Origin of the sequence: Schlesneria sphaerica, assembly GCF_044336245.1 — a bacterium.
Classification (GTDB): Bacteria; Planctomycetota; Planctomycetia; order Planctomycetales; family Planctomycetaceae; genus Schlesneria; species Schlesneria sphaerica.
The window spans coordinates 2,099,092-2,214,434 of record NZ_CP172346.1 but is presented as its reverse complement, the minus strand read 5'-3'; the positions used below and the strand labels follow the sequence as shown (position 1 = coordinate 2,214,434).

The 115,343-nt window shown below is 55.5% G+C and carries 85 protein-coding genes, 2 tRNA genes and 1 pseudogene (1 of these 88 running past the window's edge); 49 read left to right on the top strand and 39 right to left on the bottom strand.

What is annotated here, in order from left to right:
- Positions 1 to 72 precede the first annotated feature (72 nt).
- The 21 genes from ACGY09_RS08155 to ACGY09_RS08055 all read left to right on the top strand — a co-directional run bounded on the left by ACGY09_RS08155 (position 73) and on the right by ACGY09_RS08055 (position 26,478).
- Complete coding sequence (locus ACGY09_RS08155; protein ID WP_397571157.1) at positions 73 to 798, top strand: hypothetical protein; 726 nt, start codon at positions 73 to 75, stop codon at positions 796 to 798.
- 323 nt (positions 799 to 1,121) lie between these two features.
- A complete protein-coding gene (locus ACGY09_RS08150; RefSeq protein ID WP_397571156.1) occupies positions 1,122 to 2,264 on the top strand; it encodes an ABC transporter ATP-binding protein in 1,143 nt (380 codons plus the stop codon).
- A gap of 86 nt (positions 2,265 to 2,350) precedes the next feature.
- The gene (locus ACGY09_RS08145) at positions 2,351 to 3,574 is read left to right on the top strand and encodes an ABC transporter permease (protein ID WP_397571155.1); all 1,224 of its coding nucleotides are present in this window, start codon (positions 2,351 to 2,353) and stop codon (positions 3,572 to 3,574) included.
- A 254-nt stretch (positions 3,575 to 3,828) separates the two neighbouring features.
- A complete protein-coding gene (gene recJ / locus ACGY09_RS08140; protein ID WP_397571154.1) occupies positions 3,829 to 5,625 on the top strand; it encodes a single-stranded-DNA-specific exonuclease RecJ in 1,797 nt (598 codons plus the stop codon).
- A 274-nt stretch (positions 5,626 to 5,899) separates the two neighbouring features.
- A complete protein-coding gene (locus ACGY09_RS08135) occupies positions 5,900 to 7,036 on the top strand; it encodes a ubiquinol-cytochrome c reductase iron-sulfur subunit (protein WP_397571153.1) in 1,137 nt (378 codons plus the stop codon).
- Between the two features lie 83 nt (positions 7,037 to 7,119).
- The gene (locus tag ACGY09_RS08130) at positions 7,120 to 7,893 is read left to right on the top strand and encodes a cytochrome b N-terminal domain-containing protein (RefSeq protein WP_373650784.1); all 774 of its coding nucleotides are present in this window, start codon (positions 7,120 to 7,122) and stop codon (positions 7,891 to 7,893) included.
- A 122-nt stretch (positions 7,894 to 8,015) separates the two neighbouring features.
- The gene (locus tag ACGY09_RS08125; protein WP_397571152.1) at positions 8,016 to 9,401 is read left to right on the top strand and encodes a hypothetical protein; all 1,386 of its coding nucleotides are present in this window, start codon (positions 8,016 to 8,018) and stop codon (positions 9,399 to 9,401) included.
- Between the two features lie 151 nt (positions 9,402 to 9,552).
- Entirely contained in the window at positions 9,553 to 13,629 is a 4,077-nt protein-coding gene (locus ACGY09_RS08120; RefSeq protein ID WP_397571151.1) for a c-type cytochrome, read from the top strand.
- Positions 13,626 to 14,531 (top strand): hypothetical protein, encoded by a 906-nt coding sequence (locus ACGY09_RS08115; protein ID WP_397571150.1) that lies wholly within the window; start codon positions 13,626 to 13,628, stop codon positions 14,529 to 14,531. The genes ACGY09_RS08120 and ACGY09_RS08115 overlap by 4 nt, the downstream gene beginning before the upstream one ends.
- Positions 14,532 to 14,622: 91 nt before the next feature.
- On the top strand, positions 14,623 to 16,107 hold the full coding sequence (locus tag ACGY09_RS08110) for a c-type cytochrome (RefSeq protein WP_397571149.1): 1,485 nt from the start codon (positions 14,623 to 14,625) through the stop codon (positions 16,105 to 16,107).
- 131 nt (positions 16,108 to 16,238) lie between these two features.
- Positions 16,239 to 17,051 carry a cytochrome c oxidase subunit II gene (locus ACGY09_RS08105; protein WP_397571148.1) on the top strand — a complete coding sequence of 271 codons (813 nt, stop codon included), beginning with the start codon at positions 16,239 to 16,241 and terminating at the stop codon, positions 17,049 to 17,051.
- Positions 17,052 to 17,219: 168 nt separating this feature from the next.
- The gene (locus ACGY09_RS08100) at positions 17,220 to 19,034 is read left to right on the top strand and encodes a cbb3-type cytochrome c oxidase subunit I (RefSeq protein WP_373650790.1); all 1,815 of its coding nucleotides are present in this window, start codon (positions 17,220 to 17,222) and stop codon (positions 19,032 to 19,034) included.
- 145 nt (positions 19,035 to 19,179) lie between these two features.
- Positions 19,180 to 20,181, top strand: a complete 1,002-nt coding sequence (locus ACGY09_RS08095; protein WP_397571147.1) for a heme A synthase — start codon at positions 19,180 to 19,182, stop codon at positions 20,179 to 20,181.
- On the top strand, positions 20,178 to 21,125 hold the full coding sequence (cyoE, locus tag ACGY09_RS08090) for a heme o synthase (RefSeq protein WP_373650792.1): 948 nt from the start codon (positions 20,178 to 20,180) through the stop codon (positions 21,123 to 21,125). The genes ACGY09_RS08095 and cyoE overlap by 4 nt, the downstream gene beginning before the upstream one ends.
- Before the next feature lie 97 nt (positions 21,126 to 21,222).
- Positions 21,223 to 22,248, top strand: coding sequence for a heme-copper oxidase subunit III (locus ACGY09_RS08085; RefSeq protein ID WP_373650793.1), 1,026 nt, complete (start codon positions 21,223 to 21,225; stop codon positions 22,246 to 22,248).
- Positions 22,249 to 22,332: 84 nt separating this feature from the next.
- Entirely contained in the window at positions 22,333 to 22,698 is a 366-nt protein-coding gene (locus ACGY09_RS08080; RefSeq protein ID WP_397571146.1) for a cytochrome C oxidase subunit IV family protein, read from the top strand.
- A 225-nt stretch (positions 22,699 to 22,923) separates the two neighbouring features.
- Positions 22,924 to 23,862: an ATP-binding cassette domain-containing protein gene (locus tag ACGY09_RS08075; RefSeq protein ID WP_397571145.1), complete on the top strand. Its 939-nt coding sequence runs from the start codon at positions 22,924 to 22,926 to the stop codon at positions 23,860 to 23,862.
- A gap of 23 nt (positions 23,863 to 23,885) precedes the next feature.
- A complete protein-coding gene (locus ACGY09_RS08070; protein WP_397571144.1) occupies positions 23,886 to 24,755 on the top strand; it encodes an ABC transporter permease in 870 nt (289 codons plus the stop codon).
- Between the two features lie 29 nt (positions 24,756 to 24,784).
- Positions 24,785 to 25,597 (top strand): SCO family protein, encoded by an 813-nt coding sequence (locus tag ACGY09_RS08065; RefSeq protein ID WP_397571143.1) that lies wholly within the window; start codon positions 24,785 to 24,787, stop codon positions 25,595 to 25,597.
- Between the two features lie 21 nt (positions 25,598 to 25,618).
- On the top strand, positions 25,619 to 26,083 hold the full coding sequence (locus ACGY09_RS08060; protein WP_373650798.1) for a DUF420 domain-containing protein: 465 nt from the start codon (positions 25,619 to 25,621) through the stop codon (positions 26,081 to 26,083).
- Between the two features lie 95 nt (positions 26,084 to 26,178).
- A complete protein-coding gene (locus tag ACGY09_RS08055) occupies positions 26,179 to 26,478 on the top strand; it encodes a hypothetical protein (protein WP_373650799.1) in 300 nt (99 codons plus the stop codon).
- Positions 26,479 to 26,546: 68 nt separating this feature from the next.
- Here the strand turns inward: ACGY09_RS08055 and ACGY09_RS08050 are convergent, their stop codons facing one another.
- The 5 genes and pseudogenes from ACGY09_RS08050 to ACGY09_RS08030 form a co-directional block, all read right to left on the bottom strand.
- Positions 26,547 to 28,466: a hypothetical protein gene (locus tag ACGY09_RS08050; RefSeq protein WP_397571142.1), complete on the bottom strand. Its 1,920-nt coding sequence runs from the start codon at positions 28,464 to 28,466 to the stop codon at positions 26,547 to 26,549.
- 1,076 nt (positions 28,467 to 29,542) lie between these two features.
- On the bottom strand, positions 29,543 to 30,289 hold the full coding sequence (locus tag ACGY09_RS08045; protein ID WP_397571141.1) for a DUF1080 domain-containing protein: 747 nt from the start codon (positions 30,287 to 30,289) through the stop codon (positions 29,543 to 29,545).
- Between the two features lie 68 nt (positions 30,290 to 30,357).
- The gene (locus ACGY09_RS08040; protein WP_397571140.1) at positions 30,358 to 31,461 is read right to left on the bottom strand and encodes a saccharopine dehydrogenase NADP-binding domain-containing protein; all 1,104 of its coding nucleotides are present in this window, start codon (positions 31,459 to 31,461) and stop codon (positions 30,358 to 30,360) included.
- Positions 31,462 to 31,683: 222 nt separating this feature from the next.
- Complete coding sequence (locus ACGY09_RS08035) at positions 31,684 to 32,544, bottom strand: IS3 family transposase (protein WP_373650866.1); 861 nt, start codon at positions 32,542 to 32,544, stop codon at positions 31,684 to 31,686.
- Positions 32,541 to 32,813, bottom strand: a pseudogene (locus tag ACGY09_RS08030) (transposase); the annotation flags it as partial. The pseudogene ACGY09_RS08030 and the gene ACGY09_RS08035, both read right to left, overlap by 4 nt.
- Before the next feature lie 207 nt (positions 32,814 to 33,020).
- Between ACGY09_RS08030 and ACGY09_RS08025 the strand changes: the two are divergent.
- Positions 33,021 to 35,486 (top strand): phosphoketolase, encoded by a 2,466-nt coding sequence (locus tag ACGY09_RS08025; protein WP_397571139.1) that lies wholly within the window; start codon positions 33,021 to 33,023, stop codon positions 35,484 to 35,486.
- 112 nt (positions 35,487 to 35,598) lie between these two features.
- On the opposite strand, the gene ACGY09_RS08020 is transcribed toward ACGY09_RS08025, so the two are convergent.
- The 5 genes from ACGY09_RS08020 to ACGY09_RS08000 all read right to left on the bottom strand — a co-directional run bounded on the left by ACGY09_RS08020 (position 35,599) and on the right by ACGY09_RS08000 (position 41,314).
- Complete coding sequence (locus tag ACGY09_RS08020; RefSeq protein ID WP_397571138.1) at positions 35,599 to 35,823, bottom strand: hypothetical protein; 225 nt, start codon at positions 35,821 to 35,823, stop codon at positions 35,599 to 35,601.
- 512 nt (positions 35,824 to 36,335) lie between these two features.
- Positions 36,336 to 36,797, bottom strand: coding sequence for a hypothetical protein (locus ACGY09_RS08015; RefSeq protein WP_397571137.1), 462 nt, complete (start codon positions 36,795 to 36,797; stop codon positions 36,336 to 36,338).
- A 49-nt stretch (positions 36,798 to 36,846) separates the two neighbouring features.
- Positions 36,847 to 38,025, bottom strand: a complete 1,179-nt coding sequence (locus tag ACGY09_RS08010; protein WP_397571136.1) for a hypothetical protein — start codon at positions 38,023 to 38,025, stop codon at positions 36,847 to 36,849.
- A gap of 111 nt (positions 38,026 to 38,136) precedes the next feature.
- Positions 38,137 to 40,068 carry a chloride channel protein gene (locus tag ACGY09_RS08005; protein ID WP_397571135.1) on the bottom strand — a complete coding sequence of 644 codons (1,932 nt, stop codon included), beginning with the start codon at positions 40,066 to 40,068 and terminating at the stop codon, positions 38,137 to 38,139.
- 136 nt (positions 40,069 to 40,204) lie between these two features.
- Entirely contained in the window at positions 40,205 to 41,314 is a 1,110-nt protein-coding gene (locus ACGY09_RS08000) for a transporter (RefSeq protein WP_397571134.1), read from the bottom strand.
- Positions 41,315 to 42,397: 1,083 nt separating this feature from the next.
- Between ACGY09_RS08000 and ACGY09_RS07995 the strand changes: the two genes are divergently transcribed.
- The 8 genes from ACGY09_RS07995 (at position 42,398) to ACGY09_RS07960 (ending at position 51,328) form a co-directional block, all read left to right on the top strand.
- Entirely contained in the window at positions 42,398 to 42,802 is a 405-nt protein-coding gene (locus ACGY09_RS07995) for a hypothetical protein (RefSeq protein ID WP_373650809.1), read from the top strand.
- A gap of 261 nt (positions 42,803 to 43,063) precedes the next feature.
- Positions 43,064 to 45,760 carry a heavy metal translocating P-type ATPase gene (locus ACGY09_RS07990; protein ID WP_397571133.1) on the top strand — a complete coding sequence of 899 codons (2,697 nt, stop codon included), beginning with the start codon at positions 43,064 to 43,066 and terminating at the stop codon, positions 45,758 to 45,760.
- A gap of 22 nt (positions 45,761 to 45,782) precedes the next feature.
- Positions 45,783 to 46,577: a hypothetical protein gene (locus ACGY09_RS07985; RefSeq protein WP_397571132.1), complete on the top strand. Its 795-nt coding sequence runs from the start codon at positions 45,783 to 45,785 to the stop codon at positions 46,575 to 46,577.
- 85 nt (positions 46,578 to 46,662) lie between these two features.
- Positions 46,663 to 46,872 (top strand): hypothetical protein, encoded by a 210-nt coding sequence (locus ACGY09_RS07980; protein ID WP_397571131.1) that lies wholly within the window; start codon positions 46,663 to 46,665, stop codon positions 46,870 to 46,872.
- Positions 46,873 to 47,178: 306 nt separating this feature from the next.
- Positions 47,179 to 49,272, top strand: coding sequence for an HMA2 domain-containing protein (locus ACGY09_RS07975; protein ID WP_397571130.1), 2,094 nt, complete (start codon positions 47,179 to 47,181; stop codon positions 49,270 to 49,272).
- 38 nt (positions 49,273 to 49,310) lie between these two features.
- The gene (locus ACGY09_RS07970; RefSeq protein WP_373650814.1) at positions 49,311 to 49,742 is read left to right on the top strand and encodes a hypothetical protein; all 432 of its coding nucleotides are present in this window, start codon (positions 49,311 to 49,313) and stop codon (positions 49,740 to 49,742) included.
- 324 nt (positions 49,743 to 50,066) lie between these two features.
- The gene (locus ACGY09_RS07965; RefSeq protein WP_373650815.1) at positions 50,067 to 50,378 is read left to right on the top strand and encodes a hypothetical protein; all 312 of its coding nucleotides are present in this window, start codon (positions 50,067 to 50,069) and stop codon (positions 50,376 to 50,378) included.
- A 107-nt stretch (positions 50,379 to 50,485) separates the two neighbouring features.
- On the top strand, positions 50,486 to 51,328 hold the full coding sequence (locus tag ACGY09_RS07960; RefSeq protein ID WP_397571129.1) for a DUF454 family protein: 843 nt from the start codon (positions 50,486 to 50,488) through the stop codon (positions 51,326 to 51,328).
- Between the two features lie 206 nt (positions 51,329 to 51,534).
- Here ACGY09_RS07960 and ACGY09_RS07955 read toward each other — a convergent pair whose 3' ends face one another.
- Positions 51,535 to 53,397 carry a HEAT repeat domain-containing protein gene (locus ACGY09_RS07955; protein WP_397571128.1) on the bottom strand — a complete coding sequence of 621 codons (1,863 nt, stop codon included), beginning with the start codon at positions 53,395 to 53,397 and terminating at the stop codon, positions 51,535 to 51,537.
- 166 nt (positions 53,398 to 53,563) lie between these two features.
- On the opposite strand from ACGY09_RS07955, the gene ACGY09_RS07950 reads away from it, so the two are divergent.
- Together ACGY09_RS07950 and ACGY09_RS07945 are read left to right on the top strand one after the other, a co-directional pair.
- A complete protein-coding gene (locus ACGY09_RS07950) occupies positions 53,564 to 54,298 on the top strand; it encodes a hypothetical protein (protein ID WP_397571127.1) in 735 nt (244 codons plus the stop codon).
- Positions 54,299 to 54,442: 144 nt separating this feature from the next.
- Positions 54,443 to 56,065 (top strand): hypothetical protein, encoded by a 1,623-nt coding sequence (locus ACGY09_RS07945; protein ID WP_397569182.1) that lies wholly within the window; start codon positions 54,443 to 54,445, stop codon positions 56,063 to 56,065.
- 215 nt (positions 56,066 to 56,280) lie between these two features.
- On the opposite strand, the gene ACGY09_RS07940 is transcribed toward ACGY09_RS07945, so the two are convergent.
- The 4 genes from ACGY09_RS07940 to ACGY09_RS07925 all read right to left on the bottom strand — a co-directional run bounded on the left by ACGY09_RS07940 (position 56,281) and on the right by ACGY09_RS07925 (position 62,215).
- The gene (locus ACGY09_RS07940) at positions 56,281 to 57,531 is read right to left on the bottom strand and encodes a GTPase family protein (RefSeq protein ID WP_397571126.1); all 1,251 of its coding nucleotides are present in this window, start codon (positions 57,529 to 57,531) and stop codon (positions 56,281 to 56,283) included.
- 436 nt (positions 57,532 to 57,967) lie between these two features.
- A complete protein-coding gene (locus ACGY09_RS07935) occupies positions 57,968 to 59,935 on the bottom strand; it encodes a thioredoxin-like domain-containing protein (RefSeq protein WP_373650820.1) in 1,968 nt (655 codons plus the stop codon).
- Between the two features lie 295 nt (positions 59,936 to 60,230).
- Positions 60,231 to 60,659 (bottom strand): hypothetical protein, encoded by a 429-nt coding sequence (locus tag ACGY09_RS07930; RefSeq protein WP_373650821.1) that lies wholly within the window; start codon positions 60,657 to 60,659, stop codon positions 60,231 to 60,233.
- Positions 60,660 to 60,856: 197 nt separating this feature from the next.
- Complete coding sequence (locus ACGY09_RS07925) at positions 60,857 to 62,215, bottom strand: asparagine synthase-related protein (RefSeq protein ID WP_397571125.1); 1,359 nt, start codon at positions 62,213 to 62,215, stop codon at positions 60,857 to 60,859.
- A gap of 727 nt (positions 62,216 to 62,942) precedes the next feature.
- Here ACGY09_RS07925 and ligA point away from each other — a divergent pair.
- Positions 62,943 to 65,000 (top strand): NAD-dependent DNA ligase LigA, encoded by a 2,058-nt coding sequence (ligA, locus tag ACGY09_RS07920; RefSeq protein WP_397571124.1) that lies wholly within the window; start codon positions 62,943 to 62,945, stop codon positions 64,998 to 65,000.
- A gap of 75 nt (positions 65,001 to 65,075) precedes the next feature.
- Here ligA and ACGY09_RS07915 read toward each other — a convergent pair whose 3' ends face one another.
- From ACGY09_RS07915 to lepB, 3 genes are all read right to left on the bottom strand, one after another.
- The gene (locus tag ACGY09_RS07915) at positions 65,076 to 65,852 is read right to left on the bottom strand and encodes a PIG-L family deacetylase (protein ID WP_373650824.1); all 777 of its coding nucleotides are present in this window, start codon (positions 65,850 to 65,852) and stop codon (positions 65,076 to 65,078) included.
- Between the two features lie 63 nt (positions 65,853 to 65,915).
- Complete coding sequence (locus ACGY09_RS07910) at positions 65,916 to 66,932, bottom strand: alpha/beta fold hydrolase (protein WP_373650825.1); 1,017 nt, start codon at positions 66,930 to 66,932, stop codon at positions 65,916 to 65,918.
- 118 nt (positions 66,933 to 67,050) lie between these two features.
- On the bottom strand, positions 67,051 to 68,802 hold the full coding sequence (gene lepB / locus ACGY09_RS07905) for a signal peptidase I (protein ID WP_397571123.1): 1,752 nt from the start codon (positions 68,800 to 68,802) through the stop codon (positions 67,051 to 67,053).
- Between the two features lie 278 nt (positions 68,803 to 69,080).
- Between lepB and ACGY09_RS07900 the strand changes: the two genes are divergently transcribed.
- Both ACGY09_RS07900 and ACGY09_RS07895 read left to right on the top strand, forming a co-directional pair.
- Positions 69,081 to 70,283 carry a DUF6263 family protein gene (locus ACGY09_RS07900; RefSeq protein WP_397571122.1) on the top strand — a complete coding sequence of 401 codons (1,203 nt, stop codon included), beginning with the start codon at positions 69,081 to 69,083 and terminating at the stop codon, positions 70,281 to 70,283.
- Positions 70,284 to 70,453: 170 nt separating this feature from the next.
- Positions 70,454 to 71,413: a universal stress protein gene (locus ACGY09_RS07895; RefSeq protein ID WP_397571121.1), complete on the top strand. Its 960-nt coding sequence runs from the start codon at positions 70,454 to 70,456 to the stop codon at positions 71,411 to 71,413.
- 190 nt (positions 71,414 to 71,603) lie between these two features.
- Here ACGY09_RS07895 and ACGY09_RS07890 read toward each other — a convergent pair whose 3' ends face one another.
- Positions 71,604 to 72,917: an ammonium transporter gene (locus ACGY09_RS07890; protein ID WP_397571120.1), complete on the bottom strand. Its 1,314-nt coding sequence runs from the start codon at positions 72,915 to 72,917 to the stop codon at positions 71,604 to 71,606.
- A 4-nt stretch (positions 72,918 to 72,921) separates the two neighbouring features.
- On the opposite strand from ACGY09_RS07890, the gene ACGY09_RS07885 reads away from it, so the two are divergent.
- Positions 72,922 to 73,290 carry a hypothetical protein gene (locus tag ACGY09_RS07885; protein ID WP_397571119.1) on the top strand — a complete coding sequence of 123 codons (369 nt, stop codon included), beginning with the start codon at positions 72,922 to 72,924 and terminating at the stop codon, positions 73,288 to 73,290.
- Between the two features lie 173 nt (positions 73,291 to 73,463).
- Here the strand turns inward: ACGY09_RS07885 and ACGY09_RS07880 are convergent, their stop codons facing one another.
- Positions 73,464 to 75,677, bottom strand: coding sequence for a hypothetical protein (locus ACGY09_RS07880; RefSeq protein WP_397571118.1), 2,214 nt, complete (start codon positions 75,675 to 75,677; stop codon positions 73,464 to 73,466).
- Between the two features lie 661 nt (positions 75,678 to 76,338).
- Between ACGY09_RS07880 and ACGY09_RS07875 the strand changes: the two genes are divergently transcribed.
- Positions 76,339 to 78,048 carry an FAD-dependent oxidoreductase gene (locus ACGY09_RS07875; protein WP_397571117.1) on the top strand — a complete coding sequence of 570 codons (1,710 nt, stop codon included), beginning with the start codon at positions 76,339 to 76,341 and terminating at the stop codon, positions 78,046 to 78,048.
- Positions 78,049 to 78,307: 259 nt separating this feature from the next.
- On the top strand, positions 78,308 to 79,240 hold the full coding sequence (locus ACGY09_RS07870; RefSeq protein WP_397571116.1) for an epimerase: 933 nt from the start codon (positions 78,308 to 78,310) through the stop codon (positions 79,238 to 79,240).
- Positions 79,241 to 79,534: 294 nt separating this feature from the next.
- On the opposite strand, the gene ACGY09_RS07865 is transcribed toward ACGY09_RS07870, so the two are convergent.
- The 3 genes from ACGY09_RS07865 to ACGY09_RS07855 form a co-directional block, all read right to left on the bottom strand.
- Positions 79,535 to 79,609: transfer RNA gene (locus ACGY09_RS07865), tRNA-Pro, on the bottom strand.
- Between the two features lie 78 nt (positions 79,610 to 79,687).
- Positions 79,688 to 80,632, bottom strand: coding sequence for a ParB/RepB/Spo0J family partition protein (locus ACGY09_RS07860; protein ID WP_397571115.1), 945 nt, complete (start codon positions 80,630 to 80,632; stop codon positions 79,688 to 79,690).
- Positions 80,633 to 80,971: 339 nt separating this feature from the next.
- Complete coding sequence (locus ACGY09_RS07855) at positions 80,972 to 82,735, bottom strand: ArnT family glycosyltransferase (RefSeq protein ID WP_397571114.1); 1,764 nt, start codon at positions 82,733 to 82,735, stop codon at positions 80,972 to 80,974.
- A 98-nt stretch (positions 82,736 to 82,833) separates the two neighbouring features.
- Here ACGY09_RS07855 and ACGY09_RS07850 point away from each other — a divergent pair, with 98 nt between their 5' ends.
- The 3 genes from ACGY09_RS07850 to ACGY09_RS07840 all read left to right on the top strand — a co-directional run bounded on the left by ACGY09_RS07850 (position 82,834) and on the right by ACGY09_RS07840 (position 86,492).
- Positions 82,834 to 83,196, top strand: a complete 363-nt coding sequence (locus tag ACGY09_RS07850) for a tetratricopeptide repeat protein (RefSeq protein ID WP_373650835.1) — start codon at positions 82,834 to 82,836, stop codon at positions 83,194 to 83,196.
- A 602-nt stretch (positions 83,197 to 83,798) separates the two neighbouring features.
- Positions 83,799 to 86,000, top strand: coding sequence for an alpha-amylase/4-alpha-glucanotransferase domain-containing protein (locus ACGY09_RS07845; protein WP_397571113.1), 2,202 nt, complete (start codon positions 83,799 to 83,801; stop codon positions 85,998 to 86,000).
- A 243-nt stretch (positions 86,001 to 86,243) separates the two neighbouring features.
- Positions 86,244 to 86,492 carry a hypothetical protein gene (locus tag ACGY09_RS07840; protein ID WP_397571112.1) on the top strand — a complete coding sequence of 83 codons (249 nt, stop codon included), beginning with the start codon at positions 86,244 to 86,246 and terminating at the stop codon, positions 86,490 to 86,492.
- Between the two features lie 206 nt (positions 86,493 to 86,698).
- Here ACGY09_RS07840 and ACGY09_RS07835 read toward each other — a convergent pair whose 3' ends face one another.
- The 8 genes from ACGY09_RS07835 to ACGY09_RS07800 all read right to left on the bottom strand — a co-directional run bounded on the left by ACGY09_RS07835 (position 86,699) and on the right by ACGY09_RS07800 (position 98,084).
- Positions 86,699 to 88,237, bottom strand: a complete 1,539-nt coding sequence (locus ACGY09_RS07835) for a sulfatase (protein ID WP_397571111.1) — start codon at positions 88,235 to 88,237, stop codon at positions 86,699 to 86,701.
- A gap of 42 nt (positions 88,238 to 88,279) precedes the next feature.
- Positions 88,280 to 90,064 (bottom strand): arylsulfatase, encoded by a 1,785-nt coding sequence (locus ACGY09_RS07830; protein ID WP_397571110.1) that lies wholly within the window; start codon positions 90,062 to 90,064, stop codon positions 88,280 to 88,282.
- A 72-nt stretch (positions 90,065 to 90,136) separates the two neighbouring features.
- Positions 90,137 to 90,673 carry a hypothetical protein gene (locus ACGY09_RS07825; protein ID WP_397571109.1) on the bottom strand — a complete coding sequence of 179 codons (537 nt, stop codon included), beginning with the start codon at positions 90,671 to 90,673 and terminating at the stop codon, positions 90,137 to 90,139.
- A complete protein-coding gene (locus tag ACGY09_RS07820; RefSeq protein WP_397571108.1) occupies positions 90,663 to 91,754 on the bottom strand; it encodes a DUF1559 domain-containing protein in 1,092 nt (363 codons plus the stop codon). The genes ACGY09_RS07825 and ACGY09_RS07820 overlap by 11 nt, the downstream gene beginning before the upstream one ends.
- Before the next feature lie 932 nt (positions 91,755 to 92,686).
- Positions 92,687 to 94,009, bottom strand: a complete 1,323-nt coding sequence (locus tag ACGY09_RS07815) for a hypothetical protein (protein ID WP_397571107.1) — start codon at positions 94,007 to 94,009, stop codon at positions 92,687 to 92,689.
- 309 nt (positions 94,010 to 94,318) lie between these two features.
- Positions 94,319 to 95,092 carry a succinate dehydrogenase/fumarate reductase iron-sulfur subunit gene (locus tag ACGY09_RS07810; RefSeq protein WP_397571106.1) on the bottom strand — a complete coding sequence of 258 codons (774 nt, stop codon included), beginning with the start codon at positions 95,090 to 95,092 and terminating at the stop codon, positions 94,319 to 94,321.
- A gap of 81 nt (positions 95,093 to 95,173) precedes the next feature.
- Positions 95,174 to 97,105, bottom strand: coding sequence for a fumarate reductase/succinate dehydrogenase flavoprotein subunit (locus tag ACGY09_RS07805; RefSeq protein WP_397571105.1), 1,932 nt, complete (start codon positions 97,103 to 97,105; stop codon positions 95,174 to 95,176).
- A gap of 250 nt (positions 97,106 to 97,355) precedes the next feature.
- Positions 97,356 to 98,084 (bottom strand): succinate dehydrogenase cytochrome b subunit, encoded by a 729-nt coding sequence (locus ACGY09_RS07800; protein WP_397571104.1) that lies wholly within the window; start codon positions 98,082 to 98,084, stop codon positions 97,356 to 97,358.
- Between the two features lie 320 nt (positions 98,085 to 98,404).
- On the opposite strand from ACGY09_RS07800, the gene ACGY09_RS07795 reads away from it, so the two are divergent.
- On the top strand, positions 98,405 to 99,274 hold the full coding sequence (locus tag ACGY09_RS07795; protein ID WP_397571103.1) for an SDR family oxidoreductase: 870 nt from the start codon (positions 98,405 to 98,407) through the stop codon (positions 99,272 to 99,274).
- Here the strand turns inward: ACGY09_RS07795 and ACGY09_RS07790 are convergent.
- Both ACGY09_RS07790 and ACGY09_RS07785 read right to left on the bottom strand, forming a co-directional pair.
- Positions 99,263 to 99,739 carry a hypothetical protein gene (locus ACGY09_RS07790; protein ID WP_397571102.1) on the bottom strand — a complete coding sequence of 159 codons (477 nt, stop codon included), beginning with the start codon at positions 99,737 to 99,739 and terminating at the stop codon, positions 99,263 to 99,265. The two genes, ACGY09_RS07795 and ACGY09_RS07790, sit on opposite strands and share 12 nt — an antisense overlap.
- Positions 99,740 to 99,976: 237 nt before the next feature.
- Positions 99,977 to 101,335: a HEAT repeat domain-containing protein gene (locus tag ACGY09_RS07785; protein ID WP_397571101.1), complete on the bottom strand. Its 1,359-nt coding sequence runs from the start codon at positions 101,333 to 101,335 to the stop codon at positions 99,977 to 99,979.
- 491 nt (positions 101,336 to 101,826) lie between these two features.
- Between ACGY09_RS07785 and ACGY09_RS07780 the strand changes: the two genes are divergently transcribed.
- The 6 genes from ACGY09_RS07780 (at position 101,827) to purL (ending at position 109,866) form a co-directional block, all read left to right on the top strand.
- Positions 101,827 to 103,113 (top strand): PQQ-binding-like beta-propeller repeat protein, encoded by a 1,287-nt coding sequence (locus ACGY09_RS07780; protein ID WP_397571100.1) that lies wholly within the window; start codon positions 101,827 to 101,829, stop codon positions 103,111 to 103,113.
- Positions 103,114 to 103,657: 544 nt separating this feature from the next.
- A complete protein-coding gene (locus ACGY09_RS07775; protein WP_373650850.1) occupies positions 103,658 to 104,062 on the top strand; it encodes an indolepyruvate ferredoxin oxidoreductase subunit alpha in 405 nt (134 codons plus the stop codon).
- A 425-nt stretch (positions 104,063 to 104,487) separates the two neighbouring features.
- A complete protein-coding gene (locus ACGY09_RS07770; protein WP_397571099.1) occupies positions 104,488 to 105,234 on the top strand; it encodes a hypothetical protein in 747 nt (248 codons plus the stop codon).
- 63 nt (positions 105,235 to 105,297) lie between these two features.
- Positions 105,298 to 105,723, top strand: coding sequence for a hypothetical protein (locus ACGY09_RS07765; RefSeq protein ID WP_373650852.1), 426 nt, complete (start codon positions 105,298 to 105,300; stop codon positions 105,721 to 105,723).
- A 159-nt stretch (positions 105,724 to 105,882) separates the two neighbouring features.
- On the top strand, positions 105,883 to 106,791 hold the full coding sequence (locus ACGY09_RS07760) for a prephenate dehydrogenase (RefSeq protein ID WP_397571098.1): 909 nt from the start codon (positions 105,883 to 105,885) through the stop codon (positions 106,789 to 106,791).
- Between the two features lie 117 nt (positions 106,792 to 106,908).
- Positions 106,909 to 109,866 carry a phosphoribosylformylglycinamidine synthase subunit PurL gene (gene purL, locus ACGY09_RS07755; RefSeq protein ID WP_397571097.1) on the top strand — a complete coding sequence of 986 codons (2,958 nt, stop codon included), beginning with the start codon at positions 106,909 to 106,911 and terminating at the stop codon, positions 109,864 to 109,866.
- A gap of 166 nt (positions 109,867 to 110,032) precedes the next feature.
- Here the strand turns inward: purL and ACGY09_RS07750 are convergent, their stop codons facing one another.
- The 6 genes from ACGY09_RS07750 to mutM all read right to left on the bottom strand — a co-directional run bounded on the left by ACGY09_RS07750 (position 110,033) and on the right by mutM (position 114,307).
- The gene (locus tag ACGY09_RS07750) at positions 110,033 to 110,764 is read right to left on the bottom strand and encodes a 2OG-Fe(II) oxygenase (RefSeq protein WP_397571096.1); all 732 of its coding nucleotides are present in this window, start codon (positions 110,762 to 110,764) and stop codon (positions 110,033 to 110,035) included.
- A gap of 235 nt (positions 110,765 to 110,999) precedes the next feature.
- Positions 111,000 to 112,139, bottom strand: coding sequence for a ribosome small subunit-dependent GTPase A (rsgA, locus tag ACGY09_RS07745; protein WP_397571095.1), 1,140 nt, complete (start codon positions 112,137 to 112,139; stop codon positions 111,000 to 111,002).
- Positions 112,140 to 112,563: 424 nt separating this feature from the next.
- Positions 112,564 to 112,636 (bottom strand) — tRNA-Glu (locus ACGY09_RS07740).
- A gap of 169 nt (positions 112,637 to 112,805) precedes the next feature.
- Positions 112,806 to 113,024, bottom strand: coding sequence for a carbon storage regulator CsrA (gene csrA, locus ACGY09_RS07735; protein ID WP_373650858.1), 219 nt, complete (start codon positions 113,022 to 113,024; stop codon positions 112,806 to 112,808).
- Positions 113,025 to 113,306: 282 nt separating this feature from the next.
- Positions 113,307 to 113,438 carry a hypothetical protein gene (locus tag ACGY09_RS07730; RefSeq protein ID WP_397571094.1) on the bottom strand — a complete coding sequence of 44 codons (132 nt, stop codon included), beginning with the start codon at positions 113,436 to 113,438 and terminating at the stop codon, positions 113,307 to 113,309.
- Positions 113,435 to 114,307 (bottom strand): bifunctional DNA-formamidopyrimidine glycosylase/DNA-(apurinic or apyrimidinic site) lyase, encoded by an 873-nt coding sequence (gene mutM / locus ACGY09_RS07725; RefSeq protein WP_397571093.1) that lies wholly within the window; start codon positions 114,305 to 114,307, stop codon positions 113,435 to 113,437. The genes ACGY09_RS07730 and mutM overlap by 4 nt, the downstream gene beginning before the upstream one ends.
- 292 nt (positions 114,308 to 114,599) lie before the next feature.
- Here mutM and ACGY09_RS07720 point away from each other — a divergent pair, with 292 nt between their 5' ends.
- Positions 114,600 to 115,343 carry the 5' end (the start) of a DUF1598 domain-containing protein gene (locus ACGY09_RS07720; protein ID WP_397571092.1) on the top strand. It continues 1,002 nt past the right edge of the window, so the window shows 744 of its 1,746 coding nt (coding positions 1-744); it begins with the start codon at positions 114,600 to 114,602; its stop codon lies off the right edge, out of view.

Below are 115,343 nucleotides of genomic sequence, written 5' to 3'. Positions count from 1 at the left end.
GATTGCAAAGGGCCCTGAAGTCCCGAATCCGACACCAAAGAATCCGAAAAGAAGAGCCTGGAGTAATCCCAGATGAGCCGATTAAGCACTTCACATGATTTGCTGCAATCCCGACTGTCGATTTCCACTGCCGATTTTCCACAAACGCAGACAGCGGACTGGGGTTCATCGATCCCGGGGATTTCTCGCGTCATCAGGAAGCTGGGGGTATCCGAGTTTCGGCGACGGCTTTTCCACATGACACCTGCGCTGCTTCCAGCCGTTCTGCCCTTCCTCGATCATCCCGATCCCTGGGGCATGCTGTTAATGGGGGCCGTGGCGACAATTGCTGTTGTGGTGATTGTGCTCTCGATCGTGCTCGCCCCGTACATCAAACGGAATGGCGAAACAGACTGGCGATATGCCGTCTGGGGATACATGATCCCGGTGATTGCGCCGATCCTGTTGTTCCCTGACCGAGCAGAATGGGGGCTGATGACGCTGCAGATTCTCGCCCTGGGAGACGGTTCCGCCACTCTCGGCGGGCTAATGTTTGGTGGACGACGACTTCCCTGGAACCCTCGTAAAACTGTTGCCGGCCTGATCTGCTTCACCATGATGGGGGCGATGGGGGCAACGTTAAGTTTCTGGGCGGAAGCTCTTCCCGGCGTTCCCTTCGGAATTGCCTTTGCGATCTGCGGGACCGCTTCGCTCTGTGCGGGGTTGGTGGAGTCGCTCCCGATTCGCTCTAACGACAATTTCCGCGTCGGTATGTCAGCTCTCCTCTCGGGAATTTTCATGACGATGCTGCTGACCTGATTCTGATCCAAGCGAGTTCAACATTTCCAGTCGTGCCGACACCAGGGGAATACTCTCGGTTTTCCGAGAGTTCCCGGAAAATTCGTCGTAAGTGGCCGGGGTAGCCGGTCGATGGAAAGATTGAAAATGATGGAGCTTCGCACAGACAACTTGCATCTGCCGGTCCTCAGGGGGCCGGTGAACGGTGGGACCTACGTCCTGGGAGAAAGCTGAAAACAGAGAACAGGGAGCACAATTTTTGCTGTTCGAAATGGAATCGTGAAGCAGAAACAATGTGAAGTTCAATTGAGAACTGAGCAGGAACGTTCAGGAAGTTTTTCAGTATGGCATCAGGATTCGCCTCTACAGCATCGGCGGGCCGATCGAGTTGGTTGTCTGAACGACCTGCTCGTGCCGCCCAGCGTCCACAGACACGCGAGCACGTTCAGAGCACCGCGGTGGCAGAGTCGGGAATCAACCTGGCTGCCGTCGTTCATCTGCGTAAGAGTTACGGTGATCATGTCGCCGTGCACGACGTCAGCTTTTCGCTGCACAGTGGAGAAGTGTTGGGACTTCTTGGACCCAACGGTGCTGGAAAAAGCACGACCATGATGATGCTGGCCGGGCTGCTGACGCCGACCAGTGGAGAAGTGCTGCTGGATGGACAGCGGTTTGATGGCCGGAACCATGAACTGCGACGGATGCTGGGGGTTGTGCCGCAAGAGTACGCGATCTACCAGGAACTGAACGCCGTCGACAATCTGATGTTCTTCGGAAAGCTTTACGGGCTCAGTGGACCTGCTCTCAAGTCCCGCTGCGACGAGGTGCTTGAGCAGGTCGGCCTGACGGAAAGTGCCCTGCGTCCCTCCCGCACCTATTCCGGCGGAATGAAGCGGCGACTGAATTTCGGCGTCGCCCTGATCCACCGGCCCTCGGTCCTGATTCTCGATGAACCCACCGTGGGTGTGGATCCGCAGTCGCGGTCTCACTTGCTGGACTGTGTCCGACAGCAGGCCGCGGACGGGGTCGGGATCATCTACGCCAGCCATTACATGGAAGAGGTTCAGTCGATTTGCAGTCGTGTTGCCATCATCGACCATGGACGCGTCCTGGCCAATGATACGATTCCGAATCTGCTGGGGGGGACTGCATCTGATCTGCATCTTTACGTCGATCGTACCCAGGGGATTACCTGTGAACTCGGTGGCCTGGCTGAACTGGGGACAGGGAGCGACGGCAATCCGGCCGTCATCATTCCAGGCGAGTCGACGTTGATGACGAATCCCTCCGATGCATGTTCTTTAAGATACGGACTGAACCTGACCGCGAAGGAACCGACTCGCGTTCCCGTCGAACTGTCATGGAGACTGCAGATGGTTCTTCACAAGCTGGGGAATCTAGGGGTTCGGGTATTGCGTGTCGAAACGCAGCAATCCAATCTGGAGCGACTGTTCCTTCAACTGACTGGCAAGCGATTGCGCGACTGACAACGTGCTTGGATTCGCGTCTGCTTGTTTGGACACAAGACAGTCTGCTTCGTCATCGACTTTTTGAAAATGGATGAGTTTCAACGATGTCTGCCTGGCACATCACATCAAAAGATCTTCTGCTGCTATTTCAGGACAGACGAGCACTCGTGCTGTTGCTCATCTTACCCCTGATGTTCATTTCGATTGTCGGGATGTCGACCGGACAGTTGCTGACGCGCGACGAATCGACCGAACGTTTCAAAATTGCCGTCGTTGATCTGGACGCAACCGAGACCTCGCACGATCTGGTCGCCGACCTGTCCAGGAAGCCTGAGTTACTGATTACCACCGTCGCCTCTGAATCCGTCGGAAAAGAACTGATGGCGCGCGGGGACGCGTCGCTGGTTCTGGTGATCGGAGATCAATTTGAAGAGCGGGTGGAAGAACTGAGTCTGAGCGACATCTTCAACCCGAAAGAGGCATTGGCGGTTTCGGGACTGAGTGCCATTGATCTCAATGTTCACATGAAGCCCAACTCTGCCGGACTGGGACGGCTGCTGGAAGGTGTTCTCCGGGCGCAGGTCATTGGCTTTGTCGCTCCCATAACGGCACGAAAAAATCCGGTGACACGTGCCTGGGTGACACCCCGGGAAGAGACCGAAGACGAAGCGGGCATGGTTGGGCTCATCGAATCGGACTCGCCAAAGTCTTCGTCCAAAGTGAATGGAGTCTATCTCTGGGTGGTGCCCGGCTTCACCGTCATGTTTGCGTTCTTCGTGATCAGCATCATGGCACGGTCGTTTATCATCGAACGAGATCAGGGGACGTTGCGCCGGCTGATGATGGCACCCATCAACACCGTTTCCGTTCTGTTAGGTAAGACCGTTCCGTTCTTCCTGACTTCCGTACTCCAGTGCTCGTTGCTGTTTCTGTGCGGACGAATTCTGTTTGGCATGCCTTGGGGAAACCAGCCGTTCTACCTGATACCCGTTATCCTCAGCACGTCCGCCGCCGCGACGGCACTCGGACTTTTGCTGTCGACTCTTGTTCACACCGATCAGCAGGTTTCCTCATACGGAACGACGTTGATTCTGATGTTCAGCAGCATCAGCGGTTGTTTCTTTCCGCGTGAACTGTTTCCCAAAGCGATGCGCCAGATCAGTCTCATCACTCCTCACGCATGGTCGCTCAAGGCGTTCGATGCTGTGCTGACGCAGCCGGTGGTTGATCCGCAGGTGGTCCTGATGTGCTGCGGTATGCTGCTGGTCTTTGCGGCCGTGTTTTTCACGACCGGCTGGTGGCGATTCCGGCTGAGCGCACAGGGCTGATCGGCAGTGGCTGATCGGCAGTGCGGCTCAGGGGCGCCGCACGCTGGGCGATTCCCGGGAATTCGCACTCTCTTTGTCTCTCGCTTTCTGCGGTACAGATCGAGGCCCGACTTTGGGGGCGTCCCGGGTCGAGAGAGGCTCCTTCCAATCCACGTCGCGCTTTGACTTCGATTCTTCCCCCTGCTGTAATTCAGGCAGGAAATCCTCTTTTACTGCACATCGGCTGGATAACGCCCCGAAAACGGAGTGGTGGGATGCATCGAATTTGGCGAGTTGCTCCCCATGACCGGGGGTATGTGAAGAATCTCAGCGCGACTCTGAAGATTACTCCACTCGTCGCACAAGTCCTGGTAGCACGCGGGCATCATCTGCCGGAATCTGCAGAGGCGTATCTGGCAAAAAAACTGACGACGCTGCATGACCCTGAAACCCTGCCAGGTGTCAGCCAGGCCGCCGATCGGATTGTTGCGGCCATCCAGTCTGGTCGTCGGATTACGATTTACGGTGACTATGATGTCGACGGAGTGACGTCGACCAGTCTCTTGTGGCACTGTCTGCAGCTGAACGGTGCCAAGGTCGATTACTACATTCCCAGTCGACTGGAAGAAGGGTACGGGCTGAACTGTGAAGCAATTCGTCAGCTTTCGGCGGAAGATCCGTCCCGTCTGCTGGTGACGGTCGACTGCGGAATTTCCAGTACGGCGGAAGCCGATCTGGCCCGAGAGCTTGGTCTGGAACTGATTATCACCGACCATCACACGATCGGTGCGAAGTTGCCATGCGCCGACGTACTGGTGCACCCACGTCTTCCGGGTGATCATCCCCCCTACGCTTTCGGTGAGCTATGCGGGGTGGGCGTGGCCTTCAAGCTGGCATGGGCGATCTGTGCACGGCTGGGCGACGGGAAAAAAGCGACCCCACGAATGCGGGAATTCCTGTTGAGCGCTGTCGGGCTGGCAGCCATTGGAACGATTGCGGACGTCGTTCCCCTGGTCGATGAAAATCGAGTCATTGTTCACTTCGGTCTGGCGAGTCTCCTGGAACGGTCGAATCCGGGGTTGAAGGAACTCCTGCGGATCGCGCGCGTCTCGGACAAGGATTCTCTGCAGGCAGAAGATATTGCCTTCGCCGTCGGTCCTCGCATCAACGCTGCAGGTCGATTGGGGCAGGCACGACTCGCTGTGGAACTTTTGACGACGCCTGACAAAGAACGCGCTGTTGCTCTGGCGGCTTATCTGGATGGTTTGAACAAAGACCGTCAGGCAGTCGAGCGAAAAATCCTCAAACAGGCCAAGCAACTGGTTGAGGAAAATGCTGAGTGGGCGGAACATCGTGCGCTGGTGCTCGCTCACGCGGAATGGCACCCGGGTGTCATCGGCATCGTTGCCACGCGAGTTGCCGAACATTTCCAGCGACCAACGATCATGATTGCGCTGGATAAAGCCAATGGTGCTGCTCAGGGGTCAGGTCGCAGTTTCGCTGGTTTCAATTTGCACGCAGGGCTGACGGCCTGTCAGACGCTGCTGGAAACTTATGGAGGGCATCAGGCCGCTGCGGGTCTGAAGATTCGTCCGACAGAGATCGAAGCGTTTCGTGTCGCCTTCGTTGAATATGTCGCCGCGAACCATACGGTGATGCCGGGGTCGGCTGAGCTGGCCATCGATGCGGAAGTCTTACTCAGCGACATCACCCTGCGATCTGTCCTCGACATTGAAAAGCTGGGTCCATTCGGCGCGGCGAATCCCCGACCGATTTTTGTCGCTTCCAATGTGGAACTGGTGAGTCCCCCGAAAAAAATGGGGGAAGGAGAACGACACTTGTCGATCTTTGTGCGCCAGTTCGGGCAGCGGATGAGGGGAGTGGCGTTTGGAAAAGCAGACTGGGCCGATGAGATGGCGTCGCATGACGGCCCGATCGCGATTTGCTTCCAACCTGTTATCAACCGATTCCAGGGTCGAGAAAGCGTAGAGTTTCATCTCATCGACTGGCATCCTGAAGAGCCTCTTTCCGGCACGCCATCGTCTCAGTTGGCGAGCAGTGCTCTTCAGTGAGCTTCGCAGCGATTGGCCAGTAGACCTGACATTCGCGTGGATGGAGCAGTTGCGTAGACTGTGCCATTCGAGCTCAGCTCGACCATTCTTTGAAGCAGGAAAACCCAAGTCAGGAGTGTGTAAATGTTTCTTGCTTCTGAGAAATTATGACACACCTGTGAACGGTTAGTTGTCAGCAGGATGGGATGTTGACAGAATCCACACTGCAATGCCTCATGGAGTCGAGGCGCCTGTCCTTTCTGTCCCTGTTTAACTCGTTCTGGGTCTAAGCACCATGGAAGAGAAAAAGCCTTCCACTGCCGATATTCTGGCCAAGATCCGCGCTCAAAAGGCTGCGGCGGAAGCGAAACCCGGCGAGGCGCCTGCTGCAGTTCCCGAAGCAACACCCCCTGCCGAGCCAGCGGCAACAGTTGAAACTCCCGCAGCAAAAGAGGCTCCCTCCGTTGCCAAGCCTGCAGCGGCTGCGGGCCCCAAGCCAACTTCCACAAAAGATATTCTCGCGGCGATTCGTGCTGGCGGTGCAAAGCCCGGGGCGGCACCTGCCGCTGCGGCTCCTGACGCGCCGGTCGCAGCGACGCCTGCTGCTGCTGCACCGAAGGTTGCTGCTGCTGCACCGAAGGTTGCTGCTGCTGCGGGGCCCAAGTTAACCACGCAGGAGATGCTGCAAAAAATTCGGGAAGCGAAAGGGGCCGGGAGTGCTGCTCCTGCGGCCACCGCAGCGACGGTCAAGCCGACGACACCGGTTGCTGCTCCACCGATGCCGGCAAAGCCAACGCCAGCAGGAAAGTCAGGCAAGCCCACCGCAACGCAACGTGGAATGGCGGGGTTGTCGGTTGTTGCCACGCTCTGTGCTGTCTTTCTGGTGCTTGGTTTTCTGACGGGAAGTTCCCTCCTGATTGGTGCGGGCATTCTCGTCTGGGGATTGTTACTCAGTCCCTTCGCTGCCGCCTGGGCTGCAGTCACGGGAGTCGGAGGAATCCTCACGCTGGGGACGGCCCGATTCATGTTTCCCAACGTGCTTGTTGAACCTCCTTCGAAATTCAAGGTTGGTCCCCTGTCGGACTATCCGCTGAATACTGTTTCGAACAAGTGGAAAGATCAGTTCGGTATCTGGATCGTGCACACCGATCAGTACGAGGGCCGCAATCTGATTTTCGCCCTTGCGTCGGTCTGTACCCACTTGGGATGCACGCCGAACTGGCTCGACGGTGAGCAGAAATTCAAGTGCCCCTGTCACGGATCAGGCTTCTATATGACGGGGATCAACTTTGAAGGACCTGCTCCTCGTCCGCTGGAACGGATGGGGTTGCGAGTCGCTGAAGACGGGATGCTCGAAGTGAACAAGAGTGTCAAGTTTCAGGAGGAGATGGGCCAGTGGGCCGACTCGACCTCTTTCGTTGAAGTTGTCTGAGAATGTGAAACCGCAAGCTCTCGGGCCTGGTTTGAAAAGTCTGTGGTGGTTTCGATTTCAGGGATTCAGTCGGGGATCGTTTGATGTCAGTTGGTGACTATATTCGCGGTTCGCAGATCTGGAAGAGTATCTTTCGGCACCCTGCCCCGGTTGATCGCCGCAATCGAATCGTGGTGATGCTGACTAACTTCTTCCTGCATCTGCATCCGGTTTCAATCAAGCAGCAGGGAATCGCCCTCTCATATACCTGGTGTATGGGAGGGATTACGTTTTTCCTGTTCCTGGTGGAAGCGATCACCGGTGTTCTGCTGATGTTCTATTACCGTCCCACGCTGGAACACGCTTTCAACGATATCCTGGCCCTCAGAGACGTCACGACGCTGGGGATCATGCGAGAAGTCCACCGCTGGGCTGCACACTCGATGGTGATCACCGTCTGGTTGCATATGTACCGAGTTTTCCTGACCGGCAGTTATAAGCCGCCCCGGGAATTCAATTGGGTGATTGGCGTGCTGCTGCTGGTGCTGACCCTGCTGTTGTCATTCACTGGGTATCTGCTGCCCTGGGATCAACTTGCGATCTGGGCAATCACCGTCGGTTCGAATATGGCGCGTGCGACTCCTTTTCTGGGGTATGAAGGTCCTGGAGCGCAATTGCTCAACATTGGCGGGTATGACCTGATCACCAACGGCAGCGACGCCCGCTTCCTGTTACTGGGAAGTCGGTTCGTGGGGGAAGCAACGCTGAACCGGTTCTACATTCTGCATTGTGTGGCCATTCCTTTGGTGGTCTCACTGTTGATTGCGATTCACTTCTGGCGAGTTCGAAAAGACGGTGGGATCAGTCAACCTCTTTGATCAGTCACGAAGACGATCAAATTCTGGTGGCTGGTTTGTGTGGATGAGGCTCGAACGAGGCGCGTTTTTCCAGAGAACGTTGAATCACTCACTTCACTGGGTGGCAGACGACAATCACAATTATGCAAAACATAACCCACAACCCTAATCTCACCGCCTCCGTCATCTACGGCCTGGGATGGGTCTACCTGCTGCTGTTTTTCATGAATGCCTACTGGACTCGACGGAGCTTCGCCGTAGACGGCAACTGTCGAGTCACTCTGGGGGGGCTTCTGGGAAAGGGGCAGCAGATTCCGGTTGCCACGTTCTGGGCCGTCTATTCTGCTCTGTTACTGATGGTGGCTGTGACTCACCTCACCGGCGCCAATCAGCCGCAGCAGTTCAGTTTGCAAATGCCTGAGATTCTGAAAGAGCCGATCAATCGAGCGTCGAACCCCGTCGCCTTTTTCGTTGGTTCGACGTTGCTGTACGTGCTGATGATCGTACTGCGACGGTGGTGGACAAAAGATACACCCGCATGGATCCTGCTGAACCTGTCGATGCTGTTCCTGGCGATGAGCATTACAGACTACGACTTCCGCCAGATTGTCGGTAAGCCGGACAACGTGCCGATCGTGGCGATGCTTTACATCGTGGCGTTCTTCACCTGGATCTACTTTCGTAAGTCCGTTGAAAACGACGATCGTCGAGCGGCCGGTCGACCACTGATTGAACAGGAAAAAAACGAAAAAGTACTCACTTGGCCCGATCTGGTTTACACGGAACTCATCTGTATGGTTCTCGTGACTGCGGTCCTGATTGCCTGGGGGATTGTCCTGCAGGCCCCGCTGGAAGAACCCGCTTCGGCCGCCAAGACACCGAATCCCTCGAAAGCACCGTGGTACTTCCTCGGACTGCAGGAGATGCTGGTCTACTTTGATCCCTGGATGGCGGGAGTTGTTCTGCCAAGCTTGATTCTGGTCGGACTGATGGCGGTTCCGTATATCGACTTCAATAAGCTCGGGAACGGCTACTACACATTCAATGAGCGCAAATTCGCGGTCTCGACGTTCCTCTTCGGATTCCTTCCGCTGTGGGTCGCCATGATCGTGTTGGGGACGTTCCTGCGAGGACCTAACTGGAACTTCTTCAGTCCCTATGAGTACTGGGACACTCACAAGCTGGAATTGCTGAACAACATTAATCTTTCGGAACTGTTCTGGATCAAGTGGCTGAAGCAACCGTTGCCCGCGGTGCCAACCAATGCGACGTTCGGGGTTCAGGCCTGGCATATCCTGTTGCGGGAATGGCTGGGACTGGTGGCCGTAGCGGTCTACCTGCTGGTGCTGCCGAATCTGATGGCGGCCACCGTCTTCAGAAAGTTTTATATCAGGATGGGTTTCCTGCGTTATATGGTGCTTGCCAACCTGATGCTGATGATGATGTCATTGCCAATCAAGATGGTGTTGCGCTGGGCGGCTAACCTGAAGTACATCGTCGCCATTCCAGAGTGGTTTTTTAATATTTAGGTCTGCAGTTTCGGTGATCGGGAATAATCCCGGAAGGTAGGTTCAATTCGTCAACGCGTGTTGAACAAACCAGCTGCGGGATTGGTGTGTGACACGAGTTACGTGCTTGACGTTATCCGTTCAAGTCGACCTATAAGGATGGTTCGGTATCATGCCGGCAACCGAAGATTATCTCCGCAGTCCGAAAACGATGCACAAGGTGTTTTTCGCAAGCGCCGCGGCTCTCTTTGCCGTCACCTTGTGGATGATGTGGGCGGACTATAACGACGAATGGCGTACGTTCCAGCGCAAGGCGTTTTCTCTTCAGGCGGAACGGGAGAAAACCCGTTTGCAGAAGATCAAGAACGACCCTGCGTTTGAGGAGAATGTCAAGTCGTTGTCGGAACGTGTGTCTGCGGCAGAGGAGTCCATCAAGGGACACGAGCAGGATCTCAAGCCCCTCGAGAAACAGGCGAAGGATGCCAAGGAAAAACTCGACGTTCATATGCGCGACCTCAAGGTCCGCCGTGCCGAGCGAGACGTGGCCCGCGCCAATTACAACCTCGGTGTACGCGACAACGTCCCTGATTTAAAGAAGCTCGAAGAGAAGTTCGCCGACATCGAAGCCGATGTGCAGAAACGAGAAGCGGAATTCGTCCAGCTCTCGTACGAAGCGAACGAAGCCAAAGCGGCAGTGAACGCGTTGACGGCGCAGCGCGATGCAGCGGTTGCCGCCAAGAAGGCAGCGGAGTCAGAAATTACTCTGATCGATGCTTCTCTGAACAAGATCGAGCCTCAACTGTCTGACTGGAAAGGGGAGTCGACGAGCTTCGACGGCACTCTCAAGAACCTCAAGTTGAAATTGATGCAACTCCCGATCATTGACGGTTTCAATGGGCGTGAGCGGATCACCCAGGATTGGATGCCGAAGCTTGAGATCGATCTGGGGGGAATGTCCAAAGTGGCTCGTTTCGACCGGTGTCGTACGTGTCATGCCATGATCGATTCGGTCAATACCGGTACGGAACCGGCGTTTCCGCACGGGGATGGCAAGGACGGAACGTACGCTCATCCGTTCGCGTCACACCCCAGGCTGGATCTGTATCTGACGTCGTCAAGCCCTCACCCCCTACCCCGCTTTGGCTGCACGGTCTGCCATGAAGGTCAGGGGTCCGGAACGTCATTCTCCAATGCAGCGCACACGCCGAATGACCCGGCGGTGATGTCGAAATGGGAGCATGATCATAAGTGGTTTGACAATCACTACTGGGAACACCCCATGTATCCTGAACGGTTCCAGGAGTCGGGCTGTATCAAGTGTCATATCAACGTCACCGAACTGGGGGTCAACGATAAATTCGGAGCATCAGCGCCGAAGGTGTTCAAGGGCTACCAGTTGGTTAAGACCTATGGCTGCTTCGGCTGCCATGAAATATCGGGATTTGATGGAACCCGAATTGTGGGCCCTGATCTGAGGCTGGAACCGTCGACTCCCGAAGAAGCTGAACGAATCGCAAATGACCCTCTCCAGGTTGCTGGCAAGATGCGGAAAGTCGGACCGTCGTTACGGCACTCAGCATCGAAGTCTGACGAGGGTTTTGTGGCCTACTGGACGGAAGAACCTCGCCGTTTCCGCCCCACCACTCGGATGCCTCAGTTCTTCAAGCTGGATAACCAGCATGATGAAATGGCCAAGACCTTCACTCCTGTGGAAATTGCGTCGGTTGCACACTATCTGCAGTCAAAGTCAGCACCTTTCGAGACGCTTTCGCCTGCCGCGGACTACAAGCCAGATGCTGAAAGAGGCAAGAATTTCTTCGCGACCAAGGGATGCGCTGTTTGCCACGTCCATGAAGAAGTTCTTGGCGTGGGTGCCACATTCGGTCCCGAGCTTTCAAAAATCCATGGCAAGTTGAAGGAAGGCAAGACAGGTTTCGACTGGCTCTATACTTGGATTCGTGAGCCCGAACGCTATCACCCCCGCACGAAGATGCCCCATCTGTACCTGGATGCGGAATCAACGGCCGACGGCACAATTGATCCCGCAGCCGACATTGCTGCGTTTCTCTTAAAGCTGGAAGGCGAGCCCGCCAGCTTCAAACCGACGGCGATCTACGAGACACCTGCTGTTGACGACGCCGCTCTGGATTCATTGATCCGGTCGATGCTCTCCAAGATGTTGACAAGCACTCAGATCACGGAGCTGCTGGAGACTGGCAAGTTCCCCCTGCCGGTGGAAAAGATTAAGACCGACGAAATTGAACTGGTTGGAAATGAGGGTGAGTTTTCTGCAGACGAATGGAAGCAGCGGAAACTGGCGTACGTGGGACGTAAAACGATTACCAAGTACGGCTGCTACGGCTGTCATGACATCCCGAATTTCGAGAGCGGCCGTCCTGTCGGGACAGCTCTGCAGGATTGGGGCAAGAAGGATCGCTCGCGACTTGCCTTCGAGCATATTCATGAGTACCTGCATCATCACGGAAACCCGAGTCTCGGCGTCGAATTCGAAGCAATTACCCCGAAAACGGCACAGCGACTGAAACTCGAAAAAACAGAGGGTGTCCGTGTTTCGAACACGAAGGCAGGTCAGAGTCCTGCTGGTGACAAGCTGATTCTTGACGACATTATCGTCAACTTTGACGGTGTCGCGATTCACAATCCCCAGCAGCTGCAGGACCGCCTCAGCCGTACGGTGGTTGGTTCAGAAACAACGGTGACTGTGCTGCGAAACGGTGAAGAAAAAATTCTGCATATCATTCCCGATGGTTCGATGCTTGCTCGCGTCGAAGAGGGGATCGGGCGCGGAAAGCGAGGTGAATTCAAGGTCCCCGCAGAGGCAGATCGCGAACTCTCCGCCGCATTCTATTACGAAAGTCTAATTCACCATGGCCGCCCTGGTTTCCTGTGGCAGAAATTGAGGCAGCCACGCAGCTACGACTACAAATCTATTGAAACCAAGTCATCTTATGATGACCGCCTGCGGATGCCGAAATTCCCGCTGTCCGAAGAAGAAATTGATGCGATTGCCACATTTGTCGTTGGATTGATCGCGGAACCTCCCGCGCCGGAGTATCTGTTCAACCCTGGCGGGGCTGCTGGGGCGAAGATTCGTGGAGAGCAGTTGATCGAGCAGTACAACTGCTCGGGCTGTCATATGTTGGAGATGCCCAAGTTCCGCTATGGCGCCGATGTGGAAAACTTGACTCCTTCAGACACTTCGTCGGAGTACCCGGAAGCGGTCCAGTTGCTGATGCAGCTTCGACCGCCGCGCAACGGCTTGTCCGGCGGTTCCAAGACCGTCACGGTCGACGGCGAGAAGAAGTCCCTTCCGCTCGTCGATTTCCATGGGCTGGTTGCGAGTGCGCCAAATCCTGAGGATGATCCGGAAGACCAGGAGTATGTGGTTGAACTTTGGGAAACGTTGAAGATCGCGGGGAAAGACTTCCTGCCGACCTACAAGTTCATTTTCCCTGCGGCAAATCTGGACGCGATTGAGCCCGCTCGCGGTGGTCGATACGCCGAGTGGCTGGTCGATCGGTTGCTGGAAACGCGCCAGGCGAATGAACGTGCACTCGCCTGGCAGATGTCGCCTCCGCCGCTTTATAAGGAAGGAACAAAGGTTCAGACGCCGTGGTTGTTCAATTTCCTGAAGAATCCGGGCAAGATCCGACACACAACTGTTCTGCGGATGCCTCGGTTCAACATGAGCAATGACGAGGCTCAGTCGCTTGCGAACTACTTCGCAGCCGTTGATGGGACGCCGTACCCCTATCAGTTAATTGCTGAACGTGAACCGGCGTACCTGAGCCAGCGGAATGCCGAATTCCACAGCAGCTTCCCGGACAAGACGAATGATTATTTGTCCGAGTCTTGGAAAATGCTCAATGTTCCCCTGTGCATCAAGTGCCACTCTGTCGGTGGCAACCAGGTGAAAATTACCGATCCCGCCAAGGACATTCGTGGTCCCAATCTGGACTTCGCGGCAGATCGATTGCGTCCTGACTGGATGATGTTATGGTTGTACAAGCCCAACTGGATCACCCCCTACACATCCATGCCCGTCCCATACCCGCCGCAGCAGCCGGGGGATAAGCCTCGGTCGCCGGAATTGTTTGGCGGTGATGGGTTGAAGCAGACGATTTCGTTGCGGGATGCGTTGATCAACTACCACCACTTGCTGGAACGCGAAGGGAAGGCTGAGTCTCAACCTGCTCCCGAATCAACAACTGCAGGAGGTGGAGAATGAAGATGATGGACTGTTCACGGAAATCTGCAGCTGTATTGATCCGTCGCCCTGCGGGTGCCACGTTGTCGGTGATGATGATGGGTGGATTGATGCTGGCGAACGCAGGTTGCGGCCCGCTGGTATCGGGCGCAAACTTTAAGCCTGTGGTACTTTATAAGCCAGGTACCACTACCCCAGTGTCCGCAGAGGCCGATTCGCCAGAAGCGGAGGCCGGTCCGACCGAATCAGCGGGAGGAATTGGTACCCTACGTGGCAAGATCGTATTTGATGGCCCCTTCACCCCATTGCCTCCGCTCTACGCCAAAGGTGGCGATGTCAAGGACGCTGCCGTTTGTGCTGCTGTCGAAGCTCCCAACGAGTCGGTGCTGGTGAAAGACGGTGGCCTGGCAAACGTCTTCATCTACCTGCGTAAGGCTCCCAAAGGGGTACCCAAGGTCGACTTGGATGCCACCGTGGAGTTCGATCAGAAGAACTGTATTTTCAAGCCGCATGCCATGCTTGTGCGCGTGGGACAGACGGTGAAAGTGCTCAACAGCGACGCTGTGGCTCACAACACCCATACCAACGGTGTCAAAACGACTTCGTTCAACACCATCGTAAATCCCAATGACAGTGTCGGGGCTCGGCTCGTTTACAAACAGGCCGAGCAGGAACCGATTTCCGTCGTATGTGATATCCATGCGTGGATGCGAGCCTACCATCTGCCGATTGATCATCCGTATGCAGCAATCAGCGCAGAGGATGGGACTTTTGAGATCAAGGATTTGCCTGCTGGCAAGCATGAATTCAAAATCTGGCATGAGGCTGGAGGGATGCTGGATAAGGCCCATGTTGTGACCATCAAGCCGGGTGACGACAACGAGTTGACGTTCAAAGTGACGCCTTCCCAGCTCGTGAAATAAGCCCAGGATGCATGGGCCCTTGTGTATCGCTGTGTTCGACGTTTTAGCACTGACGGTGCAGATAATGCTTCGCGAGATTCTTCCAAATACAATGTCAAAACATGCAAACTCGGGCCTTCCCGCGTTGATGCTTTTCGTCCTGACACTCTTGAATGCCGGCTGCGACACGGGTCCGCAGGCCGAATTCAAGTTCCGTGAGACCACCACGGATCTGGTACCGGAAGCATTCAGGGCGGTGAAAAAGACACTCGGTGAAAACTTCGGCACCCCGAATAAGATCGTGGCGTGGGAACGCTTTCCGATCAATTACGGTGGAGTGAAAGGTGTCGTGACCGCGATCGGATCCGATTCCGTGGTGGTCAAGCTGGATGATGAAGCTGCAGAGGTCAAAAGCGACTCTCCACTCTTGTGGCTCAGCGGCACGCAGGCAGGGACGAAGACGGCAGAGGTGGCGATCAGTCGATACGACGCGCTGACCGGCCAGTTAACGTTGGCAAAAGGGGCGGCAACTCCGAGCATTGGCGACCAGTTTGTGATTGCCCACGGCGAGGCGATCCGACTTGGACGCGTTGTGTATATGAAGAATTGCATGCACTGCCACGGCGTCACGGGAGATGGTGAAGGACCGACCGGTAAGTTTCTGAACCCGCGACCACGTGACTACCGAAACGGTCAGTTCAAGTTCACCGGAACAAAGCCAGGCGAAAAGATTACGAAGGACGACCTCGATCGAATCGTTCGTTATGGAATTCCGGGCACCTACATGCCGTCCTTTCTGCTGCTGGGAGACAAGGAAACGCAAGCGGTGGTTGAATACGTCCGCTGGTTGGCCACTCGAGGCGAATTTGAGAAACGGCTGGTCGCGGACCTTTCCTCTGACTACTCCATCGCTTCTGTCCGGGATACGGTTGATAAAGAGGAAGCGGCGTACCAGGAAATGCGAAAGGATCCTGCAGAACGTGCCAACGCGGTGAAACCAGCGGGTCTAGCAAAAGCCAAGAAGGCAGCCGGGGCCGAATTCCTGAAGTTTGAAGAAGAAAAAGAGTACGAGGCGGTGATCGAAGAGACCGCCAATCTGTTGGCCGAAGCATGGTCGCGGGCGGAAGAACCCGACAGCCTGGTCTTGCCATCGATCCAGCGTGTGGAAGACACCGCGGAATCACGCGAACGGGGCCGATTGCTGTATATGTCCGATAAAACCAAGTGCTACACCTGCCACGGGCCGACCGGTCGGGGCGACGGGGCCGCCACGGAAGACTTCTGGCCCATGCCTGGCTCCAACGACAAATATCCTAACCGTGGTCTCCATGACGAATGGGGTAACCCGCTGAAGCCACGAAACCTGTTGCAGGGACAATACCGTGGCGGACGCCGACCGTTAGACATTTTCCGGCGAATGTATGCCGGGATTAAGGGAACACCGATGCCTGCCTTTGGTGGAACCGCGCTGAAAGATGAAGAACTGTGGGATCTGGTGAACTACGTCATGAGTCTCCCCTATCAGCAGCGACAGTCTTCTCTCGCAGCGCATAAAACGGATGACGTGGCGAAAAGCGAAGAGAAGCCGGGACACTAATCCTTCCAGACAGTTTGATGAGCACTGATTTGTAAGCGACTTCTGATCCACTGAGCGTGTCTCGGGAATGAGCCGCACACGCGGCTTCGGAAGCAGAGCAGACGACTTGGGTCGTACGAAGGGCAACTATCGTGGGTAAGTTCTGGGCAGTATTTTTTACTCTGACGTCGGTCATCATCTTCATCGTCTCGTGGATGTCACCCGCGATGCAGTGGTGGTTTCCTGGTGACCACAAGGCCTACTCCACGTTAGGTGGGAAGATCGACGACCTGTTCTACCTGATCCTGGTCATCGTCTCGGTGACCTTCGTCGGAACTTCTGCCGCGCTGGGTTACGCCCTTTGGAAAGGGGCTGCGATTCGACCCGATGAAAAAGTGTGGTTCTCGCATGGCAGTCATAGCCTGGAAGTAATCTGGACGATCGTTCCCTCGGCCATTCTGCTGTTTATCGCCCTGTACCAGTTGGATGTGTGGGCCGAATACCGCATGAAAGCAGTTGCCAAAGAGATGAGCTCCGCATCACGCCCGATGATCGCTGTCGCTGAGGTGACGGCCCGCCAGTTCGAATGGCGAATCCGGTATCCGGCGAATGGAAAAACGCTCAAGCCGACACCTCAACCCGATGACGTCTATACGGTGAACGAACTCCATGTCCCGACAGGAGCGCTCGTATCAATTACCCTGCGGACCGACGACGTGCAGCATGCGTTCTTCGTTCCCGAACTCCGCGTCAAACAGGACGCAGTGCCAGGAAAGATGATCCCTGTCTGGTTCGACGCGACGGCACCACGCAGTTACGAGCTGTTGTGTGCAGAATTGTGCGGTTGGGGGCATTACAAGATGAAAGCCGTGTTGGTCGCTCAGTCCGAGGATGATTTTGAGGCTTGGAAAGAGGAAGCATCGGCCCGGCAATTTGATGACGGATATCGACAGCCCGCGGAATAGAGTTAGGAAATTGAGTCCACGTTGTCACGATTGCTGGTGACCTCAACGGCTCAAGTCGACGAGAACGGGTCGGGCCGAAAATTCCCAAGAGGTGTCAGAGGTTTTGGCTGACCGGGAAACGGCAGATTCAGAATTCAAAGTTGAATTAAACGAAAAAGCAGATCGATTATGAGCACTCTTCATCCGACTCTTGACCATGTAGATCACGTTGACCACGGCGCTCATGGTCACGCTCACGAGCAAAGCTTCATTTCGAAGTACGTCTTTTCCACCGACCACAAAATGATCGGAAAGCAGTTTCTGATCACCACCATGTTGATGATGATGGTGGGGGGAGCACTTGCACTGGGAGTGCGCTGGCAACTGGCTCGGCCCTGGGAGCGGATGCCGCTGTTTGGGGATATGGTGTTCCGTGCCGATGGGGGGCAAATCTCGCCTGAGGCTTACACGATGCTCTTCACCATGCACGCGACAGTGATGATCTTTCTGGTGATCATCCCTGTTCTGGCAGGAGCATTCGGAAACTTCCTGATCCCGCTGCAGATCGGAGCGGACGATATGGCGTTTCCGACACTGAACATGCTGAGTTACTGGTTCATGTGGCCGGCAATTGTCTTCTTCGGCGTCAGTTTCTTCATGGAAGGTGGCGGCCCGGCTGCGGGTTGGACGTCCTATCCGCTGTTGTCTCTGCTGCCGGAAGCGGCTCCTGGATCACGGAATGGACAAACCTTCTGGCTGCTGGGACTGACGTTTGTCGGGGTCTCGTCGATGATGGGTTCGGTCAACTACATGACCACCATTATCAATATGAGAGCTCCCGGGCTGACCCTGTTCCGCATGCCGCTGACGATCTGGTCGATGTTCATTACCGCAATTCTGCAGGCGTTCGCACTTCCCGTCCTCACTGCAGCAGGGTTCATGATGGTTTCGGACCGTCTGTTGGGGACCTGCTTCTTCGTACCGTCCGGAATTGTGGTCAACAATGCCCCTCCGACAGTGGGTGGGGGCCAGACGCTCTTGTGGCAGCACCTGTTCTGGTTCTATTCCCATCCAGCGGTTTACATCATGCTGCTTCCAGCGATGGGAATGGTCTCGGACATGTTGTCATGTATGTGCCGCAAGCCGATTTTCGGCTACAAGCCGATGGTTTACTCGATGGCCGCGATTGCGGGACTCGGGTTCATCGTGTGGGGGCATCACATGTTCATCAGCGGGATGAACCCAGCCCTTGGGATGACGTTCATGGTCAGCACCATCATGATCGCCCTTCCTTCTGCGATTAAGACGTTCAACTGGATCGGGACGATCTGGGGGGGACGAGTGCAGTTCAATACCGTCATGCTGAACTGTATCGCGTTCGTATCGATGTTCGTAATCGGCGGTCTGAGCGGCATTTTCATGGCCGCTGTGCCCGTCGACATCTACATTCACGACACCTATTTCATCGTCGCCCACTTCCACTACGTGATTTTCGGGGCCACGCTGTTTGGCGTGTTTGGTGGTATCACGTTCTGGTTTCCCAAAATGTACGGCCGACTGATGAACGAGACCGTGGGGAAAATCCACTTCGTGCTGACGTTTATCGGATTCAACTGCACGTTCTATCCGATGCACATGCTGGGGATTGCCGGTATGCCCCGTCGCTATGCAGACCCCTACCACTTCCCATATCTGGAACACCTGCTCCCTTTGAACCAGTTCATGACCGCAGCCGCGTTTCTGATGGGGTTCGCACAGTTTCTGCTGCTGGGGAACTTCTTCTACAGCATGTACTTTGGACCTAAGTGCGGTCGGAATCCCTGGAATGCGAACGGGTTGGAATGGACGGCACCTTCGCCTCCGGGACACGGCAATTTCGATGTTCCCCCCATCGTCTATCACGGCCCGTACGAGTACGGTTCACCCGTCAGCGGCGATAAAGATTACCTGATGCAAACCGATTATGTGCCGCTGGATCAGCGAATCGCCCTCGAAGATCACTAACCGACAGGGTCGGGAACGACCCGGCAGCAGATTAAGTTCGGCGACATGAGTGATGCCCCTTATAATTCGCTGAGGACACCCAGAGATGGGAACCTCTGCAGTTTTCTTGAGACCTGAAGTTACGTTGACCGAATCGAACGCTCTGATGAATCCCCCCGCCCCATCCCACTGGCTGCATCGCTTTGCGTGGCTCATTGCTGCGTTGACTCTGTTATTGCCGGTGACAACCGGCGCGGTCGTGACGACGCTCAAGGCAGGGATGGTGTTTTCGGACTGGCCCTCATCTGACGGTTATAACATGCTGGCCTATCCGTGGTTGAGTTCTGCCCGGGACCAGTTTGTGGAGCACGGACACAGGTTGGCCGGAATGGTGATTGGACTGTTAAGTCTGTCACTGATCGTGGCTGCCTGGCTTCTGGATCAGCGACGGTCAGTACGGATGGTCGCGGTCCTGATCTTTTTGGCGGTCTTTTCGCAGGGAATGCTCGGCGGGGCACGAGTGCTGATGGATGAACAGACGCTCGCACTGTTGCATGGTGACTTTGCTGCACTCGTTTTCAGTCTGATGGCCACACTGGTGCTGATCACCAGCCAAGGTTGGGATCAGCGGGAACGGTTGAACAGTGCGACAGAAAGCCGCAGGGTCTCGGTCGCAGCCAGCTTGCTGTTGGGGTGTCTCGTTCTACAATATGTCATGGGTGGATTCCTGCGCCACCTGCGTGAGCGGGAAGCGTTCGCGTGGAGCTGGCTTGTACATCCGTGGTTCGCACTGGTTGTTCTTGCGGCTACAGGGATGTTTATCTGGTCTGTAATCGGGACGCATTCCCGGTACCTCAATCGCTTTGCAGTTGCGATGGTGGTGTTGACGCTGTTTCAGTCGTTGGTCGGTCTGGGAGCCTGGTACGTCCGGTATGGTGTTCCTGCCTGGGGAGTCGTTGCTCAGCAGGATTCGCTGCCACAGATCGTGATTTGTTCGTTGCACAAGGTAATTGGACTTTTGACTCTCATGACTAGCGTACTGGCCGTCATCTGCTGCCGTTCATTACGGCCGCTCGGTGGTGAGCCTTACAATAAAGAGCCGATCAATCAGGACCGCCAGGCAACGGTCCAGCCCCTCGGGAAGTCTGTTGCGGGAGCTGCCACATGAGCGCTGTCACCCCGCTTCCGGCTTGCCCTGATGTCACCAAGACCGCCTCTGTGAGCGTCGCGTCTCCGCTTCTGTCGCGGTTGGCAGACTACGTGGAAATTGCCAAACCACGTATCTCGCTCATGGTGCTGCTGACCGTCTCCTGCGGATATGTCCTGGGGATGGAAACGACATCGGTTTCCCTCACTCTCGCTCATGCCTGTCTCGGAATTGCCGTTGTTGCCGTCGGGTCCTCCGCGGTGAACCAGTGGATTGAACGAAAGACTGATGCACGGATGCGACGGACCATGAATCGACCCCTTCCGGCAGGTCGACTGGCTCCCGCAGAAGTGCTGATCATGGGAATTGTGGCGGCTCTGCTGGGCTGTTCTTACCTGTACGTGAACGTGAATGTTGATACCGCGGTCCTGACGGGGGTGACATTCCTGTTGTACGCACTGGTTTACACACCTCTCAAACGCGTGACGTCTCTGTGTACGGCAGTGGGAGCCATTCCGGGGGCCTTGCCCCCCGTACTGGGGTGGCTGGCGGCAGGAGGACGGTGGGATGCCAGCGCCTTCGCACTCTTCGCTGTCTTGTTTCTCTGGCAGTTTCCGCATTTTTTCGCGATCGCCTGGTTGTATCGGGAAGACTATGCACGAGCCGGTCTGCGGATGTTGCCGGGGGGCGAAGCTCGTCCCCGCATCACGGGATTGCTGGCAGTCGCCTATGCTGCCTGCCTGGTTCCTGTCAGCCTCCTCCCTTATCAGTGTGGCCTGGCCGGTGTGACCTACGCCGCGGTCGCCCTGGCGCTCGGTCTCGCCTACCTGTTTGCATCGATCCTTTTTGCCTGGAATGAGACACGAACCAGTGCTCGCCGGGTGCTGTGGACATCGCTCGTTTACTTGCCTGTGCTCCTGCTTGTCCTGACCTGGGACCACTTGCGACTGCTGGAACGAATTTGAGAGTTTGCTGTCATCCATGAATCCTTGAAGAATCACCCTTCACCTTATCTCACTGCCCACGCAAGTGGTCTGTGTGGATCGTGCGAACGAGACTGATATGACACACGCTGCTGCCGCTCCGACCTTGAAGATGGGTATCCCGATCTCGAATGCCAAACTGGGAATGTGGCTGTTCCTGGGGACCGAGATCATGTTCTTCACGGCCTTCATCGGCACATACATCGTGATGCGGATGGGTTCGCTGGGATGGCCTACCAGCCCTGACGTGACACACATCAGTATCGCGTTTGGTGGGATCAACACGTTTGTCCTGATCGTGTCGAGCTATTTCGTGGTCGTTTCGCACGACTGCCTGTTAACGAATCAGTATGCCAAAGCCTGGCGATTTATGCTGTATACGTTCCTGCTTGGTTGCCTCTTCCTCGGCATCAAAAGCATCGAGTACGCCGGCAAATTCGAGCATGATATTCTTCCCGGGCATATCCCTGAGAACAATCAGCAGGCCATGGACAAAGTGGTCAAACAGTTTGGGAAAATCGTCAATACGCGGCTGGCGGCCGCTTTTCCCCAGCAGGGTAAGTATGAAGATCAGAAAGCGGATCTTGATGCGCGGATCAAGACCCTTTCGGAAAAGCCTGCAGAATCCCTCACACCTGCGGAAGCGAAGCAGTTGCAAGGGGATCTAGCCTTGGCGGAACTGAATACCGAGTACGTCAATCTGAAAGAGCACGTCCGGTCAGAACTCTCACTTGAAGTTCCTTACGATCAATTTGATTCGATTCGGAAAGAAGAGAACTCAGCGGGCAAGTATGCCAGAGTTACTCTCGATCAGGTCAATCATAAAGTCGAAGAACTGCGCACAGGAAAGCTTGCTTCCCTGGTCAGCGATCTTCACCCGGCTCACCCCATTCTTTATGGAAACCTGTTCGCTTCGAACTACTTCCTGATGACGGGGTTCCACGCAATCCACGTGATCATCGGGCTGTTCATGTTTCTGATGATCCTGCTGAAGGGACATCGGCTGTCGATTGATGATGCGACCCTGGTAGAAAACGTCGGTCTGTACTGGCACTTCGTGGACCTGGTGTGGATCTTCCTGTTCCCGCTGTTGTACATTATTTGACGTCATCAACGATTGACCTGCAGGTTTGTCGATCTGTATTGCACCCGTCTGATCTCGTCGGTTTAGAACTGAAAGCCTCATGGTATGACCGAACACGAGCAACACGAATCCCACGGCGGTGTCTATTTCAAGGTGTTTCTGGCTTTGTGCGTTTTCACCTTGATCTCAGTTGCGGCAGACCTGGTCGGAATGCCGAACAAGATCATGTTGGGAGCCATTGTGCTGGCCGTCGCCGTTGCGAAGGCACTTTGCGTTTTAATGTATTTCATGCATCTCAAGTTTGAGCGAGCATGGAAGTACCTTTTGCTGGTACCGACGACGATCATTGCTCTCGCCATTCCTGTTTCATTGCGACCTGACATCGGTGCCAGCTACTACGTTCAAGACATCCCTCAGTTGCGGGACTATCCTGAACATCAAGCGGCGACCCAGAGTTCCTCCCACCACTGAGCCTCGGTCGAGGTTCGATGTTGGCGATGCAGGCGAGTCACTCGTTTTGAGAGCCCGGATGCAGTTTCCGTCCTTGGATCCTCTCGCGATCACGGAGAATTGCATTCCGGTCTGCCCCGGACTTCCCCTCTCTGTCGCTGCGCACTGTCTGTATGAGACATTGTTCCTGATGGAACTGATGTCCTGATGGTCTCTTTCCAATCCTCACGCCTCGGTTGAAAATGCATGTCAGACAGCATCGCTGTCAGTGTTGAAGAGCTGCGGCACCGGTACGGTGAACGGGAAGCACTGCGTGGGATTCGATTCTCCGTCTCCTTAGGTGAGATCTTTGGATTGCTGGGGCCCAACGGAGGTGGAAAAACGACCCTCTTCCGCCTGCTTGCCACACTACTCCCAGTCCAGTCGGGAAGGGCGACAATCCTCGGATTGGATGTCGCGTCCGAATCTCGAGCTGTGCGTGAGATGATTGGCGTCACATTCCAATCCCCGAGTCTCGATGGGAAGCTGACAGTTCTTGAGAACCTCAAGTTTCAATCTCTCTTCTACGGCTTGACTGGCACACCTGCCCGGCAAAGGATTGACGAACTGCTCGCGCGGTTGGGGATCGGTGACCGGCGTCGAGATGTGGTGGATTCGCTATCGGGAGGCTTGAAGCGACGGGTTGAAATTGCCAAGAGTCTACTCCATCAGCCGCGACTGTTGCTGCTGGATGAACCGAGCACCGGGCTTGATCCGGGTGCCCGCCACGACTTGTGGGCGTACCTGGAAAAGCTGCGTCAGGAACAGGGAACAACAATCCTCGTGACGACACACCTGATGGAAGAAGCCGAACGTTGTGATCGACTTGGAATTCTCAATCTGGGCGAGATCGTCGCATTAGGGACACCGGAGGAACTGCGACTGTCGGTCGGGGGGGATTGCCTGACGATCCAGTCCCTCAATCCCGACCAGTTGACGGATCAGATCGAATCGCGGTTTCAGGTCACACCACGACGAATCGGCGATGCACTCAGGATCGAATGTCCTGCGGGGCACGAATTACTGCGGGACATTGTTGCTGCTTTTCCGAGTGAGATCACCTCAATCTCGTACGCAAAACCGACGCTTGAAGACGTGTTTATTGCCAGAACGGGACATCGATTCTGGGAATCGACACCCGCCTAGCCGGGAAGACGAGGATCAGAAATATGGTGGCTACAAGTTCACTCTCGCCAGCTTCGGTCACAGACCATGCCTCGGCGACTGCCGTTCGAGGTTCGGCCGTTATGGCGATCTATTCGCTGGCAAGTCGCGAACTCTTGAGATTTTTTCGGCAGCGGACCCGGATCATTGGTGCACTCGGGCAGCCCATCATTTTCTGGGTTCTGTTCGGGGCTGGGTTGCAGAGTTCTTTTCGTGGTCCGGCGGGAGTCACTTTCCAGGAGTATTTTTTCCCGGGAGTGGCGGTCATGATCGTCATGTTCACGGCGATTTTCTCGACGATCTCGATCATTGAAGATCGTCGCGAGGGTTTTTTACAGGGAGTCCTGGTGGCTCCGATCGCGCGGCTCTCGATTGTGCTGGGGAAAGTCTGTGGTGGAACAATCCTGGCCCTGCTCCAGGCAATGCTGTTTTTGGCGATCGGACCAACGCTCGCCATGGTTGGGCTGGCTCCTCCGATTTCGACGGGACTTACCTGGATGAACTTGCCGCTGGTCATCGCTTACCTGACGCTGGTGGGCTTCTCGTTGACTGCGTTGGGATATCTGATTGCGTGGCCGATGGACTCGACACACGGCTTTCATGCCATCATGAGTGTTTTTCTGATGCCGATGTGGTTGCTTTCGGGATCGTTCTTTCCTGCTCCAGAAACGGGCTGGCTGGCGTGGGTGATTCGAGTGAATCCTCTCACGTATGGAACAGCAGGATTGCGGCGTCTCGTCACCCCTGACGCAGATGCACTCGCGGGTCTGCCGTCCTTCACATTGTCTCTGACGGTGACAATTGCTGCTGCCGTCGTCTACATTTCGATTGCGATTTGGCTGACCGGACGTCAGACAGCCCATAACGCACGGTAGCCGTGACCTTGCCAGTATTGAGACCCGCAATGAATGACCAACCGACGCCACAAACGGAATCGCTTCCGGAGGCGAATAGTGCAACTCGAAAAACCCCACTGCTGCTGATCGGCAGCATTCTTTGGGGCCTGTGCCTGATTGGAATCATTCTCGGGTGGTACCAGTGGCGAAAGACTTATCTCGCACGATTGAACGTGGTGGACTCGAATGTGACCGCGGATGACGATGGCCGCAGCGGCAAGGTGATTAAGCTTGTTCCGCAGAACGATGGGACAGTTTCGGCTGTTGAGGTCACTCCGGGAAGTGATGACAACCCGTGGAGTCCGGACGGAATTGAAGATTTTTCGTTTACCGACACCGATGGAAATCCGGTGACGAAGGCGGACTTACTGGGCAAGCCGTTTATCATTGCGTTCATTTTCACTTACTGTCGTGGCCCCTGCCCCAATGTGACCCGAGAGATGCGGGAGATTTCCGAGAGGCTGAAGGAACATGACTTCCACCTCGTCTCACTGACTGTTGACCCCAAGCGGGACACGACCGAAGTGCTGAAGGCCTACGGAGAGGCTCAACAGGCGGACTTTTCGCGATGGAAGTTTCTTACGGGCGATCAAGCGGAAATCTATGGTCTGATTCAACGCAGTTTTTTAATGCCGGTGCAGGAAGAACTCGATCGAGATTTGAAACCGGGGTTTGAGATCATCCATTCCACCAACATCATGCTCGTTGATGCGACGGGACGGGTGATCGGTAAGTTTAATGCACAGAAGCCTGAAGAAGTTTCGAAACTGCGTCGCGAGCTCAAACGGATCGCGCCTCTGAAGACCAGTCATCCTTCCTAGTCAATTTCTGGGTATTTTTCCGTGGAAAAACTTCCTGCCTGGGCAGCGGCTCTTCCCGCAGTCAACGCGGGCCTCAACGGCCTCGCCGGGATCATGCTGGTGGCCGGTTACATTTTGATCAAACGAGGACACCGAGCTGCCCATGGACGCACCATGGTGGCGGCGTTTGTGACATCGATCTTGTTTCTGGCAAGTTACCTGACGTATCACGCGGCTTTGGATCATTACACCGGAATGCCCGGAAAACGATTCGGACACCAGGGAACGCTGCTTGGAAGTGTTTACCTGTTCGTTCTGGCGACGCACGTCGTTCTTGCGGCAGTCGTCCCGTTCCTCGCTCTCGTCACACTTTACCGTGCCTGGCGACAGGATTGGGTGCGTCACCGAAGGATCGCTCGGGTGACATTTCCGATTTGGGTTTACGTCTCTTTGACAGGCGTTATTATCTATGTAATGCTCTACCATTGGCCTGGCGCATCTGTCTGACGGCGAGACGCCAACGGGATTGCATTTTCGTGATGGGTTCCGACGCATGCACCACAGCATGTTCCCGGAAAACGCAGATCAACTTCGAGGTAACTATGAAATACCTGTCGAGAAGTCTGATGTTGGCAACGCTGGTGCTGGTGCATGCTTCCACTGCATCTGCGTGTCCGATGTGCAAGTACGCACTGGAATCAGATGCTGCGGAACCACAGGCGTATATGGTCAGTATTCTGTTCATGATGGGCATGATTTCGACACTGTTTGCGTCGGTTGGCGGGCTATTGTGGTGGGTCTCGAAGCAAGAGAAGCTGGCACTGACGGCAGCTGGCTATCAGCACGTCTTCGAAAACGCGGGAAGTCAGCCCTATCAATCCAGGTCTGCTACCCGTCGCTGATCTCAGGACCGATCCTCCAGACGCCCTGCCCGGCCGAGTCGTTCCGACCGACCTGTGACTGACGTGATCTACTCGTCGTCCAGCGTCGGAAGTTCGTAGATATCGATTTGTTCCAGTTCATCACTGGCCACATGTGCCCAGCGAAAACGGGTCTGCGGGTGCTTCCAGACATCATCTCTTGTCCCGAAACTCCGTTTCATGACGACATAGCGAGTTGGCGTTTCATTCAGCAGCCTCAAGCCGGGATTGTCCGGCAGATAGCGTGAAAAATGGGGCGCCTGCTGGGCATCGCCCTCTTGAGCATTGGACTGCTGGAACTGTTCCAGTCCTTCCTTGATCGCGATAAACGTCGCCGGGAAGAAGCCCGAATAGCCGTTCAGAAGCGGCCTGCCATGAAACGTGCCCCAATACATCCACAGTGTCGTCTGCTCGTAATCGGATACCTGATACCCCGTGGGGAAGGGCAGGCAGGCAACACCGGCCCCCGGCTCTCCCTGATCCCGTAACCAGATGACCCAGGCAGGAAGTTTTCTGTGCGAAGGGATGGGATAGAGTTCCGCGGTCTGTGGCACCACTTCCAGCGTCACGAGCAGACTCGCGGTGATGAGTGGCAGAACGAACATTGCCTGAGTCGTCTTGCGATCGCTCCAATTGAAAAGCTGTCGCATCGTTAATTGGAAACGTCCAGCGAGGCCCTGCAGTTGCTCCGCGATCGGATCCACGAACCAGCGGGCCGGGCTCAAAAGGTCGAGTGCTTCAACGCTCATCCACACGGCGGCGACTTGAACGAAGAGAGCGAACCGGAACGGGCTGCGGATCAGCGAAAAGCCAGGAAAATTCGTCATGAGAAATTCGTACGGACAGACACCCCCAAATACAGGGAACCAACTCGAGATTCTCACTGTTGGTCCGAGCGACAGTCCCAGCGCAGTGGCACCGAAGATGACAACGAACAGTCCCCAACGGCGTCGTTGCGGTCGCATCCACGCCGCAAAAGCCCCGGGGAGCACGAGCAGAAGTTTCAGGCCCCCGCCCCCGAGGGCCCAGGCATTCTCACGCTCGCGCTCGGGCCACTCAAGCCAGGGGGTGGTGGTCAACCAGGGGGAATCAGTGTGGTCACGCCAATGTGCAGAAAGCCCCTCGATCATCTCAGGCGTTCGAGCGGACGACCAATCGTGCTCAAGTGACAAGCGATGCTGCATCCAGGCAAAGGGACCGATCATCAGTGAGGCGATGATCAGGGCAATGAACACGTTCCGCCAGAATGCGAACGTCCATAGTTTGTTGCTAAAGAACGCGAGACTGCTCGGAATCAAAAGCGCCGTTAGAAAGAGGCCCCAATAGTTGCAGAGCCAGTAGGTGAGTCCGTAGGAAAATCCGAGCCAAACACCGACACCTGAAATGGGATGGGCGATTCCGGCGAAAGTGGGATGGAGCCATTTACTGGAGAAGTCAGAGGCCGGCTGGCTGGACGGTATGCCTACCGCCTCGGTGGGCTCCTTTGTGAAGAGATCGAACAGCGAATGAACGGTCCAGATAATTCCGAAAAGTGTCGTTAGCTGTAAGACGCCGGACTGCCAGGTCACAAAGGGAAGGATCTGGAACATTGTGCCACCGCACAGTGCCAGCAATCGCGTGTGTCCCAGTCGACGCAAGAGGCGATGTGCGCTATATCCGTTGAGAGCGATGATGGTCAGTTGGTAAAGATTGTAAGCCAGCGCCCGGTTGCCGGTCAGCCAAAGGACGGGAGCGACAATCAGGGAGGTGGGCTGCGCTTCCGAGAATATGAACGTGCCAGCGGTGGGATAGAAAATGGGAGCGTTCCAGTAGCCGGACATCCCGTTGAGGGCTCGGTCGGCATTCCACCAGATCGTCCAGACGTTAAGTAGAGGAACTGTGATTTCGGCTTCATGGCCGTAAGAGATATGCGTTGTGAGCGACCCCAGCAGCGGCCAGTTGATGACCATTGCTGACAGTACGTAGTACACAAACCATTTCCAGCCCCCAAAACATGATAAGTGTCGAACCGGCCATGTTGGTGATTGCCTCTTCACGCCGTGCATCTCGAGTGGAGTCATCGTTGAAGGTACTGGATGAAATTTCCGGGGGCCTACCTCGCGCTTAAGCGGGACTGTGAAATCGATGAACTGCGGGAGCCGAGGAGAGGTGTTGAATTCTGCGGTGATTCAATCGCTTGAAGGTACAGGGGGCGTGCTCCCCGGGAGTTAATACCGTCGAGTGCAATTAGGGGAACCAGAAGTAAAACATTGTGTCGATCACCAATACAATTGAAAATTCAGAATACCCCAAAACGATTGCTTGAGGCGAGCGGTCGAATTCAGGTTTCTGCCGCGGTTGATTTCAGGCTCTCTATTCAGTTGTAAGTATTTTCTGAGACAATGATTGGGGTAAGTGGTGCCTGCTTCTTTAACTTGAGAATTCCCGAAAAATTGCCGAGAGCGCGAAAATCGGGCTTGTCGATAACCGGTCTCTCGGAAAAAATTGCGTTGTGGGTCGCGGAAACGTACGCGACGGGACCCTGAAGCCGTGAAGTGACTGGTACTGGCTGACCAGTCGAAGCGGGTGTACTATTAAGAAAGGGAGGTGGTCTAGTGGATTCCGACAGTAAACGCCAGCGAGGTGGCAACGTCTGACAGCAGTCGACGGGCTGTCTACAGACGGCCACTGTCTCGTCCCGCGGATCCCTTTCGATCCCGACGATGACGCAAAGCGGCAGGCTCGGTTTTCGCAAGAGAACCGAGCCTGCATTATTTCATAGTTACAGTACTCTTGGTGACAGTAGACTGGGTTACCGCGCCCCCCTGACTCGTTTGGCGTTCTATCGACCCCGGCGAATGTCGAAACCCCTGTAGCATGTGGTCGAAGTGAACGGATCCACATTCTGTCAGGGTGGTTTTCAGACAATCGACAACGTCCATTCGCATCAAAAGAGATGCCCTCAGTCATCAACTAAGGGCATTGGTCGCTGCCACGTCTTCGTCACTAAGACTCCAAATCCTGCCCCCCCCTTTTGCGTCGTTCTGGGGTTGAGGCGTCCAATGGATTACTTTGCTTTCTCTTTCTTTTCCTCAGTTCGAATCAGGGGTGCCTTCGCCTCTTCTTCGGTCAAATTTCGGATCTTGATATCCTTGAGGCCAGCCGTCGTGGCATAGCATGAAATTCCGAACGGGCGCGACGGTTCGACTTCGCCTCGGATCGAGATCTTTCGTCCTTTGGTCGAGACGCTGACGACCTGTTTGTCATCGATCCAGGCCATCAGACCCTGCTCTGCGACACGCAGTCGGATCTTGTACCATTTTCCTCTTTCAAAGCTCTCGTATCGGGCAGTCTCGTTGTTGGCTGCATCAAGTCCGTCAAGGCTGGAGATTCCCACGATTCCCCCGCCCCATCCACCGATAATCAGGCTGCAGGGGTCTTTGTCGACTTCAAATGTCATCCCACAAAAGAAATCATTGCCCTCAATTCTCTGAGCTGTCACAACGACCTCGTAGTTCATTCTGGGCAGTTCATCGCCTGTCCATGTGACACCGGTCATATCCGAGCCCTGGCTCAAGACAATCATCCCGTTTTCAACGGCCACATTCCCTTCCCCCCCGAAGTTGGATGATTGCCAGTTCTTCAGAGTCTTTCCGTCGAATAGCGATTTCCACTCCGGTTTCTTCCCCGCCCCTTCCGTTTTGTCCTCAGCCATGGAATGTCCGGTGAATGCGACTGCAAGCACCATGGCAAGTGGTAATAGCGATTGTCCCAGTGACGAATGCGTGATGGGGAAGAACCGGTTTCGCGTCATTGATGTCTCCTCAATTTTGATTTTCGATTGTCAATTTCGTGTAAGCAGGCGTCGCGTCTTTGCGCAGACTACTCCTTGATCCTCGCGCCCGCCGCAGCGTAGTGCTTGCCGAACCGATTGGCGAGGAAGTCGTCGAAGTTAACCTGTTCCTGTCGAACGAAACCAGTGTTGGGCAGGCGGTCCTGTCGATGCAAGTCGAGGGCTGCACAGATTGCTGCGGCGGTCGTAATCTGGATCGCACTCCAAACTTCGTCTCCCTGAGTCTGGTGGTAGACCTTTCGAGCGTCCCACAACTGAACCATTTGACCGTCACGAATCCCCGTCGCGGTGCAGAAGACGATGACGACATCCTGGAGCGTGCGAGGCAATGCATTCTCGAGGATTTCCTTCAAAAGCTCACGACGCTCACGCAATCGCAGTTCGTCCAGGAGGAACAACATTCGGTCACGGTGCCCAATGTAACGAACGGTCTTGTAGTTCAGTTCTCTCAGCTTCCCTTCGTACGTTTCACAGAGAGTTCCAAGTCCTCCAGATGTCGAGAACGCCTCGTATTCGACACCGTCGATTGAGAGATGTTCCAGTCCCTCCAGGGGCCAGCAATTCTGACGCGTCCCCTGATGCACCACGTCACAGGGGTTGCAATATTCGTTGATTAAGCCATCCGTCGACCAGGTCAGGTTGTACTTCAACGAGTTTGTCGGGAACTCTGGCAATGCGCCGACTCGCAGGAGCAGCGAATCGAGCGATTCGAACTTTGTGGCGAGGTGATTGGCCGCAATTCCAACGAATCCCGGTGCGAGTCCGCACTGAGGCATGAAGATTTGGCCGACCCTGGCCGAGTCAGCCAGATCTCGTACGACGGCTGTCGTGGCGACATCCTCGGTGAGGTCAAAATAGCTGACTCCTGCGGCCAGTGCTGCACCGGCGACTGTGGGATTAAGGCTGAATGTGAGTGCCGAAATGACGGCCTTCATTCCCGTCATCGCGGCGACGAGTTCCTGCTCGTTTGAGGCATCGAGCAGCAGCGTCTCGACACCATACTTCTGATGCAGGCGTCTGAGAGCCTCAGCATCTGAATCGGCGACCCGCACTGTGTAATCGCCTGACTGAACCAGAAGGGTGGCGATCATCCGCCCAATGGTTCCCGCCCCGAGCAGCAACACGTTCGTCATCGGAATTCCTTAAAGACGAGAGTTGGAAGCCTCCAAGCCGTGCACCGTATTTTATGACGTGTCCTGCTCGTTCCCAAGTGTCCGCCAGCAGGGCCTGCAAACTCTGAAGAGAATGTTCAAAGCAAGTGAGAGCTTTCTTCAGTCGAGGTAAGTACAACAAAGATCCTCATTCCAGAACCTCCGCCCTGGACTTGCCCATGAAATGTGGGCGCGAGGTTAGGATTAAATGGCCTGTTCGAACTTGACGGGTGGGAGATACCCGATCGTCGAGTGCCTTCGTACGCGGTTGTAAAACGCTTCAATGTATTCGAAGAGGCTTTGGCGCGCTTGCGAATGGGTCTGATACCGTTCGCGGTGGACGAGTTCCTTCTTCAAGGTGGCGAAGAAGCTCTCCATCGGTGCGTTATCCCAGCAGTTGCCTCGGCGGCTCATCGAGCAGGTGATCTGATTTCGTCTCAGAAGAGTCTGGTAGTGTTCGCTGGCATATTGCACCCCGCGATCCGAGTGCGCCACCAGGCCTGCTGCAGGAAGTTCTCGCTGGACCGCCATCTCCAGCGCATCAACGACCAGTCGACTGTCAATCCGATCTGACATCGACCAGCCCACGATCTTGCGTGAGTACAAATCTTCGACGGCCGCCAGATACAGCCAGCCTTCCTCCGTCGGAATGTAGGTGATGTCTGCTGTCCATGTCTGATTCTTTTGAGACGGAGCAAACTCACGATCCACAACATTGGCAGCCACCGGATGAGAATGGTTGGAATCCGTCGTGCTCACGCGGAACTTCTTCACCGTCGAGGCCTTGATGCCTGCCTCTTTCATGCAGCGAGCAACGGTCTTCCGATTACAGGGATGGCCTTGAGCTTTCAGTTCTGCCTGAAGTCGTGGCGCTCCATAAACATCATGATACTTCATCGCATGAATGGTCTGAATGCGACGCGTCAGTTCCTCGCGTCGCCGTGAAGATTCACTGGCGGGGCGTTTTCGCCAGGCGTAGTATCCGCTGCGAGAAACGTCCAATACCCGACATTGAACTGTGGCAGGCCACACAGTGCGATGGTCTTCAATGAACTGATATTTCATTTGGACTCCTTCGCGAAGAACTGTGTCGCTTTTTTTAAAATGTCACGTTCCATCCGTAAGAGCTCGACTTCGCGACGCAATCGCGACAGCTCGGCTTCCTGGGCCGTCTGCTGGCCTTGGCCGGGAAAGGCCTGCACGCCCTGCGCCGCGAACTGCGCTTTCCACTTGTAGAGCAGCGTTTGACTGACACCCAGGCGGCGCGACACCTCTGCTACGGACAACTGTTGACTGCTGATCAGACTCAATGCCTCACGCTTAAACTCCGGCGTGTGCTTCCGACGTTATTTCGACATCCTCTGGACTCCTTGAAGAAAAGCATACTCGCTTTTCCTCGCGCCCACATTTCATGGGCAAGTCCACCCCGTTGCGGGTTTGAGCTGCTGCCAAAAGGAACTCTGGCCATTGCTCTCTTCTCGCGGCGAATTATGATCAGGATTCAGTATCCCACGTCTTGACCCTTGAGTACTGGAGTGACGATGTCCGCTAAAATCCTTGAAGAGAAGCGAAAACAGAGACACGACAGCGATCTCAGCAGAAGTGCTCCCCTGGACGCCGAAGAACTCAGCAAGATTGATGGCTACTGGAGAGCATCGAATTACTTGTCGGTCGGTCAGATTTATCTGATGGCCAACCCGCTACTGAAGGAATCTCTCAAACGAGATCACATCAAACCGCGACTTCTGGGACACTGGGGGACCTGCCCCGGCCTGAATATGCTCTACGTCCATATGAATCGCGTGATCAAGCGTGACGACCTCGAGATGATCTACATCATCGGACCCGGTCATGGTGGTCCAGCGATTGTAGCACAGGCATACCTCGAAGGAACGTACAGCGAGGTCTATCCGAGCATCGGTCAGGACATTCCGGGGTTGCAGAAACTGTTCAAGCAGTTCAGCTTTCCCGGAGGTATTCCCAGTCATGTTGCTCCCGAAACTCCGGGAAGCATCCATGAGGGAGGAGAGCTGGGGTACGCTTTGAGCCACGCGTTCGGCGCGGCGTTCGACAATCCGAATCTGATTGTGTCGTGCATCGTGGGTGATGGAGAGGCCGAGACCGGTCCGCTTGCCACAAGCTGGCACGGCAACAAGTTTTTGAATCCGGCGCGGGACGGGTGTGTTCTGCCTATTCTGCATCTCAACGGCTACAAGATCGCCAATCCCTGTTTGCTTGCGCGAATTCCACACGAGGAGTTGCAGAAGTACTTCGAAGGGTTGGGCTACAAGCCGTACTTTGTGGAAGGGAGCGATGCCGAGCAGGTTCATCAGACGCTGGCAGCAACATTTGATGCAATCGTTGCCGAAATCAAGCAGATCTGGGCTGAAGCGCGCGCACCGGGTGCGGTGATCAAGCGACCGGTCTGGCCGATGATTGTGTTCCGCACCCCAAAAGGCTGGACGTGTCCACCCGAGATCGACGGCAAAAAGTGCGAAGACTATTGGCGAAGTCACCAGGTACCCATGGGAGACATGGATAAGCCCGAGCACATCCGCATCCTCGAAGGATGGATGAAGAGCTACCGACCTGAAGAGCTTTTTGACCAATCGGGACATTTAAGGGCGGAGCTTCAGGAACTGGCGCCGAAGGGGCATCGCCGGATGAGCGACAACCCTCACGCAAACGGGGGGCTTCTACTGCGAGAACTTCGCATCCCCGATTTCCGTGATTATGCTGTGGACGTGACCTCGCCTGGAGCGGTGACTGCGGAATCTGCCCGTGTGATGGGAACATTCCTGCGCGATGTGATGCGGGCCAACCTCGATCGAAAGAATTTCCGACTATTCAGTCCTGACGAGAACAATTCGAATCGCTGGCAGGACGTGCTGGACGTCACCAATCGCTGCTTCATGGACAACATCAGTCCCGACGACGATAAGCTCAGTCCGGATGGACGAGTCATGGAAGTGCTGAGTGAGCACCAGTGTCAGGGATGGCTGGAGGGTTACCTGCTGACAGGACGCCACGGATTCTTCTCGTGTTATGAAGCGTTCATCCACATCGTTGATTCGATGTTCAACCAGCACGCCAAATGGCTGAAGACGTGTAATCATATTCCCTGGCGTCGCCCCATCGCTTCGCTGAACTATTTTCTCAGTTCGCATGTCTGGCGGCAGGACCACAATGGACTCAGCCATCAGGACCCGGGGTTTATCGACCACGTCGTCAACAAGAAGGCCGAAGTTGTTCGGGTGTATCTACCGCCCGATGCCAATTGTCTGTTGTCGGTGACCGACCACTGTCTTCGCAGCCGCAACTACGTAAATGTCGTCGTGGCCGGCAAGCAACCAGCCCCGCAGTGGCTGACGATGGATCAGGCTGTCAAGCATTGCAATGCCGGACTGGGAATCTGGGAGTGGGCATCAAACGATCGGGGGAGCGAACCCGACGTCGTGATGGCCTGTTGCGGTGATGTCCCGACGCTGGAAACGCTGGCTGCGGTCGATCTGTTAAGAAAGCACCTTCCCGAGTTGAAGGTGCGTGTCATCAATGTTGTCAATCTGATGAAACTGCAGCCATCGAGCGATCATCCGCACGGTCTGTCTGACCGGGACTATGACGCGCTGTTTACTAAGGATAAGCCGATTATTTTCGCCTTCCATGGCTATCCGTGGCTGATCCACAGACTGACCTATCGTCGGACGAACCATGCGAATCTGCACGTTCGCGGGTACAAGGAAGAGGGGACGACGACGACTCCCTTTGACATGGTCGTGCTCAATGACCTCGATCGATTCCATCTGGTGGAAGACGTGATCGACCGGCTGCCTCAACTGGGTGCGCGGGCCGCGTATTTCAAGCAGGCAATCCACGAAAAACTGGTCGAGCATAAGGAGTACATCGAGCAGTTTGGCGATGATCTTCCCGAAGTCAGCGGCTGGAAGTGGGGAGTAGAAAGAGCAGGTTCGGCGGGCGAAATTTCTACCGCTGCCGACAACGTTTGAACGGTGATCCGTTTACGCTGAAGGAAGTGACCTGCTGTTTCAACTTCGATTGCCTGAACTTCGTCGCCATTGTCAACGAGCCGCTGCAGACGCATCCGCGCCTGCAGCGGTCTCAGACTGCGCTGCTGCGGGCTGCACGACGCTCGGCGGCGAAGTCTTCGGCTCGTTCCAACTGAGTGGCGACAACTTCGGCAACCGTTGAGAAAACAGTACCGGCTCGTTGACTTGCCTCGACGATGATTGGTCCCAGGTGGCGAGTCAATTTGGGAACTCCAACCCCGAGCAGCGCACCGGTGCAGATTCCCCCGCCAATCATAATCCAGTCTCTTCGCGTCATTTTTCTTCCGTCCTTCTGTCGCTATGCCTGTTCGCTCACGAACTTCCACCGCACCGCACGGCACGGCGTCGATCCGAGGATGTGAATCAGGACAAATGAGTGTTTGTGCCCGGCGCGAGAATGAGGCCTGCGTTGACGAGCACCGTTTTCCGTCAGTTTCACCGAGTCAACAAGCGTGACACCGTGGGGTGATAATCCAAGCGCTACGTTGCAAACATACCTCATGAATTGAAGCGACGAGGAAGTTCGGCATCACGCGTTGAGAAATGGCAACACTTGTCAGCGACATTGACGATTGTGCTGTTGGTGGCGCAAGTGTTGGTTGTTCGTTCGATCCCAACTGTTGCCGCCCCGAATTCGATGGAAATCGAGAACGTGTTCTCGGCGGGCGGGTGGCGGCGTCACTCACTCTCGTCACAGGACGGCTCACGGTGCGTGCCAAACCTGATTCAATCAGGCCCGGGGATCTTGCCGCCCGTGGAATTCCAGTTGCGAGCCGAATGAGCCCGAACTCAGCCGGTCGGATTTGCGAGATGCTGCTGGAGGATTTGATGTCCCTTGCTGACCCAGTTCTCAAGCTGGCTCATGACGACTTTTCGCGTCACGACGAATCCCAGCATTCCGCCGGGGGGATCAAACTGGACGACGCTGGTCAGCAGCGTGTTGCCGTTGCCGGAATCAGCAAAGTGCTGTTCCTGAGACCATGCCTTGAAAGGTCCCTCGATCTGTTTGATCACGATCAGCTCGGCATCTGCCAGTTCGGTTACTTCGTGGACGAACAGGAACTGGGCCCCCATCGCTTTGACTTTGAATTCAATACACTCGCCGACGGAGATGATGTCGGGATGTTTCAGCCAGAGGCGGGATGTTTTCTCTGCGGGGAACATTTTTAACAGGTTGGCAGGACGGCGCAGGTACTCAAATACCTCCTGGCGGGGACGAGGCAAAACAACCGACGCCTGAAAATCACTCATCCTCATCTCCCTTAACTTTGCGAAATTTGCAGATCCATTCGACTAGTCCTCAGATCATCAGTTCGGCGAGTTTAGTGAGGATCGCATTCAGCGGCAAAGCCGTCCCTAAAAGTGGAAGCATGGGAATGAGTGCTGCACCGACGAGCACCATGATCCCGGTCATGTCGAATGGCAGCAGCCACATTTCGGTCACATGTTCATAGCCACGGGCAATATCGACCAGGGACTGGACATCCGGAGTGCCGAGCAGGTTTTCGGCGGGCTCGCCGGATCGCTTTTCAATCCATTTTTCCTCGAACGCCCGGTCATAGCGGAGCACCAGCGAACTGAATTCCAGCAGTCCCAGGAATCGACATCGGGACATCCGCCAGAAAAAAACGAGCAAAGGGGCGTGGACCAGACTGAGGGTGATGATAACGAAGATCATTAAATGATACTTCATCGTCTCGATCGACTGGTTCTTGTGGATGATTTCATAGAAGACGGCCGACGAGAACATTGCGGAAATTGCCATGACAACCCCAGAAAAGCTTGCCAGACCCCATCCGAGGAATCCGAGTCCCCCGGCGTGATCGGGGTGAGTTGGTGTTAATTGAAGATCCAGTTGCGAAACGCGAAAGAGAAACCATCCCCAAAGCCCAAATATCCACAGCCATCGCAGTACGAAAAAGTACAAGATTGGCAGGCTGACCAATGCGTAGTACCACCCTGCAGGCGTCGTGGTCGAATCGTGCTCCCAGCTTGGCGAAATGTCCTGAAAGACAACGCGATGGAAGATCACCCCCGATACCAATGCCGTCACGCCAATCAGCAGTTCGACATAGACGGACGAGCGGAGCTTAAGCACCTCATTGAGGATCGTTTCAAATTGAGGTTTCTGATTCGCAGGAACGATCTGTGAAGTCGTGAAATGGCGAATCTGAATGGGCAGGCTGATTGCGACCATCGCCTCGGCCAGTTCCAGAACGGGAAGTACGAACAGAAGTCGTCCCGACAGTGCCGGGTCATGTATTAGTGGGACAGGCACCTTGCCGGCGAAGGTATGTCCTGACAATAGGGAAAGGACAAGTAATGGCAGCCATGTAACAGCAACCAGGATCAGCACCCGCTCCAACCGTATCCTCAGTGAGGGGCGGGTTTGGCCGTAATAGCGCGAAAGCGAATTAACGTAGCCGCTGTGGATAAGTGGAAAGTCGATCTGTTCTGAACTGCTTTGGCCCGTACTCATGCTCATTGTCCGAAGGGTGACAACTTCGAAATTCAAAGAACCCGTGGTTCCAGTGTTGCGTTGAACCTGGAAACCACCCAGCGGATTTATGGCGAATCGAATCCGCTCTGACTAGTGCGACTGAGGGACGGAAGCTGAAGCGACGCTGCCGGGAATAGAGCCCATTCGACTGGGGCCGCGAAGTTGACGAATTCGGCGAATGTAGGTCTCCGTGAGAGCTGACCGGCTGAGCAGGCCGATGACGGTCCCTGATTTCGAGGAATCAATCACGGGGATCTCGTTGATGTCGATTTCGTTCATTCGGATCATGGCAATGAGAACTTCATCCCCCGGCACAACGAACGGAGAGGGTTGAATTGCCAGTTCAGCAGCGAGGACCAGTGGGCCCAGTTTGCTATTTCCAAACGCATGGTAAAGGTCCTCGCGACGGATGATTCCTGTCAGTTCCATCTGACTGTTCATCAGTGGAAACGTCTCCTGGTCCGATTGCAGGCACTGCGTCAATACAGAGTCGATCGGCAGGCTTTCCTGGACCGTCACCAGTTTCTCTGTGATGAGGGGGACTTCACTCACCGTGGTCTGCTCAAGCAGATCGATTGTGAAATCACCTTCATGGGCAAGACTGTCGACAGGCGACGGGACCTGTTCATGGTAGAGAGACCAGCGCGTCGAGAGTCCCAGATGCAGCCCGCAAACCAGCATCAACGGAACCAGCAGGCTATAAGAATTCGTTAATTCACAGATCATCAGAATGGAAGCCAGCGGGGCTTTCGAGACTCCTGCAAAGAAGCCTCCCATGCCCACCAGGACGAAGGCTCCGGGCTCGTAGGAGGCACCGGGGAACAGCCAGGCGAGGACTTGCCCAAAGGCCCCTCCCAGCATACCTCCCACGAAAATCGAAGGACCGAAAACACCCCCGCTTCCCCCCGAGCCGATCGTCAGGCTGGTGGCAACAATCTTGACCAGGGCGAGTGTCAACAGCACGGCAAAGCCCATGTTCGGGACGAATGGCTGCTCGCCCGGCTGAAGCAGATCGTGCGGCTCTCCGAGGGCTCCCCATTGAACCCACCCGTATCCGCCAGCCAGGATCTGCGGGAAGACTAATCCGATGAGTCCCACAGCCAAGCCGCCGAGCGCGGGTTTCAGCAGATTGGGGATTTTGAATCCCGTAAACAGGGGATCGCGTGTGTAATGGAACACCTTGACGAATAACCAGCCCACCGGCACGCATAGCAACCCAAGAAGGGTGAAGGGGCCCAGGTCACTCAGTCCATGAAACGTGTAGTCGGGAACTCGAAATACCGGTTCAGGAGAAACAAACGATGCGAAAACAGAGTATGCCACAATGGAACTGGTGACACACGGCAACAGCGCGGCCGATTCACTGGCGGTCGTCGAATACAGGACTTCCGTGACATAGAGTGCTCCTCCGAGGGGAGCTCGAAAAATAGCGCCCAGTCCCCCTGCCGCACCGGCGAGCATGACCAGTCGGCGTTCCTTTACGGGAAGGCCAAGACGTGTTCCCAGCCAGGATCCCAAGCCGGCACCAATTTGGGCGGTCGGACCCTCCTGTGCGGCAGAGCCGCCGGTGGCGATGGTGATGATCGAGGCCAAACCTTTCACGAGAGGGACTCGTAAACGGATCTTCCCTTCCCCTTTGTGGAACCCCTTCACGAGAGCATCGGTACCATCTCCGGCCGCTTCAGGAGCCCATTTCTGGACGATTCCGCCTGCAATGAATCCCCCGATGGTCGGGATCATCAAAACAAGCCACCAGCGGGTGGGCAACATTGCCACTTGCGAGGGACCTTCGCCGGCCGCAGGGGGCCGCAATCCCATCCATTGTTCCAGAATGATGTGCGAGGCGAACTCGAGTCCCTTCAGAAAGGCGACCGCAGCCAGTCCAGATCCGAGCCCAACAAGGATGCTCGAAAAGAGCAGTCGGTGTGAACTGAGCACAGCCCAGAAATGAGCGCTCAGTTTGATTTGCCCTGCGCCGTTCGCAGACGCCGATAGGGAATGGGATTCAGATTGAGGGGACATGGTTTGCCTGTCCGCTGGGGGCAGAATGAGCTCGGTTTCAATCCACCCGATTGTGTCAGGTCATGGTGCGCTGCAGAAGTTCGCGAGGACGATTCTGTAGATGGACCAGAGAATTGGGAACCGAATCGGATTGCACTTAAAGCGCTAACGCGAAACCCATCAGAGCGAAACTAATGGGGGCATCCGGGGTAATCCCGAAGTTGTAACTTCCGAAGACCGCCAGACGGTCATTGACTGTCCAGAGGCTTCCCACACCCATAACCGTGACATTAGGAATCTCGGCCTGGGAAGCCAGCTGAAACTGACTCAGCCGGGGCAGCGCGGCAGCGTTGTAGAAGCCATGAAAGAAGACGTCGAAATCTTTCACGATTTCCCGCTGCAGTGACCATTGGAAACTGAACTGGTACGCGATTTCTCCCTCGCTGTTCTGCACCCCGGTGTAGCCGATGTTGTATTCAAAACCGACCTCATAGGGCAGTGATTGATCGAACAGCAGGTTCACGGACGGCTGCGTTCCCGTGTTAAATGCGGATGATCCCAGCAGCGGCGTCTGCAGGTAAATCTCCAATCCCATGGCAGGGAGGTGGTATCGGGTATTTTCTTCCCAGAAGTTCGCTTTGAAATCAATTGCGAGCGGTTGATACCCCGTGATTCCAGACTGGCCTGCCGATCCCGCTTCGTGCGTAATGCCGTTGGAGAAGACGCGAAACTCGAGGTTGTCCGTCAACCCGTAGCGAATCAGATACTCCCACTGATACATGGCGGGCTGACCCCCTTCGGCACTTCCGCGATAGAAACCGACCGGGGACGTTTCAATGTAAAATCTTCCTTTAGGGATCGTGTAGGCCCCGTTCGGAAAATTCGCAGTATCCGGATCGGGGTCGCGAATGTTGATTTTCAACTGTCGCTTGTACTGGTTTTTCAGTGCCTCGGCGGGGTCTTTCTCTGCCAGCAACCAGCGATCTTCGAAGATCAGATTCGTCAGCCAGGGAAGAAGAAAAGGATCGTATTCGCCTTCAACCCCAAATTCGTCGTGATACCGCCTGGCAGGATCTGCACAAACATCGGGGTAATTAAACTGGGGATCTTCATTTGAGTCGTCGGCGGAATCAATCGAATCCTCGAGACGGTTTCGAAGGCTGGCGCTGACACCACCAAATTGATCACCGAAGGCTCCACCAGGGAACGAAGCGCCACTCGAGCGTGAGTCCTGAGTTGCAGGGCTCTGAAGGCGAACCAAAGACACGGCCGGAGACCCGGCCGCCGGCTCTTGTGTTGAACGGGTGGTGCGCAGCGTCGTGCATCCAGACAGAGTCACAAGCACGAAGAGTGCGCAGGTGACAATCGTTGCAGACTGCGGGCGTGCCGGGATTCTGCATGCACGGCGGACCACTTTGAAGAGGCGTTCAGGTGCCATAATGAATCGAGGCCATGAACTGGAAAATCCCTCCTTCAGATTCATTAAGCAGTTCCTCAGGCAGAAAATTCACTCTCCCGCTGAGTTTTGGCACAGTGCCTGTACGGGTAGCAGCACTATGAAGTTTGCGCTCGTGCGAACTTAACCGTCACGAAACCGGCGTTAAGAGCGAATCTATCTATGTCTTCTGATTCATCCGATCTTTATCGGCCCTACAACCGTCAAATTTGATGAAATCCTCAAGTTTTGGTTGCGGATTCAGCGGTAAAGAAGGATCTGAGGGTTCCTTCACGTATGAGCTCACCGGAATGGAGCTTATAAACGTGGAATTGGGCGTCGTGAAATCCGACACCGGCCGCACGCTGTCAGGACGACCTGAACTTTTTGTGATGTAAAAATAATCGCTGATTGAAAAAGAAACGATTTGACGGCGGTTCTGACCCGTACTAGTGTTGAAAAGACAAGAAGGGTAATTTGTGCAAAGGTGCACCAGGTTAATGGTTTTGACGCCGCAGTCGATCGGACCGTGGCGCCAACCATAGGTGATCATGGTCTCCAAGAGGGATCCAAGATCGCTTTACTCCCGCAGCCCAATCACGCCAACTTCACCAGTTTAATGAGAACGCCTCGTGAATTTACATGAACCTTAAGGCCCTGTCTCGGGCTCTCTGGCCAGTTCCCCCATGCGAAGGTCCCGTTGTTTCAATCCTGCACCTCGACCGGGTCAGTACGGTACCTGGAGATGGCGGCGGAAGAAAAATTCGATCAGCAGATCTTCCGATCCCAAGTTTAAGGCAGACACGGTTGGCCCGGAGGGACTGATTGAGAGTTAGATGGTCGACCGAAGATCGTTTCATCCGCGATTTGCTTGAATCGATGGCTGACAACTTAAAGACGTTTCGAAAGACAAACATGAATAATCCGACAGCTCCTGAGACAAATGCCTTTCTTTCTGATGTGGCCGATAAACTGGAATCAGCGGCCTCAAATCTTGAGGCGGGAATGAACTCTGCGACCGCGGCCATGGGCAGTTGGAGCGACAAGTACATGAATGCGAATTTTGCCAGCAAGCTGGCTTACACGGCGTGTTATTCGCTTTCATACGGAGTCTGTTTCCCCGTCTTCATGGCATGTCACTACATTCCGAAAAATAACAGCCTCGTGGAAGGGCTCGTAGATGGCGCGGCCTCTGCGAATGCCTCCGCCGACAAGACGTTAGCTCGATTCCAGACAGGTCGACTGCAGAGACGCGATCCCCTGACTGGTGAATTCGAAGAAGTTGTTCAGGACGGGGTCGGCTGTCTCGAACCGGCATAACTGGGGAAAATTCGTTAGACGGCAGAAGATGGAAATCGATCTTGGCTTTTGAAGTTTCAGGCTGATTGAATCTGGCGGTACCGAAAAGTCAGGCAGTGGTAGAAATCCATGATTTCAACCGGCCTGTCTCTCTTGTCAATTGTTGCAGCTCCAGTTGATTCACGGATGCGGCCGCTCACAAGTCCATTGCGATGAAATTCCACAGCGAGGCGGAGCTTTCGTGTGGACAACTACGGCGTTTTGGTGTGTGGAGTCTCAACAATGTTTGATTGCGAAGTGCTCGCGTGTGAAGCTGGCGCTCTGAAAATTCAAAGCGATTCTCTCTTTTCAGATCTGAGCAGCACGCGAGCCAAGGCGATTCTTGGATGCATCCTGGGTGCCGATCCGGATGCCGAGATCTCAATTACGGGGGGAGGGGCGACCGGGCGGAAAGCTGTCGCCGAGATTCGGCACAATCATGCGTCACCGACGGGATTCCTCAAATCCATCGTCGCCAGGATTCGCAGCCTGGTGGAACCGCCCGCAACTGCGAGCACGCCGACGGACATCCATGCTCGCGATCAAAAGCCGGTCTATGACGGGGTGTTAACTGGAAGACCTGTTGTTGCCGGTGACGGCGCTTCGGTGAAATCTCATCGTGGTTCGCGAAACGGTCAGGTGGCAGGCCAGAACGGCACTACTGCACATTCCTCTGCGGAACGCGCTCCATCTGTTTCGCTCGCAGATATCTTGCTGATGCCGGATCGCAAGGGAGTGACGCGAGTTGGGCGCAACGGCAATCATGCAACTGCCTGGGAGATCATTCACGAAATACCCGGTCGACTTCGATTGAAGCACCCTGCTCTGTATCGCCGTAAGGACGTGTGTCAGAGCATCGAACGTGAATTGATGAGCATGCTGGGGGTCGATAGTTATAAAACGCGCTCTTCGACAGGAACCTTGCTCGTCACTTACAACCAACGTGATCTGCGCAAGGATCAGGTGATTACGATTCTGGATCGGGCCATCGCCCGGGCAGAACTCTCTCCGCACCTGGACCCGCCAGACCTGGATTTTCCGCTGGCCATCGCCTCTGTTCCGCTGGCCGCAGTCGCGCAATTTGCGTTTCCTCCGCTCTTGCCTGTCGCGGGCCTGTTGTTCGGCTACACGTCGATCACCACGTTTAAGGAAGCCTACCATGTGCTCGTCCACGAACGGCGACTCGGTGTCGATGTTCTGGATGCCATCGTCGTGACCGGTTGTGTAATCACTGGACAGATCTTCGCTGGCTCGGTTCTGTGCTTGTGCCTCAGCTTCGGTCGCATGCTGGTGAAGAAGACCCAGGATGATTCAAAGCGACTGCTGGTGCAGGCGTTCGGAAAGCAGGCTCAATTCGTCCGTCTGCTTCGAGATGGTGAAGAAGTTGAGACGCCGCTGGATGAACTGAAAAAAGGTGATGTCATCGTCGTCCATACGGGAGATGCGGTTCCGGTTGACGGCGTTGTCAAAGACGGAATGGCGATGATCGATCAGCACGCCCTGACCGGTGAATCGACGCCGTCCGAGAAGTCTCCAGGGGACAAAGTATTCGCCTCGACACTGATGGTCGCAGGGAAAGTCTATGTCGAAGTCGAAAACGCGGGGAGCGAGACAACATCCTCCAAAATCGCACAAATCCTGAACGATTCCGCAGGATACAAGCTAACGAGTCAGCACAAAGGTGAGCGAATGGCGGATAAGGCCGTCATTCCGACGCTGGCCATCGCAACCGCAGGCATGGCGACTCTGGGACCGCAAGGCGCAGTGGCCATTCTGAACAGTGATTTCGGCACCGGGATCCGGATGGCGGCTCCTCTGGGTATGCTGACATCACTCGCGCTTTGCGCCCACAAGGGAATCCTTGTCAAAGATGGTCGGGCACTTGAGTTGATGAACGATATCGACACTGTGCTGTTTGATAAGACTGGTACCCTGACAAGAGAACGCCCGGAAGTCGGGCATATCATTCCCTTCAACGGGCATGAACGAAACCGCCTGTTGCAGCTGGTTGCGTCTGCAGAGCAGCGGTTCTCGCACCCGATTGCCAAATCGATCGTGCTGGAATTTGAAAAGACCGGCATGCCGATGCTTCCGATCGACGATTCGAAGTATCAGGTGGGTTATGGCCTGGAGGCCGTTATCGATGGTCACACGGTCAAAGTCGGAAGCATTCGCTATATCAAGCTCGAGCAAATCGAGATTCCTATGGAAGTGCAGGAAGTCGTCGAGGTGGCTCACCGCGAAGGACACACCCTGGTGATGGTGGCTCTGGACGGCGTCTTTGCAGGGGTCATCGAACTGCGAGCCTCGCAGCGGCCTGAAGTGATCAGCATCATCAAGGGGCTGAGAGACCGCGGAATCAAGCACATCGCCATCATTTCAGGTGACCACGAAGGGCCGACGAAAAAGTTGGCCGAAAGCCTTGGAATGGACGAGTACTTTGCCGGCGTGCTGCCCGGTGACAAAGCGGACTATGTCGAACGGCTCCAGAAACAGGGACGCAAGGTCTGCTTCGTAGGTGACGGGATCAACGACTCAATCGCACTCAAGAAGGCCAACGTCTCGATCTCGCTTCGCGGTGCCTCGTCGATCGCAACCGATACCGCCCAGATCGTGTTTATGGAAGAGAGCCTGCATCGGCTCTGTGAGCTTCGAGATATCGCGCGGGACCTGGATAAGAACGTGCGAAACAGTTGGTACCTGATCTTGGCGCCGAACCTGCTGTGTATTGCGGGGGCCTTTACGATGGGCTTCGGCATCATGGCATCGGTGATCACAAACAATGTGGCTGCCATGGCCGCACTGGCCAATGGAATGATGCCGCTGAAACGGATCGCAGACGAACAGGCGATGAAGCAGGCACAGAAGGAGATGACCCTGCTCGTCACCGAGTCGCTGGATGCCGCTCATAAACCACAGGTTCACCTGCAACCCGCCTGACACTCACTGTAGAGAGCAGACTATGACTGACAAAAAATCGGGGAAGGGAAAAGATCACCCGTCGAACCACAAGCAGCACGGCCACAGGCCACAACGTGCTGCGAATGGTGGGCTGGCGGAATCAACTCCTGAGTCACATGCCGTCCAGTCAGTTGCATCGGCGCACGAAGAGTCGGGGGCAGAGTCACGTGCCAGCCACGCTGCAGCAGAACAGTCAGAGCGTACGGCTGCAGCCATGGCCGAACGGGTCTCGCCAGGGGAACTCAGTCAGCCAGAGGCATCGGAGGCCAGTCAGATTCCGGTGGCGGCTCCCGACGTTGAATCTCTGGAGAATTCGCAAGCAACGGCCGGAGCAGCCAGCCACCATGGGGCCAGCAACCGGCGAATTCTCGATGTTTTTCTGATCGATTCAGGCTGGAACAATGAGGTTGGCAAGGCTGTCCGTGAGAACCTGCCGATTTTTGCCAATTATCTTGAAGGTCAGCGCTTCTTCGTGTTGAACGAAACGCAGTCTCTTAAATACATCAAGCGGCATCCATCGCTGGTGGGGGCTGATCCCGTCCTGATCGTGCTGGATCGAAAGGCGGTTAAGGAACGTTCTCCCAAGGGATTTGGGTTTCGTCTCTGCCTGGGCCACATGAGAAATCCTGACGCGGCAATCTCAATGATGAAATGGGCAATCCAGCTCTCGATGGCGTCGAACGGGGATCAAATGGCGACGCTGGTCAGAGAGAGCGGTCATCGCCAGACCATTCAGGGAACAATCGAATTGATCGGAGAAGGGTCCGCCCACCTGCTGGAATTTGCTCCCGTTTAAGTGTCTGGCAGGGTGTGTCTGTCCCGCAGCGTGACTGTGTGACGGGACACAAACAGTTAGTAACCTCTTCAAGGAATGGAACGCGATGAACGAAGGTATCGGCGGCGTCGTATTAGGGTTTGTCGGGTTTCTCGGGGTGGCCTACCTCGGCGTGAAAGTACGACAGAACCAGAAGCGACTTCAAAGGATGGTGGCAGTCATCGATAGTCGGCACACCTTTGAAACAGACTACCTGTTTGAACTTGCCGACCGGGGAGACCTGGCTCTTTATTCGACCGGACCGCTGGTCAATTGATTCCCGACAAGGGTGACAAGATCGCTCGTTGACAGAGGTCGTTCTCTGATGTCCCAGGCAAGCAGGATTTTTGTGGATCGCGAAGCGGGCACAGTGGTGTTGTGCTCGCCCGCGCTCGCGCAGACGCAGCCATGGGAAAAGACCCGAGAGATCCTTCGGCGTGTACTGGCAGCAGAGTGCGTTGAGTCGGTTGTTGTCGATCGAGCACGAGAGTCGCTAAGCCTGCACGTAAAGGGGCTTACTGGTTCTGCTGGACATCGCGACGTCTCAAAGGGCGGCGCGGCATCCCAGATACCATCGCACAACATGTCGAAGGCCCAAGGAGCGCTCAAGGACATCGTTACCCACTTGCGCGACGAAGGTCTAGTCAATCCGCCAATCAGCGACAGCTATGCCAGGCAGTCCTGCTTGAAGTTGCAAAAGAAAACACCATTCGGCACCGCCACGGCTGGCACTATTGTGCACGCTCTTTCCGGGCGAGTCCGTATTCACCACCCTCTGCTTCGCGGGAATGGAGACCTATCGAGACACGCAGTCATTGCCTTGAAGATGACGCCCGGCATCACGGGGGTCTCTGCCAGTTCCATGACCGGATCGATTCTGGTCCACTTTAATCCGAGCGTCGTGACCACAGATCAGTTGCTGTGGACGATCGAGAATGTACTGACTTCACGATTAAACGAACTCGAATTACTAACGGGACCACCGCTGCGGCGATGGGGGGAATCGGCTGCCTGTCTCGGTCTGGCAGTTGCCTCGGAGTTCTTTGTTCCTGTCGTTGCACCGCTGACGGCCATCGCATTTGTTGCCAGCAACCTTCCGACGCTCAAGCGAGGTGTTGCGGAACTGGCGACACTGAACTGGCGAGTATCTGCACTCTATACCGTGATCATGGGGACAACTCTGATCAGCGGACAGTTCCTGGCTGCAGCGTTGATGCAGGCCTCCATTACGTGCTGGCATGGCTGGTCGAGCCGTCGCCTGCGGCGAATCATCCATCAACTGAAGTGTCAGGCACAACTACCAATCCTGACGGGAGACCTGCAGGCTTTGCAGGTATTGCCTCGAGGGACATCCCCTCAATCACTGATTGGGACATCCGTGATGTTCGATGCGGGAGCGATTCTCCCGTACGACGGCATCATTGAGCGTGGGAGTGCCGCGCTCGATGAAAAGTGTGTCCGGGGTATCAGAGGGACCTCTCAACGTTCAGAAGGTGACTCGGTATTTGCCGGATCACGGGTCGTCACTGGCCAGTTGCAGCTTCGGGTCACTGCCATCGGCCATGAGACTCGCATGGCGAAGATCAGGGATACCTTGCTGAGCGCCGTTGCTGGACTTCCTGGTCGAGGAACTCCTACCGAGCGAGGTCATTCGTCCGCATCACGGTTTGTCCCCTTCACTTTTGCCACCGGGACGGCCGCGATCATGCTGGGAGATCTGACGACGCTGGCTGCTGTCCTCAGGCCGGATTTCGCCACCGGCCCTTCGATGTCAGAACGATTCAGTAACTTTAGCAGCATCTGTCACCTCTGGGATGAGGGCTGGCTGGTGAGGGATAGCGAAACACTTCATCGCCTTGCCAAGACCCGGACTGTCGTCGTCGCGCACGTTGCGTCTTCTCCAGAGGGACGTGCTACCCAAGCGCTAGCGGATGCGATTTCCGGCGTCGACGAACTGAAGGAGCGGGTTCGAATCCGCAATACCACGCCATCAGGTCCAGGTCTCGAGTTCCATGAAGTCTTTGGGCCAGCAGACTTCTGTCGTCATTACATCCGCAACCTGCGGTCTCGGACTGACAAAGTCGCAGTGATGTCCAGTGGACAACTGCTGGGCCAGCTTCAGCAAGATGACGTGATTCGTATTTCCAGTACACCTCATGAGTGTTTAAACACGCGGGATTTCGACGTTCTGGGATTGCATGCGGAGCCACAACGAGTTGAGCAGCTTTGGAGTGTTCTGCAAGAAACGGGACGTCCCCACCGACTGGGGTGGGCCGCAGTGGTGGCGTTCAATTCGCTCGCAATTTCCGGAGCATTCCTGGCTGGTTTTACGAGTCTGCACGTGGTCTTACTGACGAATCTGGGGGCGCTGACGGCTGGGCTTCTCAGCAATCGGCATTTCAGGCAGGCGAAGGTTCTGCTTTCAGGAAATGACCACATCTCCGAGCCTGACCCCAGTAACGCAGGCACGTCTATAGACTGTCCTGAACAAGCTGGCATGGTTCAGGGCGATTTGCAGAGCAAACCATCCAGTGCCCCGACATGTGAAGGGGTGAATGGGGCCAGGAATGCGAAAATGAGCTCACGTCAGAAAATCGATCCCCGACGCGGAACCGCTTCGTCGACGTCCTCACGATCATCGGATCTGGACGTCATCAGCAAGACCGACCCAAACTGACAGTTCGCCGTCCGCAACTTTGACCAGAGTGAACTACCGTGACTGAAACCGAAACTGTTGAATCGCCGCAATCGATGGATGCTCACGGAACTTCCGACGCTCCGGGAACCGTGGAGGGTTTCGCAGGGGCCGAGAGGACTGCGTCATCTCAATCGGATCCCACAGAAGATGCGTCTCAAGCTCAGATGGGAAGCGGAGATCTGGACGCCGAAGAAACCATTGAGATGCTTGGTCGACTTCCACCTGAATTTGGCATGCTGCTGATCCTATCAGGTATCGCCGGAGTGATCCTGCCCGGTCCTGTTGGAACGCCCCTGCTTATTGCGGGGGGCGTCACGATGTGGCCGAAAGCTTTTGGGCCCATCGAGCGATGGTTCAGTCGAAAATTCCCCGCCGTTCATCGAGAAGGCGTTCATCAGATCAGGGAATTCGTCAAGGACTTACAACGCCGATTTCCTGAATCGAAATGACAGTTCGGCAACCGCCGCGAGAGTAATTCAAGTCGATGTCGCGGCAATGACACCTCTTTTACAGCCCTTTGAAAACAATCCATTCCGGAGAATTACCATGTTACGGTTAGCACGACTTGCTGGTGGCTTTGCAGAAACTGTTATGATGGGATTTGCGTTCGCCGTCGGTTGGATTCTGGCCTTGGCCGTCGTCTCCAGCATGGTGGCGTGATTCGTATCTAACGAACGAATTTCGTAGTTTCAGTCTCGACTAAGTTGGGAGAGACTTGTTTCAATTCAATATCCTCCCCGGAGACGGGGGAAAGCGTGTTCAAGGAGTCTGATATGTCCGAAGCATTGGCGATGACGATCAATGAAGTTCCCACGACAACAACTGGCATCCTGGCAACGACCAGGCATGCGATGGAAAGTGGGATCGCAGATGCCCGCGCCAGTGTGGAAGAGGCTTGGCCCAAGATTACCGCCGCCGTGGGAAAAGGGACCTATAACTCGGCGTACTCCGTCGCGTTTGGTGTCGCTTTCCCTGTCCTCCTGCTCGCGAAGGTGATTCCTCAGAACAACTGTATTGTGTGGGGACTGGTCGATGGCGCCAAAGCGGCCAGTAACTACTGCGATCGCACTTTCGGAAAAAAATGAGTGCGGTATGATTCCGGCTGGTTGAAAACCTCATCTCAAACGACGGCGCTTGAGAACCACCGTCAGATCGATCATTAGTCTGCTTTTCGCACAATGTGGAGTTCATTATGGCGATTCAGATTATGGGCAAGTCGCCTCAATTGACTCTGTTCTTTGATCGATCGACGGCGCGGCTTTCGCGGAAAAATATGGAGCTGCTGGGACAGACCCTTTCCGATGTTGAGGGAGTCGAGTCCGTGCAGGTCCGTCGTGTCTGGTACGGCTGTCAAAGTCTCACCGTGCAGTTTGATCCGAATGACGAACCCAATTCGATTCTGCGAAAAATGGCCCGGGCTTTGCGAAAAGTTGACGGGAACAGCTCTGGTAAGGACGACGACGCTTCGGGGCAGAATTCGACCGGATGCCCGTTTCCACTATTATCATCAACAGCCGCCCCGGCTGAGTCGGCAGCAACTCAAGGCTTCCACGGACTGGATGTGGCCTCTTCAGGATACCTTCGCTCGGTCCAGCGGCTTCGAGAATTGAGTTACGCGGTCCTGACATTGGGTTGCTTTGGCATGTCCTGGGTGGGACTCGTCGTACCGGGGATCCCCACAGTCCCCTTCGTGCTCCTCACGGCTCACTTCGGCCTTCAGGCTTCACCTCGACTGCGACGTTCTTTATTGCGAAGTCGTATGTTTGGCCAAATGATGCGCGACTGGCAGGCGCATCGCGCCATCCGGCGCAATGTTCAATTGCAGGCGTACTTCTTTACGACGCTTATCGTTGTCGCGGGGTTTCTTACGTCTCCCCCGATTCCGATCCTCTATGGGGTGATGCTCGTCGGAAGCTTCTTCGGGTTCTACGCAGTGTCGAAGATTCCGGTCCTGGAGCAGGATGGCACGATAAGACGGAACCGGCGCACAACAGCGGTGCAGCTTTCTCTGAGCCCCGCAGTTGGGACCGTGTAATCGCGTAGGTCCCCGAAATTCTGCGAACTCCCCTGGTGACGTCGGTCGATTCGAACGTCAGCCTTTGATGTCTTGCGCATTCATGGAATCGTGATGCCTCGATTGGCCCTTTCGCGGTTCGTTGACGCTTCAAAGAATGAATCAGGCCGCACGTGGAACTCACGCGCGGCCTGGTTTTTGTCGACTCAGCAGACTGCCTGCGGCGACTACTTCAATTTGGCGATCGCTGCTTCTGCGGCTTTACGAACAGATTCGTCAGAGTCTTTCAAAGCCAACGAAAGAGCGTCCTTGGCCAGGTGTGAACCGTTTCCGATCTTGCCAAGTGTCTCTGCGACTTCGATGCGAATCTTGGGGTTGGCCGAACCGTGCAATGCTGCTGCGAGCAGCGGAATTGCAACTTCAACCGTCTTTTCATCAGGAGCGACGTGAACAAGAGCCCAGGCGGCAATTGTTCTCTCGTATGTATCCCGGCTCTTCATCTGTTTTTGCAGGTGCGAGACGGCCGCCGATGAACCCTTTCCGATCTTTCCGAGCGTGTAGCAGGCGACGGGTCGCAAAGCGGGGTCAGCGTCCGAGAGGACTTTTACAACGGCTTCAACAGCGGGCTGACTGTCAGGGCCAATTTCCGCCAGAGCAATCAGGGTTTCTCGGCGCACAGTCGGGTCCTGGTCGGCCAGACGCTTCTGCAATTCAGGTACAGCATTTTTGGCCTTGGGGCCGAATTGACCAATCGTTTCAACGGCTTCACGACGGATGTCGGCTCGTTCGTTGCTCAGCGCCGTGACGAGTTTAGGGAGGCCAATTGATTGGTACTCATCGTTCTTGGGATCGATCTGAAGCAATGCCCAGATGCTGGCGAGCTGCAGGATTTCGTCATCCGAAGCGTTCAGGCTGTTCTTGAGTGAAGGGACTGCGTCTTTTGCTTTCAGCTTGCCGAGGGCATAGGCCGCAGCCGGACGGGCTTTGAACTGCTTGTCATCAAGTGACTTGATCAAAGCTGGGGTCGTCGACTTTGCGGCGTCTCCAATGGCAGCCAGCGCGACAATGGATTCTCGTTGCAGGCTGGGGTTCTTGGAACTGATCAGTGCAGCCAGCGGAGCTACTGCCCCTTTCGCTGCGGGACCAATGCCAGCAAGGATGGTCACGATGGCATGCTGTGTCTTTTCATTCTTCAGAGCTTCGACCAGTGCCGGGACGGCTGCTTCGCCAAATTGCTGAAGTGCGTGAGCAGCATTGAAACGAACTTGTGCGTCAGTATCCGTCAGAGCGGCAATCACCGTGGGGATCGCTGCTTTCGCAGCCGGGCCAATATCCCCAAGCGCGCTGATTGCGTGCCAACGGAGTTTGGATTCTGACGATTTTGCGGCGGAGATGAGGTTATCGACGGCACCGGAGGCGTCGGCGCCAATTCCGGCAAGGGCGTCACAAGCGTGCATGCTGGCCGAGGGATTGGAATTGCTGATGACTTCCTTCGTTGCAGCCACGGCGGGGGCACCAATAAACACAAGGCCCTGGACCGATTCGTTGGCCACGTCATGGCGGTCACTCTTCAGCCCCGACACAAGGACGGGGATCAGGTCTTTTGCGTGCTCACGCTTCCCTGATTCGATCTCAATTTCCGCGATCGCGCGAGCGGCGCTGACGGCCACAAGCAGCTCTTTGTCCTGGAGGGTCTTCTTCAGTTGTGGAATTGCCGATTCCGCGTTGGCACCGTACTTGCGGAGTGCAGTCACCGCGCTGTGGCGCAGCAGGGGGATGGGGTCTGACAGGACTGCGGTCAACGCGGGAACGGCCTGATCAGGATTCGCTGCAATACGACCGAGAGCGTCAATCGCTTCATAACGAAGACCAGCGTCTTTGTCGTCGAGTGTCTTAATCAGAAACGGGACGGAATCTGCAGCCGCGGGGCCGATTCCACCCAGAATTTCGGCAGCTTTGGCTTTCTCTTCCAGCGATCCTGATTCCAGTTGCTTGTTCAACACCGTCAGCTCATGATCTTGAGCTATGGCGAAAGACATCGCGCAACACACTACTACCGTCGCCAGCGTTCCTGTCAGTCGCATTCTCATGCCCTACTACCCTTTGATCGCGAGTTTATGCTTGATGGAGAGATGTCGTATCCGGTACAACGTTTGGTTGCTCTCATTTGATTCTAACAGCGTCGATACTGCGGTCGCCACTCTGAGTTTTGATTTCGTGAGATGGCACTCAATCGTTTGATTCAGAATGCGGATAATGACTTCCGCGAAGGGGTTGATGATGAAAACGCCGGTCGTAATTGCGATTCTTGCCTTAGCTGCGGCCCTGCCTTCAGGCTCTTCGACCTACGCATATGACAACTGGTACGGCGCGGGTGGATTGGGAGGAATGTATGGTGGATACGGCGGGTACGGTGGCTTTGGTTGGGGATGGGGCGGTGCCGCTGGCGGCGTAGGCCAGATCTACAGCGGGATGGGAAACCTCGTCCGTGCAGAAGGCCAGCGAAACGTGCTCGACTCCCAGGCCGAAATCAATCTCCAGAAGGCTCTCCAGGAAAACGAAAAGGCCAGAACGTTGCATCTGGAAAATCAGCAGAAAATTCATGCTGAGAAGTTACGACGGGAACGGGAAGCAAAAGCCCGTAACAACGAAGATCGCAGACTGGCGATTGAGTCGCGCGCCCGCCAGCAGCAGTTCCTCGAAGCGCATCGACCGCAGCCACTTCCTAGCAGCCAGCTCGATCCTGCCAGTGGTACGATTCATTGGCCGACGGCATTGAGAAACAGCACCTTCGATGAGGGGCGTCAATCGATCGAATCAATGCTCGAAAAATTCACCAAGTATGGTCCTACGAATGATTTGACCATGCAGATTGGTAGCGCTATCAACGAACTGAAGACGAAGCTCCGCGGACAGATCCTCGCGATGTCCATGCCCGAATACACAGAGTCACGGCAGTTTCTTGATAGCCTCGCTGAATCGGTGCGATAGTATCTCCTTATCAGACGAGGGTGCAATCCCGTTTTGCGGTCGAGTACGGAGAAGTGATTATTTGCTGAGTGATCTCTGAGTCTGTGTTATTCTTCCCTGCTGTTGTCCAATCGAGGATTGGATGGATTCGGCACCGAGATCGCAATGGAGGGCGGTCGAATGGGAGGGATTTCCTTGGACGGTCGGGATGGTGAGTTTATTAAATCCGTTTCGGAGATGCTCTTCCGATTCAGTGGCGAGGTGTTTCCGAAGCTGGGGGAGTGGGAACGTCGTCTGAAAGGAGACCCGCTGAGTCTGGAAGCCCTTGAGTTGGAAGTCCAGCGGGAGTTCGCGCGGGGTGCGGGGATGGTCGTGGCGGGCTTGGCATCAGTCGTGATGCAGACACCGGAATTTGCCGCTGCCGCCGAGCAGACGCGACAAGACTATTCGATTCCGCTATCCAAGGGGCGTGATCGAAAGATGTCGGTTCGGCTTCTGGGGGGCGTGGTCATGTGGATCACGTCGCTTTACTGTGAAGCGAGTCGTCGTCGCGGGAATGGTCTGCAGAAGGAAGAATCAGTCTCGGGCCTACAGATTGAACAGGTGCAATTCGGGCTGGGAAAGAAAGTCTCTCCCGGGCTGGAGAGTACGGTCTCTCGGCAGTCGGCTCTGTGTCCCTCGTTTGAACTGGCTTGTGAGGAACTGGAGCGTCAGGGACTGTCGCTCAATCTCAAAACGGTGCGGCGGATTTCTCAGCAGTGCGGTGAGAAACTGCTGAAGCTACGAACGGCAGAATTGGCCTCCTGGCGTGCTGGAACTTTGGCATCGACAAACGAACTGTCGGGGAAGCGTGTGTCGATCCAGATCGACGGCGGCCGGACGAAACTCCGTGGAAAACTGCGAGCGGCAACGCCTCATGCAGAACAACTCAACGAAGACGGTTTGATTATCAGTGATGCGCCGGGACGCTCTAAGCGCCTCGCAAAACGGACGTTCGATGGCGAATGGCGCGAACCCAAGTTGATGACGATCTTCATTCATGATGAGCAGGGGCGCCTGGAGAAGAAGTCACGCATGACAATGGATGGGACGTTTGCGGGACCTGACGCTATGGCGGAACTGGTTGCCATGCACTTGCATCGCCTGGGAGCAGCCAAGGCACTGAGCCTGACCTTTGTCAGTGATGGAGCGGTCTGGATCTGGGACCGCGTCGATCAAATCGTGGCTCAAGCGCGGATTCCGAAGGAGGTCGTGATTCATCAGGTTCTGGATACCTGCCATGCCGTGCATCATATCTCACGAGCGTTAGCCACGCTCGGCGTGACCACGGAACAGCGGATGCCCCTGTATCGGGATCTTCGCACGCGACTACGTAACGGAGAATGGGAATACGTCGTCCAGGAACTACGAGTGTTTGCTGAAGACGAACCCACCAACGCGGAACTTCAAACCGAATTGAACTACCTCCAGCGACACGGGGATGCGGGACGATTGAACTATGCCGAATTTCGTCGCTGCGGTCTCCCCCTGGGAAGCGGTGCCATTGAAAGCAGTATCCGCCGAGTCATCAACCTGCGGCTGAAAGGAAACGGCGTCTTCTGGCGAGAACATCACGCGGAAGAAATGTTGCAACTGCGCGCCTTGGTGATCAGTCGCCGTTGGGATGAACAGGTCAAACGAATGCGAGCTTGGACCAAGAAACATCACCTCGCCACCTGGCAATGGACACCCCAACTGATGTCCTGCAAAGTTGAACCCCAAACCGCGAGTCCACAAAACACCCTGTAATCAAGAGTTTCACCGAACGCAAAACGGGGTTGCACCCTCAGACGAACACTGATAAGTCAGTCGAATAAGTCATTCGAAAACATCGACAATGCGATTGGACTTCCTCGTCGCTGTTTCCCAGGCGGAAGCAGCGACTTTTTGTTTCTGTGGCGGGATCGTGGTGGCGGAAGATGGTAGCCATGTCTGGAATCGGGATGTCGGCCGAGTTCCAGGTTTCACCCCTTGCGGTTGCGCCATGACATCATGGCCTGCTGTAACTGTTCGGCCCACACTGTGTTCAACTCCTCTGTCGATGGAACGTGTCCGTTCTTCATCTCTCCAAAGTACCAGCAGCACGCCTTTCCCAGCGAAAAGGTGTAAGCAAATGCCAGCGCCGCATTCGCAGTTTGTCCGACGAAGGGAATCAGCTTCAGCGGTGCTTTGACCGCAAATCGGACAGCCAGCCTGCCTCCGATGGCGCCGACCATCTTTGCCAGTAGTGAGGCATTCATTTTCTGGTCATACAGTTCCGCAAGCAGATAGACCAGGCGCGTCTGCAATGCCATTACAACTGGGATATCAACCCAGGGTAAAGGAGAGGCCGCAGATGTCGCGGCCAGACTGCTATAGGTCAAGATCGTCGGCATGGCCTGCTTCTCGGTCAGATCCCGCAGCGAATCTCGCACAACGTCAAGGTTGATCAGGGCCTGCCGACACGCTTCCGGAAGAAAGTCAATCAGGGCCTCTTCCAACCGCTTTCCTCCGTAGTTCGGTTCCGTATAGCCCTCTTCGGGGTTGGTCAAATCAATCGGGATGATGCGATCCACAAGTCCCGCGAACCGCTCTTCATGCTCCCGCAGGCTGCGCTGCAGCGCCGGATGTGTGGCGAGCTGGGATGGAAGCAGATCCTGAGCTGATTGATTCGCGGCGGGCAAGATCGAATTGACGACCTGACCATCCTCTGACACGTGTGATGACGTAGTCACCTGATCAAACGGATCGGGGACAGGATGTTGCTGAAACGGATACGCCTCGTGCAGGCAAGTGAGTGCAAGGATGATGGGCCGCGTTGGCCGGGCCTCTCGAATTTTCCTCAGCGGCGCAACCACATCAGCCAGTGCGTGATCCATGACTCTGGCCACAACAATTACGACGTGAGTCGAGTTATTGAACGATTCGATATCTTCACGCGGATCGTAGTCCGCTTCCCCCAATCCGCGCGTATCCAGAAATCGGACCAGCGTCTCTGACGAGTCAGGAAAGTCATAGCGAAAGGAAGTTCGAGTCTGAGGTTGAAACCCATTGCCAATCTCGGCCTGAGTCGAGCCGGTGATGTACCGAACGATCGACGACTTTCCGCTGCCCGTCTTTCCGAACAACCAAAAGACCGGAATGGGAATTTTCTTCAATAACTCTTTCCGACGCTGCTCAAACTGCTCGTCCGTCAACGACCTAAACCCAAGCAAGGACTTGACTCGGTCGAACATGTTGCTGGGCCTTGTAGCGGGAGTTGGGGTGCAATGGTGTCGGGACTGTATTGAATCAGGAATTGATGTGACATGCGAACGTAAATCTCGACGTTTCAGCAGGATCCCGGACGACAGTCGTCAGCAGATTTCCTGGTCCTATTTGAAGAATTGATTCCCTGGCGGGGCGACGCATTCAAGACGGACGACGACATTCCCAACTCCAGGGTAGGCACCGGGAGATCGTCACTTTGGGGGGCGACTCATTTCGGGGGCGAGTCAGAGCCATCGGGCCGCAAGTCTGACCCGGACATTCTTCCTCATGGATGTGCTGGCCAGACTGTTTGTCCGTTTTCCTCTCATTGAAACGCTTTGTTTTCGAGGGAATGAATGCAGGAAGGGTGCTGGAATCGAGTCCAGCACCCTTCTGAATTTGTGTGATAATCAGTTTGACTGACTATTTTGCTTTTTTGCCTTGGGCGACGTTGTCACCGGTCTTCAGCAGATTGGGGAGTTCGGTTTTGACATCCGTCAGGGTGGCGTTTCGATTGACGACTTTCCCTTCGCGGTCCACCAGAAACATCGTTGGAAGCGAGATAATCCCAAACGATTCAGCAATGGGACTGTTCAGTCCGCCGGACTGCGTCGTCTGGTTGGGTTGATAGATGTGCTTCCAGTTCATCTTGTGCTTCTGTACGAATGGAAGGGCCGTCGATTTGTCAAAGTCGAGTGAAACTCCAACGATTTCAAAGCCTTTCGCCTTGTTGTCCTGGTACAGCGCTCTCAGTTGCGGAACATCATCTTCGCAGACTTTGTATTCGCTCGCCCAGAAGACGACGAGGACGACTTGTCCCTTGAGGCTCTTCACATCAACGACTCCGCCACCCAGACCCGGTCCTGACAGCGCCAGATTCTGGCCATTCAGTCTCAGTCGTTTCAGAGCGCCTTGCGCACGCGGGGCCATTGCCGATTTGGGCTTTTCTTTCAGCAGCCTCTGATACCACTCGGTGGCCTCTTTACTTCGCCCCTGCAATTCTTCGTGTGTGCCGAGCATGACCATTGCATCATCTGCATCGTCGGATGTCGGATACTTGGTAACAAAGCTGTCGAGACCTTCCAGCCAGGCCTTTTGAACTTCTGCCTGCTTGTCCTTATCTTCTTCGGCGGCCTGAAGGTTGACGTAGTACTCGGCCTGCAGCAGCCGGTAAGTCGTATACGGGAGCAGCGGCGAATCGGGAGCAGCCTTCGTCAGATCCGTTTCGATTTCCTTCAGCGCTGCAACGCCCTCAGGAAATGTTCCCATCTGCGAAGCGAGGGCGTACCCATCAACTGTCTGCTTCATCAGCAGTGACTTCTCTTCATCAGTCTCCGCAAGTTCGATTGCTTCTTTCAGGAGTGCGGCACGCTTGGTCATCAGGGTCTTGACCTGCTCGGGTGGCTGACCTTGCTTCATCAAGCTCGTCTCGATCTCCTGAAGTTCTTTCAGGATTTTTTCGACCTTGGGAGACGGGCCTGCGGGGCCAGGAGTGATCGTGCTCGACGCGACGATCGGCTCCATCAGGATTCCGCCGCTGGTCGTCATGACTTCGCCTTCGATCGGAGTCGGAACCTGTGTCAGCTTCCAGACGTCGCCGACACGAATCATTTCTCCAATCTGGACCGCGTTAAACTTGGATTGCGTTTCCACAATCGCCATCGCGCTCTCGTACACCAGCAAATCGCCCTTCGCTTTTTCATCATCCGCAGGAATCAGGCTGGGCATTTGAGCATCGAAACGTGTCCAGCGGCTCTGAGCGGACAGCGTTTTCGTTTTGGCCATGACGGCCTTGGCTTTTTTACCGGGGTCCGCAGCGGCTTCGAGCAATCGCGCGGAAATCCGGGAATCCACGCCAAGTGACTTCAGGTCATCCTCATTGATCATGATGGACTGAAAGGCGGCTTCGTCCCCTGTGATCAATGCGCGAAGCGCTTCTTTCGATGCTTCGGCTGCGGAAAGGATCTTCCATTCGTCAATTCGACCATCTTCGTTGGAGTCGATTCCCCAGCGCGTGCCGCCCAGGTTCAGCCACCGGCACTGATCGACCTTATTGTTATTGTTCGTGTCGATGTCACGATAGACTTCCACGCCGTGATTGTAGTACCGCCACTGGTCAATCCCGCCGACGCCATCGGTATCGAGAAACTTACGCAGGACCTGCCCGGCGGGACCGAGTACCACCCATCCGTTGATTTTGCCTCGGCGTTCGACTTCCACTTTGCATTTCGCGTAGTCGGCCGGTTTGGGGGTTTCGAATTCAACATCTTTCTGGCGGGGCACGAAGGCCATCGTATCTGCAACTTTCGGCGGATCGGCTGCCCATGCGGAACTGCCCATCGCTGAACTGGCCACCAGTAGTGCCATTAAACGAAAACTCTGCGAAGTCATCCTCGCCACTCCATTGAAGCGATCCAAAATCTTTCCCGGCGCCAAAAGAATCTTTGGACACGGAATCCATTCGTCGCGGGATTCTAGGAGATGACCAATTTCTCGTCACCAGCAGTTTCGGCCGTAGCCCTCCCCGCGCATAGGCGCAGCTGGGCGAATCGGTCGATGCTCAGTACGAGTGGCACCGCTGTGACTGATCCGTGACGTGAACGTTTTCAAAACGTCGCCTACCACGGACGTCCAGCGAATTGGCTGCTCAGCGGGGCTCGATCAACGAAGTGAGATGTGCGCAGCGTCAATTTCCCTCGACTGCCTGTTCCACGACGACCAGTTTGTGATTCACCTCGTCGTATTGATACTGCTTGTTCCCGGGAAGGACGGGCAGTTTGATGTTGTTTGCCTTGATGATTTTCTCCATGAACTCATCGTAGTTCGCGGGAAATCGCCCATGCTCCGCCTCGAACAGTCGCAGGGCTGATTCGATCGATGATTTGGAGATTTGTTCCAGCATCGGTCCGTAGGCCGACGTGGGGGCAGTCAGTGGATCGGTCGCATGGATTCGGGAATCGCTCACAGTCTGAGCGGCTGCCGGATCGAACTTTCCAACTTCCTGAGTTGTCTTGTTAATGATTGAATTCGGCGACTTTTCGACCTGTTTTTCGAGGTTCTCCATGCAGCCAGAAAGCAGCACTGGGAGAGTCAGGGTGTAAAGTTTCCGGACCATCTTGGGAAATCCTCATCGGGTATGTCAGGTGTGGTATCAGAGGGCAATGCCGCCTCTGCCATCGATTGCCTGTGCCATCGATGTCGTGAAATGAAATCGTTCGTTGCGAGTCTGCCTGACGCCAACTGAGACGAGCGACGCGCCAAGCGAAGCCCTCGCCATCGCTGACGAGGGCTTCCTTTCGATTGGCTGGACGGTCACACGAACTGCCTGAGGAATCGGCGTCGGTATTCGTTCGGGTCTGCCGGAAAGATGGTTTGATAGCTCTTCTCGTCGGTGGCTCCGCGTTGAAAGCGACGTTTCTCGAATGTCGGCATCGACAGGCCGGTAACCGCCTCGACACCACGTCGAACGATTTCTCCCTTCAATGCGTAAAGACGAGATTCGTCCCAGTCTGTCAGCTCGATAAATGGAATCCCTTCTGCCACCTCAATGACGTTGGGCAAGGCAAAGGGGCTGAACCCGTGGAATCCGAGAGCAGCGACAGGGGCGGAAGAGCGGACATGGCCTCGGCTTTGCCCACCTGAATACGTGAGCGAGTGTTTAATCGCATGCACGCCCCACCCTTCCTGATACAGCATCTGATTATTCAGCACGCTACGAATTGTGAGTTCGGTATTTTCATGGATCGGGTAGTCCTTGAGGTTCTCGTCGCCACCGTCGCCATCCACCAGCCACTTCCAGTCAGGATATCGATCCCGGATTCCCTGGCAGAGAGCCAGTGTCATCGTCGCAGACTCGACATCCAGCGGCTTGTAATCTTCCACGGTCCGGATTGCGGCATCCACGGAAATGGACTCAATCGGAACTTCGATCCGTTCCATCAAGTATTCGAGGTCCAGCGCAGATAGAAACTGGGAAGCCTGCTGAGCATCGGCCCCATTTCCACCCACGTCGAGAGTGAACGCTTTCAACCGTTGCGGGGCTTCACCTCGTGATAGCAGCAGATGGTAAAGTGTCAGTAACACCGACCCGCTGTCGATCCCCCCCGAGAACAGCACCCCGATAGGTTGCGGTGATTGACCAGGTCTTTCAGCTGCGTCCGTCTTCGCGACGTAGTCGAGCCATTTATTGAGTTCGTCCGCCAGTGCTCCAATGTAGGCGCGGCCGATTTCATCGAGGTTTGTGCTCAGTCTGTTCCGCTGAGGATCGAAGAAACGCGAGTATGTTGGACTGGGGTCAGGACAGCCCACGAGTGCCAGTTCCGTCAAATGATGTGCCGGGACCATGCGGGTGTAGCTGGGGTGGAACTGGTTATCGAGTCCTTCGGCCTTCAACCAGTTCCAGATTTCATCAATCCGCTCGGCAACGATCAGCACTGGTCCCGCATGTTTCTTCGCGATGAAGTACCGTAGCGGGCGGCCGATGGATCGAGCCATCCTGATGATTTTGCCCGCCTTGTGGACGAGAGCAAATTGACCATCGATTCCCCTGACCTGTTGTGGATCACCCGAAGCGACACGTGAAAGTGCTTCTTCGGCAGACATGTTCAGAAAGATATTTCTTCGTGGATCAACGAGGTCAACGAGACGTTCAATCAGTTGGACGGATTGCATGGTGGCTCCTGAATAGCTAACTCGACTTCACACGCAATCATGCATTCGAAGCCCCCTGATGGCAAATGAGCAGACCTGTTCTTGCGGATCGTTGTCCCGAGGGGGGCCTGTTGATCCTCCCTGCTTCCCAACGCCCCCTCGCCGGAACGCTGCATAGAAAACGGGTGCAGGATTGAAGCGATTTCTCCTGACTTCTCAATTCCGCCAAAGATTTCAGGGATCTGTTCCGAAAATAACTCCTGAGCGAAGTATTCCGGAACGATGTCGAGGGGAATGAAGTGGTTCTTTCGACGCGCAGATCGGAGATTAGCAGGATGATTGTCTGAAATTCCCGCGTCGAACAGCCGTGTCCGATTCCTCGTTTGGACAGGAGCAGATGGTAATTTGGTCCCAGTTCGTTGAAACGCAAAGGAGTTGGCAGAATCAAAGTCCTCTTGCGCGGGTAAACTGGCGTAGTCGATGTTTCGACTGCTGAGCGCTGCGCTCAGCAAAACAGCTGTTTATCGTTCGATTTCGAATCCGTGAGAGGGCTCGGCCGTGATTGCTCGAGTCAGACTCTGGCTGGCGAGCGGCAGAACTTGTTTCTCAAGCCTCACGTCCACGGGTTCGTGTGCTCTTCCCCGGTAGAACTGGGACGTAAACTCTCTTACACTTCTGCCGTGACGACTCTCGCATCGTCGGCAAGGTCCTCGCACTGAAGGACGATTCTTTCTCTAAAGCCTGTTTCATGAGCGACAATTCATCTCACGAACCCCCTCGCGACGAAGTTGAGCGACTGCGGACTGAGATTCGACGCCACGATGTCCTGTATTACCAGCAGGCGAAGACCGAAATCTCGGACAAAGATTACGACATCTTGATGCGAAGGCTCGTGGAACTCGAGACGGCGCATCCCGAGTTACAGTCGCCGGACAGTCCTACTCAGAAGGTGGGCGGAGCACCGGTTCAAGGGTTTGTCACGGTCGAACATCGTGTTCCCATGCTTTCGGTCGACAACTCGTTTACCGAAGAAGAGCTTGCCGATTTTGGCGGGCGCGTTGTCCGACTCATCGGACCGGATCCTGTTGAGTGGATCGTGGAATACAAAGTCGACGGGGTCGCGCTGTCACTCATTTACGAAAAGGGGCGACTTGTCCGTGGTGTGACTCGCGGGGATGGTCGCCGTGGCGACGACGTGACCCACAACGCACGGACCATCAGCGGTGTCCCCTTAATTCTGTTCGGTGACGTTCCGGATGTGCTCGAAGTTCGCGGCGAGGCGTATATCGGCAACAGGGACTTCGCTCAGCTTCAGGCAGACATGGTCAGTGCGGGCGAAGAGCCTCTGAAGAATTCCCGCAATGCAACGGCTGGGGCAATCAAACTGCTGGATCCACGACTGTGTGCACGGCGCAAACTTCGGTTTTTCGCTCACAGTGTCGGCAGCCTGGAAGGGGCCAGCTTTTCAACTCATTGGGAATTCCTCGAAGCAATTCGCCGCATGGGGATTCCCGCCGTTGAAAAGACTTCCGTTCAACCGAGCTTCGAAGCCGCAGTGGCCCACACGCAGAAACTGATGGAAGACCTTCACGAGCTCGATTTCGAAGTCGATGGAATTGTACTCAAGGTGAACGATCTGCGAGTTCGCGAACAACTCGGCATGACAAGCAAATCCCCGCGCTGGGCCATTGCTTATAAATGGGTGAAGTACGAAGCGGAGACGAAGGTCAGAGACATTCGGATCACTGTCGGGAAAACGGGAACATTGACGCCGACCGCCCATCTGGAACCGGTCGAGATTGCGGGAACTACCGTTTCTCGCGCCAGCCTGCACAATCGCGATGAAATTGACCGGTTGGGCGTGCAGCTTCACGATTGGGTCATCGTCGAGAAAGCGGGAAAGATTATCCCTCACGTCGTCCGCGTTGAGCAGCACAAGCGCGATGGGACACAAATTCCCTATCAGTTCCCGACGACCTGTCCAGAGTGTCAGACCCCCGTCGTCCAGGATGAAGATGGGGTCTACATTCGCTGCCCGAATCCGGGCTGTCCTGCGCAATTGCGCGAGAGTCTTCGATTCTTTGCCTCCCGTGCCGCAATGGATATTGAAGGGCTCGGCGTGAAATTGATCGAGCAACTGACGGGCAAAGGACTGCTGACGAGTTTTTCTGACATCTATCGCCTGAAAGAGAAACGGGCTGAGCTACTCAGCTACGATCGACTCGGTGAAAAATCAGTTGATAACCTGCTCGTGGGCATTGAGGCGTCGAAACAACAGCCCCTTTGGCGACTCCTCACCGCGCTGAATCTCCGCCACGTCGGAACCAGAACAGCGCAACAACTGGCCGAACGATTCGGTGCCATGGAGATCCTCGCTGCTCAGTCGGAACAGCAACTGAGCGAAGTTGATGAAGTAGGCCCGGTCATTGCAAAGTCGGTCGCCGCATTTTTCCAGAGCGAATACGGTCAGAAGATCGTCGCTGAACTCCGCGAATTGGGCGTTGCCATGGGGGACGCGAAGGCGGCCGCGGAGGCTGCCGCAGAGCGTGCGGCAGGTCGGTTAGTGGGGAAAACGCTCGTGGTGACCGGTACACTGACACGCTTCAAACGAGACGAGATCGTTGAACTGATCCGCAATCACGGCGGCAAGTCGGCGGGAAGCGTTTCCAAAAAGACAGACTATGTCGTTGCCGGAGCCGATGCAGGAAGCAAGCTCGCCAAGGCAGAAGAACTGGGAGTGCCGGTCCTCACGGAAGACCAGTTTCTTGAGTTGATCGGCAGTCCCGTTGACCCTGAGAGCACATGATCGATCCGCTGGGGATCGATCGTGTGTTCTTCCCACTTCCACGAAACCGAGGTCTGCCCGCCTCCCTGCCCCGCTTCATGGTGCGCCGATGTTCGGGTTGACGGACGGGGGCGTTGTGCCGGTGGGGCACAACGTGGCTACCAGATCTCGAACTCCCAGCGGCGTCGCGCTGATTAACAGCTCTCCCGCTTCAAAGCCAGCAGTCGCTCCATAGAACCGGTTCTGGCTCTCGACGAGTCGGAAGACACGGTCTTTGGAGGGAGGGAATTGGGTTTTATAAGCGCGAACGGCTTCCAGTTTCGTTGAGAGTGTTGCTGAAATATCGACGACAAAGCGGCCGGACAGTTCGGGCTGTTCCAGTGTGGAAAGCCCAAGCGGGTACCACAGTTGCTTCGTGACGGTATGCACGTTCAGCCCGGCGAACTCGTCATCCCACTTCGTTAGCCGACTATAAAAAACCGCCGCGTCCGTGATCTGCATTGCCTGCCAGTGGTCAGGTGATGCCATCGGAGTCTTGCCCGCGATCCCCAGGACGATCTTAGGTCGCCAGTGCCGAATGACACGTGCGAGTGCGATCCGTGCTGCGAACGAATCAAACAGGCAGCGGTTTGGCAGCGTCAGCGTCTCGCGCATCTGAAGGCCGAGAATGCGCGCGGCTTCCTGGGCTTCGTCAAGGCGAGTCTGAACACCGGGACTTCCCGGCGTTGGTTCTCCATTCGTTAAGTCACAGATTCCGACCTGATATCCCTGGCGGACCAGATTGGCGAGAGTTCCTCCCACTGCGATTTCGACGTCATCGGGATGAGCTCCAACGGCGAGCACATCCAGGGGGCGTGGCAGGTCTTCACTCATAGCATTTTCCGAAGTAGGGTCTTTCGAGATTTTCCTGACTGTCGCAGCGCGATCGCCAGACAGTCAGATTCCGCCGCTCTGCGGGAGGGCTGTGGCCACAAACATTCTAACCAGTTTTGCGACGCGATGAGGATGAGTCAGGTAGGGGTGTTGCCCTGCAGAATGCATCCATTCAGTCCGGCAATTCAGAAGTTTTTCTGTAAGTACATCTTGAGCCTCGGCCGCAATTCGCCCTTCCCCTTCTGTACGCAGAAGAAGAGCTGGCGCGGAGATCTCCGAGAGTCGCGACCGAATATCATACGAATGCGCGGCGAATGCCTTCTCGGCGAGGTCACGGAGGGGAATCGTCCCGGTACTTTCGAGCAGGAATTCGAAGCGAGATGAGTCGAAGGGTGGAAACCATGGTTGATGATTCACCGCCTGGAATCGACGCCGTTGCGGAAGGTCGTTCAGGTTTCGAGACGACTGAAGACAGACCGACGCGAGTGCTCTCTCGAAGTATGACAGCCGTCGATAGGCAAATCCGTGCTGCAGGAACAGGTGCTCGATCGATGCCGGGGAGTGCAGTGCAGCCTCCATCGCCACCGCCGCCCCGAACCCGGCACCGTAGATTGAGACGCGCGAATCTCCCTGTTCGTTGGCAACGGCGAACAGGTCAGCTGCAAAGTCGGTGATGGTGGATCGTGAACTTTTCTTTGGGTGGGTTGCCGTAACGTCGAAGACCACACACCGAAACTCATCTTTCAATAACCAGAGGGTGAGTGCGAAGAGTTCTGCTGTGCCCGCGAAATGGTTGAGGAAGTACAGCGGGGGACCGCTTCCCCAGGTTCGACCAAGGATTCGATGACGCCCGTGATCAAACTGCCACGGGGTACTTTCCGAATGATACTTCTCGAGAATCTCTTGCCACATCAGCGGAGCCGGACAGGGTTCACCGGCGCCATCGATTCGGGGGTCCGCATCAGGCGACCGTGAATCTGGGTACGGGTGCAGTCCGGCGGTTTTCGAGGATGCGCTGACCGCATCTCCCGCTGCAGGAAATTTTGAGCCTGAAGTGAACGTGGTTTTGAGATCCGACATTTTCACGGCTGCTTCGTAGGAATGACTGCATGTGACCAGACCGAATCATCCCGCGTCGGGCGGGAACTTCAACCCTGTCCTCTTCCTTATGAATGAAACAAGCGACTGCGACCGGATCTCACCTCAGAAAACGAATCCGTTCCCAATCAGGAATCCGCAACTGAAGTTCGCGATTGCCCATGCGAAGGCTGCCCGGCTTTGATGGTAGGTGAACGAGAAACGGCTTCCCTATCAGGTGCGTTTGATTCACGACAGGACTGTTCCAGCGGCGGCTGTCATGTGACACGGGGCTGTTGTCCCCCAGGACAAAAAATTCGTCCTTCTTCAGTTGGTACGGCCGGTTGATGGCATGTCGACTGCGCGTGTCGGTGTAGTAAACGTCACGATAAAGCTTGAGCTGATCAATTTTGACGTCGAGCCCGCGAGCACCGACTCGGAGTGGAATTCGTGACGGAGGAACCGAGACGGGGTAGTCGAATTGCCACGGAGGCATCACAACTTGACCGTCCACCGCGATGAGAACTTGCTTATCGATCAGTGAAACTTCGATCTTTCCTCCGCTCTTTGACATCGACTTCGGCCATGGTGCGACAGCGACTGCTTCTGACTGCCACTCCGTTCCTGTAGGCTCCGAGTTCAACGGAACCCCTTGTTGAAGTGGTTCTTCGTAGAGCAGGACCTCACGGTGAACGATGTCGAAGACCACGTGATAGATCATCACGCCATTGGTGATTTCAACGAAGAATTCTCCTGACCCTCCTTCAATGGTGACCTGGGCGGAAACCATCAGATCCCGGACGGGATTCGGGGCACCGACTTCGTCTACCGGGTTGTATCCGTAACTGTCCGAGACGCTGACCACATGTGATGCCTGGTACAGATCAAGAACCGCATTTCGGAACGCCTCGTCGTCGGACAGGTCCAGCAGCTCGCGTGCGGTCGATGCGGACAAGGTTCCCGTCACACTGAACTCGCCTGAGCGTGGATCAAACCGGAGTCCAGACGGAGGGACCGATGCTGTGTTAACGTCTGTGGGCCATTGTTCGAGATGGACTGAGGTATTATGTAGCCCCCCCGATCGAACCCAATGGTGGTACTCGACCCAATCAATTGGCTCTTTGTCGGGGCGTCGGACGTGTCCACCTTTCATCTGGAAACCGGTCCCCAGTGCCTCCCATCCGGCATGACTGCGCTCATCTGGTTCGACTGTGGAAATGGCTGCTTCCCAATGAGGGTGGAATCCGTCATCATCCGCGGGAAGATGACTGTGGTCATGGACCAGAATCCGCGTCGCCAACTGTTGCTGGTATGTTTTCCGGGCAATTTCGTCATTGACGTAGACATCGCCCGCGATGATCTGGATCCGCTCACCGGGCAGTCCCACCAGGCGTTTGACATATGCTTCCGTCGGCCGGGCCGGGTTTCGGAAGACGATCACATCCCAGCGATGGGGTTGTTGATAGAGGTATGCCTGCTTATTGACCAGTAGCTGATCGCCGTGGTTTCGGGGTACGTCCGACACATCAATACCCGGTTGACCGCAATTCGGACAGACGGCGCGCGACCGGCTGGTCATGACTCGATTGGCTTCGGGGTCATCGTCTGTATCGTAGGCCGTTCCAAACGGGAAGGTGGTCTTACATGTCGGGCAGACGACGCGCTTGTGATAACCGAGTAGACAGGGAGCCATCGATCCTGTCGAGATCATGTAACCTTCTGCGGCAAACGTGCGGAATAACAGGACGGCGATAAACAGCGAAACGAATGCTTCCAGAAGGGCCCGGAAAGTCCCACGGTTGTCCTGTTCGATGTGCGGGCTGTTGGAGTCACGCCTTTCATCGTTCGGCAAATTGGATGGAAGTTCAGTCATTGATACCAGCCATGGCCATGAAGCACGATTCCGTTCCTCCGATTCACGCCTCTTGTGTGCCACTACCGCTGCGGCGACGGATCCAATTCAGTTGAAACGGAACTACGTGATTCTATCGCAACGAGCAAGAACCGGGAAATAGCAGCGTTGCCCAGATCCGTCTTCGCGCAGAATTGGCCGATTGTTATCTTGCCGACCTGCCGCAAACGGGCTCCAAGTCACGATTTTGAGCGACGAGATGATCTTGTCGCCGCGACGCCACCAGGGAAGGTTGAGCGATGTCACTGAAAACCGCAACAGCAGCGCCGCTAGTCGCATTGCTACTCTCGCTTACGTTGTGTGTTACCGGAGCCGGCTGCAGTTACTTGATGCCCACAGTCGTCGACGATGATATTGACCTGGCTGAGCTCGACGATGATGGCAAACAGGAACTGGTGGATGAAGAAGAAGAGGATGAGTTCGAAGAACTGGATGAGTCGCCTTCCAAGGTTCAGGATCTGGACGGAAAATCCAAGAGCGGTGACCGCTATCCTCTGTCCAAAACTGTTGAGCACCGGCTGACGCAGATCGACAACGAAGGGACACGGACAAGTACTTCGCGGGCTGAAATTCAGTTGACCCTGGTCGTTGATCGAGTCCTCTCGGACGGCCGCAAACAGATGAGCGTCACCTACGATCGGGTTCAATTTGAGCAACTCTCCGGCGGCAGGCGGGTTTTCTACTCTTCAGACAAGGTGGGGGAACCGGTACCGCCAGAGGCGTTCCTGTATGCCGGCCTCGCAGGGAATGGGTTCGGATTCTGGCTCGATGCCTCTAATCAGGTTTCGGACGTCACCGGTTTCAGCGACTTTCTTCAGCGCTGCCTGCGGAGTGTTCCGCTGGAACATCGCGAGAACGTCAAAATGCAACTGGACGCCTCCAAGTCGGAAGACGGGGTCGCTACGTTTATCGATGACAGCGTCGGAATGCTGCCGTACCGATTTGACCCCAGACATACCAATGTGGCCGTATCACAAGGGACGGAATGGGAGCTGGCTCCCCGCTATTGCGACTCCCCCGTCCAGATGATTACGAACGTCCAATGTGTCCTGCGAGAGCTCACCGCGAACTTCGCAGACATCCGTCTGACCGGGCAGATTTCCGGTCCGAACGAGCCCGTCACCGTGCAGCACGCGGAAGGTGAGTTCACGGTGCTGGTCAAAGGAGGGAAGTGTAACGGGACATGTCGAATCGATCGCAGGACTGGATTGCCAACACTTTCGCAGATTCAACACGATGTCGACCTGGTCATTGAGTTCCCGGACGGAAACAGGGTTGAACAGAACAAGGTCACATTCAGCACGTTGTCATCCCAGTCGAGCCTGCTCCAGCGGCCGGAAGCGTATTCAGATTCCCATGTCGAATCCGCGAGCTACCAGCAAAGCTTCAGAAAAGAGAAGCCGGGCCGAGTTGTTCCCGCAGGCAAATTCCGGCAGAATTGATCGCAAGCTCTCACTGACACTTCCACGCAATTCGTTTGCGGTACCTCAAACGCAACCCGGTCACATCCTTGAGATGGTGGCAGAGCTCTGCTTGCGGAACTGCTTCGATACCGCAGTCGACGTGTCTGTCGGGGGTGGACTTTTCATTGACGCGATCAGGACACGCCCCCATGCCGCATTTGCAGAACATCCTTGTCGGTGTTGACCTCCACCACGGTGACCGAATCGCATCCTCGAATATTGGAGCTGAGTCGAAGGCTGCTGTTGATGAGGCCATTCAGCTTGCACTGGTTTCGGGCGGGGCGATCACTTTCTGTTCTGTGCTCGAACTCACAGCGCAGAGCCAGTCTCTGATCGAAAAGGATCACGAGAACATTCTGAAGACGGTTGAAGATTACGCCAGCATTACACTGTCAGAGCTGGTGGAATCGGCGAACGCGCAAGGGATCGCCGCGGAAAGCCGAATTCGATTCGGTGCCGCCTGGGAGGAACTTTCCAAGGAGAGCGCCGAAGGGAAGTACGACGTCGTTCTGGTTGGCACCCGTTCAAGGACTCGCGCTGCGACGCTTTTGTTTGGAAGCACCGTTCAGAAGCTCATGCGATTTGCCCCCTGCCCTGTCTGGGTTGCCAAGCCTTCAGAGGTGCGCGAGATTCGGGAAGTCGCCGTTGCCACCGACCTGAGCGATGCCTGCTTGCCGGCGATCAAAGTGGCTGCGGCAATCTCACGGCAAATTAACGCCAAACTGTATGTGCTGCACGTTTTGGAAACGGGTGACTTACGGTATCTCGCGATTGCGGGAGTGGCTGAGGAAGAACTCCGCGACACAGAGGCGCAGCTGCGGATCAACGCGGTGCAGAAGCTCAAAGAACAACTCAGTCAGGTGAACCTGAGCGGACTTCAAAATGGAGTTCATTCCGAAGTTCTCATGGGTGACCCCGACACAACCATTCCTCAGTTCGTTCTTGAACGGCAGGTTGATTTGCTTGTGATCGGAACGCATGGTCGAGGTCTGGTCTCCGGACTACTGTTGGGGAATACAGCCGCGAGAATTCTGCCAAGTCTGCGGGCATCTCTGGTCGCGGTGAAGCCCGCCGGATACGTCAGTCCCTATGCGAAACCGGTACGGTGAGTCACCTCTCTGCGGGAGAGATTCGGTTCGTCCGCTCCCATGAAGGTAAGGCCCGATAACGTCGTCCTCGCTCGAGTCAGCAACTGAAAACGAAAGAAGGGGGAACCAGATCATTTCCGGTTCCCCCTTTCTAACTGTCACTCTTCACCCCGGCTTTGACCGGCCAGTGATGAGACTCGGCAAGTAGACTTCAGTGGCTGGGAGCCTGCATCACGAAACCAGGATAGGCTTCGTTACCGTGTTCGCCGATGTCCAGACCTTCAATTTCTTCTTCACGCGAAACGCGGAGTCCGAAGATTGCTTTCAGGATCAGGAAGGACACAAGTGACAGCGGCAAGACGTAGGCCGCAGCCGCGACGACTCCAGTTGCCTGAATGACGAGCTGTTCTGTCCCCCCTCCCATGAACAGTCCCTCTTTGACGGTACTTCCATCGATATAGGGCTTTTCTGCAAAGAGGCCGATGCAGAGGGTTCCGAAAACGCCATTGGTCAGATGCACTGATGTCGCGCCGACGGGATCATCGACTCCAATCCGATCGAAGGCCAGAACTGAGACAACGACAATGACCCCGGCAATCGCACCAATGATGGCGGAACTCCACACGGAGACGAATGGGCATCCTGCAGTGATCGCAACGAGTCCGGCAAGACTGCCGTTCAAGGTCATCCCCAGGTCAGGTTTACCCAGAAGAGTCCAGGCGGTGGCTGTGGCAGTGAGCGTGGCGATTGCGGCTGCTGTATTGGTGGTCAAAGCAACATGGGCCATCGGGGCGGGGACAACACCCATGAAGCTGCCCGGATTGAATCCGAACCAGCCGAACCAGAGGATGAAACAGCCGATTGTGGCCAGCGGCATGCTGTGACCTGGGATTGCGAGTGGCTTTCCTTCCGGACTGTATTTTCCGATGCGGGGGCCGAGAATCAGTGCGCCAGCAAGCGCCGCCCAGCCACCCACAGAGTGGACCTGGGTTGAACCTGCGAAGTCGGCGAATCCCTTTGCAGCCAACCAACCTCCGCCCCAGATCCAGTGGCCGACGACTGGGTAAATGACCGTCGCCATCAGGAAGCTGAAGAAAATGAACGAGTGATACTTGATTCTCTCGGCAACGGCTCCTGACACGATGGTGGCTGCCGTACCTGCGAACACCAACTGGAAGAAGAACTTCGCATAGAGAGGGACACCTGAACCGCTGATGGCGGCGTAGTCGCCCTTGTAGTCGTTGCCGGTTGCGGGGCTGTTATCCGTAGCAGCACCACTGAGGAACCACAGACCTGCCTTGCCGAAATAGCCGCCGTCACTCTTTCCTTCCGAGTCATTCCCGAACATCAGTCCCCATCCAACCATCCAGAACGCCAGGGCGGATACGGCGAAGACGATGAAGTTCTTGGAGAGGATGTTGACGCAGTTCTTGGACCGGCACATTCCCGACTCGACGCAACCGAATCCAAGGTTCATAAAGAATACCATGAATCCCGCGATGAGGACCCACAGTGTATCGAGCATGATTTTGAGTTCCGCCGTTGTCAGCGGGGCGGCAGGAGTTTCAGCGGCGTTTTCGGAAGCAGGCGCAGATTCAGGGGATGATGCCTCAGGTGTTGTGACTTCGACAGGAGCGGCATCCTGCGACCAACCAGTCGATGGCAAACTCATTGTGAAAAGTAAACACATCGCGGCCAAGCTGGCGGAGATACACCACCTGCCACTCAACACATTCAGCATTCTCATCGTGCGCTTCCTCAATGAATTTCAAGCCAACAACATTCGACAAACGACATCTGTCTCGCCAACAGGGAGCCAGCGGAAAGTCGAGTCGATCCTCGCCGCCCGCTGGCGCGAGTTCGCCAGAACGCAAGCGGCGTGCCTGAAACGGGCTTGAAATTCACCAGACAGCCCCGTAGACCCGCGGCGTGCCTACAGGAAAAGCAGTTTGCACTTGGATAACGCTGCAAGTTCGTGGGAAAAGGTGCTTTCCCCAGTCGCTTTCAGCGGCAGAGAGAATGCTCACGCACGGGGCAAGTCTGCCAGCGAACCGTGCGGCGTCGGAAATTGTCAGGGGGCCTTGATCAAGCCATTATTCCGTTCGATCAGTTCCTCTAAACGGTGGACTTGGGTCTCTCGCTGGGCAGGGGTACCGCCGAGAGCCCGAAACTCGGTCTTCCGCCCGGTGAGGCGTTCCACCCAGAAGTCAGCCAGTTCCCGGATCTCCGCTTTTGGGCTTCGCATCCAGTTAACGAACTTCCAGGATGTTGTTCGTGAATTCGTCACGTCATCCCGAGTAAAGCCCCAAAGCATTTCGAAGATCGCTTCCGCCTCGGCGGGGGGATAGTGCAGTTCCAGTTCTTTCATTAACTGCGCTCCATTTTCGGGATGCATGGGCAACCATTGTCTCAGGCCGTCACGGGCAACGAAGCGAGCCTCTTCATGAGGACATGACGCTAGAGTTGCTACGAGCGCGGGACAATTCTCAATCGCTGACAAGCTCTGCGCCGCCAGTTCCGCGAGCTTCGGAGACTTTGACGTTTTCACCACCGTGAGCATGGACTCGTCGATGGGTTGGTTCAGTTCAAACATTTTTTCGAACTGCACCTGGGACTGGTATCTGCGAATGGGAAGTGCTTTGCGCTTGGAATTGTCGCACCAGTCTGGCACAGAAGTGAATGAAATCGGATTCGAACGGATCTGAACGTCTTTCTCGGGAAGAATGATCAGCGCCTGATGGTCACGAATATCCTGCGAATGACCCAATGCGCTGGTCCATTTAGCTCTGCCGGAGATGACATACAGTGTCGCCTGATACCAATGTTCGTCATGCAATTTCTGGAACTCAATCGCCTCCCGAGGCGTAACTTCCAGCCCACAGACAGTGTCGCTGTCGACCAACTCCAGCTTCCAGAGGTCTCGTCCAATGTTCACCCCGATCGCAGCCGTGTTGCCGTTGTCCTGGCGACCCTGCTGAAATATCAGCTGGCCCTTTCGAATGCCTAAACCGGGAATCCCGGACTGTGCCGGGTTCATGACGTAAACCGCGGTGTTCCCGATGAGCGTCGTGCGCAGCCGGCCCTTGTCGAAATCCAGGGTTGCTTCAAAGGGCTCGAAGGTTGTCAGGAACTCCCCAACGTTGAGGGCTGACCGATGAGGTACGACAAGCCATTGCCGTTTGGCATCGAGACGAGCGAGGACTCCTTCGTTGGACGCATAGGCGACGTCCACCTGAGGAACGGGTTCGCCCTCTTTCAGGAATGTGGGAAGCTGATTGACGGCGACTGCCGGGGCGGGAACATCGACATGTGGCTCTTCAGGCTGAGCCGGTTCCGGCACTTGCTCGGTCTGTTTGGGGACAGTAGCACCGACTGGCGCCGGTAGCTCTTCGACATCCGGTTCGTCTGGAGGAGGCATCGGATCAAGCCCTTCCGGAATCGATGGACGCGCTGGTGCAATTGCGGATTCGGGTGTTGCAACCGGTCGGGAATCTGCTGCCAGTTCCGTACGAGACTCGTCCGTAGCAACCAGGCTTTTGTCCGCGGCGACCATCGGTTCGGCATCCGTGACAGTCTCGGTGACTTCACTCTTGCCGCGAACTTCCTTTCGCTCAATCTCGTTTTTGGCTTGCTTCAGTCCCGTGATCAACCCAGGAGCAAGCAAGAGAAAGCAAAGGATCGCCAGCAGTCCCACGACGGCCGAGGGGAAAATTCGTAGCGGCCAGGGTGACGGCTTGAGATAGTCGGGAACTGTCTTCACGGACTCGTCCACGTCGTGTGAGTGCGTTGCTGCCCCGCGCGCTGGATTAGCCACTCCGTTTCGAATGGAGATTGATTCGGGAGTTCGTGACCTTGAAGCGACACCCTTCTCGGCAGGGACGTTCAACTGGGACGAAGCGTCGACCGGACCCAAGGCGTAGAGTGATTCGCGACTCTCGTTTGACAGCTCGATTGGATTCGCCAGCCAGACAGGTAATACCTGGTGGCACGCTGCAACTTCCGCGAGCAGCTCATCGGAAGAAAGCAGGACCCGTTCGACATCTGCATACAACTCGGGCGGAAGCGTCGTGTCGAGGTACTGCGAAACGATGTTCGGATCAATTCCGATTTCGGGGCCGGACACGTCAGGTGCCTTGAGCCGACGCCGTCGCATGACTTCCCTGATCCGGCTCACGAGCACCTGAGCGACCGGGCTCTCTTGGATTTTCTGCCCAATGATCTTGGTGTCGGCGGGTTCAAGGACGTCATCCAGGTACGCCAGAAGCGTTCGCAATGTGAGTCGCATCGTCAGGACCTCTACTTCAACAGCTCTTACCAGAACTCAATCTTCCCGATCCGGCAGGCCCACACGTGGGTCAGGAACTTCGAATTCACCTGGATGCACCCTGCCGGAATCGATCCGAAACGGGAAGCCAACACCTCCCGGCGCGGATTCCTATTTCAATAGTGGAGTCGTCCGAGGAAATCCGTACAACTTTTTTCTGTGCGGTCCGCCGAAATCGCCGGGGGGACTTCCCACTTTGTCCACAAGCAGCGTGAGAATCCGTGCTTTGTGAGGCGACGCGGGTGATGGGAGTCCCGGGAAAATTCTCCTGCGCGAGCATGCCAGACCCAAGTCCATTAGAATTGAAAAATCATTCGAGGCCTTCAGATGCTCCGGTAGCAACCTGTGGCAGGACAGAGATGTCCGTCCTGGATTCTGATCTCTCGTCGGTGTGCGCGAGATGGGGCTACCTTGGACAGTTCCGGAGAAGCGGTTGCGATGACCTGTTACCAGCGACCGAAGGGCCGAGATACGGAAATTCGGGCCAATGAATGTTGAGAGATTCCAAGAATTCTCTTCCGACCATGACACAGTCCAATACAGAGCGGATCAATGCAATGCAGGAGGAATCAGGTCTAGGTGAACCTCGCATCGTTTCACGTGAAACATGCAAAGGGACACGATGACCGTGAACTATGATTTCGTCGTCGTTGGACAGGGCCTCGCCGGGACCGCGCTCGCATGGTGGCTGCGCTGGAGTGGCCACCGCATCCTGGTGATCGATCGTGAAGAACCCGTGACGTCTTCCCGAGTCGCCGCCGGATTGATGACTCCCATCACCGGTCAGAAATTGATTCCTTCCTGGCGGTTCGACGAGTGCTGGCCAGTTGCGGTGTCGTTCTATCACCGCGTCGAGCAGGAGAGCGGAGCGACGTTCTTCCACCGACCGGCGATGCTTCGGCTGCTCTCGACCGAAGCAGAAAGCGAAATGTTTTATCGCCGAGCCTCGGACCCGCAGTTCCGTGACAAAGTCCAGCAACCCAGTTCCAGACTGCGTCCGGAATGGTTTTATGAGTACCGCGATGCCTTCGAAATGAGAGAAGGAGGCAAGCTCGACGTCGCCCGTTACCTGGACGCGTCGCGCGAAATCTTCCGCGCGGCCGGGGCCTATCGGGCACACGATCTCGACGTTTCACGTGAAACGGAGCCTGGTCCAGAGTACGTCGAGATTCGCTCCCTGGGAGTCCGCACCCGAGGGATTGTCTTCTGTCAGGGGATCGCCGGGACTACCAATCACTGGTTTGAGGATGTGCAGTTCAAACCGGCAAAGGGTGAGATCCTGACCCTCCGAATTCCCGGGCTGACGGAACAGCGGGTTATCCACCGAGGGATCTGGCTGGCCCCACTCGGAGACGACCTCTTCCAGGCAGGAGCGACCTATGACTGGAAGGTGCTCGACAACCGTCCGACTGATGCGGGCCGTGAGGAGATCCTCTCACAAGTCCAGAAGATCCTCCGGCTGCCAATGGAAGTGGTCGGACATCATGCCGCGGTGAGACCCATTCATCGAAACCAGTATCCTGTCCTGGGACGGCATCCCCAGCAGCCGCGGATGGCCTGCTTCAACGGGCTGGGCTCAAAGGGAGCTTTGCACGCACCTTACTTCGGCAGGCAGCTCGCCGAACACCTCACTAGTGGGGCGCTCATTGACCGCCAGGTCGATTTGGTGCTGAAGACCCGATGGAGCTCAATTGCGGGACATTTCTCCGCAGGTCAGAATCAGCCATCGAGTGGTGCTTCGTCTGGAAAGAGACCGCGGGCCCTCCCATTGACGCGACAGGCTCAGCTCGCCGTCAGTGAGGTGGTCGGGCGCGGAGACATCGTGATCGACGCGACGGCCGGTAATGGTCACGATACTCAGTTCCTGGCAGAGCTGGTTGGCGTGGATGGGCAAGTCCACGCATTCGATATTCAGGAAGTTGCTCTCGAAAATACGGCACGTCGAATATCGGAGTCGGGACTCGCCAACGTCCGGCTGTGGCATCATGATCATGCTGAACTGTCCGACGTACTCCCATCAGAACTGAAAGGTCGTGTCGCGGCGATCATGTTCAATCTGGGCTACCTTCCGGGAGGGGATAAGTCTGTCATCACCCGCGCGGAATCCAGTGGCGAAGGTGTCTTCAAAGCGGCTGCCCTCCTGAAGCCGCGGGGGATCATGACGGTCCTCGCCTACACCGGCCACGATGGCGGGCAATCCGAGGCGGACCGGATTGCCTCGATCCTGGCAGCGTTTCCAGCAGACGAGTTCGAGATCAAGACTGTTGAGAGCCAACCAGGGAGATCGGCGGGCCCTCGATTGTTTCACGTGAAACGGCTGAAGGCTCGCTGACAGTTTTGACACGACGCCGCGTCCGCAATTTTCTTCGAGACGACGGGGTGCGCCGCAGGAGGCCACGTTTCCACTTGCTTCTGGAGAGGGACCGTGCTGAGCTGACCGAGGTTACTGACGGCGCCGCCTTCCGGTTAATTATCGCAGGAGGATCTCGGTTGTCGTCCGGGAACCGCTTTCTCAACACGCTACGGAAGGCTGAGCCCACAGTCCATTCTGGGAGAAGTCCCCAGCCGTTCGAGGCCGCCGGGAGAAAGAGATGTCCGGACCTGATACTAGTCGACCTGTCGTGATCGCCGGGGGAAGCGGCTTTATAGGGACTTCGATTGCGGAGTATCTTCACTCCCGTGGATGGGCGGTCATTGTCCTGTCCCGTCACCCCTCGCGGCGACAGCTTCCGTGGCGCTGTGTGTCGTGGGACGCGCGAACGAAGGGGGAATGGTGTTCTGCTCTGGATGGGGCCGTTGCCTTGGTTAACCTCGTCGGACGGAGTGTCGACTGTATCAAGACTCCCGACAATCAGGACGAGATTCTGCGATCTCGAGTGGAGGCGACTCGCATCCTGGGGTTTGCCGTCCGAAGCGCCGATCAGCCACCTCCTGTCTGCATCCAGATGAGTTCGGCTCATATTTATGGGGACCCGCCCGAGATCAAATGCACTGAGGATTCACCCACCGGATGTGGCTTCGCACCCTGGGTGGCAAAACGCTGGGAGGAGGAGTTTGACGCATGTTACCTTTCCTCCCAGCGGCCCGTTGTCTTAAGAACGAGCTTTGTCCTTGGGCGAGATCGAGGGGCTGGACAGGGAGCACTGAACCGATTGCTGAGATTGGCTCGCTGGGGTCTGGGTGGAACGATCGGGGGCGGCTCGCAGGGGATCAGTTGGATTCACGAACTGGACCTGTGCCGACTGGTGGAGCGGAGCCTTCTCGACCCCGGGCTGCGAGGTACCTACATTGCATCGTCACCAAATCCGATCCCCTCGCGCGAGTTCATGTCGCATCTGCGATCGGCTGTCGGAGCGCCCATCGGGTTACCAGCGACAGCTTGGATGGTGCGGTTTGGTGCGCACTTGATTCTGCGAACAGATCCTGAACTCGCCCTCTATGGCCGCTACGTCGTGTCTGAAAGATTGAAGGAACAGAAATTCGAGTTCCGGTCCCTCGGATCGACGAGGCGCTGCGGGACGTGATTCGGAATGAGGTTGCCTGAGCTAGGCTAGGTCCTGGTCACGGGGGCCTCGCCGCAAACCCGCACGTTGAGTGGCTGTACTAACAGCCGGACATTGTTCTGCGGGGCGCCGACGGCTGTCCTGCATCATTCCTTCCCCCCCCCCCGATGATTGAGTCGATTGCCACGCTCAACGTCGACTCTCCGACGAGCAAGCCAGAGGACCAGTGAGTGGGATCTGCGAGATCCGCAACGGGAGGGTGCAAAGAACGAAACAGCCCTCTGACGAATTCGCCAGAGGGCTGTTTCAAGCATGTCGGGATGACAGGATTCGAACCTGCGACTTCCTGGTCCCAAACCAGGCGCTCTAGCCAAGCTGAGCTACATCCCGAACGAGGCGACAGTTTAGAGAGGAGAGATCATTGCGTCAATGAAGTTCGTTTCACGTGAAACCCTCATTTGCAAGATTTTATGCGGCACGCTGCAACTTCCCCACAATCCGTTCAAAATCATCATTCGAACCGAAGTCGATGACAATCTTTCCCTTGTCCTTGGCTTTTCCCGACAGCTTGATTTCGACGCTGGTTCCGAGCCAGTCGCGGAGCTGATTCTGAAGATCTGCCACATGTGACGTGTGGGAACCGTCAGCTTTGGCGGGCTTCTCTTCGGGATTCACGAAGGGAACGATGTCTGCATCCTTCGGTGTCAGCATTTCTTTGACGGCTTCTTCCGTCTTGCGGACCGAAAGCGATTCCTTCTGGACTCGCTTTGAAAGTTCAATCCGGGCATCTTCGTTTTTCAGGGCCAGCAGCGCACGTGCATGGCCGGCGGTAATCTTGTCAGCTCGCAGGTCAGACTTGACCGCTTCCGGGAGTTCCAGAAGTCGGAGCATGTTGCTGACAGTTGAGCGTTCGAAAGAGAGCCGACGGGCCAGGTCTTCAATCGTGCATCCGAATCGCTTCAAGTAGTCCTGAAAGGCGATCGCCTTTTCGAGGACGTTCAGGTCCTGTCGTTTCAGGTTTTCTTCGAGGGCCACTTCACTGACCTGCTGGTCGGACAAGGCCAGGACGCGGCAGGGAACCTGGCTCAATCCCGCCTTCTTGGCAGAGATCAGTCGACGCTCGCCAGCGACGAGCTGGTAGGAGCTGCCAACCGATCGGACCAGCAACGGCTGGAGCACCCCGTGGGTGCGAATGCTGTCGACCAGTTCATTCAGCGAGGACTGGTCAAAGTCCTGTCGTGGCTGAAACGGATTTCGCTCGATCAAATCGACCGAAATTTCTGTCTGGTCCGACGAGGTCGCCTCGTCAGTCCCACCCATGGACGCCGTTCCGAGCAGCGCGTTTAAGCCTCTGCCCAGTCTCCGTCGGGATGGCTCTGGTGTCGTCGATTCTTGACTGGATTGCTCTTCCATGATTCATTCCTTGTCGAAACGCAGAGTCGTCGCGCAGTCATTGCGGAGAAGATCTGACTCAAGATTAGGGAGTAGAAGTGAATTCGATTCTAGTCACGGGGGCGAAAAACGGACAATAGGAACTTCACGCACGCCGGGTGAGAGTCCTCTCTCGCAGGACCCAATCTGCTCGTTTCGACCTCGCTAAAAAGAACCCCGGAGCATCCCCGTTCCCTGCCCCTCTCGTGGCCGCCCTAAACGCCCGCCTTCCCGGCCGCCTGTTGTACAGAGTCATGGCAATTCGCGGCGACGTGTGCCCGGCGTGTTGAACTGCTTCCGATACAGGAACTTCCGCCGTCTCTACTTGTTCAGGCGGTAAAGCTTCCATTCGGTGAGCGGTAGGCCTGGGCCTGGATCGGGACCTGGATCGGGATGAAGGTCGTCCAGAAGCACGAGATGGCTTTGTTGATGGGATACACTTGTTTGCAGTGAAAACCGGGCAGACTCTAGAACTGAGCGAACATCCGCCGGCACCGATGAGGTTCGAGACGGGACGGCAACGAACGTCGGACGCTGCGGTGTCTGGTTCGCGAATCCCAGATCCTGTACCGGGCCGACTGCCAGGATCCCTTCCGACTTCAGCCCAAAAACAAGGGCCGGTTCGCCCATCACGTAGATGATGGCCTCATCGGCGGGGAACCCCTCTCGGTCATTCACCGCTCGAACTGCTTTGGCAATTTCACTGGAAGTCGATTGCAGATCCGTTCGATCCGCCCACGCGAAACCTGAACCGCTCAACTGTCGAAACGTAGCGATTGCAAGCAGTGCTGCCACGCACATCGCGGCAGGTATCCCCGGCACAGAATTACTCTCTTCATCCTGTCGTGCCTTCCGGCTGCAGAATTCGAACACCATTCCCGGGCCGATCCAGACGGAACAAAGCCACGGGAGGATCAACCGAGGGTACGGGTGGTAGAAAGGGGTAGAAAAGCTCATCCCGACCAGCCATGCAAGCGCGAAGCTGGCTGGCAACTTGCTGTCCTGGAACCGGGATTTCAACACGCCGATTGAGCAGACAGCAACTGAAAGAGCCAGGGTCCCCACCGGGTGTAGCAACAGCGAGAGCATCTCCAACAGACTTCGCGAATGGGATTTTTGCGCCGGATCCCGCAGGTGTCCTGTGATGAGCCGTTCATGAGAAAACAGGGCACTTAGCGGATTGTCATACATCCGCACGATGTCGGCCTGCGACTGGGCGGAGCGGATCCAACCGTTGGTCCCCACGATGTACTGGCGGTGGTTGGTCGCGACCTTTGCATACCCTCCCTGTTTTTGAAGACCCCATAAGACCGGAGACCAGGCAATCATTGCGGTCAATGCGATCAGCAGCCAGCAGATCAGGGTTCTGCGAACCTGTCGTTCTGATTGAGGCAATGCGATTTGCCAAATGACTCCGCCTGTCAAACCGATCGCCAGTGGGAGCCACCCGTTGTATTTGGTCCACCACGAGAGTCCCGTCAGGCCCCCGGCGAGCATAATCTCACGCCACGGTGGGCTCCAGCGGGCCGGTTGCGTCCTGCCCTTTCCGGACCATGGAGATGAGCCTCCTGCTGAGTCCACTGACGCGAATGCTTTCCCCGTGAAGTAGACAGCCCAGAGAATGAAGAGGCAAACGGGGACGTCGGTCAATGCCGCCCGGCTGTAACTGGCATGAAAGTCACTCAACGCGATTAACCATGCCGTAACCAGACCTGCGGTCGGACCGAACCAGCGTCGACAGATCCACCACGCTGATGGGACCATCGCGATTCCGGTGACGAGTGAGGGAATCAGCGGCACGACGCCGCTGGGACGCAGTCCCACCAGCGACGCGAGGATCATTGTCCACTCAATTGCGGCAGGCAGCAGGGGCGGCGCGTAGAGAAATCGTGCGGGGTACGAATAGTCGTTCTCTGCCCCAAACCAGAAATTCGAGGCGTACACTCCTTCGTCGAAGTGCTCGACCGCCATCCTCTCAGGGAAGGCCAGCCGGAAAATCGACCCGGCGATGATCGCTCCGAGCAGCCAGTAAAGCTCGGGCCTGGTCACCTTCTGAGACGCAGATGGTTTTGTGCGATTGTCCATGATCGAGAACATATCGCGCGGATGGTTGGATCGTCTTCCCTGAGACCCTATGATTGTCTGTGATAACGGCGGATACCAGAAAAAAGGAATGCCTCAGAATGTCGAATCCAGACCTCATGTACGACGAAGCCATTGCTCTCAAAGACCAGGGCAACCTGCCCGGAGCAGTGGAAAAGCTTTTGGAAATTGAAGCGATTGCTCCCACCCACACCCTGACCCACTCTGCCCTCGCCATCATGCTGCAGAAGTTGGGACGCTACGACGAAGCGATTGCCCACGCGAAGACAGTCGTCGAGTTGAACCCCAACGATCCGTTCTCGCAGTCGCAACTCTCGGTGATCTACCAGCGATGTGGCCGAATTCCCGAAGCGGAAGATGCCTTGGCGCGAAGTCGGACGATGAACGCCGGCGGCGGATGCGGCAGTGGCGGCTGCGGTAGTGGCGGGTGCGGAAGCCACTAAACGTCCACGACCGACGCCTATTGTCCGAGAACGTCGGAAATCCGAATCAAGCCTGGCGAACAGCCGTTTGTTGTTCGCGACACTTAATGCGGCGATTGAGTCGATGCGGCACCTGTCACCAGGTGCCGCTCGCACGTTCGGATCGTTCTACCGAAGGCCGACCGACGGTGGAGGGAGGTCGGCACCTCTAACTCGGACCCGAACCGCAGCCGCAACGACCCCCTGCTCTCCGGTAGGCATTTTCTAGTATTGTGCAGGGCTCAATCAGAAGGAATCCTGATTGTGTCGCCACCCGCAATTCGGACTTCGTTTGTGGGTGCCAGTCCCTGACCTAATGCACGCGTCCCATCAGCAGAGCGTGGTGGCAGCCCGGGGATTCCTTTCTTCCCGGATACGGAATCTGACACCGATCGAGCGCCGAGTCGTCGCCGATTGGACGACCGGGCGAGTTCAGAATTCTGCACTTGGAAAGCCCACGCGGAGGGAAACTTGCGCGCGTTGGTCTCGACGAATTGCCTCAATTCATTTAGATCAATCTCATATTTGCAGCGAACAGGGACGGCGGCACGATCATTGGAATGGAAAAAGGCGAGGTACGGAGTATGAGCGGCCAGGTACGACTGATCTTAACGCTGCACAATCATCAACCCGTCGGCAACTTTGACGGCGTGTTCGAAGCGGCTTTCCAAGACAGCTACGCTCCGTTTCTGAACGTCCTGCAGGACTTCCCCGACCTTCCCGTGGTGCTTCACTTTTCTGGCAGCCTGCTCGACTGGCTCGCCAAAAACCATCCCGAATATGTGGCTCGGGTGCGAGAGTACGTTCAGCGCGGCCAGATCGAAATTCTCGGTGGCCCCTATTACGAACCGATCCTCTCCGCGATTCCGCGACGCGATCGAATCGGTCAGATCCAGTTTTATAAGCAGCACCTGGAGGAATTGCTCGGTGCCGAAGTCCGGGGGATGTGGGTGCCGGAACGTGTCTGGGAACAGTCATTTGCTGGTGACATCGTGGAAGCGGGGATCGAGTACACGCTGCTGGATGACACCCACTTCCGAAATGCAGGGCTCAATGAGGATGAACTGAACGGCTACTTCCTGACAGAAGAAAGCGGCCGGTTGCTGAAGGTGTTCGCGGGGAGTGAACGTCTGCGGTATCTCATTCCCTACGCTGACCCCCAGGACGTGATTGGCCATTGTCGGCAGGTCGCGGAACGATATCAGAACGCCGTCCTGATTTTCGGGGACGACGGCGAGAAACTTGGAGCGTGGCCCGGCTCAAACGATCACGTGTACCGGGACGGCTGGCTGCGTCGGTTCTTCACCGCACTGCGCGAGAACAAGCACTGGCTGCACGTCACGACCCTGGCAGAGACAGTCGACCGTGTTTCACCACTGGGGAAAGTCTACCTGCCCGACGCCAGCTATCGCGAGATGACAGAATGGGCGCTTCCGACGGAAAAGCAAACCGACTATCGCAACCTGGTCGCTTCCAATCAGCAGCGCCATGACTGGCATGCGATGCGCCAATTCGTACGCGCGGGGTTCTGGAGAAACTTCCTGGTGAAGTATCCGGAAGCGAACGAAATGTATGCTCGAATGATCCAGATCAGTCAGAAGCTCGATCAGGCCGTCATCGCCGATTCGGTCGGCACAGGTCCGCAACTGCTGGCAGAAGCGCGTCGCGAACTCTATCGTGGACAATGCAACTGCCCCTACTGGCACGGAGCCTTTGGCGGACTGTATCTGCCCCATTTGCGAAACGCGATCTACGGCAGCTTGATCTCGGCCGATTCACTGCTGGAGCGGGCCGCTGGGAGACGTGGTCGCTGGGTCGATGGTCAGGTCAGCGATTTCAACCTGGATGCCCGGAAAGAGATTTGTCTCTCGGGGGATCGACTGGTCGCCTTTCTCACCCCCGGAAAAGGTGGGCACCTATATGAACTGGATGTCCGCCAGATTCGAACCAACCTGCTGGCGACGTTGAATCGCCGGCCCGAGCCCTACCACGATCGAATTCGTCAGCATGCCGGGCAGGCTGTCAGTGACGTCGGTGGCGGCGTTGATCCCAATGGAGGAGTCCGGTTCAAGCAACCTGACCTCGACCGTAAACTGCAATACGACCCGTGGCCTCGAAAAAGTCTCGTCGACCATTTCCTCCAGCCTGGGCTCAGTCATGACCAGTTCATTGATGGACACGGCGAGATCGGCGATTTTGTGGAAGGGGTCTACCTGTCGAGGATCCGGCGGTCGTCTGAACAAGTTGAAGCGACGATGGTGCGTGAAGGTCGGCTGGGACCCTACCAGGTGAAGATTTCAAAAACGGTTCTGCTTGAAGCCCAGCAGGGTGGAACCCTCGAGATTCATTACGCGTTGGAAAACCTTCCTGCGGGACTCCCCTTCCATTTCGGTGTCGAGTTCAACTTTGCCGCGATGGCGGCAGGAGCCCATGACCGGTACTACTATGACGGAGAGGGTCATAACCTGGGGACTCTCGAAAGCGTCCATTCGACATCCGCAACATCGCGGATGGGGCTCGTCGACGAATGGCTCGGATTGGACGTGTCGCTGGATGTCAGCAAGCCGACAGGTTTCTGGACCCAGCCGATTCAGACGGTCAGTCAGTCCGAGAGTGGCTATGAACTCGTCCACCAGAGCTGTTCGGTGATGCCGCACTGGGAATTCATCGCGCCGGCCGACGGACGATGGACAGTCAAGATTGTCCTGTCCCTGGATACTTCCGCGGCACAGGCAAGGGAACTGGCGGAACGCTCAATGTCGCGACTCGCGGCATCCGCATATTGACTCTCCTGCGATCGCGTGCCAGCGCGGTGCTCGCGGCAAGCTACTATCAGCGTGCTACAGAGAGGAGATCTTGAAATCGTGAATGGGGCAGTTGAGACTCATTTGCGTAAGTCAACATGCGATGGACAGGCTAGGAGTGAAGACTGCTATCGTTTTACACTCACAGGATGCTACTAAGAATGCAGATTCAGAGGTGTCAGTCGACCGTTTTTTTCCTGACTCACATTTCAAAAAGCAGCTCCCATGAAGTTCGGCTTTCGAGTCCCCTATCTCCGTAAGCGAATCGCTGCTCGAACGTCTTTGAAGCGGGCAATTGTCCACCGCCTTGGGCTTAAAGCGCCGCGCGGATGGGGCTGGCTGACGAATCCCAGGCGAGCCACGTACAACCGAATCTACAATCGAACCACTAGAGGGTGCAGTGTCCTCTTCCTATCTATGCTAGGTGGCACCCTATGTCTGGGGTTCGCAGTTTTTGGGATGTTGACGAACTGACCCGCCACCGGCGGAATATGATTGCAAAGGATGTCGTGGGTTAGAAAACGATGTGCCGAGCTGCCTGACGACAAGGGACACTTCCGAGTTGCGATCCGTTACGAATGACGGACTGGCTTCCGAGTGGCTTCCGCAGAACAACGCACATGACTACTCAATGATTCATCCGGTCACGCATACTCAGCAGCGGCGGAAATCAGGTGACGCTATCGGGGAGCAACCAGATATGACTTTTGATCAAACGGAACTGTTCGATCAAAAAGGATGCCGTAGAGCGGATATCCGTGGGTTGGGTTGGCATTGTTGCGGAGTCGAGCGAGTTCGTTGTCGTACTCCCGCCGCAGGTGTGCTAGTTCCTCCGCGTACTCCGGGTTTGCGATGAGGTTTTGCATCTCCAGCTTGTCCTGCGCAATCTGGAATAATTCCTCCGCAGGCTGGGCCGGACCGGCGTGGTACCAATAAATGTACTTCCAGTGCGGTGTCACGATCGCCATGGATTGAGCGGTCTTGATCCCCCAGAAGTTGAAGAGTGGCAGCGAGGCACGAACTGAATGGTCTGCCTCTGCAATCACTGGGACGAGACTTTTTCCGTCGATTTCCGACAGATTGGGAATACCAGCCAGTTCCACGATGGTTGGCGAAATGTCAACGTTTGCAGTCAAAGCGGTTCTGACTTCGCCTCGTTTCTCGCGCGGAGTTCGGGGATCGTAAATGATCAGTGGGACTTTGGATGCCTCTTCATAGGGCAGGACCTTATCCCCGAATCCGTGGGCCCCACAGTTGTAGCCATTGTCGGAAGTGAAAATGATGATCGTATTCTCAGAAAGTCCTTCTCCCTCAAGCGATCGTCGAATCATGCCAACGGCCTCGTCCACGCCCGTAATCAATGCGTAGTAGAGCTTCGCTGTTTCATCGTACTTCGTAATCCACTCGCGGTAGCTCGTCGCGGCGCGGCTGGTCTGCGATTGCGGAGACAGATGCCGCCCGTTCTCCATACCGTAGTTTGCAGGCCGTGCGAACTCTGTCTTGCGTTCGTAACGTGCGAGGTCGAGTGGATCAGGACGGAACGGCAGGTGCGGCGCTTTGAAACTGATGCTCATGCAGAATGGACGACCGCTCCGCTTGGCCGCTTTCAGAAAATCTGCTGCCCACGCGGCATACGCGCGGGAACAATGCGGGTAGCGGTCCGCGTATTTCGCGATTCCTTTATTCTTGATCGTTTCGTATTCCGTCTGGCCGGGGCCCCCTGCCCACTCGTCGAATTCACGCTCGAGATGATCAAAAGGCTCTCCTTCCAGATCGAAACCAATCTTTCCCGCAAAGCCGGTGTAGTAGCCGGCGGCTCGTAGTTGCGCTGGATAGGAGTTCGCAAGGAAACGCCGCTCAAGGTTTCCTCGTTCGAAGTTGCACCCGTGGCGGTACTCGTACAATCCTGTCAACACTGTGCTGCGACTTGCCATACAAATCGCGGACGTGACGTAGTGATTCTGGAACCGGATTCCATCGCGCGCGATTGAGTCCAGGTTGGGTGTTATGACGTCCTTATTGCCATAGCAACCAACGGCTCCGGCCGGTTGATCATCCGTCATCAGGAAGACAATGTTCGGTCGGTTTTGGGGCCCTTCGTCGCTATTGGCGCCGCCTGTCAGCAGCGCAAAGCACAGCAGCGGGATGAAGGTCGCGAGCGAAATTCTCTTGCGGCGAGGGCGAGTGAATTGAGATTGGGTACGGGTCGTCAGGGTCATCGAAGGACTCTCAATGGGATGCCGCAGCAGAACGTGCAATCATTACTTCAACGAAGAAAGTCGTTTGACGTATGCGTAGTAGGCGCCGACTTCTTGACCATCCTTCGTTTGAAACCGTGCACTCAAGCGAGTCGCACCCGCTTTCAGTGGCAACTTGAAGACGGCCTCCCTGGCTCCTGACGGGACATCGATCGCCGCTTTTTGATCGCCGACTTCGATCGTGGCGTGCACAATGGGAATCGACTTCCCCGGATGCGAGCGGAAAGCGGTGTCACCTGGAACGGGATCTCCCGGGGCCAGCGAAGCATCGAGGGGGGCGTCGGCAGAGAGCGGCCATCGTCTCAGCCGAATTTCATAGTCGCCCTCTTCAACGACTTTCACGTTCCAGTAACCTGTGTTGGATTTCCCGGCGAGTCCCTTTCGGACATCTCCCTGATTCCATGGGGGCAGGCCTTCCGTAATCCAGTCATGTGAAGTGAGACTCGCGGGATTCTCTGCTGGATGCCCCAGATAGATCAGAGCGTCTTCTTTGAATGAGGGTTCGAGTTCTGCCCACCAGGCGTCATAGAATTGGGTGAGCCGGGTGACGACTTCAGGATGTTGTTCGATGACGTTCAACGTCTGCAGAGGATCGACGGCAATCTCGTAGAGTTCCTTGCCGTTCACCAATCGCCACTGACTTGTCATGACCGCGGTCTGTTTCCACTTCACGGGGTCTTTAACTCGCTGCGAGTCGGTCACCAGAATCCGGTCAGGCCACTCAACGGCATTGCCACTCAGCAAGGGTTTGATACTTCGTCCGTCGAAGTGAATAGAGCTATCGACGGGAATACCGCAAAGGTCAATGAGGGTCGGCAGGACATCGACATGAGCCGTGATCGGTTTGATATCGCGGCCTCCAGTGAGCCCCCCTTCCGGCCAATAGACAAAGAATGGAACCCGGTGTCCTCCGTCGTACTCACTCCCTTTTTTGCCTCGCATTCCTCCGTTGTTGATGCTGTCGCCCGCAGCAGTGCCGTTGTCAGTGGTGAAGATGAAAATCGTGTTCTGAGCGAGCCCTTCTTCCGCCAGGAACGCACGCAATCGACCGACGTTGTCGTCGATGTTCGCGATCATCCCGAAAAAGTTCGCCAAATCGACAGGGAGATTCTGGTAGGGAACGCTGCTTTCCGGCGGTGCATGCATGGGGCCATGCGGTGCGTTGGTCGCGATGTAAGCCACGAAGGGTTGCTTCGCTGCCTTCTGTTTCTTGATGAACTGGCGAGCGGCGTCGAAGAAGACGTCTGTGCAAAATCCTTCGACGGGGACCGGGCGAGAATTATGGAAGTACGAACCGCCGAAGTAGGCGTTGTTCCATGCGTCTGAAATCTGGCCAACTCCCCCTCCACCGTGACGGAGAACTTCGGTGAATCCTCGGTCTTCGGCTCGATACGGATAATTGTCACCCAGGTGCCATTTCCCGAACATGCCGGTCGTGTAACCAGCGTTCTGGAATATCTGCCCCATGGTCGTGAAATTCTCTTTGAGAAGCGACCGGCCCAGGACCGTATGCCAGACGCCCGTTCTGTCGGTCCAGTTGCCTGTCATGAGAGCGGCGCGCGTCGGTGAACATGTCGGTGCGACATGGTAGTCAGCCAGGCGAACCGACTCTTTGAACAAAGCATCGATCTCTGGCGTTTTGAGTACGGGGTTCCCATGGCAGCCCAGATCACCGTAGCCCTGATCGTCGGTAATCACCAATACCACGTTGGGTCGCTCTGCACCCCATGCGGGTGAGAGCGGCGTCCACAAAATCAAACTGAGCGTAAGGCAAAGGCGAATTCTCATCGGTGAAACTCCATCTTCCTGGTGTCTGATCGGGGGATAATCCGCCCATTTGCTGACGGCGCTGCATCGAATTCATTTCGAAAGATCGAACGCGAAATAATTGTCTTCGTCAGCCACAACCTCAACCTGCAACGCTGTACTCGCCGAGTCGCGGTACTTTTGGGGCCACTTGCCACGAGGTGGGGACTTCTCCTGCCCCATGTCGTCCGTCGGAATCGGATCATCCGGTGGCCAGCCTTCCGTCACTGTGACCGTATATTTCCCGGTCACAGCCCCTTCAGTCCCGCTTTTCGCCATGACGATCTTTGAGAAATTTCCGTCTTCATCCGTCTGTCCAACACAGGGCTCGCCACCTGTCACCTGTTGAGGCAGGAACACTAGCTTCGCGTATGAGACCGGCTCACCTCGATAGGTGACGACACCCTGCACTGTAGCGATCACAGGTCTGTCGCCGGATGAACATCCGGTGGACATGAAAGCGAATGCGACGAGGGCACCCTGCAGCCACGTCGCGATGCTGATTTCCCGGCGCGGGGTTCGATCAGGAGAGGGAGCAATGAGTGTGGCTGCGGGAGAATTCATTCCCGTTTGTTGTCGTTCAGAACTCACCGATGATTTCTCCACCCTGAATCGTCCCCAGGCTCCGATAAGTTCCCAGGTCAATGTTCTGGGCAATAAACCGCGAGCTTCCGTCGCACATGGCGAAATGAGCTCCACCCACATGCTGACTGCTGAATCCCTGCTGGTTCGGCCAGTCTGTCCAACAGGCGTTCCAGCCTTGAGCGAGAGGTCGACCGAGGCCTTCCGGGCATTCCGCTGGTCGATTCACCGGGAACGCGGTTGTTGCGAGAACTCCGTTGAACCAGAACCATGCTGACAAAGCGTTCTGATTGAATGAGGTCTCGCCCAGCATGAACGAGTTTGATGTCCCGTCAGTGATATCGCGGATTCGCGTGGGAATTCCCTGCCCATCATTGCCGCGACCCATGAACCCGGAAGGACATCGAAATGGATACTGGGTCTGCACCGCCGGGGGGGAAGAGTCGAAAGTGCCACAGAAACGACTGGTGGCCCAGACGCCCGAAGTGACCTGAATCGTGCCACTCACCCAACTCGAACCGAGGACGCCTTGATAGTTTGTGATGCCGATTTTCAGATCGTTATTGGCTCCACCAGCGAAGTTAATGATCCTGGATCCGGGGGCCACCCCGCCAGAAGCGGGCGAGGGATCTGAAGGACAGTTGAGTGCGGGGATGCCTCGTCCCACAAGCCAGGGATTGCTACCTGAGTTGGGATTCGTGAGGCCTCCCGGTCCAGTTCTCGGATCTGCCTGAATCCCGTTGGGCCCCGAGTTCCATGAGAAAGTCGAGTCCCACGCGTTGTAGATGTTGGCCTGATCAATCATTGGCAGGATGTTGTGAATCCAGCTCACTTGGTTCAGAGCGCCTGGGATGCTGTTGAGTCGATATTGAATAGGAAAGGTGCCATGGACATCGAGATAATTATGCAGCGCGAGGCCCAATTGCTTCATGTTGTTCTTGCACTGAGTCCTGCGAGCGGCCTCGCGCGCCTGCTGTACTGCCGGCAGCAGTAGAGCGATCAGCACCGCGATGATGGCGATCACGACGAGCAATTCAATCAGCGTAAAACCCTGATAATTCTGACGATGATGAGCACGTGGTTTGTTCACAAGATCCCTCTGAATGAAACAAAAACTGCGAAACAGATTTGAAGTGGCTGGCTTCAGTCGACCGCGGAAGATCGCGCACCGGAGGTGAGAAAAATGACGTGGCAACGACGGAAAGAGACTCCGCCCGCTTTCGTCAAAGTCGTCGCATCTCGATGCCGGACCTGCGTAAGGCATGTCTCGAAATCTCTTGTCCGAAGAGCCACGGAAATCATTCGCAGCGAAGTGCAAAATTTGATTCGCGTGGTGGCGACAGATATCGAGTGCCGAAGATTGCGTCCGCTCGTTCGCAATCCGTGAGCGATCGAATGCAGATTGGCTCCGTGGCCTGTGCAGCGTGCTGCGGCTTACGCCTGTCAGTGCTGCCGATGATGAAACGAATGAGTCAGCCTTTGGCGATACTCATATATCACCCATTGAGTGATGCGGGGTTGGATTCTCACACCAATGTCGATTGGTGTCAAGCCGACTCGATCAATCGCTGGGCGGAGTGTTACGCGTGCCGGCTCGAATGGAATGGGCCGCAGATTGACTGCGAGTGATACTCAGTCGGTGCGCGAGTCGTTTCGCTGAAAGCAGAAACTCTCAGTAAAGTCCGCTGTCTCTTTTCAGGATCAGTTCGGATCGGCTGAAGTTCAGACCCGTGGAAATCGTTGAGAACGAGATTCGCCTTTGAGCTCGCACGATGCTTTGATGGATTCCATTATTCATGGTTGGCTTTGAGAAATCCGCGAGATGGCAGCTCATTCTTGTGGTCTGAATGGTCGCTATGCGATCAACAAAAAAGCCCATGGTAATCGATGATTACCATGGGCTTCGATGCAATCGTATTGAACGCAACCGTGTGCATCCCGAACTTGTTGAACGACGATGGTCGCTCTCTCAACTGCGAGCGCCCTTTAATCGTGTCCGGGATCAGACGAGTACATCAGGCACTAAGCAGTTACGCCTGGAGTCTTACTGTGAGCGTTCTGTGGGAAGTCGAACGTCAGAACAAGTGGATCTTTTCCAGTGTTCTCGATCTCAACGCCACCGCTGGCGATCGCTGCCTGAGTAATAAATCCGATTTCCGGATAGATCTCGCCCAGAATCATATCCTGGTGATAGCGGATGTTGAGCTTTCCAATTCGTCCACTGCCGCCATTCGTGTGGAACAGTGCAGGAGACTCGGGGCGGAACTTCGTTTTCGCTCCGGGCTGAACAGTCATGCGGAGGATCGAGCACTTCTGGTCGCCCAGGAAATTGCCGTACACGATCCACTTGGCATCGACGCCATCAGCAGAGAACTCATCCGAGGTGATTGCCGGACGGGAATTCTTCAGTACAAAGTCCGGGTCCTGGTTCGCGGCGAAGTCAAACTTCTCAACCAGATATTCCCAGTCTTCGTGGCGTGCGGCCGGATAATCTTCTTCGCGGCACGCGTAGAACGCGTCTTTCGCCCCGATTCGGCCGTCGAGAGTCAGATCCTCTGCGAGGAAATGCTCGTCCATGGTCACGTGCAACTCGTGGGTGCACAGATTCGTGGGTGAGTGCAATACCCCGTTCGGCATCACGAAGCCGTGATCAAGTCGCATCATGACGTGTGGTGCAAGATGGCGAACTCCGTTGTATTCGTCCTTGCCGAAACGCTTCATGCAGGCAAGGAACTGATCTTTCGTCACGAAGGGGTACAATCCCATCGCGGTCGTGTGATAGTGCGAAGGGTTCACTCCAGGGTTGTCGAACGAGTTAATGTCATAGACTTCCCACTTCGCCCAGTGCAGGTGATCGGGAATGGGATTCAAATTGTCAAACTTCTTCGAGACGATGGGCCACGTCGCGTAGCCGAACATTTCTTTCGCGAACGCCGATACCTTGTCACCGATGACCGATGAAGGATTGGCCGCGATCAGGTCCTGGAGTGCGACGACCTGTCCGCTGGCGGTCAGGACCTGGGCTTCCCCTTCGCGGAACGGAGCCTTATTCGTTCTTGTGTCGATGACACCGGTCTTGATCGGAACAGTGCAGCACATCCAGATTTCATCCAGACCCGTACCACCCATGTAGTCTGGGTAGTAGGACTTGGCGTCCAGGCGAAGTCGCTTGCCCGGAGTACAGAATGTCCGACCGGCGTAGCGGTGAAGCAACTGCAGTACACCGCCGTGCTGGTTGAGGCAGTCGTCCAGAACCGACGCAATACCGTTGCTGGTTCCGTCGATCACGTCGTGCCGGGGATACTCGTGCAGTTTGTCCGCGAGAATTGAGTTCGAAGCAGCCATGAGCGTTTCTTCTCTCAGAAGAAGTCTTCGGATTGTCTAAAAGATAAACTCGCTACGACGCCACATTCCATGATTCATCTGGGCAAGGAAAGGGGGCGGTAGCGAGTGTCAGAAATTATTCCAGTAGTATCGCCGATGAGCAATGGAAGCCCAGTGAGAATCCGCATGTATCGAGGGGAGAGATGACCTGCTGTGCATGGACTTGGCGCTCGACTTTTCAGGGAGGGCTCGGAAAGACCCGGCTCGTACTGAGACGAACCGAACTGCCGATGCTGGTCATCCCCGAAGTTTGCGCTCCGAATGTGGTTTTTATTCCTTAGAGCACATCGCGGCCTTCATGTACTCACGGTTCAGTTGAGCAATGTTGGACAACGTGATTCCGGCGGGACAGGCGGCTTCGCACTCGGCCGTGTTCGTGCAGTTTCCGAATTGCTCGGCGTCCATTGCTGCGACCATCTTCAAGACGCGTTTGCTGCGTTCGCCTTGTCCCTGAGGCACATTGGCAAGGTGTGAGACTTTCGCGGAAACGAAGAGCATTGCCGAGGCGTTCTTACAGGATGCGACGCACGCCCCGCACCCGATGCATGCCGCAGCACCCATGGCTGCCTGCTGTACGTGGTGAGGGACCAGCGTCGTATTGGCTTCGGGGGCATTCCCGGTATTGACGGAAACGTAACCGCCAGCCTGAATGACCCGATCGAACGCAGAGCGGTCTACGACCAGGTCGCGGACAATCGGGAAGGCCTTGGCCAGCCAGGGTTCGATGACAATCGTGTCTCCATCCTGGAAGCGGCGCATGTGCAACTGACACGTGGTGGTGCCACTATCAGGTCCATGTGCCTGTCCATTAATGACAACACCACAGGCACCGCAGATCCCTTCGCGGCAGTCGTGATCGAACGCCACAGGTTCTTCACCCTTGGCGATCAACTGCTCGTTCAGGACGTCGAGCATTTCCAGGAATGACATGTCAGTCGAAATGCCGCTGACGTTGTAAGTCTTCAGGCTACCTGGCTGCTTCGGACCGGCTTGTCGCCAGATCTTCAGTGTGAGGCTCAGGTTCTTGGAAGCAGCGTGGCTCATGATGTTTTGATACTCCGCGCAGACGGATTGAGAGATTTCAAGTGCGAGCGGTTTTGTGCGTCTCTTCGACCAACCTCGAAATCATTTGTAACTTCGGACGCCAAACGGAGCATCCACGAAGGTCAGGGGTTCTTTATGGAGAATTGATTCTGTGCCGACATTCTGGAACTCCCAGGCCGATACAAAACTGAATTCGTCATCGTTGCGTGCGCACTCGCCTTCCTCTGTCTGATGTTCTTCCCGGAAGTGGCCTCCGCAGGATTCATCTCGGTGCAGGGCATCGCGGGCCAGGAGTTCAGAAAACTCCAGGAAGTCAGCGACGCGACCGGCATGTTCAAGATTCTGGTTCAAGGTTTCGCCGCTGCCGAGCACCTTGACGTCCTGCCAGAACTGCTCACGAAGTTCACTAATCAAATCGATGGCCTTCAACAGACCTTTCTCGTTGCGGGCCATACCGACATAGTCCCACATGATCTTTCCGAGGGCTCGATGGAAGTACTCGGTGCTATGGGTGCCGTTGACTTTGAGGATGGACTCGACTCGGGACTTTGCCCCTTCGAGTGCCGCCTGGAATTCGGGGCGATCAGTTGTGACAGGCTTCACCTTACGGGTGGCAATGTGATCTCCCACGGTGTAGGGAATCACGAAGTAGCCGTCAGCCAGTCCCTGCATCAGCGCACTGGCACCGAGGCGGTTCGCCCCGTGGTCTGAGAAATTGGCCTCGCCCAGGACGTACAGACCGGGTAGGTTGCTCTGCAGGTTATAGTCGACCCACAGTCCGCCCATCGTGTAATGCACCGCGGGGTAGATCCGCATGGGGACCTTATAGGGGTTTTCGCCCGTGATCCGCTCGTACATATGGAAGAGGTTTCCATACTTTTCGCGAATGACGGATTCTCCGTCTTCCTTGATCGCTCGCGAGAAATCAAGGTAGACGGACATCTTGGACGGACCCACGCCATACCCGGCGTCGCAGCGTTCTTTTGCCGCCCTCGATGAGACGTCGCGCGGGGCCAGGTTGCCGTAAGAGGGATAACGTCGCTCAAGATAGTAATCGCGATCTGCGTCTGGAATCTGATCAGGCGAACGGAGGTCGTCTTTATTTTTGGGAACCCAGACGCGACCGTCGTTTCGCAAACTTTCGCTCATCAGGGTCAGCTTGGACTGATGTCCGCCACTGACGGGGATGCACGTCGGATGAATCTGTGTGTAGCAGGGGTTGGCGAAATAGGCTCCCCGTTTATGGCACCGCCAGGCCGCAGTGACGTTACAGGCTTTGGCATTCGTCGAGAGATAGTAGGCATTGCCGTATCCGCCGGTGCACAGCACGACAGCGTCACTGGCGAATGTCTCGAATTTTCCTGTCACCAGGTCTCGCGTCACGATTCCGCGGGCAACTCCGTCGACGACGACCAGATCGAGCATTTCTCGCCGCGTGAACAGCTTAACGCCGCCCCCGTTCACTTGTCGCATCATTGCCTGGTAGGCACCCAGCAGTAGCTGCTGACCCGTCTGGCCCCCACAGTAGAACGTTCGAGAGACCTGGGCACCACCGAATGAACGGTTTGCCAGAGTACCGCCGTACTCGCGAGCGAAGGGGACCCCCTGGGCCACACACTGATCGATAATCGAAGTGCTCAGTGTTGCCAATCGATAGACGTTCGACTCACGGGCGCGCCATTCGCCACCTTTAACGGTGTCGTAGAACAGTCGCCAGATGGAATCGCCATCGTTCTGATAGTTCTTGGCGGCATTGATCCCCCCTTGGGCGGCAATACTGTGTGCCCTGCGGGGAGAATCCTGAATGCAGAATGACAGGACGTTATAACCCAGCTCCGCGAGTGAGGCTGCGGCTGATCCACCTGCCAGGCCGGTGCCGACGACGATGATCGTGTACTTTCGCTTATTGTTCGGAGCAACAAGCTTCAAATCCCGTTTCCGCTGATCCCAGCGGCTGGCAATATCTCCCTCGGGACAACGTCCGTCCAATGGGGTGTCAGCGACCGTCACCATCTTATTTCCCTTGCGACCGTTAACTGGGCGGAACACGCACATGGCATGTCGTAAGCCCACAGATTGAATGACTTTTGCCCTGCTGACAGTCGGTTTGCATTTCTCCGAGTGTCAACGTCACCTAACCGGGTTGTGTGACGAGAGCGGAAATCCATTTTGATACACGACATTCTCTAAATTGGCCGCCGTCGGCCACAGTGGAACAGGTTCATCGCCTCTCGGGTGTCTGACTCTGCTCGCACATTCTGGCCTATTTCCACATGCCCGGTGCAAAGACCGCGAGGCTTGCGAATCCAACGGCAATCACGACGGCGAAGACTTTTCCGATAATTTTAATCAGCGGAGTGTACTTCGGGTGATTGAGGCCCAGTGATTGAAACGCGCTGGCGAATCCGTGCGACAAGTGAACACCCAAGACAATCGCGCCCACAAAGTAAACGACGCGACTGACGGGATCACTCAGTGCGGCGATTGTGTTTTTGAACGGCGCTTCGGGATCGGATTCAGGCAGGTAGCTGATGCTTCCTCGCATTCCCAACCGCAGATCAATCAGGTGGAGGATGACAAAGCCCAATACCACAGCGCCTGATGCGAACATCCAGCTGTTCGCCCCGATGATGCGATGGGGAACCTTCGATTGCTTGAGGACGTAGCTCTCGCGACGGGCTTTGTAGTTGCCAATCGTCGTCGTGATGGCCAGGTATATGTGGGCCAGAAACAGAATCAGGAGACCTGTTTCTGCGACAATCAACAGTTCCCACTGCTCGTGCAGCTTATGGGCATACTCATTGAATGCTTTCGGGCCGACAAACAGCAGCAGGTTACCTGCCAGATGTGCGGCAAGAAAGCCGCACAGCAACAAACCCGTCAGGCCCATCACGAACTTTTGTCCGATCGACGAGGACAGCAGCCGAAAAAACCACCCCAAGCCCAGCCAATCAATCAGCCCAGTCTGGGACTGGACGCTCGAGTCCGTCACGTTGTCACTCCCTGCGGTATTCACCGAGATCGCAAATTTTAACACAGCAAGCGACGACTTCAGACAACATCTGAAGTTTTCCAGCTCGGTCGTCAGCTCACCGGAAAGTCAACTGGAATTCAGTCTTCGTGATTCATCTTCCGGATTATAGGATGCCCGCCCACAACTGCAATTCTGTCAGAACGACGAACGGCATCGGCTGCGGGAATTCTCATTTCTGGATTTACGTCATCGGACAACCCGTCGTTTTTCTAGCGGGAATTTGAGCAGTTTTCCTGATGACAGGAATTTGGGGAGGGAATCCCCGAGGAGCTATCTTTATGCGATGTCTGATTTTCGGTTGCGGCTATCTGGGGAAGCGAGTTGCGAAACGCTGGGTCGCCAAAGGCCATCAGGTGTTTGCTGTGACGCGTTTTGCTGCAAATGCGGAAACGCTTCAGCGTGAGTCAATTCAGCCTCTGGTGGCGGATATTTGCGAGCCGGCGACTCTTTCGGAACTTCCGGAAGTCGATTTGGTCTTGCACGCTGTTGGCTTCGATCGCTCATCAGGACGAACGCATGAAGAGGTGTCCTGCGTCGCACTCTCAAACGTCGTGCGTGCGATCGACAATCAGCGTCCACGGTTTATTCATATTTCCAGCACCAGCGTTTACGGTCAGTCAGACGGGGGATGGGTTGACGAGGACTCCCTTTGTCAGCCGCAACTGGCCGGGGGGCAACTCTGCCTCCGCGCTGAGAACCTCATCCGGGACCAATTGATTGCCGGAAGTCTTTCTGGACTGCAGATCTTGCGTCTCGCCGGAATCTATGGTCCCGGGCGTTTGCTCTCGCGAATTGAATCACTGCGGGCAGGCGTCCCGTTTTCGGGACGTGGTGATGCGTGGCTCAATCTGATTCATGTCGATGACGCAGCCGATGCGGTGATTGCCTGTGTGGAGGGAGGAGGCGACTTCTCTGTGTGGAACGTGGTTGATGATCAGCCGATCCCGCGAGCCACGTATTTTTCGACCCTGGCACGACTCGTAGGGGCATCAGAACCAGTGTTCGATTCGACGCAGCCTGCAGCACGGGGGTCGGGGGGAATCAACAAGCGCGTCTCGAATCGCAAGATCCGCGAAGAACTGGGATGGAGACCACAGTACTCATCCATAGAAACCGGGCTGCCGTCTGCAATTCGATCAGCGGAGTGAGACAGCGTGTACGCGATGGGCCAGATCCGTTCGCGGTTGCTCGATCCGAATAAAGTGCCACCGAAACGAACCTCGTTCGACGAGATAGTGGTTTGTGACGGGGCTTTCAGTCATCTCCCGTGGAATGATCGCTTCGCTTTCGCTCACTTCACGAACCTGAGTCCGTCCCCATTGATCCGACACCAGATACGTCCCAGGCGTGATCTGATCCGGAAGCGGAACGGTGACGCGTCGCACGCCTCTTGATCCGTTTGAAGATGCAACCCGGAAGGCTGGTCGGACAGTCGCAGCTTTCGTGATTCGTTCGACCGATGCTTTTTGCTGGGTCTGATCCTCTGACCAGATGGCTGCAAACAGGCTGGTTGTTATGAACAAAAGTGCAACGCGAGCCATGACATCTTCACCCATCGCAACAGGAAGTCGGGGCGGAGTTTCAATCCGGTTTGTTTCAGCAGATATCGTCATCGGCAGAGTTTGCCGTTTGGCGAAAGATTCTCACCTGGCAAGAATCCGCAAGCAGGTGTGGACTCTGACGACTTTTCCGTGAGAAACGGTTTCGCCTGATGAATCGAACAGGACGATCCGTGGGGTCGCCAGCCTGAAGACGTTGTCAGACCTGGTCGACGAGAGTCCCGGTCGCGTCGCAACGGAGAATGAGATCGTCCCGGGAGTGCTCGATGCCTGGGCAGACGTTGCTGACGTTTAACCTTTTCCCTTCAGTTTCCCGCTGGCATTCTTTTCTGCCGACCACCACAGGCTCCAGGTTCGTTTGTCGAAGCCGAAGTTTTGCTGAGTCAATTTACTTAATGCGGTGAGTGCCTCGACATTGCTGTGCTCGATGCGGACAGTCACCATTTTTTTAAGCGGCTGCGGCGCATCAGGGGACTGAGCGAATACCGGTGGCAGCAAACGTCCTGCTCTGACAGCTTCCATAACCCCTGGAGGTACTGCGGGTGTGTTTGACGAAAAATTGCCATCTGTGGAGAAGCTGTAGGTCTGGTTGTTCGGGATATCCATGGCGACCTGATAGTGATGCACAGTAATGAGTGCTTCGATCAAGGGCGCGATACTGCTCTTATCCCCAATCTGGCCCAGCGCGTTCGCAGCACGACAGACAATCGCGTTGGATTCGTGTTTCAACGCCTTGACGAAGGCATTTTGAGCCCGTTCGGCGTAGTCATGTCCAATCCCATCCAGGGCCTGAGTTCGAATGACCAGTGATTCATCGAACAGGGCAATTTTGACGAGACCCGTCGTGGCTTTGGAGCCAGAGATCCGAACCAGAATTTTTACTGCCAGTTCACGAATATCAATTCGTGGGTCCGTTGACAGGAATTTCATCACGGCGGGTGCTGCATTCGGGTCGTTGATTGCCGCCAGGTTGGTCAATCCTTGTGGCCTGCGATTCTCATGCTGTCCGTCCAGCCAGCCGTACCACAGTTTAATCTTTTGAAACCATCCCCGTTCGCGTTCCAGCTCATCCGCAGTATTTTCGATGACCTCCAGTTCCTGAGGTGTGATGTACTTGTTTTTGTACTTCACGTATCCCTGGGATGTCATCAGCTCGTCTTTGTCGACCCACTGGCCCTGATGCCAGACTCGACCAAGCAGGGACTGCGCCTTGTCGTTGTCAGGGTTCAGTTCCGTCACTCGCCGCAAATGATGTTCGCGCTGCGGAAGAAGGCCTCGCTGGCGACACCATTCCGCCAGCTCCCAATGAGCCTCTGCATCGTCTTTGATTCGCCGTGATCGTGATTCGTACTCCTCGACGATATCTGGTCTTGTGGTCACAAACTGAATCTGTTCGCTTTCGATGACAATGGTGGCACCCGTCATCGATTGCAAATGGATATTCCCCTCGCTTCCAATCCCCGCCGTGATCTTTCCGCGGACTTCGCCGCCGTTCAGCAGTTTGACAAGGTCACCCTTTGCAGCGTTGGGGGCGATTAACGACCATCCCGCCAGTGCCAGTGCGACGGTGAACAGATACCGGCGGTGAGGTTGTCGCGCCCCTGCGGACAGCAAGTGCAGAGAAATCTGATGTGAATAGGGGTGACTCATCTCTCACCTCCCTGAGGGACGTAGCGGCAGGGCCGGATTCGATCACTCAAGATTCTATGTCCAATTCGTTTCAGATCGCAACAGTTTGTTTGGCGTCAGTGAATTGCCGATTACGCCCAGTCTGCGGACTCAGATCGCGCACCGACTGACTTTTCATGCGAAGCGTTAGCCTCAGCATAACCGTCTCAGATCGGTCAAGTGATTTGACTGTTGAGTCTCCTATTGGTCGGCTCCATCTTATCGGGCGCTTGGAGAAATGAAGTGCAGTTTCCCGGAAATCAGTCGATTCAACCGCTGGCGATCAGTTTGGGTAAATCGGTAGGATAGGGAATCAGATTGGATCTTGAGCGACAGTCCGACTTTCGATTCAGAATTCATATGCGACAGGGCAATCCGCCGAAGTCATGATGCTCACCGGTCCAATGGCTGTAACAGGTTTCTGGTACTTCAACCGCCCGTAGACGTTCAAACAATCCGAAGAGAGCGAAGAGATGACGAGATCCCTGCGGGTATTGACGATGGTCGCGTTGGTGACAGTGACGGCCGGTTTGCCAGTTCAAGCTCAATTGAAGGGTGATGCCCCACTTCCGACACATCAGCAGCTGACGCGGATCGGACTGGAGCGGGCCTGGTGGGGACAGGCTGTCACCAACCCTCATCGGGATAAGGTGAAGCACGTTTCGATCGACGAAACCATCGTCTACGTGCAGTCTTCGTCCGGAGTCACGACCGCTTTCGATGCAGAAAACGGCCAGCAGTTGTGGGCAGTCCAACTGGGACGCTTCGATCAGCCGAGCTTCGCAGCGATTTCAAACGAAACAGAAGCCATGATCATCGTCGGGTCGACGATGTACGGTCTGGATAAACGGACTGGCCGCACGATCTGGACTTTGGTCCTGGACGGTCAACCGTCGACAGGTCCTGCTGCTGATGACACGCAGGTCTACTATGGTACGATCGATGGAATGCTGCATGCCTACAGTCTGAGCAAAATTCAGCGACTGTTCGAGCAGCGTCGACTCCCTCAGTGGTCACTGGAAGCCCAAGTCTGGACGTTTAAAGCGGCAAAGGAGATTACTTCCCCTCCGATTACGAACGGGCGTGTTGTTAATTTTGCGAGCCGCGATGGTTCGCTTTACTCGATCAGTGCTGCCAACCGGAAGTTGATTTATCAGTTGGAGACCGATCAGGCGATTGTGGCTCCGCTTGCATCGCACGGAAGCAACATGTTCATGGCGTCGGAGGACCTCACGTTCTTCGCATTGGACTTGTTCAAGGGGAAGATCCGTTGGGAGTTCACATCAGGTTTGGCCGTTCGAAAAGCACCGGTCGCCTTCGATAACGAACTTTACGTTATTCCAGACCGCGGTGGGCTTTACAGCCTGGATCCGAACACCGGCGATCGACGGTGGTGGAAACCAGATCTCACACACTTCATTGCCGCCACAGGAGATGCAGTCGCGGCCTCTGACGTCGATGGGAATCTGGTGATGATTTCTCGGGAGAATGGAGCAGCAATTGGTTCGCTTCCGCTCCACCGGTTTGTGGTCCGACCAAGCAACGATCGAACTGACCGGATCTACATGGCGACTGAAGCCGGACTGGTGATTTGCCTTCGGCAGACCGGACATTCGTATCCCGTCTATCATCGGTTCCCTGATCGGCTGCCGCTACTTCCGGAAATCACGCCTGAAGAGGATGAGCAGGCCCCCGTGAAAGAACCAGTCAAAGAAGAAGCCGAATCATCAGAAATGCCCGAAGCCGATCCCGAGCAATAGCCGGCCCGTGAGTGTGGGAATCGACTGCTGCACGAATGATAACAGCAGCGCGTGACTCGATATCGACGGTTTCATTCCTGAGCAGTCGTTGCCGCATAGCGACTGTCATCCTGCTGTGGAAGTCCTTGCGCAGACCCATTTTCCGTTGCGCAGGAAAAGCGTGGTAACGAAAATCGTCGCCGATGGGGGCATGAAATCCTCCCCATCGGCGATTTTCATTCCAGTGAATCCTCCTTTCAGTATCACCCCGGGGCAGGCAAACGGTCTTCCATTGGCCCTCCGGTATTCTGCGGAACCGACCGATCGATTCCAAAAGTCGAGAAACCTTGACTTGTCCCCTCGCCCTGAGATGGACAAAATCGATATAGTTGATGAATGTCGCTGCGACGCACTGTTTCAAGCCCTGTGTCATTCGGCGGCCGACACGCCGGGCAGGCTTTCAGTGCTTTCGGCACAACCCATCTACTCCTGTGCATTTCGTCAGAGACAAGTTTGAGTCACGACGTCAAAAACGACTGAATCCATCTGCACGAGGTACGTTGCCATGGCAAAAGCCGGTTCCCGTAAGAAGCTTCCAAAAGAAGTGGCTGTCATCAACGCAGACAATTGCACCGGCTGCGAAGCGTGTCTCGAAGTCTGCCCCGTTGACTGTATCTACAAGGTTCAGGGCGAATCGATACCAGTGCTGCAGTCCTGGTGTGAAATTGATGTCGAACGATGTGTGGGATGCGAAGTTTGTGTCCACATCCCCACGAAAAAGTCCGATCCGTACGAACTGACTGTCTGCCCTTGGGACGCGATCGAATTGGTCCCTACGATTGAAGTCGCTCAGTACGTTGCGAACAAGGGGGGGCCCCCGGACTACCTTCTTAAGAACTGGGACCGTTTGGTTGTCCCTGCTCAACGCATGGCCGAACTCGCTGCGGAACAGACGGCTGCGAAGTCGTAATCGAAGGTATTTCTTCTCACGTGAACGTACTTCCAAGCGTTGGAAGTCATCCGATGCACCTCTGCGACGTCGAATTCACGCCATCGTCGCTGACTGTTGTCTGGCCACAATGAGTTGACCCGGGAGTCAAGCTGCGGACGGATCTTCGTGTTTTACAGTTCGCTACGGGGTTGTCGGGTGCCAATACGGTGGCCAATGGCTTTGAACGGTGAGCAATCCAGACGAGGCGATCGGGTGTACTTTCGTCTCTGATGTCAGCAGGTAATCGACAATTTCAGCAGATTCCTTATTTGAAAGGTTTTGCGGAAATCATTCTCTTGCTTCCGCTTTTAATTTCGGCGACGTCCCTTCAGAATGACGCCGTAGAAAATTAGAGCGGAGGGTCTGCTCGGCCAATTCCCGAATTCGTTAACAGGGTTACTCAGATGCGAAACGCCGCAAGCTCGTTTGGGAACTGCCCATCGTCGAATCTTTTTCTATCTGCGGGGGCGGTTTTAGGCCAGCTAAGTCTGGTTGCAATCGTCAGTCTCTTATGGCTTAACGAAGGCATTGCTGAGGATAAGGGCGAGAAGCAGCCCGAATCCTCGGTCACTGCGCCAAACTCGGTGGAACTGGGGGACAGCCTCAAGAAGCTGAACCTTTCGGAAAAACAGCAGAGCCAAGTGAAAGAGATCGCGGAAAAATATGACGCGGCGATCAATGCCGTCTGGAAGCAGTTCAGCGACAAATACATGCAGACGATCGCGGCGGAAATTGCTCTGATGGCAGCCGTGGAAGATAGTCTCACAGAGGAGCAGCGTTCGCGAATCCAGCAGATGCGGCGTAAGATGGCTCAGCACGAAAAACTTGCCCCAGCAACATCGGATGACGCCAAAGCTCCTCGCTCAAAACCGATTGAAGGTGTGAACGACGAACTCAATGAGTCCGGTGTTTCGTTGACGGAAGAGCAGGAAGAACTGGCCGACCGTGTTCAGGAAAAATACCGACCTCGTCTGCGAGCATTGAACCGTGAGATTCAGGGGCTCCATGCTCGTTTGCTCTCCCTCGAAGCCGATAAGCTGGTTTCAATCGAGAAAGTTCTGACCAAAGAACAACTTGATCAACTCCGGGAAATTCGCCAGAAGGGCCCGGTAGCCGCGAAACGTGCTCAGCCCAAAGCAGAAGCAAAGTAGACAGTTCACATTTGTCGGGATGCATGCCGCAGTAATCGAAACGTCTCAGTCAGAGGTGGAGAAATGGTACAACGAGCTTTCCACTGGTCATTGATGTTCTGCGCAGTCTCCTTCTTCACGCTGTCGAGTACTGGGAACGCATACGGTCCCGGGCCACGAATTGTGATGGGACCTGGCGGTTACTACAACGCGTACGGCCAAGGGGTCTACGGGCAGGGTGGAGAAGTTAACGCAGTCAATAGCCCCGGCTTTCGCGGTGGTTACGGACGGAATATCAATAATTATCCCAGTTACGGATTCGGCCCTTACGGCTACGGATATACCAGTCCCGAAGCCTACAACAACGGCAACAGCCGGGCGAACTTTAATTACAATCGCACCGACGCGATGAACAACTACGGAAATGCGCAAAACAGCGGAGAAGGTTTCAACAACTTCTATAGTCCTTACGGTTGGGGCACTTACAGTCAATTTACGAACGGTTGGTAAGTCATTGAGGCCCGGGCCGAGAATGACTTGCCGTGGCAACGTGACGGATAGTGAAAGTATGGTCTGGTTCTTTTCCCTCGAAGTCGGCTGATGCGACTTCGGCTGTTCCCCCCCCCCGAATCTCCATCTACAGAACCAGACAATAAAAACTCGAGTGCAATGACTGAATCTCCGTTCTCGTCGCCGTTAGTGAAAACCGTCGTCATTGTCGGTGTCGGGATGATTGGCGGCTCTCTCGCCGCTGCATTGAAGAGCAGAAATGTTGCCGAACGCGTGATTGGTGTCGGCCGAGATCGGCGTCGAATTGAATCGGCCCGCGAAGCGGGGCTGATTGACGAGGCCGTAACCGACATCAGGCAGGTAATCTCCTGCTCGGACTTGGTCGTCTTCTGCACACCTGTTGAGAATCTGGCTGCCGATGTGCAGGCCGCAGTTGCCGACCTCTGCCAAACCGTTGCCGATCCCGGTTCCTGTAACTCCCCAAAATTGCCTCTCATTACGGATGTGGGCAGCGTCAAAGGATCGATCTGCAGCCAACTGACGGCGATCCCTCAGTTTATTGGATCACATCCCATCGCAGGATCACATCGCCAGGGCTTCGAAGCGGCAAATCCGAATTTGTTCGAAGACCGGCTCTGCATCTTGACTCCCCTGCCAGGATCAACTGCGGATTCCGTTCGCCGTCTTGAGCAATTCTGGCAGGCGATTGGGATGAAAACACTTCAGATGTCTCCCGAGGCCCATGATGAGGCACTCGCCATGACGAGTCATCTGCCACACGTCGTCGCATCTGCCTTGGCCATGACGCTTTCTCCCGAAAACCGGCACCTGACAGGAAGCGGATTTCGCGACACAACTCGAATTGCCGCGGGTGACCCTGATCTGTGGGCGGGTATCTTGCTGAATAATTCTCAATACGTGATGCGGGGGATTGATGACGTGATCCACCGATTGTCACAAGTGCGAGAAGCACTCGCGCGGAATGACGTGTCAGAAGTCAGGCATCAGCTCGCAGTGGGTCAGGAATCGCGTAAGAGTTTGGATGGGACAAAGAATTCCACAACCTGATCCCCTCGCAAGTCTGGTGGCAAATCGCGACAATCACGTTTGACCTGCTCAATCTAATTTTTCTCACCAGATTTGATCTGGTTGAGAAAGTCCTTCAATGATGGGAATTGAACTCGAATGCTCTGGGAAGTCGAAATTCGTCCGTCCGCAAATGAAATCGATCGGGAAGGACAACGAATCACACAAGAAGCGCGAGACCTGGGCGCGACTTCCATTCAGAATGTCCGTAGCGCACGAGGCTTTTTGCTGCAGGGAGGGAGTCTGACCGAGTCTGACGTGCAGCGTGCTGCGAATCAATTGCTCGTTGACCCCGTAGTCGAGACCTTCCTGGTTCGGCAAGTTTCTCCTGGCAAGGATACCTCTGCCTCGACAGCCTCCAACGAATCGGGAAGGCATGTGCTGAATGTACTTTACAAGCCAGGGGTCACCGACAACGTCGCTACCAGTACCCAGAAAGCCCTGGTTGACCTCGGTTTTTCAGTGGATGCGGTTGCGACGGTCCGAAAGTACTGGTTCGATGCCGGCATTTCCGCGGCTGAGCTGGAACGATTGTCGAAGCGAGTCCTCGCCAACGACGCCGTCGAGCGAGTGATTTCCGGCCCTCTCCATATGGAACGAATTGGAGCGGGTTCTGAGTACCGCTTTCGGCTGGAAACTGTTCCCATCCGGACGATGGACGATAAAGCGTTGCTGGTTCTGAGTAAGCAGGGTCAGCTATACCTCAGCCTCGCAGAAATGCAGACGATCCAGCGTCACTGGGTTGAGCAAGATCGAGATCCGACCGATATCGAACTCGAAACTGTTGCTCAGACCTGGAGCGAACACTGCTCGCATAAGACGCTGAAGGGGCGCATTCACTACAGCGATGAGAATGGCGAGCGAACGTTCGAGAACATGCTGAAGGAGACAATCTTCGGCGCGACGGTAGAGATCCGCAACCGACTGGGTGCGGATGACTGGTGCGTCAGCGTTTTCAAAGACAACGCTGGCGTTGTGAAGTTCGACGAACATCAGCATGTCTGCTTCAAGGTGGAAACGCACAACCATCCCTCCGCGATTGAGCCCTACGGCGGCGCTAACACGGGTATTGGTGGCGTTATTCGAGACCCCTTGGGAACCGGATTGGGGGCGAAGCCGATTCTGAATACGGACGTCTTCTGTTTCGCTCCTCCTGATACGCCGGTCGAAAGTCTTCCCCCTGGCGTACTGCACCCTAAGCTGGTCATGAAGGGCGTTGTTTCCGGCGTTCGAGACTACGGTAATCGAATGGGAATTCCGACCGTCAACGGTGCGGTCTTCTTCGATGAGCGTTACCTGGGTAACCCGCTGGTCTATTGCGGAACGGCCGCAATGATCCCAGTGGACCGCGTGGAGAAGTCTGTTCTTCCCGGCGATCTCATCGTTGCCATCGGTGGACGTACAGGCCGTGACGGGATTCATGGAGCCACGTTCTCCTCTGCTGAACTGACGCAGGAGAGTGAAACAATCTCGGGCGGTGCGGTTCAAATCGGCAATGCCGTTGTCGAAAAAATGGTTGCTGACGTCGTTCTTCAGGCTCGACATCGTGGGCTCTACCACGCGATTACAGACTGCGGGGCAGGCGGTTTTAGCTCTGCTGTCGGCGAGATGGGCGAAGAAATTGGGGCGGTCGTCTGGCTGGAGAAATGTCCGCTCAAATACACCGGCCTCTCTTACACCGAAATCTGGATCAGTGAAGCGCAGGAACGAATGGTGCTGGCTGTTCCGGCTGACAAATGGGAGCAATTCCAGGCTCTGTGCGCGGCTGAGGGGGTCGAAGCCTCGGCGATCGGACAATTCGGCAACGAAGGTCGACTTAAGCTGACCTACCATGGTGAGACTGTCGGCGATGTCGCGATGAGTTTTCTCCATGGCGGCCGCCCTCCTGTGACTCGGCAGGCAGTCTATCTGCCTCCTCCCGAGACGCCTCTCACGCAGACTGCCAAGGCTCAGAAATCTATCCGGGAATGTGCTGAGATGACGCTCGAGAAGATTCTCGGGTCGCTTAATGTCTGCAGCAAAGAATGGATCATTCGTCAGTACGATCACGAAGTTCAATCGGGCTCTGTGGTTAAGCCTCTCGTTGGGGTTGCATGTGATGGTCCCTCCGATGCGGCAGTCGTCAGGCCGGACCTCAACTCTTATCGGGGCGTGGTTGTCTCCAACGGGATGAATCCCCATTTCGGCGATTTTGACCCCTATTGGATGGCGGCTGCGGCGATTGATGAAGCGATTCGAAATTGCGTCAGCGTGGGAGCAGATCCCGATCGCATCGCGATCTTGGACAACTTCTGCTGGGGCAACACCGAGCGTCCAGAAACACTGGGATCACTTGTTCGAGCGGCTCTCGGTTGCAAGGATACAGCGATCGCACTTGGAACTCCGTTCATCAGCGGAAAAGACAGTCTCAATAATGAGTTCTCGTTCGTCGACTCTGCGACGGGTGAGCGACGGACGGTAGTGATTCCTTCGTCCCTTCTCATTAGTGCGATTGGTCAAGTTCCAGACGTACGTAAGTGCGTCACGATGGACTTGAAAGAAGCTGGTAACGCCATCTATCTGGTGGGGGCAACGCGAGACGAACTCGGCGGGAGCCACTATGCCTTGGTAAATCACCTCTCGGGGGGAAGTCTGCCACAGGTGAATCTTGCACAATCGCCTCTGATTTTCGCTGCTGTCCATAATGCGATTCAACACGGGCTAATCAGGAGTTGCCACGATCTCAGCGAAGGTGGTCTGGCCGTGGCGGCGGCCGAAATGGCGTTCGCAGGCGGGCTGGGGGCCAATCTTGACCTCACTCCAGTGGCGAGCGAAGCCGGGATCACGGATCCGATCGTGTTGCTATTTTCGGAAAGCACGACTCGATTCCTGATTGAAGTAGAACCAGGCAACGTCGACGAATTTGAAAAGGTGATGAAGGATTCGCCTTGCACTCGAATTGGTCGTGTAACCACCGACGAGCGCCTTGTGGTGACCTCATCGCAAAATGAAGTTGTCTTGAGTCAGGATATCGCCAGGTTGAAATCAGTCTGGCAGTCAACGCTGGCCTGGGACTGACGATATTCAAAATGAGCCTGTAATCCTGATTGGATTCAGGCGATCAAGACGGTTCGTTTCCGAACGAAGTGATGCATCAAATGCGTCACTTCGTTCGCGTCTTTGTCGCATGGCTGACAACTCCACGCGGGGAAAAAAATTGTGGGGTTGCAGATCTTCGGGGCAGCTAGTCCCAAAGCGCTCGTAGACCGAAAAAGGCGGTGTCCTTAACACGACGCGCGATCTCTTTCAGTGGACTGATTCTTGAATCGGTGCAGAATGTCATGCTCAGCATGATGCGTAGATCTCCCTCGTCCGTGGGACTTGCTCGGTGAAGTACTTTTGCTCCTTCAAAAAGTACAAGGACGTTTGCTGAGGTATCGATCGATTCCTCGCCCTTGGAAGTTTTTCTCATCAACTTGCTTTTCGAAACCCCGCCGTGGGGCGATTCGTTGGCCAGCGACAGCAGCACCGTAAAATGACGTCCGCGATAAAAGTTGTGGTCGTAGTGCCAGTTAATATGGTCTCCCGCTTCCCGGTAGCACAATAGTGATAACGAGCTTTGGTCGCCGTCAGGAGTAGGGAAAACAGGTATCCCTGCGATACTTGAAACCCACTCTCTCAGTTCATCCGAGTGATACAATCCGACGCAATTTCTCGCGTGACGCTGAATATTCTCGTACGAGAGCGTATGCCCTTTCTTGTGCGTCGGTATGTAGCTGAAAACCATTCTTGGAAGGTTACTCATCGCCTCGGATTGCAAAAGCTCCAGGTCTGAGAACGATAAGAAATTCTCGACACGTACGAGTCGTTCGCGGGCGAATGCCCGGCAAAGCTCTTGTATATTGACTGGTCCCTGGATCGTGAAGTGGTGCTCTTTAACCCAGTTGGCTCGTTGCTCTGCGAGCTGACCGAGCATCCGAACTCGGCACTTTCGGTGACGTACGTAAACCACGGAAAGGGTCGCCAGGGCGATAGCAGCTGTCCCCACCATCCACGGCCACATTGGATTCACCCCCTCCGAATCGCATCGAGAGCTGATCCACGGTTAATAGTTAACCCCGTATTTGGACGCGGGGTGACTGACGTTTACTATATGGTCTTGATCTTCCCGGTTTCAACGGCGGTCTGACTGTTACATAATCGTTATTGCGTCAGTCGTCCCCAATGACAAGCCTGATGTAGCTTTCATATCGGATCTGCGAGATCAGGTCTTGTTTGACCGCCTCTCTCACGGCACATCCCTCTTCCACCAGATGAAGGCAATCGGGGAACTTACAACCGGGTACGAATGGGCGGAACTCGATGAAATAGCCTTCCATCTCTGCGGGATGAACGTCCCAGAGTTCCAATTGACGAATTCCGGGCGTGTCGACCACCCATCCCCCAAAAGACAATTCCTGAAGCTGGGCGAACCGAGTTGTGTGTCGACCTTTCTGAGTGACGCGGCTGATGTCGCCGGTCTTCATTGAAAGGCCAGGTTGAATGGCATTCAACAGCGACGATTTGCCAACACCGCTTTGACCTGTAAAAACGGTCTGCTGGTGCTTGAGCAGCCGTCGCAGCCATGCGATCCCTAGGCCGGTCGGAACACTCGCCGCAACGACGGTATATCCGAGCTGAGCATAGTGTCCGATCATCGGCTGCAGGTCAGCTACGTCGACGAGATCGCACTTGTTAATAACGATGATCGCCCGAACTTCCCCTTTTGCTGCGCTGACAACAAAGCGGTCTATCAGGGCGGGTTTCAGCGGCGGTTCATCGGCCGAGGAAATGATCGCTACCTGGGACACATTCGCCACCAGGATGTGCTGCTTGTACTGATGCCCGCGAGCGATAATTCCCTGCCGCGGCTCCACACGTTCAATCACCCCACACTCGTTCTTACCCGGGAGGAAGAGAACGCGATCTCCTGTGACAACTGCGTTCCGTGCATTCCGGGCAACTGTTCGGACAACGCGACGGACAGTGCACTCAAATCGTGTGCCGCTTCCCTCTTGACCCTCGTCGACCTGAACGGTGCATTGTGTTGAGCCGATCGCCGAAATGACCCGCCCTCGCAGACAGGCAGCTTCATCGACGGCAAGGACAACGTGATCTCCCTCGCCCTGCTCACCCAAGATCGTTCGTCGTCTTGTCAGAGCCCCTTTTCCGGAGACTCGTTGTTCGCGGTCGATATCCTCGATAACGGACTCGTCGGCATGGATCTGCCTGGTAAAATCGTTCTGGCGAGCAGAGTTTTGTCGATTCTTCCGGAAATCGACCCTCACCTTTTTAGAGATCTTCTTCGCCACGTGATGGGTGCCTCGAATCTCGAGAGTTGATTATCCGCTGCGGGATCGATTGCTGCCTGAAACATTGTTGACGCTTGCCACTCGTCTCCAGACGCACGCGAGACGACGGCTGTCGAGCGATGGCCCTGCCCTGAATCATACCAAACGCCGCTCTATGCCATCGGGGTCAACCCGGTTGTGATGCTGTCTCCAGTTCTGGAGCCCGTGATGGGTCGCAAGCGATCCAGCGGGAGAGATCTCCGTTCCGGCGGGTTCGGGCTTATTCTGGTATGGGAATCTTTCTTTCTCAAAACCGAGTGCGGTCGGATTCGAGCATCATTCTGATCAGTACGACAAATCGCCAAGTCGTTATGGATTAATCAGTACAACTTGCGTTGTGATAAATGAAAAACGTCCGAGCCCAGTAAAGGACTCGGACGTTTACTGACCCCATGGGGATTCGAACCCCAGTTCTCGGACTGAAAATCCGATGTCCTAGGCCTCTAGACGATGGGGCCGTCATTCGCAAAACTAATCAGAAGCGAGAACAAGATCGGAGTTTGGTGCCGGATTCTTTAGTCGCGGCTTCCGATTTTTTCGCTGCGGATTAATAACAACGGACGGCAGGGATTGCAACAAACCGAGGTGAATTTTTTTTCGTCTCGGTTTCGTTGCGGGGGGCGAGTTTTACTCGGCCACCGACTTTTGTTCAAGGCTTGGGAATGGAGAAGTTGCTGCAGATTCTGAAGAGGCGATTGCGTCGCGCACTTCGCTCCGATGAATGGAAACTTCTCTCGGTGCTTGAATGCCAAGTCGAACCTTGTCGCCGCGGATTTCGACGACCGTGATGACAATGCTGTCATCAACAATGATGCTCTCGTTTTTTTTCCGCGACAGAACTAACATTTCCCACAACTCCGAGGGCCAAGCCCTTTCTTCATCCGTGCTTTTCGAGTCTTTCAGGCTGTCAGCGCAATTTCCTTGCGACCGTCAAATTGTAGAGTCTACAGAATTCGTGTCAACCCCAGCACTTCTTCATTTATTGGCACGCGATAATTTACCGCTTTTAAGCGTATGTCCGGCGCGCTGTTTTTTTACAGTCAGCCCATTTTCTCACTTGCAGACTTCCTGCTTTCCTGGTCTCCGCACAAGTACTTCCTCCTTAGCGCGGCGACGGGATGATTTTGCTCATTTCCCTGAGCCGGACGACTTCCTTCTGACAGTGCTGAGCTTATTGGCTTTCTGAGCGATCTGATTCTTCTGCATCTGCTTGCGCAGGTGAGGCAGTTTCGTCGCGGGTTTACGCGGGGCTCCGGTCATTTCACACTTCCTTTTCGGTATGGAGTTTTCATTTTCTGACATTCGGGGCAGTAAAACGTGGATCGCTGTGCCTGGACGATCCTCTGAATAGCCTCAGTTCCGCAGGAAAGACAGGTCGAACCGGCTCGCATATAGGCTCGATGCAGGTTCTGGTAGCTGCCATTCTGGTTCAGTGCATTACGGTACGTCCGATCAGAAAGAGTCGAGCCCTCACACTCAATCGCTTTCAAAAGAACCTCCTGTGCCGCTGCCGCCAGTCGCTCGACCTGCCTCGGGTTCAACATCTTCGCTGGCACCGAAGGGTGAATCCCCGCCACATGCAGAATCTCACTCGCATACAAATTACCGATCCCCGCGACCCTCTTCTGGTCGAGCAACAAGACCTTAATTTCCCGGTTTGAAGCGGCACACCGCTCGCGCCACATCTCCAGAGTCATTTCCAGGGCATCAGGTCCCAGACACTTGGGGCCATAGCGCTCCTCAAACTCTCCAGAAAGGTAATGAGAGACCGTTCCCAGGCCTCGCCGGTCCCAGAACCACAAAGAGGGGTACTGATCGTCACCTTCAAAATCCCACCGCAATCGCAAGTGGGTGACGTCAGGAGGATCGGCCAGCACCATCAACCCTGTCATCCGCGGTTCGACGGCCACAATCGTACCATCCGACACGTCGAACACGACCCGCTTGCCGACTCTCCGAACGCTGGCAAACTGCTTTCCCACAAGCCGTTTTCGCAATTGAGTGAACTTCGGTGTGATGAGAATCGGCTTGCAACCGTTTTCGCATTCGCTGAGATCGCAGATCGTCCGACCGACGATCTGCGGTCGGATACCACGAACCATGGTTTCGACTTCAGGCAGTTCTGGCAAATTGTTCTCCCGCGGATGTCTCTGGTGGTGTGGGGCGATGAGGGGGCAACTCACTGCTCTCATCTGCCCATCGACTGTAACTCAACAGAGTATTCTAACGTCTGATCGGATTGTGGGGTTGAACGCCAGGGCGTCGCCCCTTCATCAGCAGAATGTGCAGAATTTTCTTGACGAAGCAGTGCTGAAGGACGATTCTAAATCGATAGTGGCTTGGTTTGTTTTCAATGCAACTTTGTCCCCTTTTGACGGCGTCATCGTCACAATCCGTCTTGCCCACGACTAGGAACCTGACATGGTCCGATTTGGCCGATTGAACTTCAATACGACTTTTCTTCATCGGTCGTTGACCCTGTGCGGATGTCTCATTGCGATGTCCACTGCTTCGCAAGCTGCCAATTCGCCAGCTCAAATGAACCATGCCGCAGTCGTTGCCGATCACCTGAGTGCAGGAGAATTCGGCTTGGCTCTGGATCAGGCCCTTGTCGCTCCGACTCCCGAAGAGCGAGCCGCCCTGCTGACCCAGGTCGCCGCTGCGCAGCAGGCCGCCGGAGAGACGGACGCCGCCGCTGGCACTCTCAAACGTATCCCGCGCCGTTCGAGACTCGAGAACGCTCCTGCTGCTCCTCGAACACTTCAGGGGGGGGTTCAGGCTGACTTCCAAACGCTGATGCGACTGATTCGTGAAAACACGAAGTCCAAATGGGAAGAAGAAGACGGTGAAGGTGGAGCAATGTCCCCCTTCCCCACTGGTGTGAAGGTCTCTCCCACAGGTCTGCTGCATCGCGTCAGCGCTGCAGAGCAATCGGGCGAGCTCGCTTCGCTGGGTGTGAAAGCCCGCCAGGCCGACATTAATGACGACGTCGCCCAAGACTCTGAACTCCGTATGGTCTCGCTGACACGTCTTGAACGAGCCGTCGCGCGGCGCATTGAAGAGGGACTTCCTGTCCCCGAAACAATGTCGCAGCTCGCCGGTCTCTCGCACATTAAGTATGTCTTCGCCGTTCCCGAATCGAATGAAATCGTCATTGCCGGGCCT

What these genes read in the sequence shown, in the direction of transcription:
- ACGY09_RS08110 (WP_397571149.1), top strand. Translation starts at nt 14,623, where the DNA reads ATGTCAAAACATGCAAACTCGGGCCTTCCCGCGTTGATGCTTTTCGTC.
- ACGY09_RS07815 (WP_397571107.1), bottom strand. Translation starts at nt 94,009, where the DNA reads ATGGCTGCTTCGAACTCAATTCTCGCGGACAAACTGCACGAGTATCCC.
- ACGY09_RS08010 (WP_397571136.1), bottom strand. Translation starts at nt 38,025, where the DNA reads ATGAGTACGGGCCAAAGCAGTTCAGAACAGATCGACTTTCCACTTATC.
- ACGY09_RS08075 (WP_397571145.1), top strand. Translation starts at nt 22,924, where the DNA reads ATGTCAGACAGCATCGCTGTCAGTGTTGAAGAGCTGCGGCACCGGTAC.
- ACGY09_RS07805 (WP_397571105.1), bottom strand. Translation starts at nt 97,105, where the DNA reads ATGGTGACGGTCGCTGACACCCCATTGGACGGACGTTGTCCCGAGGGA.
- ACGY09_RS07810 (WP_397571106.1), bottom strand. Translation starts at nt 95,092, where the DNA reads ATGAGCCACGCTGCTTCCAAGAACCTGAGCCTCACACTGAAGATCTGG.
- ACGY09_RS07960 (WP_397571129.1), top strand. Translation starts at nt 50,486, where the DNA reads ATGGCGATTCAGATTATGGGCAAGTCGCCTCAATTGACTCTGTTCTTT.
- ACGY09_RS08155 (WP_397571157.1), top strand. Translation starts at nt 73, where the DNA reads ATGAGCCGATTAAGCACTTCACATGATTTGCTGCAATCCCGACTGTCG.
- ACGY09_RS07990 (WP_397571133.1), top strand. Translation starts at nt 43,064, where the DNA reads ATGTTTGATTGCGAAGTGCTCGCGTGTGAAGCTGGCGCTCTGAAAATT.
- ACGY09_RS07995 (WP_373650809.1), top strand. Translation starts at nt 42,398, where the DNA reads ATGAATAATCCGACAGCTCCTGAGACAAATGCCTTTCTTTCTGATGTG.
- ACGY09_RS07945 (WP_397569182.1), top strand. Translation starts at nt 54,443, where the DNA reads ATGGAGGGCGGTCGAATGGGAGGGATTTCCTTGGACGGTCGGGATGGT.
- lepB (WP_397571123.1), bottom strand. Translation starts at nt 68,802, where the DNA reads ATGACTGAACTTCCATCCAATTTGCCGAACGATGAAAGGCGTGACTCC.
- ACGY09_RS07830 (WP_397571110.1), bottom strand. Translation starts at nt 90,064, where the DNA reads ATGAGAATTCGCCTTTGCCTTACGCTCAGTTTGATTTTGTGGACGCCG.
- ACGY09_RS08145 (WP_397571155.1), top strand. Translation starts at nt 2,351, where the DNA reads ATGTCTGCCTGGCACATCACATCAAAAGATCTTCTGCTGCTATTTCAG.
- ACGY09_RS07940 (WP_397571126.1), bottom strand. Translation starts at nt 57,531, where the DNA reads ATGTTCGACCGAGTCAAGTCCTTGCTTGGGTTTAGGTCGTTGACGGAC.
- ACGY09_RS07985 (WP_397571132.1), top strand. Translation starts at nt 45,783, where the DNA reads ATGACTGACAAAAAATCGGGGAAGGGAAAAGATCACCCGTCGAACCAC.
- ACGY09_RS08025 (WP_397571139.1), top strand. Translation starts at nt 33,021, where the DNA reads ATGTCCGCTAAAATCCTTGAAGAGAAGCGAAAACAGAGACACGACAGC.
- ACGY09_RS07965 (WP_373650815.1), top strand. Translation starts at nt 50,067, where the DNA reads ATGTCCGAAGCATTGGCGATGACGATCAATGAAGTTCCCACGACAACA.
- ACGY09_RS08130 (WP_373650784.1), top strand. Translation starts at nt 7,120, where the DNA reads ATGTCAGTTGGTGACTATATTCGCGGTTCGCAGATCTGGAAGAGTATC.
- ACGY09_RS07780 (WP_397571100.1), top strand. Translation starts at nt 101,827, where the DNA reads ATGACGAGATCCCTGCGGGTATTGACGATGGTCGCGTTGGTGACAGTG.
- purL (WP_397571097.1), top strand. Translation starts at nt 106,909, where the DNA reads ATGCTCTGGGAAGTCGAAATTCGTCCGTCCGCAAATGAAATCGATCGG.
- ACGY09_RS08070 (WP_397571144.1), top strand. Translation starts at nt 23,886, where the DNA reads ATGGTGGCTACAAGTTCACTCTCGCCAGCTTCGGTCACAGACCATGCC.
- ACGY09_RS07840 (WP_397571112.1), top strand. Translation starts at nt 86,244, where the DNA reads ATGAAGTTCGGCTTTCGAGTCCCCTATCTCCGTAAGCGAATCGCTGCT.
- ACGY09_RS07875 (WP_397571117.1), top strand. Translation starts at nt 76,339, where the DNA reads ATGACCGTGAACTATGATTTCGTCGTCGTTGGACAGGGCCTCGCCGGG.
- ACGY09_RS08015 (WP_397571137.1), bottom strand. Translation starts at nt 36,797, where the DNA reads ATGAGTGATTTTCAGGCGTCGGTTGTTTTGCCTCGTCCCCGCCAGGAG.
- ACGY09_RS08125 (WP_397571152.1), top strand. Translation starts at nt 8,016, where the DNA reads ATGCAAAACATAACCCACAACCCTAATCTCACCGCCTCCGTCATCTAC.
- ACGY09_RS08005 (WP_397571135.1), bottom strand. Translation starts at nt 40,068, where the DNA reads ATGTCCCCTCAATCTGAATCCCATTCCCTATCGGCGTCTGCGAACGGC.
- ACGY09_RS07980 (WP_397571131.1), top strand. Translation starts at nt 46,663, where the DNA reads ATGAACGAAGGTATCGGCGGCGTCGTATTAGGGTTTGTCGGGTTTCTC.
- ACGY09_RS07785 (WP_397571101.1), bottom strand. Translation starts at nt 101,335, where the DNA reads ATGAGTCACCCCTATTCACATCAGATTTCTCTGCACTTGCTGTCCGCA.
- ACGY09_RS07890 (WP_397571120.1), bottom strand. Translation starts at nt 72,917, where the DNA reads ATGCTCGATACACTGTGGGTCCTCATCGCGGGATTCATGGTATTCTTT.
- ACGY09_RS08120 (WP_397571151.1), top strand. Translation starts at nt 9,553, where the DNA reads ATGCCGGCAACCGAAGATTATCTCCGCAGTCCGAAAACGATGCACAAG.
- ACGY09_RS08095 (WP_397571147.1), top strand. Translation starts at nt 19,180, where the DNA reads ATGAATCCCCCCGCCCCATCCCACTGGCTGCATCGCTTTGCGTGGCTC.
- ACGY09_RS07910 (WP_373650825.1), bottom strand. Translation starts at nt 66,932, where the DNA reads ATGTCGGATCTCAAAACCACGTTCACTTCAGGCTCAAAATTTCCTGCA.
- ACGY09_RS08085 (WP_373650793.1), top strand. Translation starts at nt 21,223, where the DNA reads ATGACACACGCTGCTGCCGCTCCGACCTTGAAGATGGGTATCCCGATC.
- ACGY09_RS07730 (WP_397571094.1), bottom strand. Translation starts at nt 113,438, where the DNA reads ATGACCGGAGCCCCGCGTAAACCCGCGACGAAACTGCCTCACCTGCGC.
- ACGY09_RS07975 (WP_397571130.1), top strand. Translation starts at nt 47,179, where the DNA reads ATGTCGAAGGCCCAAGGAGCGCTCAAGGACATCGTTACCCACTTGCGC.
- ACGY09_RS08100 (WP_373650790.1), top strand. Translation starts at nt 17,220, where the DNA reads ATGAGCACTCTTCATCCGACTCTTGACCATGTAGATCACGTTGACCAC.
- recJ (WP_397571154.1), top strand. Translation starts at nt 3,829, where the DNA reads ATGCATCGAATTTGGCGAGTTGCTCCCCATGACCGGGGGTATGTGAAG.
- ACGY09_RS08045 (WP_397571141.1), bottom strand. Translation starts at nt 30,289, where the DNA reads ATGACGCGAAACCGGTTCTTCCCCATCACGCATTCGTCACTGGGACAA.
- ACGY09_RS08115 (WP_397571150.1), top strand. Translation starts at nt 13,626, where the DNA reads ATGAAGATGATGGACTGTTCACGGAAATCTGCAGCTGTATTGATCCGT.
- ACGY09_RS07950 (WP_397571127.1), top strand. Translation starts at nt 53,564, where the DNA reads ATGACTTCCGCGAAGGGGTTGATGATGAAAACGCCGGTCGTAATTGCG.
- ACGY09_RS07765 (WP_373650852.1), top strand. Translation starts at nt 105,298, where the DNA reads ATGGTACAACGAGCTTTCCACTGGTCATTGATGTTCTGCGCAGTCTCC.
- cyoE (WP_373650792.1), top strand. Translation starts at nt 20,178, where the DNA reads ATGAGCGCTGTCACCCCGCTTCCGGCTTGCCCTGATGTCACCAAGACC.
- ACGY09_RS07855 (WP_397571114.1), bottom strand. Translation starts at nt 82,735, where the DNA reads ATGGACAATCGCACAAAACCATCTGCGTCTCAGAAGGTGACCAGGCCC.
- ACGY09_RS07760 (WP_397571098.1), top strand. Translation starts at nt 105,883, where the DNA reads ATGACTGAATCTCCGTTCTCGTCGCCGTTAGTGAAAACCGTCGTCATT.
- ACGY09_RS08040 (WP_397571140.1), bottom strand. Translation starts at nt 31,461, where the DNA reads ATGACGAACGTGTTGCTGCTCGGGGCGGGAACCATTGGGCGGATGATC.
- ACGY09_RS08135 (WP_397571153.1), top strand. Translation starts at nt 5,900, where the DNA reads ATGGAAGAGAAAAAGCCTTCCACTGCCGATATTCTGGCCAAGATCCGC.
- ACGY09_RS08080 (WP_397571146.1), top strand. Translation starts at nt 22,333, where the DNA reads ATGACCGAACACGAGCAACACGAATCCCACGGCGGTGTCTATTTCAAG.
- ACGY09_RS07860 (WP_397571115.1), bottom strand. Translation starts at nt 80,632, where the DNA reads ATGGAAGAGCAATCCAGTCAAGAATCGACGACACCAGAGCCATCCCGA.
- ACGY09_RS08035 (WP_373650866.1), bottom strand. Translation starts at nt 32,544, where the DNA reads ATGAAATATCAGTTCATTGAAGACCATCGCACTGTGTGGCCTGCCACA.
- ACGY09_RS08020 (WP_397571138.1), bottom strand. Translation starts at nt 35,823, where the DNA reads ATGACGCGAAGAGACTGGATTATGATTGGCGGGGGAATCTGCACCGGT.
- ACGY09_RS07955 (WP_397571128.1), bottom strand. Translation starts at nt 53,397, where the DNA reads ATGAGAATGCGACTGACAGGAACGCTGGCGACGGTAGTAGTGTGTTGC.
- ACGY09_RS07770 (WP_397571099.1), top strand. Translation starts at nt 104,488, where the DNA reads ATGCGAAACGCCGCAAGCTCGTTTGGGAACTGCCCATCGTCGAATCTT.
- ACGY09_RS08065 (WP_397571143.1), top strand. Translation starts at nt 24,785, where the DNA reads ATGAATGACCAACCGACGCCACAAACGGAATCGCTTCCGGAGGCGAAT.
- ACGY09_RS07880 (WP_397571118.1), bottom strand. Translation starts at nt 75,677, where the DNA reads ATGCGACTCACATTGCGAACGCTTCTGGCGTACCTGGATGACGTCCTT.
- ACGY09_RS07870 (WP_397571116.1), top strand. Translation starts at nt 78,308, where the DNA reads ATGTCCGGACCTGATACTAGTCGACCTGTCGTGATCGCCGGGGGAAGC.
- ACGY09_RS07835 (WP_397571111.1), bottom strand. Translation starts at nt 88,237, where the DNA reads ATGACCCTGACGACCCGTACCCAATCTCAATTCACTCGCCCTCGCCGC.
- ACGY09_RS08055 (WP_373650799.1), top strand. Translation starts at nt 26,179, where the DNA reads ATGAAATACCTGTCGAGAAGTCTGATGTTGGCAACGCTGGTGCTGGTG.
- ACGY09_RS07930 (WP_373650821.1), bottom strand. Translation starts at nt 60,659, where the DNA reads ATGGTCCGGAAACTTTACACCCTGACTCTCCCAGTGCTGCTTTCTGGC.
- ACGY09_RS07915 (WP_373650824.1), bottom strand. Translation starts at nt 65,852, where the DNA reads ATGAGTGAAGACCTGCCACGCCCCCTGGATGTGCTCGCCGTTGGAGCT.
- ligA (WP_397571124.1), top strand. Translation starts at nt 62,943, where the DNA reads ATGAGCGACAATTCATCTCACGAACCCCCTCGCGACGAAGTTGAGCGA.
- ACGY09_RS07925 (WP_397571125.1), bottom strand. Translation starts at nt 62,215, where the DNA reads ATGCAATCCGTCCAACTGATTGAACGTCTCGTTGACCTCGTTGATCCA.
- ACGY09_RS07895 (WP_397571121.1), top strand. Translation starts at nt 70,454, where the DNA reads ATGCCGCATTTGCAGAACATCCTTGTCGGTGTTGACCTCCACCACGGT.
- ACGY09_RS07900 (WP_397571122.1), top strand. Translation starts at nt 69,081, where the DNA reads ATGTCACTGAAAACCGCAACAGCAGCGCCGCTAGTCGCATTGCTACTC.
- csrA (WP_373650858.1), bottom strand. Translation starts at nt 113,024, where the DNA reads ATGTTAGTTCTGTCGCGGAAAAAAAACGAGAGCATCATTGTTGATGAC.
- ACGY09_RS08150 (WP_397571156.1), top strand. Translation starts at nt 1,122, where the DNA reads ATGGCATCAGGATTCGCCTCTACAGCATCGGCGGGCCGATCGAGTTGG.
- ACGY09_RS07790 (WP_397571102.1), bottom strand. Translation starts at nt 99,739, where the DNA reads ATGACGATATCTGCTGAAACAAACCGGATTGAAACTCCGCCCCGACTT.
- ACGY09_RS07750 (WP_397571096.1), bottom strand. Translation starts at nt 110,764, where the DNA reads ATGCTCGGTCAGCTCGCAGAGCAACGAGCCAACTGGGTTAAAGAGCAC.
- ACGY09_RS07775 (WP_373650850.1), top strand. Translation starts at nt 103,658, where the DNA reads ATGGCAAAAGCCGGTTCCCGTAAGAAGCTTCCAAAAGAAGTGGCTGTC.
- ACGY09_RS07850 (WP_373650835.1), top strand. Translation starts at nt 82,834, where the DNA reads ATGTCGAATCCAGACCTCATGTACGACGAAGCCATTGCTCTCAAAGAC.
- ACGY09_RS07935 (WP_373650820.1), bottom strand. Translation starts at nt 59,935, where the DNA reads ATGACTTCGCAGAGTTTTCGTTTAATGGCACTACTGGTGGCCAGTTCA.
- ACGY09_RS07795 (WP_397571103.1), top strand. Translation starts at nt 98,405, where the DNA reads ATGCGATGTCTGATTTTCGGTTGCGGCTATCTGGGGAAGCGAGTTGCG.
- ACGY09_RS07845 (WP_397571113.1), top strand. Translation starts at nt 83,799, where the DNA reads ATGAGCGGCCAGGTACGACTGATCTTAACGCTGCACAATCATCAACCC.